At 63.9% G+C, this 113639-nt stretch carries 101 protein-coding genes, 1 tRNA gene and 2 riboswitches (2 of these 104 only partly in view); of the genes, 68 read left to right on the forward strand and 34 right to left on the reverse strand.

The window, feature by feature from the left end; translation table 11 throughout:
* Positions 1-856: the start of a phosphoenolpyruvate synthase gene (gene ppsA, locus PSEST_RS11290; RefSeq protein ID WP_015277105.1), read on the reverse strand. The gene continues 1514 nt to the left of window position 1, outside the view; the window shows 856 of its 2370 coding nt (coding positions 1-856); its start codon is at positions 854-856; its stop codon lies beyond the left edge, outside the window.
* A 154-nt stretch (positions 857-1010) separates the two neighbouring features.
* On the opposite strand from ppsA, the gene PSEST_RS11295 reads away from it, so the two are divergent.
* Entirely contained in the window at positions 1011-1829 is an 819-nt protein-coding gene (locus PSEST_RS11295) for a pyruvate, water dikinase regulatory protein (protein ID WP_015277106.1), read from the forward strand.
* Positions 1830-1922: 93 nt separating this feature from the next.
* Here PSEST_RS11295 and prpF read toward each other — a convergent pair whose 3' ends face one another.
* From prpF to PSEST_RS11320, 5 genes are all read right to left on the reverse strand, one after another.
* Positions 1923-3110, reverse strand: coding sequence for a 2-methylaconitate cis-trans isomerase PrpF (prpF, locus tag PSEST_RS11300; RefSeq protein WP_015277107.1), 1188 nt, complete (start codon positions 3108-3110; stop codon positions 1923-1925).
* Positions 3111-3228: 118 nt separating this feature from the next.
* Positions 3229-5832 carry a Fe/S-dependent 2-methylisocitrate dehydratase AcnD gene (acnD, locus tag PSEST_RS11305; RefSeq protein WP_015277108.1) on the reverse strand — a complete coding sequence of 868 codons (2604 nt, stop codon included), beginning with the start codon at positions 5830-5832 and terminating at the stop codon, positions 3229-3231.
* A gap of 74 nt (positions 5833-5906) precedes the next feature.
* Entirely contained in the window at positions 5907-7034 is a 1128-nt protein-coding gene (gene prpC, locus PSEST_RS11310) for a bifunctional 2-methylcitrate synthase/citrate synthase (RefSeq protein WP_015277109.1), read from the reverse strand.
* 92 nt (positions 7035-7126) lie between these two features.
* A complete protein-coding gene (gene prpB, locus PSEST_RS11315; RefSeq protein WP_015277110.1) occupies positions 7127-8020 on the reverse strand; it encodes a methylisocitrate lyase in 894 nt (297 codons plus the stop codon).
* Positions 8017-8742, reverse strand: a complete 726-nt coding sequence (locus PSEST_RS11320) for a GntR family transcriptional regulator (RefSeq protein ID WP_015277111.1) — start codon at positions 8740-8742, stop codon at positions 8017-8019. The genes prpB and PSEST_RS11320 overlap by 4 nt, the downstream gene beginning before the upstream one ends.
* 267 nt (positions 8743-9009) lie before the next feature.
* On the opposite strand from PSEST_RS11320, the gene PSEST_RS11325 reads away from it, so the two are divergent.
* Genes PSEST_RS11325 through pabB form a run of 4 tightly spaced genes read left to right on the forward strand, consistent with a single transcriptional unit; the run spans position 9010 to position 13470 of the window.
* Entirely contained in the window at positions 9010-9546 is a 537-nt protein-coding gene (locus PSEST_RS11325) for an ATP-dependent zinc protease (RefSeq protein WP_041756639.1), read from the forward strand.
* A gap of 5 nt (positions 9547-9551) precedes the next feature.
* Entirely contained in the window at positions 9552-11078 is a 1527-nt protein-coding gene (locus PSEST_RS11330; RefSeq protein ID WP_015277113.1) for an inactive transglutaminase family protein, read from the forward strand.
* A gap of 3 nt (positions 11079-11081) precedes the next feature.
* Complete coding sequence (locus PSEST_RS11335) at positions 11082-12065, forward strand: alpha-L-glutamate ligase-like protein (protein ID WP_015277114.1); 984 nt, start codon at positions 11082-11084, stop codon at positions 12063-12065.
* A gap of 58 nt (positions 12066-12123) precedes the next feature.
* A complete protein-coding gene (gene pabB, locus PSEST_RS11340) occupies positions 12124-13470 on the forward strand; it encodes an aminodeoxychorismate synthase component I (RefSeq protein WP_015277115.1) in 1347 nt (448 codons plus the stop codon).
* A gap of 37 nt (positions 13471-13507) precedes the next feature.
* Here pabB and thrH read toward each other — a convergent pair whose 3' ends face one another.
* The gene (gene thrH, locus PSEST_RS11345; RefSeq protein ID WP_015277116.1) at positions 13508-14125 is read right to left on the reverse strand and encodes a bifunctional phosphoserine phosphatase/homoserine phosphotransferase ThrH; all 618 of its coding nucleotides are present in this window, start codon (positions 14123-14125) and stop codon (positions 13508-13510) included.
* 190 nt (positions 14126-14315) lie between these two features.
* Between thrH and PSEST_RS11350 the strand changes: the two genes are divergently transcribed.
* Positions 14316-15050: a phosphoadenylyl-sulfate reductase gene (locus PSEST_RS11350; RefSeq protein ID WP_015277117.1), complete on the forward strand. Its 735-nt coding sequence runs from the start codon at positions 14316-14318 to the stop codon at positions 15048-15050.
* A gap of 81 nt (positions 15051-15131) precedes the next feature.
* Here PSEST_RS11350 and cysB read toward each other — a convergent pair whose 3' ends face one another.
* The 3 genes from cysB to PSEST_RS22305 form a co-directional block, all read right to left on the reverse strand.
* A complete protein-coding gene (gene cysB, locus PSEST_RS11355; RefSeq protein WP_015277118.1) occupies positions 15132-16106 on the reverse strand; it encodes an HTH-type transcriptional regulator CysB in 975 nt (324 codons plus the stop codon).
* Positions 16107-16275: 169 nt separating this feature from the next.
* The gene (locus PSEST_RS11360) at positions 16276-17232 is read right to left on the reverse strand and encodes a putative 2-dehydropantoate 2-reductase (protein ID WP_015277119.1); all 957 of its coding nucleotides are present in this window, start codon (positions 17230-17232) and stop codon (positions 16276-16278) included.
* Positions 17166-17348, reverse strand: a complete 183-nt coding sequence (locus PSEST_RS22305) for a hypothetical protein (protein ID WP_198286425.1) — start codon at positions 17346-17348, stop codon at positions 17166-17168. The genes PSEST_RS11360 and PSEST_RS22305 overlap by 67 nt, the downstream gene beginning before the upstream one ends.
* A 145-nt stretch (positions 17349-17493) precedes the next feature.
* Here PSEST_RS22305 and PSEST_RS11365 point away from each other — a divergent pair, with 145 nt between their 5' ends.
* On the forward strand, positions 17494-18570 hold the full coding sequence (locus PSEST_RS11365) for a 3-deoxy-7-phosphoheptulonate synthase (protein ID WP_015277120.1): 1077 nt from the start codon (positions 17494-17496) through the stop codon (positions 18568-18570).
* 30 nt (positions 18571-18600) lie between these two features.
* Here the strand turns inward: PSEST_RS11365 and PSEST_RS11370 are convergent, their stop codons facing one another.
* On the reverse strand, positions 18601-18894 hold the full coding sequence (locus PSEST_RS11370; protein ID WP_015277121.1) for a GNAT family N-acetyltransferase: 294 nt from the start codon (positions 18892-18894) through the stop codon (positions 18601-18603).
* A 390-nt stretch (positions 18895-19284) separates the two neighbouring features.
* Between PSEST_RS11370 and PSEST_RS11375 the strand changes: the two genes are divergently transcribed.
* Positions 19285-19539 carry an Lpp/OprI family alanine-zipper lipoprotein gene (locus tag PSEST_RS11375; RefSeq protein ID WP_003294452.1) on the forward strand — a complete coding sequence of 85 codons (255 nt, stop codon included), beginning with the start codon at positions 19285-19287 and terminating at the stop codon, positions 19537-19539.
* 62 nt (positions 19540-19601) lie between these two features.
* Here the strand turns inward: PSEST_RS11375 and PSEST_RS11380 are convergent, their stop codons facing one another.
* The 3 genes from PSEST_RS11380 to PSEST_RS11390 all read right to left on the reverse strand — a co-directional run bounded on the left by PSEST_RS11380 (position 19602) and on the right by PSEST_RS11390 (position 21564).
* On the reverse strand, positions 19602-20567 hold the full coding sequence (locus PSEST_RS11380; protein ID WP_015277122.1) for a L,D-transpeptidase family protein: 966 nt from the start codon (positions 20565-20567) through the stop codon (positions 19602-19604).
* A 66-nt stretch (positions 20568-20633) separates the two neighbouring features.
* A complete protein-coding gene (locus PSEST_RS11385; protein WP_015277123.1) occupies positions 20634-20915 on the reverse strand; it encodes a hypothetical protein in 282 nt (93 codons plus the stop codon).
* A gap of 43 nt (positions 20916-20958) precedes the next feature.
* Entirely contained in the window at positions 20959-21564 is a 606-nt protein-coding gene (locus tag PSEST_RS11390; RefSeq protein ID WP_015277124.1) for an arylesterase, read from the reverse strand.
* Positions 21565-21575: 11 nt separating this feature from the next.
* Between PSEST_RS11390 and PSEST_RS11395 the strand changes: the two genes are divergently transcribed.
* From PSEST_RS11395 to PSEST_RS11415, 5 genes are all read left to right on the forward strand, one after another.
* Positions 21576-22262: an ABC transporter ATP-binding protein gene (locus PSEST_RS11395; protein ID WP_015277125.1), complete on the forward strand. Its 687-nt coding sequence runs from the start codon at positions 21576-21578 to the stop codon at positions 22260-22262.
* Complete coding sequence (locus tag PSEST_RS11400) at positions 22259-24763, forward strand: ABC transporter permease (RefSeq protein ID WP_015277126.1); 2505 nt, start codon at positions 22259-22261, stop codon at positions 24761-24763. The genes PSEST_RS11395 and PSEST_RS11400 overlap by 4 nt, the downstream gene beginning before the upstream one ends.
* Positions 24764-24802: 39 nt before the next feature.
* A complete protein-coding gene (greB, locus tag PSEST_RS11405; RefSeq protein ID WP_015277127.1) occupies positions 24803-25300 on the forward strand; it encodes a transcription elongation factor GreB in 498 nt (165 codons plus the stop codon).
* A 310-nt stretch (positions 25301-25610) separates the two neighbouring features.
* Positions 25611-26546, forward strand: coding sequence for a triacylglycerol lipase (locus tag PSEST_RS11410; protein ID WP_015277128.1), 936 nt, complete (start codon positions 25611-25613; stop codon positions 26544-26546).
* Between the two features lie 65 nt (positions 26547-26611).
* A complete protein-coding gene (locus PSEST_RS11415) occupies positions 26612-27634 on the forward strand; it encodes a lipase secretion chaperone (RefSeq protein ID WP_015277129.1) in 1023 nt (340 codons plus the stop codon).
* On the opposite strand, the gene PSEST_RS11420 is transcribed toward PSEST_RS11415, so the two are convergent.
* Entirely contained in the window at positions 27631-29046 is a 1416-nt protein-coding gene (locus PSEST_RS11420; RefSeq protein WP_015277130.1) for a transglycosylase SLT domain-containing protein, read from the reverse strand. The two genes, PSEST_RS11415 and PSEST_RS11420, sit on opposite strands and share 4 nt — an antisense overlap.
* 171 nt (positions 29047-29217) lie before the next feature.
* Here PSEST_RS11420 and PSEST_RS11425 point away from each other — a divergent pair, with 171 nt between their 5' ends.
* From PSEST_RS11425 to PSEST_RS11520, 20 genes are all read left to right on the forward strand, one after another.
* Positions 29218-30024 carry a TatD family hydrolase gene (locus tag PSEST_RS11425; RefSeq protein WP_015277131.1) on the forward strand — a complete coding sequence of 269 codons (807 nt, stop codon included), beginning with the start codon at positions 29218-29220 and terminating at the stop codon, positions 30022-30024.
* 106 nt (positions 30025-30130) lie between these two features.
* Positions 30131-31600 (forward strand): methyl-accepting chemotaxis protein, encoded by a 1470-nt coding sequence (locus PSEST_RS11430; protein WP_015277132.1) that lies wholly within the window; start codon positions 30131-30133, stop codon positions 31598-31600.
* Between the two features lie 194 nt (positions 31601-31794).
* A riboswitch (guanidine-I (ykkC/yxkD leader) is annotated at positions 31795-31892 on the forward strand.
* Between the two features lie 129 nt (positions 31893-32021).
* A complete protein-coding gene (locus PSEST_RS11435; protein ID WP_041756641.1) occupies positions 32022-32837 on the forward strand; it encodes an ABC transporter permease in 816 nt (271 codons plus the stop codon).
* Positions 32834-33721, forward strand: coding sequence for an ABC transporter ATP-binding protein (locus PSEST_RS11440; RefSeq protein WP_015277134.1), 888 nt, complete (start codon positions 32834-32836; stop codon positions 33719-33721). Before PSEST_RS11435 ends, PSEST_RS11440 begins: the two co-directional genes overlap by 4 nt.
* A gap of 1 nt (position 33722) precedes the next feature.
* Entirely contained in the window at positions 33723-34451 is a 729-nt protein-coding gene (locus PSEST_RS11445; RefSeq protein WP_015277135.1) for an urea amidolyase associated protein UAAP1, read from the forward strand.
* Between the two features lie 11 nt (positions 34452-34462).
* On the forward strand, positions 34463-35098 hold the full coding sequence (locus PSEST_RS11450) for an urea amidolyase associated protein UAAP2 (RefSeq protein ID WP_015277136.1): 636 nt from the start codon (positions 34463-34465) through the stop codon (positions 35096-35098).
* Between the two features lie 158 nt (positions 35099-35256).
* The gene (uca, locus tag PSEST_RS11455; protein ID WP_015277137.1) at positions 35257-38856 is read left to right on the forward strand and encodes an urea carboxylase; all 3600 of its coding nucleotides are present in this window, start codon (positions 35257-35259) and stop codon (positions 38854-38856) included.
* A 98-nt stretch (positions 38857-38954) separates the two neighbouring features.
* Positions 38955-40757: an allophanate hydrolase gene (gene atzF, locus PSEST_RS11460; RefSeq protein ID WP_015277138.1), complete on the forward strand. Its 1803-nt coding sequence runs from the start codon at positions 38955-38957 to the stop codon at positions 40755-40757.
* Positions 40758-40937: 180 nt separating this feature from the next.
* Entirely contained in the window at positions 40938-41909 is a 972-nt protein-coding gene (locus PSEST_RS11465) for an aldo/keto reductase (protein ID WP_015277139.1), read from the forward strand.
* A 247-nt stretch (positions 41910-42156) separates the two neighbouring features.
* A riboswitch (guanidine-I (ykkC/yxkD leader) is annotated at positions 42157-42259 on the forward strand.
* 49 nt (positions 42260-42308) lie between these two features.
* Positions 42309-43310 carry an ABC transporter substrate-binding protein gene (locus PSEST_RS11470; protein ID WP_015277140.1) on the forward strand — a complete coding sequence of 334 codons (1002 nt, stop codon included), beginning with the start codon at positions 42309-42311 and terminating at the stop codon, positions 43308-43310.
* A gap of 44 nt (positions 43311-43354) precedes the next feature.
* A complete protein-coding gene (locus PSEST_RS11475) occupies positions 43355-44377 on the forward strand; it encodes a fatty acid desaturase family protein (protein ID WP_015277141.1) in 1023 nt (340 codons plus the stop codon).
* Position 44378: 1 nt separating this feature from the next.
* Positions 44379-45167 (forward strand): SDR family NAD(P)-dependent oxidoreductase, encoded by a 789-nt coding sequence (locus PSEST_RS11480; protein WP_015277142.1) that lies wholly within the window; start codon positions 44379-44381, stop codon positions 45165-45167.
* Positions 45167-45925: an SDR family NAD(P)-dependent oxidoreductase gene (locus PSEST_RS11485; RefSeq protein ID WP_015277143.1), complete on the forward strand. Its 759-nt coding sequence runs from the start codon at positions 45167-45169 to the stop codon at positions 45923-45925. Before PSEST_RS11480 ends, PSEST_RS11485 begins: the two co-directional genes overlap by 1 nt.
* Entirely contained in the window at positions 45922-46806 is an 885-nt protein-coding gene (locus PSEST_RS11490) for a DMT family transporter (RefSeq protein WP_015277144.1), read from the forward strand. The genes PSEST_RS11485 and PSEST_RS11490 overlap by 4 nt, the downstream gene beginning before the upstream one ends.
* Positions 46803-47564 carry a creatininase gene (locus PSEST_RS11495; protein ID WP_015277145.1) on the forward strand — a complete coding sequence of 254 codons (762 nt, stop codon included), beginning with the start codon at positions 46803-46805 and terminating at the stop codon, positions 47562-47564. Before PSEST_RS11490 ends, PSEST_RS11495 begins: the two co-directional genes overlap by 4 nt.
* On the forward strand, positions 47561-48217 hold the full coding sequence (locus PSEST_RS11500; protein ID WP_015277146.1) for a cysteine hydrolase family protein: 657 nt from the start codon (positions 47561-47563) through the stop codon (positions 48215-48217). The genes PSEST_RS11495 and PSEST_RS11500 overlap by 4 nt, the downstream gene beginning before the upstream one ends.
* On the forward strand, positions 48214-48996 hold the full coding sequence (locus tag PSEST_RS11505) for an N-acyl homoserine lactonase family protein (protein ID WP_015277147.1): 783 nt from the start codon (positions 48214-48216) through the stop codon (positions 48994-48996). Before PSEST_RS11500 ends, PSEST_RS11505 begins: the two co-directional genes overlap by 4 nt.
* Positions 48993-49802, forward strand: a complete 810-nt coding sequence (locus tag PSEST_RS11510) for a hypothetical protein (RefSeq protein WP_015277148.1) — start codon at positions 48993-48995, stop codon at positions 49800-49802. Before PSEST_RS11505 ends, PSEST_RS11510 begins: the two co-directional genes overlap by 4 nt.
* On the forward strand, positions 49799-50677 hold the full coding sequence (locus PSEST_RS11515) for an ABC transporter permease (protein ID WP_015277149.1): 879 nt from the start codon (positions 49799-49801) through the stop codon (positions 50675-50677). The genes PSEST_RS11510 and PSEST_RS11515 overlap by 4 nt, the downstream gene beginning before the upstream one ends.
* A 2-nt stretch (positions 50678-50679) precedes the next feature.
* Positions 50680-51519: an ABC transporter ATP-binding protein gene (locus tag PSEST_RS11520; RefSeq protein ID WP_015277150.1), complete on the forward strand. Its 840-nt coding sequence runs from the start codon at positions 50680-50682 to the stop codon at positions 51517-51519.
* Positions 51520-51522: 3 nt separating this feature from the next.
* Here PSEST_RS11520 and PSEST_RS11525 read toward each other — a convergent pair whose 3' ends face one another.
* Positions 51523-52545: an alpha/beta fold hydrolase gene (locus PSEST_RS11525; protein ID WP_015277151.1), complete on the reverse strand. Its 1023-nt coding sequence runs from the start codon at positions 52543-52545 to the stop codon at positions 51523-51525.
* A 142-nt stretch (positions 52546-52687) separates the two neighbouring features.
* Here PSEST_RS11525 and glnT point away from each other — a divergent pair, with 142 nt between their 5' ends.
* The 3 genes from glnT (at position 52688) to PSEST_RS11540 (ending at position 55817) form a co-directional block, all read left to right on the forward strand.
* Complete coding sequence (glnT, locus tag PSEST_RS11530; RefSeq protein ID WP_015277152.1) at positions 52688-54052, forward strand: type III glutamate--ammonia ligase; 1365 nt, start codon at positions 52688-52690, stop codon at positions 54050-54052.
* 15 nt (positions 54053-54067) lie between these two features.
* Complete coding sequence (locus PSEST_RS11535; protein ID WP_015277153.1) at positions 54068-55132, forward strand: putative urea ABC transporter substrate-binding protein; 1065 nt, start codon at positions 54068-54070, stop codon at positions 55130-55132.
* Positions 55133-55196: 64 nt separating this feature from the next.
* On the forward strand, positions 55197-55817 hold the full coding sequence (locus tag PSEST_RS11540; RefSeq protein ID WP_015277154.1) for a TetR family transcriptional regulator: 621 nt from the start codon (positions 55197-55199) through the stop codon (positions 55815-55817).
* On the opposite strand, the gene PSEST_RS11545 is transcribed toward PSEST_RS11540, so the two are convergent.
* Together PSEST_RS11545 and PSEST_RS11550 are read right to left on the reverse strand one after the other, a co-directional pair.
* Complete coding sequence (locus PSEST_RS11545; protein ID WP_015277155.1) at positions 55806-56078, reverse strand: DUF1652 domain-containing protein; 273 nt, start codon at positions 56076-56078, stop codon at positions 55806-55808. The two genes, PSEST_RS11540 and PSEST_RS11545, sit on opposite strands and share 12 nt — an antisense overlap.
* A gap of 336 nt (positions 56079-56414) precedes the next feature.
* Positions 56415-56504 (reverse strand) — tRNA-Ser (locus PSEST_RS11550).
* A 128-nt stretch (positions 56505-56632) separates the two neighbouring features.
* Between PSEST_RS11550 and PSEST_RS11555 the strand changes: the two genes are divergently transcribed.
* The 7 genes from PSEST_RS11555 (at position 56633) to PSEST_RS11585 (ending at position 60856) form a co-directional block, all read left to right on the forward strand.
* Positions 56633-57301 carry a Bax inhibitor-1/YccA family protein gene (locus PSEST_RS11555; RefSeq protein ID WP_015277156.1) on the forward strand — a complete coding sequence of 223 codons (669 nt, stop codon included), beginning with the start codon at positions 56633-56635 and terminating at the stop codon, positions 57299-57301.
* Positions 57302-57391: 90 nt separating this feature from the next.
* Positions 57392-57784: a sulfurtransferase complex subunit TusD gene (gene tusD / locus PSEST_RS11560; protein ID WP_015277157.1), complete on the forward strand. Its 393-nt coding sequence runs from the start codon at positions 57392-57394 to the stop codon at positions 57782-57784.
* Entirely contained in the window at positions 57784-58143 is a 360-nt protein-coding gene (gene tusC / locus PSEST_RS11565; protein WP_015277158.1) for a sulfurtransferase complex subunit TusC, read from the forward strand. The genes tusD and tusC overlap by 1 nt, the downstream gene beginning before the upstream one ends.
* Positions 58143-58445, forward strand: a complete 303-nt coding sequence (gene tusB, locus PSEST_RS11570; protein WP_015277159.1) for a sulfurtransferase complex subunit TusB — start codon at positions 58143-58145, stop codon at positions 58443-58445. The genes tusC and tusB overlap by 1 nt, the downstream gene beginning before the upstream one ends.
* Positions 58442-58774 carry a TusE/DsrC/DsvC family sulfur relay protein gene (locus PSEST_RS11575; RefSeq protein WP_015277160.1) on the forward strand — a complete coding sequence of 111 codons (333 nt, stop codon included), beginning with the start codon at positions 58442-58444 and terminating at the stop codon, positions 58772-58774. Before tusB ends, PSEST_RS11575 begins: the two co-directional genes overlap by 4 nt.
* On the forward strand, positions 58771-59754 hold the full coding sequence (locus tag PSEST_RS11580) for a glycosyl transferase family protein (RefSeq protein WP_015277161.1): 984 nt from the start codon (positions 58771-58773) through the stop codon (positions 59752-59754). Before PSEST_RS11575 ends, PSEST_RS11580 begins: the two co-directional genes overlap by 4 nt.
* A gap of 82 nt (positions 59755-59836) precedes the next feature.
* Complete coding sequence (locus PSEST_RS11585; RefSeq protein ID WP_015277162.1) at positions 59837-60856, forward strand: glutathione S-transferase family protein; 1020 nt, start codon at positions 59837-59839, stop codon at positions 60854-60856.
* Positions 60857-60883: 27 nt separating this feature from the next.
* On the opposite strand, the gene nahK is transcribed toward PSEST_RS11585, so the two are convergent.
* From nahK to PSEST_RS11610, 5 genes are all read right to left on the reverse strand, one after another.
* The gene (nahK, locus tag PSEST_RS11590; RefSeq protein WP_041756645.1) at positions 60884-63484 is read right to left on the reverse strand and encodes a hybrid sensor histidine kinase/response regulator NahK/ErcS'; all 2601 of its coding nucleotides are present in this window, start codon (positions 63482-63484) and stop codon (positions 60884-60886) included.
* Positions 63453-64616 (reverse strand): nitric oxide-sensing protein NosP, encoded by a 1164-nt coding sequence (gene nosP, locus PSEST_RS11595; RefSeq protein ID WP_015277164.1) that lies wholly within the window; start codon positions 64614-64616, stop codon positions 63453-63455. Before nosP ends, nahK begins: the two co-directional genes overlap by 32 nt.
* Before the next feature lie 326 nt (positions 64617-64942).
* Positions 64943-66148 carry a porin gene (locus PSEST_RS11600; protein ID WP_015277165.1) on the reverse strand — a complete coding sequence of 402 codons (1206 nt, stop codon included), beginning with the start codon at positions 66146-66148 and terminating at the stop codon, positions 64943-64945.
* A 270-nt stretch (positions 66149-66418) separates the two neighbouring features.
* The gene (pqqF, locus tag PSEST_RS11605; RefSeq protein ID WP_015277166.1) at positions 66419-68959 is read right to left on the reverse strand and encodes a pyrroloquinoline quinone biosynthesis protein PqqF; all 2541 of its coding nucleotides are present in this window, start codon (positions 68957-68959) and stop codon (positions 66419-66421) included.
* A gap of 34 nt (positions 68960-68993) precedes the next feature.
* Positions 68994-69941 (reverse strand): MerR family transcriptional regulator, encoded by a 948-nt coding sequence (locus PSEST_RS11610; RefSeq protein ID WP_015277167.1) that lies wholly within the window; start codon positions 69939-69941, stop codon positions 68994-68996.
* A 93-nt stretch (positions 69942-70034) separates the two neighbouring features.
* On the opposite strand from PSEST_RS11610, the gene PSEST_RS11615 reads away from it, so the two are divergent.
* Positions 70035-70484 carry a thiol-disulfide oxidoreductase DCC family protein gene (locus PSEST_RS11615; RefSeq protein WP_015277168.1) on the forward strand — a complete coding sequence of 150 codons (450 nt, stop codon included), beginning with the start codon at positions 70035-70037 and terminating at the stop codon, positions 70482-70484.
* On the opposite strand, the gene PSEST_RS11620 is transcribed toward PSEST_RS11615, so the two are convergent.
* Positions 70481-70795: a DUF6482 family protein gene (locus PSEST_RS11620; RefSeq protein ID WP_015277169.1), complete on the reverse strand. Its 315-nt coding sequence runs from the start codon at positions 70793-70795 to the stop codon at positions 70481-70483. The genes PSEST_RS11615 and PSEST_RS11620 overlap by 4 nt on opposite strands.
* A gap of 211 nt (positions 70796-71006) precedes the next feature.
* On the opposite strand from PSEST_RS11620, the gene folE reads away from it, so the two are divergent.
* From folE to PSEST_RS11655, 7 genes are all read left to right on the forward strand, one after another.
* Positions 71007-71564, forward strand: a complete 558-nt coding sequence (gene folE / locus PSEST_RS11625) for a GTP cyclohydrolase I FolE (RefSeq protein WP_015277170.1) — start codon at positions 71007-71009, stop codon at positions 71562-71564.
* On the forward strand, positions 71564-71935 hold the full coding sequence (gene folX, locus PSEST_RS11630; RefSeq protein ID WP_015277171.1) for a dihydroneopterin triphosphate 2'-epimerase: 372 nt from the start codon (positions 71564-71566) through the stop codon (positions 71933-71935). Before folE ends, folX begins: the two co-directional genes overlap by 1 nt.
* A gap of 8 nt (positions 71936-71943) precedes the next feature.
* Positions 71944-72465, forward strand: coding sequence for a chalcone isomerase family protein (locus PSEST_RS11635; protein ID WP_015277172.1), 522 nt, complete (start codon positions 71944-71946; stop codon positions 72463-72465).
* Positions 72462-73700: an MFS transporter gene (locus PSEST_RS11640; protein WP_015277173.1), complete on the forward strand. Its 1239-nt coding sequence runs from the start codon at positions 72462-72464 to the stop codon at positions 73698-73700. The genes PSEST_RS11635 and PSEST_RS11640 overlap by 4 nt, the downstream gene beginning before the upstream one ends.
* Positions 73697-74224: a DUF3833 domain-containing protein gene (locus PSEST_RS11645; RefSeq protein WP_015277174.1), complete on the forward strand. Its 528-nt coding sequence runs from the start codon at positions 73697-73699 to the stop codon at positions 74222-74224. Before PSEST_RS11640 ends, PSEST_RS11645 begins: the two co-directional genes overlap by 4 nt.
* An 85-nt stretch (positions 74225-74309) precedes the next feature.
* Positions 74310-74756 (forward strand): PAS domain-containing protein, encoded by a 447-nt coding sequence (locus PSEST_RS11650; protein ID WP_015277175.1) that lies wholly within the window; start codon positions 74310-74312, stop codon positions 74754-74756.
* 173 nt (positions 74757-74929) lie between these two features.
* Positions 74930-77590 carry an EAL domain-containing protein gene (locus tag PSEST_RS11655; protein ID WP_015277176.1) on the forward strand — a complete coding sequence of 887 codons (2661 nt, stop codon included), beginning with the start codon at positions 74930-74932 and terminating at the stop codon, positions 77588-77590.
* 36 nt (positions 77591-77626) lie between these two features.
* Here PSEST_RS11655 and hemH read toward each other — a convergent pair whose 3' ends face one another.
* Positions 77627-78652 (reverse strand): ferrochelatase, encoded by a 1026-nt coding sequence (gene hemH / locus PSEST_RS11660; RefSeq protein WP_015277177.1) that lies wholly within the window; start codon positions 78650-78652, stop codon positions 77627-77629.
* A 79-nt stretch (positions 78653-78731) separates the two neighbouring features.
* A complete protein-coding gene (locus PSEST_RS11665) occupies positions 78732-79634 on the reverse strand; it encodes a TIGR01777 family oxidoreductase (RefSeq protein WP_015277178.1) in 903 nt (300 codons plus the stop codon).
* A 325-nt stretch (positions 79635-79959) separates the two neighbouring features.
* On the opposite strand from PSEST_RS11665, the gene PSEST_RS11670 reads away from it, so the two are divergent.
* The 9 genes from PSEST_RS11670 to PSEST_RS11710 are packed head-to-tail and all read left to right on the forward strand — an operon-like array spanning position 79960 to position 89336.
* The gene (locus PSEST_RS11670; protein ID WP_015277179.1) at positions 79960-80919 is read left to right on the forward strand and encodes a YbgA family protein; all 960 of its coding nucleotides are present in this window, start codon (positions 79960-79962) and stop codon (positions 80917-80919) included.
* Positions 80920-80921: 2 nt separating this feature from the next.
* The gene (locus tag PSEST_RS11675; RefSeq protein ID WP_015277180.1) at positions 80922-81857 is read left to right on the forward strand and encodes a MerR family transcriptional regulator; all 936 of its coding nucleotides are present in this window, start codon (positions 80922-80924) and stop codon (positions 81855-81857) included.
* Positions 81854-83284 carry a deoxyribodipyrimidine photo-lyase gene (gene phrB / locus PSEST_RS11680; RefSeq protein ID WP_015277181.1) on the forward strand — a complete coding sequence of 477 codons (1431 nt, stop codon included), beginning with the start codon at positions 81854-81856 and terminating at the stop codon, positions 83282-83284. Before PSEST_RS11675 ends, phrB begins: the two co-directional genes overlap by 4 nt.
* Positions 83281-83709 carry a nuclear transport factor 2 family protein gene (locus PSEST_RS11685; protein ID WP_015277182.1) on the forward strand — a complete coding sequence of 143 codons (429 nt, stop codon included), beginning with the start codon at positions 83281-83283 and terminating at the stop codon, positions 83707-83709. The genes phrB and PSEST_RS11685 overlap by 4 nt, the downstream gene beginning before the upstream one ends.
* A complete protein-coding gene (locus tag PSEST_RS11690) occupies positions 83706-84473 on the forward strand; it encodes an SDR family NAD(P)-dependent oxidoreductase (protein WP_015277183.1) in 768 nt (255 codons plus the stop codon). Before PSEST_RS11685 ends, PSEST_RS11690 begins: the two co-directional genes overlap by 4 nt.
* A gap of 2 nt (positions 84474-84475) precedes the next feature.
* Positions 84476-85723, forward strand: a complete 1248-nt coding sequence (locus PSEST_RS11695) for an NAD(P)/FAD-dependent oxidoreductase (RefSeq protein ID WP_015277184.1) — start codon at positions 84476-84478, stop codon at positions 85721-85723.
* Complete coding sequence (locus PSEST_RS11700; RefSeq protein ID WP_015277185.1) at positions 85720-86535, forward strand: DUF1365 domain-containing protein; 816 nt, start codon at positions 85720-85722, stop codon at positions 86533-86535. The genes PSEST_RS11695 and PSEST_RS11700 overlap by 4 nt, the downstream gene beginning before the upstream one ends.
* Complete coding sequence (locus PSEST_RS11705; RefSeq protein WP_015277186.1) at positions 86522-87811, forward strand: SAM-dependent methyltransferase; 1290 nt, start codon at positions 86522-86524, stop codon at positions 87809-87811. Before PSEST_RS11700 ends, PSEST_RS11705 begins: the two co-directional genes overlap by 14 nt.
* A gap of 31 nt (positions 87812-87842) precedes the next feature.
* Positions 87843-89336 (forward strand): methyl-accepting chemotaxis protein, encoded by a 1494-nt coding sequence (locus PSEST_RS11710; RefSeq protein WP_015277187.1) that lies wholly within the window; start codon positions 87843-87845, stop codon positions 89334-89336.
* Positions 89337-89355: 19 nt separating this feature from the next.
* Here the strand turns inward: PSEST_RS11710 and PSEST_RS11715 are convergent, their stop codons facing one another.
* The gene (locus PSEST_RS11715) at positions 89356-90693 is read right to left on the reverse strand and encodes a coproporphyrinogen III oxidase (protein ID WP_015277188.1); all 1338 of its coding nucleotides are present in this window, start codon (positions 90691-90693) and stop codon (positions 89356-89358) included.
* Positions 90694-90912: 219 nt separating this feature from the next.
* On the opposite strand from PSEST_RS11715, the gene PSEST_RS11720 reads away from it, so the two are divergent.
* The 5 genes from PSEST_RS11720 to PSEST_RS11740 all read left to right on the forward strand — a co-directional run bounded on the left by PSEST_RS11720 (position 90913) and on the right by PSEST_RS11740 (position 97821).
* A complete protein-coding gene (locus tag PSEST_RS11720; RefSeq protein WP_015277189.1) occupies positions 90913-91671 on the forward strand; it encodes an SIR2 family NAD-dependent protein deacylase in 759 nt (252 codons plus the stop codon).
* Positions 91672-92118: 447 nt separating this feature from the next.
* Positions 92119-94677 (forward strand): nitrite reductase large subunit NirB, encoded by a 2559-nt coding sequence (nirB, locus tag PSEST_RS11725; RefSeq protein WP_015277190.1) that lies wholly within the window; start codon positions 92119-92121, stop codon positions 94675-94677.
* Entirely contained in the window at positions 94677-95060 is a 384-nt protein-coding gene (nirD, locus tag PSEST_RS11730; protein ID WP_015277191.1) for a nitrite reductase small subunit NirD, read from the forward strand. Before nirB ends, nirD begins: the two co-directional genes overlap by 1 nt.
* Before the next feature lie 167 nt (positions 95061-95227).
* Positions 95228-96040: a formate/nitrite transporter family protein gene (locus tag PSEST_RS11735; protein ID WP_015277192.1), complete on the forward strand. Its 813-nt coding sequence runs from the start codon at positions 95228-95230 to the stop codon at positions 96038-96040.
* A gap of 29 nt (positions 96041-96069) precedes the next feature.
* A complete protein-coding gene (locus PSEST_RS11740) occupies positions 96070-97821 on the forward strand; it encodes a bifunctional protein-serine/threonine kinase/phosphatase (protein WP_015277193.1) in 1752 nt (583 codons plus the stop codon).
* A gap of 3 nt (positions 97822-97824) precedes the next feature.
* Here PSEST_RS11740 and PSEST_RS11745 read toward each other — a convergent pair whose 3' ends face one another.
* Complete coding sequence (locus tag PSEST_RS11745; protein WP_015277194.1) at positions 97825-99795, reverse strand: DEAD/DEAH box helicase; 1971 nt, start codon at positions 99793-99795, stop codon at positions 97825-97827.
* 207 nt (positions 99796-100002) lie between these two features.
* Between PSEST_RS11745 and PSEST_RS11750 the strand changes: the two genes are divergently transcribed.
* Positions 100003-102996, forward strand: a complete 2994-nt coding sequence (locus tag PSEST_RS11750; RefSeq protein WP_015277195.1) for a PAS domain-containing protein — start codon at positions 100003-100005, stop codon at positions 102994-102996.
* A gap of 43 nt (positions 102997-103039) precedes the next feature.
* Here PSEST_RS11750 and PSEST_RS11755 read toward each other — a convergent pair whose 3' ends face one another.
* The 6 genes from PSEST_RS11755 to PSEST_RS11780 form a co-directional block, all read right to left on the reverse strand.
* Positions 103040-105001 carry a PhoX family protein gene (locus PSEST_RS11755; protein ID WP_015277196.1) on the reverse strand — a complete coding sequence of 654 codons (1962 nt, stop codon included), beginning with the start codon at positions 104999-105001 and terminating at the stop codon, positions 103040-103042.
* A gap of 29 nt (positions 105002-105030) precedes the next feature.
* A complete protein-coding gene (locus PSEST_RS11760) occupies positions 105031-105819 on the reverse strand; it encodes an energy transducer TonB (protein WP_015277197.1) in 789 nt (262 codons plus the stop codon).
* Positions 105819-106283, reverse strand: a complete 465-nt coding sequence (gene tolR / locus PSEST_RS11765; protein WP_015277198.1) for a protein TolR — start codon at positions 106281-106283, stop codon at positions 105819-105821. The genes PSEST_RS11760 and tolR overlap by 1 nt, the downstream gene beginning before the upstream one ends.
* An 11-nt stretch (positions 106284-106294) precedes the next feature.
* A complete protein-coding gene (tolQ, locus tag PSEST_RS11770) occupies positions 106295-107008 on the reverse strand; it encodes a protein TolQ (protein ID WP_015277199.1) in 714 nt (237 codons plus the stop codon).
* Between the two features lie 67 nt (positions 107009-107075).
* Complete coding sequence (locus PSEST_RS11775) at positions 107076-108992, reverse strand: phytase (protein WP_015277200.1); 1917 nt, start codon at positions 108990-108992, stop codon at positions 107076-107078.
* Positions 108993-109066: 74 nt separating this feature from the next.
* The gene (locus PSEST_RS11780) at positions 109067-111550 is read right to left on the reverse strand and encodes a TonB-dependent receptor (RefSeq protein WP_015277201.1); all 2484 of its coding nucleotides are present in this window, start codon (positions 111548-111550) and stop codon (positions 109067-109069) included.
* A gap of 1099 nt (positions 111551-112649) precedes the next feature.
* Here PSEST_RS11780 and PSEST_RS11785 point away from each other — a divergent pair.
* On the forward strand, positions 112650-113564 hold the full coding sequence (locus PSEST_RS11785; protein WP_015277202.1) for a GGDEF domain-containing protein: 915 nt from the start codon (positions 112650-112652) through the stop codon (positions 113562-113564).
* Between the two features lie 7 nt (positions 113565-113571).
* A protein-coding gene (locus PSEST_RS11790; protein ID WP_015277203.1) for an AraC family transcriptional regulator crosses the window boundary here: on the forward strand, positions 113572-113639 show its 5' portion. 970 nt of this gene lie beyond the right edge of the window; the window shows 68 of its 1038 coding nt (coding positions 1-68); its start codon is at positions 113572-113574; the stop codon falls past the right edge of the window.

The following is a 113639-nucleotide window of genomic DNA, read 5'->3' on the forward strand; positions in this document are numbered from 1 at the left end:
GCATGCGATCGGCCTGATCGACATCGACAGTCTTGACCGACTTGCCGGCGCTGGCTTCAGCGCCGTACACCATCTTGATCGCCTTGCTGCCCAGGTTGCGGCGCAGGATGGCGGGACGTCCGGCTTCCAGGGTGTGCTTGTGCACGTAGAATTCGTCCGGATTGACCGCGCCCTGAACGACCGTCTCACCCAGGCCGTAAGCACCGGTGATGAACACCACGTCACGGAAGCCGGATTCGGTATCCAGCGTGAACATGACACCGGCGGTGCCGGTTTCCGAACGCACCATGCGCTGCACACCGGCAGACAGGGCGACCAGCTTGTGATCGAAGCCCTGGTGCACGCGGTAAGCAATGGCACGGTCATTGAACAGCGAGGCGAACACTTCCTTGGTCGCGCGGATCACGTTGTCCACGCCGCGGATGTTGAGGAAGGTTTCCTGCTGACCGGCGAACGAAGCATCCGGCAGGTCTTCTGCGGTAGCCGAGGAACGCACCGCGACTGCCATGTTGTCATTGCCGCCGGACATCTCCGCGAAGGCGGTGCGGATATCGGCATCCAGTTGCGGCGGGAACTGTGCTTCCATCACCCAACCGCGAATCTGCGCGCCGGCTTTGGCGAGGGCGTTCACGTCATCCACGTCCAGCGCATCGAGAAGCGCATGGATCTGCTCATTGAGACCGCTGAGCTCCATGAAATCACGATAGGCCTGGGCCGTAGTGGCGAAACCGCCAGGCACCGAAACACCCGCGCCCGCGAGGTTGCTGATCATCTCGCCGAGGGAGGCGTTCTTGCCCCCTACACGCTCAACGTCATGATTGCCGAGCTTATCGAGGGAAACTACGTACTCTACCAAGGTGATCTCTCCACATTAGTGTTGGAAACTCAACCGGGGCCCGGCCGCACGACTGTGGCCCGACCCTGCAAAATAAGTAACAATGCCCGCCAACCGGGCTCGGCGAAGGGCCTACTATAGCTGGGAACCGTTCTCGACTTAAGGCCCAAGGCACATGAAACGAACTGCTTTCTTCATTTCGGACGGCACAGGCATCACCGCAGAAACCCTGGGCCAGAGTCTTCTGGCACAGTTCGAGAACATAACCTTCACGAAACTGACCCGCCCGTACATAGACACCGCGGAAAAAGCGCGGGCCATGGTACAGCAAATCAATAATGCCGCGGAAAAGGACGGTGGCCGGCCGATCATCTTCGACACGCTGGTTAACCAGGAAATCCGTGACATTCTGGCCGAATCCAATGGCTTCATGATCGACATCTTCTCTTCGTTCCTTGCTCCGTTGGAACATGAGCTGATGTCACGTTCCTCGTATTCCGTTGGTAAATCCCACTCCATCAGCCACAACGCCAACTACATGGAGCGTATCGACGCGGTCAACTTCGCGCTCGATAACGACGATGGCGCCCGCACCCGCTATTACGACAAGGCCGACCTGATCCTCGTGGGCGTTTCCCGCTGCGGCAAGACGCCTACTTGTCTGTACATGGCGATGCAGTACGGCATCCGCGCCGCCAACTACCCGCTGACCGAGGACGACATGGAGCGCCTGCAGCTGCCCAGCGTGCTCAAGGAGTACAAGGACAAGCTGTTCGGCCTGACCATTGATCCCGACCGCCTGGCTGCCATTCGCCACGAGCGTAAACCCAACAGTCGTTACGCCAGTTTCGCCCAGTGCGAGTTCGAAGTTCGCGAAGTGGAAAATCTCTTCCGCCGCGAGAACATCAACTACATCAACTCGACCCATTTCTCTGTCGAGGAAATCTCCGCAAAGATCCTCGTGGAGAAAGGCGTCGAGCGTCGACTCAAATAACCGCCGCTTCGCTAGACAACAAAAAGTCCGCTTGGTGCGGACTTTTTGCGTTTTTCAGCTAGAAGAATTCAGTTGTCGGCGCTCGGAAGTCCATCAGAACGCGTCGCCTGGCACGCGAACCCAGCCCTCCATCAATACCCGCGCGCTGCGACTCATGATCGCTTTGGTAACGGTCCACTGGCCGTCGACCTGTTTCGCCTCGGCCCCAACCCGCAGCGTGCCGGACGGATGCCCGAAGCGCACGGCCTGGCGTTCACCGCCGCCTGCAGCAAGATTGACCAGCGTACCGGGAACGGCCGCCGCTGTGCCGATGGCCACCGCGCAGGTACCCATCATCGCGTGGTGCAGCTTGCCCATCGACAACGCCCGCACGAGCAGATCGACCTCAGCTGCATCGATGGTCTTTCCGCTGGAGGCCCGATAGCTTTTCGGCCGGGAAACAAAGGCGACCTTTGGCGTGTGTTGCCGGGTCAGTGCCTCTTCAGCGGTCTTGATCAAACCCATGCGCAAGGCACCGGCCACACGAATCGCCTCCAGCCGCGCCAGCGCCTCGGGGTTGCCGTTGATGTCCTCGCGCAGCTCGGTGCCCTGGTAGCCGATATCCTCGGCATTGACGAACACCGTCGGGATGCCGGCGCTGATCATGGTCGCCTTGAGCGTACCGACCCCAGGCACCTCCAGCTCATCCACGAGATTGCCGGTAGGGAACATCGAGCCGCCCTCCTCGCCATCATCCGACGGATCGAGGAATTCGAGCACGATCTCGGCAGCCGGGAAGGTCACGCCGTCCAGCTCGAAATCGCCAGTTTCCTGCGCCTGGCCATCAGTGACCGGCACATGGGCAATGATGGTTTTGCCGATGTTGGCCTGCCAGATCCGCACCACACAGGTACCGTTCTGCGGAATACGCTCGGCATCCACCAGCCCTGCATGCAGCGCAAACGCACCAGCACCGGTCGAAAGGTTGCCGCAGTTGCCACTCCAGTCGACGAACGGCTTGTCGATCGACACCTGACCATAGAGGTACTCGACATCGTGATCAGGCCGAGTGCTTTTTGACAGGATCACGCACTTGCTGGTGCTGGACGTGGCGCCACCCATGCCGTCGATATGCGCCGAGTACGGATCGGGGCTGCCGATCACGCGCATGAACAGCTTGTCGCGCGCCGCGCCGGGCACCTGACAGCTTTCCGGAAGGTCTTGCAGCCGGAAGAACACGCCCTTGCTGGTGCCACCACGCATATAGGTCGCGGGAATTCTGACCTGGGATACATGAGCCATGGAAATCTCGTCCTCATGAAACCGCTGCCACCGGCTGGCCGCAGCGCAGATGAAAGATGCAATCGCCGCCCCGCTTCAGTACATGAGGTTGCACCGAAGCAGAGCGGCCGATTGGTAGTCACGCCTGACCGAGGAAGTCCTTGGCGAAACGCTGCAGCACGCCGCCAGCCTGATACACGCTGACTTCGGCCGCGGTGTCGAGACGGCAGGTGACCGGGACGCGGGTTTCTTCACCGCTCATGTGGTGAATGACCAGGGTCAGATCGCAGCGCGGCGACAGCTCGCCTTCGATATCGAAGGTTTCGGTGCCATCGAGGCCAAGCGTCAGGCGCGTGGTGCCTGGCTTGAACTCGACCGGCAGCACGCCCATGCCGACCAGATTGGTGCGGTGGATACGCTCAAAGCCTTCGGCGACGATCACCTCGACACCGGCCAGGCGTACGCCTTTGGCCGCCCAGTCGCGCGAGCTGCCCTGACCGTAGTCGGCACCGGCGACGATGATCAGGTTCTGCTTGCGGTTCATGTAGGTTTCGATGGCTTCCCACATGCGCATCACCTTGCCCTCCGGCTCGACGCGGGCCAGCGAACCCTTCTGCGCCTTGCCGTCGACCACCGCCATCTCGTTGACCAACTGCGGGTTGGCGAACGTCGCGCGCTGCGCAGTCAGGTGGTCGCCGCGATGGGTGGCATAGGAGTTGAAGTCTTCCTCGGGCAGGCCCATCTTCGCCAGGTACTCACCGGCGGCCGAATCCAGCAGGATTGCGTTGGATGGCGACAGGTGATCGGTGGTGATGTTGTCTGGCAGGATCGCCAGCGGACGCATACCCTTGAGCGTACGCTCGCCAGCCAGCGCGCCTTCCCAGTACGGCGGACGACGGATGTAGGTGGACATCGGACGCCAGTCGTACAGCGGGCTCTTGGCTTCCTCGATGGTGCCCAGATCGAACATCGGGATGTAGATCTGCTTGAACTGCTCAGGCTTTACCGAGGACGCGACGATGGCGTCGATCTCTTCGTCGGACGGCCAGAGGTCCTTCAGGGTGATCGGGTTGCCGTTCTTGTCGGTGCCCAGCACATCCTGCTCGATGTCAAAGCGCACGGTCCCGGCGATGGCGTAGGCAACCACCAGTGGCGGCGAGGCAAGGAATGCCTGCTTGGCGTAAGGGTGGATACGGCCATCGAAGTTGCGGTTGCCAGAGAGGACCGCGGTGGCATACAGGTCGCGCTCGATGATCTCCTGCTGGATCACCGGATCCAGCGCACCGGACATGCCGTTGCAGGTGGTGCAGGCGTAGGCGACGATGCCGAAACCAAGCTTTTCCAGCTCGCTCAGCAGACCGGCCTCTTCCAGATACAGTTTGGCGACCTTGGAGCCCGGCGCGAAGGAGGTCTTCACCCAAGGCTTGCGCACCAGACCCAGCTCGTTGGCCTTCTTCGCAAGCAGACCGGCGGCCACCACGTTACGCGGGTTGGAGGTGTTGGTGCAGCTGGTGATGGCGGCAATGATCACGGCACCATCGGGCAGCAGACCTTCGGCCTCTTCGGCGCGCGCTGCAGCCAGCTTGTCTTCATCGGCAATGCCGCGCTCGTGCAGCGCCGAAGTCGGCAGGCGCTTGTGCGGGTTGGAAGGGCCAGCCATGTTGCGCACGACGCTGGACAGATCGAACTCGAGCACGCGCTCGTACTCGGCACCTTCGAGAGCGGTTGCCCACAGGCCAGTTTCCTTAGCGTACTGCTCGACCAGGGCGACCTGCTCCGGCTCACGGCCGGTCAGCTTGAGGTAGTCGATGGTCTGCTGATCGATGTAGAACATCGAAGCAGTTGCGCCGTATTCCGGGCACATGTTGGAAATGGTCGCGCGATCACCGATGGTCAGGCTGTCGGCGCCTTCACCAAAGAACTCGACCCAGGCTCCGACCACACGTTCCTTGCGCAGGAACTCGGTCAGCGCGAGGACGATATCGGTCGCGGTAATACCTGGCTGACGCTTGCCAGTCAGACGCACACCGACGATGTCGGGCAGGCGCATCATCGACGGCAGGCCAAGCATCACGGTTTCGGCTTCCAGGCCGCCGACACCGATGGCGATGACGCCCAGCGCATCGACGTGCGGGGTGTGCGAGTCGGTGCCGACACAGGTATCCGGGAAGGCCACGCCACCGCGCGCCTGGATCACCGGCGACATCTTCTCCAGGTTGATCTGGTGCATGATGCCGTTGCCGGCGGGGATCACGTCGACGTTTTTAAACGCCGTTTTGGTCCACTCGATAAAGTGGAAGCGGTCCTCGTTGCGACGCTCCTCGACGGCGCGATTCTTCTCGAACGCATCCGGATCGAAACCGGCAAATTCCACCGCCAGCGAGTGGTCGACGATCAGCTGCGTCGGCACCACCGGATTGACCTTCGCCGGGTCGCCACCCTGCTCTGCGATCGCATCACGCAGGCCGGCGAGATCGACCAGCGCAGTCTGGCCGAGGATGTCGTGACAAACCACGCGCGCCGGGTACCAGGGGAAATCGAGGTCGCGCTTGCGCTCGATGATCTGCTTCAGCGAATCGGTCAGCGCTTCGGGCTCACAGCGACGCACCAGCTGTTCGGCAAGTACGCGGGAGGTATAGGGCAGCTTGTCGTAGGAACCGGGCTGGATGGCTTCGATCGCCTCACGGGTGTCGAAGTAGTCAAGCCCAGTACCTGGCAAAGGTTTGCGGTGTTCTGTATTCATGCCGGAAGAACTCAATCCAGTAATGATTCGAGGGGCAAGGCCTGGGAGCCCGTGTTGCGAGCCCCCAGCTCCGATCAGCGCTGGGCGATCGGGACAACCTTGCGCTGTTCCGGACCGATGTACTCGGCGCTCGGCCGAATGATCCGGTTGTTGCTGCGTTGTTCGAACACATGGGACGCCCAGCCGGTGACGCGCGAGCAGACGAAGATCGGCGTGAACAGCTTGGTCGGGATGCCCATGAAGTGATAGGCGGAGGCATGGTAGAAGTCGGCGTTCGGGAACAGCTTCTTCTGCTCCCACATGGTTTCGTCGACGGCGACCGAGACCGGATAGAGCACGGTATCGCCCACTTCGTCAGCGAGCTTCTTGGCCCAGACCTTGATGACCTCGTTGCGCGGATCGGAAACGCTGTAGATCGCGTGGCCAAAGCCCATGATCTTGTCCTTGCGCTCGAGCATGCCGAGAATCGCTTCACGCGCTTCTTCCGGGCTCGTCCACTGCTCGATCATGTCCATCGCCGCTTCGTTGGCGCCGCCATGCAGCGGGCCGCGCAGCGAACCGATGGCACCGGTCACACAGGAATAGAGGTCGGACAGCGTCGAAGCACAAACACGGGCGGTAAAGGTCGAGGCGTTGAACTCGTGCTCGGCGTAGAGGATCAGCGAGACGTTCATGACCTTGACGTGCAGGTCGCTCGGCTTCTTGTCATGCAGCAGCGCGAGGAAATGACCACCCAGAGTGTCTTCATCGCTGGTGCAGTTGATACGCACACCGTCGTGGGTGAAGCGATACCAGTAGCACATGATCGCCGGGAAGGCGGCCATCAGGCGCTCTGCCACATCACGCTGCTGCTCGAAGCTGACTTCCGGCTCCAGAGTACCGAGCACGGAAGAACCGGTACGCATGACATCCATCGGATGGGCATTTGCCGGAATACGCTCGAGCACTTCCTTGAGAGCCTGAGGCAGGTCACGCATGGTTTTCAGGCGATTCTTGTAGTCCGCCAGTTGCTGGGCAGTTGGCAGCTCACCGTAGAACAGCAGATAGGCAACTTCCTCGAAATCGCACTCGGCGGCCAGATCACGCACGTCGTAACCGCGGTAGGTCAAGCCAGCGCCGGTCTTGCCGACGGTGCACAGGGCAGTCTGTCCGGCGATCTGTCCACGCAGACCAGCACCACTCAGTACTTTTGCTTCAGCCATTGCTATCTCCTTCTTGGATTTGTTCTGGATACTGCAAAATCACGTTGGAAAAATGGGTCGCTAAAGCCCCACCAACAACTGGCGGGGCCTGCTTACTCAGCTTTTTTTTTCTGCGCAAACAACGAATCGAGGTGCTGCTCGAAGGCGTGGTAGTTGATGCGATCGTAGAGCTCCATGCGGGTCTGCATGGTGTCGATCACATTCTTCTGCGTACCGTCACGGCGCAGCGCGGTGTAGACGTTCTCGGCCGCCTTGTTCATGGCGCGGAAGGCCGACAGCGGATAGAGCACCAGAGAAACGTCGACGCTAGCCAGCTCTTCGGTGGTGTACAGCGGCGTGGCACCGAATTCGGTGATGTTGGCCAGGATCGGCGCCTTCACGCGATCGGCGAAGGTCTTGTACATCGCCAGCTCGGTGATGGCCTCCGGGAAGATCATGTCAGCACCGGCCTCGATGCAGGCGGCGGCACGATCCAGTGCGGAATTGAGACCTTCCACGGCCAGCGCATCGGTACGCGCCATGATCACGAAGCTGTCATCGGTACGCGCATCGACGGCGGCCTTGATGCGGTCGACCATCTCCTGCTGGGAAACGATCTCCTTGTTCGGACGATGACCGCAGCGCTTGGCGCCGACCTGGTCTTCGATGTGGATCGCCGCCGCGCCGAACTTGATCATCGACTTGACGGTGCGCGCCACGTTGAAGGCCGATGAACCGAAGCCGGTGTCGACATCCACCAGCAGCGGCAGATCGCAGACGTCGGTAATACGACGTACGTCGGTCAGCACATCATCAAGACCGGTGATGCCGAGATCCGGTAGCCCTAGGGAACCCGCCGCGACACCGCCACCGGACAGGTAGATGGCCTTGAAGCCGGCACGCTTGGCCAGCAGCGCGTGGTTGGCATTGATCGCGCCGACGACCTGCAGCGGATGCTCACTGGCCACGGCGTCACGGAAACGCTGACCGGCAGAAGGAAGAGTCATGCATTACCCCTTTTGTGTGGTGTTTGTTCAAGAGCGCCCTTGAAATGGCGCTCGACATTGCGCTTGGAAGCAGCGATATGCCGCCGCATCAACAGCTCCGCCAGCTCACCGTCGCGCTCGGCGATGGCGTCGAGAATTCGATGGTGTTCGGCGAAGGCCTGGTGCGGCCGGTTCGGTGTAGTGGAGAACTGGATGCGATACATGCGCACAAGCTGGTAAAGCTCGTCGCAGAGCAGCTTGGCCAGCGTGCGATTGCCGCTGCCCTGAATGATCCGGTAATGAAAGTCGAAATCGCCTTCCTGCTGGTAGTAACCGACGCCGGCCTGGAACGCTTCGTCGCGCTCATGGGTGCTCAGCACCCGGCGCAGATCATCGATTTCTGCCTCGCTCATGCGCTCGGCCGCAAGACGACAGGCCATGCCTTCGAGGGATTCACGAATCTCATAGAGCTCGATCAGCTCGGCATGGCTCAGCGAAACCACCCGCGCACCGACATGCGGCACGCGAACCAGCAGTTTCTGCCCTTCCAGCCGATGAATCGCCTCACGCAGCGGCCCGCGGCTGATGCCATAGGTACGCGCCAGCTCCGGCTCGGATATCTTGCTTCCCGGCGCAATCTCGCCTTTGACGATAGCGGCCTGAATCAGGCGAAACACGTGCTCTGACAGAGTTCCACTATCAAGCTGCTGCACGGATGGGGGAAGCTCAACGGTATCCAGCATGATTGTCGACAATTCAGGTTTAGATGGCGCGAAACTACGCCCGATAAGCCAACTCGTCAACAGTCTACAACCCTGGATTGTCGACACCTTTACTAAAGTCGTACGAGGGCGACTACAACGCACGCAGACATGCCCAGGCCGCGGCCGCCGTTGCCTAGCGCGGAAAGGCGCATGCTAGAATGCCAGCCTTTCGCGCCGTGGACGCCCGCCTGCCGCATCAGCGTCGTACCCAGCCGTTTCTTCCCTTCCCTCACGACAACAGGTTCCATGAGAGTTAAAGCCTTCTTCCTGCTGTTCTGCGTATTGACCCTGCCCACCGCCAGCCTGGCTGGAAACAAGACGATCTATGGCCTGACCGAAAACGTCGGCTTGCCGGATTTCGGCCTGGAAGTCGAAGGCAAACTCGACACCGGCGCGCAGACCGCGTCACTTAGTGCCCGTGACATCACGCGATTCAAACGCAAGGGCGAATCCTGGGTGCGCTTCTATCTGGCCGTCGACAGCGCCCACGCGCACCCCATCGAACGCCCGCTGGCGCGTATCAGCAGGATCAAGCGCCGCGCCGGCGACTACGACCCGGAAGAGGAAAAAACCTATACGGCACGGCCGGTCATCGAGCTCGATCTGTGCATGGGGAAAGCTAAACGCACCATCGAAGTGAACCTCACCGACCGAACCGCTTTCCAATACCCACTTTTGATCGGTTCCGACGCCCTCACCCGCTTCGGCGCCCTGGTGGACCCAAGTCGCACCTTTATTGCCGGCAAACCCGGCTGCCTCAACGAATCTGACGCTGACGAGTAATACCCATGCGCGCTCTCACACTGCATCTGAAAGTCCTGATTTTCCTGCTCGTCGCCCTGGGAATTTCGATTACCGCCTACCAGATCTTCGTACTGGGCATCCCGGTTACCGAAGACGAAACCGATGACTTGTGGAACATCGACGCCAAGGTCGAATTCCAGGCCAGCCCGCGCGAGCCCGTGAAGCTGCAGATGTACGTGCCGCCGCTGAATCAGGAGTTCGTCAGCCTCAACGAGAGCTTCATCTCCAACAACTATGGTGTCAGCGTCAATCGCGTCGACGGCAACCGCCGTGTGACCTGGTCCGCCCGTCGCGCCAGCGGCAACCAGACACTTTATTACCGCCTGGTTTTGACCAAGCGCTACAGCGGCGAACAGACCAAGGCTACTGGGCCGATCTTCCGCGACAGCATTCCGGTCGAAGGCGCAGAAAAGATCGCTGCCGAAGCCCTGCTCTCGCCGATCCGTCAGCATTCGGCCGACGTCGAGACGTTCATCAGCGAGGCCATCAAGCGGGTCAACAACCCCAACGATGACAACGTCAAGCTGCTACTGGGCGGCGACACCTCGATCCCGAACAAGGCCCGCGTCATCGAGCTGCTGCTGTCCATCGCCCATGTGCCGATGGAGCGCGTACACACCATCCGCCTGAACGCCGACCAGCCGCAGACACCGGAGCTCTGGCTGCGCAGCTTCAATGGCGACAAGTGGCTGTTCTTCAACCCAGGCACCGGCGAGCAGGGCCTGCCGAATGATCGCCTGGTCTGGTGGACCGGCGACGAGCCGCTGATCAGCCTGGAGGGCGGGCGCAACCCGCAGGTGACCTTCACCCTGAACAACAGCGAGATGAACGCCATTCGCCTGGCCAAGCTGACCGATGAGAACACCGAAGCCGGTTTCCTCGAGTACTCGCTCTACGGCCTGCCGCTGCAGACCCAGCAGACCTACCAGATCATGATCATGATCCCGATCGGCGTACTGGTAATCCTGATCCTGCGCAACCTCGGCGGCCTGCAGACCCTCGGCACCTTTACCCCCGTGCTGATCGCCCTGGCTTTCCGCGAAACCCAGATCGGTTTCGGCATCATCCTGTTCACCCTGATCACCGCCCTCGGCCTGTCGCTGCGCTCCTATCTGGAGCACCTGAAGCTGCAGATGCTGCCGCGCCTGTCGGTGGTGCTGACCTTCGTCGTGGTGTTGATCGCGGTGATCAGCCTGCTCAGCCATAAGCTCGGCCTCGAGCGCGGCCTGTCGGTGTCACTGTTCCCGATGGTGATCCTGACCATGACCATCGAACGCCTGTCCATCACCTGGGAAGAGCGCGGCGGTGGTCATGCCTTCAAGGTGGCGGTCGGCACGCTGATCGCTGCGAGCCTGGCCTTCATGCTGATGAACATCCGGGAGCTGACCTACTTCATCTTCACCTTCCCGGCCGTGCTGCTGATCATGGTGGGCTTCATGCTGGCGATGGGTCGCTATCGCGGCTATCGCCTGACCGAGCTGTTCCGCTTCAAAGCCTTTCTGAAGGATTGAGCCATGTTCGGTCTGATCAAAACGTGGAAGGCCCTGGAAGCCAAGGGCATCATGGGCATCAACCGCCGCAACGCGGACTACGTGCTCAAGTACAACAAGCGCAATCTGTATCCGATTGTCGATGACAAGATCATCACCAAGCAGCGCGCGATCGAGGCCGGCATTCACGTGCCGGAGATGTACGGGATCATCGAGACCGAAAAGGACATCGACAAGCTCAAGGACATCGTCAAGGACCACACCGATTTCGTCGTCAAGCCGGCCCAAGGCGCTGGCGGTGACGGCATCCTGGTGATCGCCGACCGTTTCGAAGGTCGCTACAAGACGGTGTCCGGCAAGATCATGTCGCACGACGAGATCGAGCATCAGATTTCCAACATCCTTACCGGCCTCTACTCATTGGGCGGCCATCGCGACCGTGCACTGATCGAGTACCGTGTCACACCTGACCCGATCTTCAAGAGCATCAGCTATGAAGGCGTGCCGGACATTCGCATCATCGTGCTGATGGGTTACCCGATCATGGCGATGCTGCGCCTGCCGACCCGCCAGTCGGGTGGCAAGGCTAACCTGCACCAGGGCGCCATCGGGGTCGGCGTGGATCTGGCTACCGGCATCACCCTGCGTGGCACCTGGCTGAACAACAAGATCACCAAGCACCCGGACACCACCAATGCGGTGGATGGTGTGCAACTGCCCAACTGGGACGGCTTCATGAAGCTTGCCGCTGGCTGCTACGAGCTCTGCGGACTTGGCTACATCGGTGTCGACATGGTGCTCGATCAGGACAAGGGCCCGCTGATCCTTGAACTGAATGCTCGCCCGGGCTTGAACATCCAGATTGCCAACGATTGCGGCCTGACGCACCGCGCGCACGCCGTCGAGAACCGCATCGCGGAACTCAAGGAAAAAGGCATTCAGGAAACGCCCGAAGAGCGCGTGAAGTTCTCCCAGGAATTGTTCGGGCACGTGCCACCACATGCCTGAATGACGCGAACCGGGCAGCCGCGTATCCTCACGGGCTGCCCTTGCACCGATTCGACCCATGCCCATCTGCACGCTGCACGCCCTGCCCTATCAGGCTGATCCCGCTTACTGGTTCGAACGCATCCGTCACGCCCCGGGCGCCGTCCTGCTCGACTCAGGCAGGCCGAAGGCCACGCGAGGACGCTTCGACATTCTCAGTGCCTGGCCATTGAGCGTGCTTGAGCCTGACGAAAAGGAGTCGGGGCGTACATTCTTCCAGCGACTGCGCCAGAAGCTGCGCGAACTCGGTGATGCCGAACTGCCTGACGACAGTGAACTGCCGTTCACTGGAGGCCTGATCGGTCTTCTGAGCTATGACTTCGGTTCGCGCCTGGAGACTCTTCCACAGCAAGCCGAAGACGACAGCGGCCTGCCTCTGGCACGCTTCGGCCTCTATGACTGGGCACTGATCACTGACCATCAGCGGCAAACCAGTCAGCTGATGTTCCACCCGGCGCTGGCCGAACCCGAGCGTGAGCGGCTGATACACCTGTTCGATTCAGCGGCCGTTGGCGAAAGCGCGCCCTTCCGGCTGCTGGATCGCTTCCGTGCAGATCTGAGCATCGACGCTTACCGCCACGGCATCGAGCGCATTCAGGCATACATCCAGGCTGGCGACTGCTATCAGGTCAACTTCACACAGCGCTTCCGCGCCGGATACTCAGGTGACGCCTGGCCAGCCTACTGCGCGCTCCGCGAGGCTTGCCCTACACCCTACGCTGGCTTCGTTGCCCTGGATGATGGCGCCATCGCCAGCCTCTCGCCCGAGCGTTTCCTGCGCCTGCATCAGGGCCACGTGGAAACCCGCCCGATCAAGGGCACTCGACCACGCGGTGGGGACGAGCATAGCGATGCCGAACAAGCGCAAGCCTTGCTCGCCAGCGAAAAGGACCGCGCCGAGAACCTGATGATCGTCGATCTGTTGCGCAACGACCTGGGCCGGAGCTGCCGGATCGGCAGCGTGCGCGTGCCGGAGCTTTTCGCCCTGGAAAGCTACCCCAACGTGCATCATCTGGTGAGCTGCGTGACTGGAGAGCTGGCCGATCATCACGATGCGTTCGATCTGCTGGCTGGCAGCTTTCCGGGTGGTTCGATCACCGGTGCGCCAAAGATCCGCGCCATGCAGATCATCGACGAACTTGAGCCGACGCGGCGCGCCATCTATTGCGGCTCGCTGCTCTACATTGACGTGAGGGGCGAAATGGACAGCTCCATCGCCATTCGCACCCTGCTCATTTGTGACGGACAGGTCAGTTGCTGGGGCGGCGGAGGCATCGTCGCCGATTCCGACTGGCAGGCGGAATACCAGGAATCGATCGACAAGGTGAAGGTGCTGCTGCAAACCCTGGAGCAGCTGCCTGGCTAGAGCGACCGGCGTAGCCAGTCGCTCAGTCCCGCGGGGCTCAGAACGCCAGCTTGCGATTCGACGCCTTGAGGAATTCCTGTTTCAGCTCGTCGAAGGTGTGCACTGCCGGGAACTGCGGAAATTCGGCAATCACATTGTCCGGCGCATGGAACAGGATGCCGGCATGGGCTTCGCTGAGCATGGTGGTGTCGTTGTAGGAGTCACCCGCAGCGATCACGCGGTAATACAGGCTCTTCAGCGCGATGACCGATTGACGCTTGGGGTCCTTCTGACGCAGCTGATAATCCACGACGCGATCGGTCTCGTCGGTGATCAGACGGTGGCAGAGCAGCGTCGGGAAACCCAGCTGGCGCATCAACGGCTGGGAGAACTCGTAGAAGGTGTCGGACAAAATCACCACCTGGAAGCGCTCGCGCAGCCAGTCGACGAATTCCGGCGCACCTTCCAGCGGCTTCAGGGTTGCGATGACCTTCTGGATGTCAGCAAGCTTCAGGCCGTGCTCATCGAGAATGCGCAGACGCTGCTTCATCAGTACGTCGTAATCGGGGATGTCCCGCGTGGTGGCCCGGAGCGATTCGATTCCGGTGGCCTCGGCAAAGGCGATCCAGATTTCCGGAACCAGAACACCTTCCAGGTCGAGACAGGCTATTTCCACGGGCCACTCCTCAATGCAGAAAATTGAAGGCGGCACTCTAGCGGCAGCGCGCGACCGAAGCAACGCAAGGCTTATACCCGAAACAGCTGAATGCGGCACTTAAACGTTATTTAGCAGCATAAATACCTTTTGCTACCATCCGCCGCCTCAGAGCGCCAAAGCGCCGATGCAACCATAAGGAAGCCGCCTGATGAGCCAATCCATCGATGTCGCCGCGCTGGCTGCCGCCTACGCCGATAAGTCTCCGCAAGACATACTCAAGCTCGCCTTCGATCTATTCGGTGATGACCTGTGGATCTCGTTCAGTGGCGCCGAGGACGTTGTCCTGCTGGATATGGCCTGGAAGCTGAACAAGAACGTCAAGGTGTTTACCCTCGACACCGGCCGCCTGCACAGCGAAACCTACCGCTTCATCGAACAGGTACGCGAGCACTACGGCATCACCATCGAGATCATGACGCCGGACCCGGCACTGCTGCAGCCACTGGTCAACGAGAAGGGCTTGTTCAGCTTCTACCGCGACGGTCACGGCGAGTGCTGCGGCATCCGCAAGATCGAGCCGCTGCGGCGCAAGCTCGCTACCGTCCGCGCCTGGGCTACCGGTCAGCGCCGCGATCAGAGCCCTGGCACGCGCAGCCAGGTTTCCGTGCTGGAAGTGGACACTGCGTTCTCTACCCCGGAAAACACGTTGTACAAGTTCAACCCGCTCGCGCAGATGAGCAGTGAGGAAGTCTGGGGCTATATCCGCATGCTGGAAATCCCCTACAACAGCCTGCACGAGCGCGGCTTTGTCAGCATTGGCTGCGAGCCGTGCACCCGCCCGGTACTGCCCAACCAGCACGAACGCGAAGGCCGCTGGTGGTGGGAGGAAGCGACTCACAAGGAATGCGGCCTGCACGCCGGCAATCTGATCGCCAAGAGTTGACCCGCTCGACTGCATCGATCACGAGGACGAGACATTGAACTGCAGCAGGTCGGGACTGTAGCCCGACCTGGACATCAGAAACTAATAGGTGGGGAGTTCCATTCCGTCGAACAGCTCATCCAGCTCCACCTTGTTGCGGCATTGAATGGCCTTCTCCAGCATGTCGCGATCCAGATGCGGGGCGAACTGCTGGATGAAGTCGCACATGAAGCCGCGCAGGAAAGTGCCGCGACGGAAGCCGATCTTGGTCACGCTGGATTCAAACAGCTCACTGGCATCGAGCACGACGAGATCCGCATCCAGCTTGGGGTCGACTGCCATACGCGCGACGATGCCCACACCGAGCCCGAGCCTCACGTAAGTCTTGATCACATCGGCATCGGCCGCCGTGAACACGACCTTCGGTACGAGACCGCGATGGCCGAATGCCTCGTCTAGCTTGGACCGCCCGGTAAAGCCGAACACGTAGGTGACGATCGGGTGTTCGGCCAATGCCTCCAGAGTGAGCTTGTCGAGCTTCGCCAACGGGTGGCCCTGGGGCACGATCACGCAGCGGTTCCAGCGGTAGCAGGGCATCATGACGAGATCGCCGAACAGCTCCAGCCCCTCGGTCGCAATCGCAAAATCAACCGTGCCGTCGGCGGCCATTTCGGCAATCTGCATCGGCGTACCCTGATGCATATGCAGGGAAACGTCAGGATACTGCTTGATGAAACTGCTGATCACCTGCGGTAACGCATAGCGCGCCTGAGTGTGGGTGGTGGCGATGCTCAGAGTGCCCTTCTTTTCATTGGAGAACTCCTGGGCGATCTGCTTGATGCTTTCACATTTGCGCAGGATTTCACCTGCGGTAGTGATGATGCGCTCCCCCGCGGGCGTCACCCGGGTCAGATGCTTGCCGCTACGGGCAAAGACCTCGACGCCCAACTCGTCCTCGAGTAGACGAATCTGCTTGCTGATACCGGGCTGAGAGGTAAAAAGGCTCTGGGCGGTTGCCGAAACGTTGAGGTCATGGTGCGCCACTTCCCAGATGTAACGCAGTTGCTGAAGCTTCATAGAAATCCCTCAAGGCTAAAGGCACCGCTGCGCCTGCCGCACTTATAACCATATGAACGGTGTGCCTCTGATGATAGGCCTTCCGTCGGTTTTTTGCTGTGCGACCTTTGGTCTGGTTGGCTCAGCCAGCAAGCGACCTGCGCGACGGACGCCGCTTTTGCATTCCTCGTCATCCGCAGGCGCGTGCGTCCAGAAAGCGGAGCGCGCGGTACAGCAGTTCCGTTTTGGGCATGGCCACATTTACGCGAGCGGCAGCATCAAGCGGGGCAGCATAGATCGCGTCGAGCTCCATCGGTCGACGCTGGAACCTGTCGTGGTACATGCTGGGAAGATAATCAGGCATCCGCGCGGTGCCCATCAGGAGCTTTTCGGTGAAATCCTCCGGCATCGTATGCCCCAGCGCCTGCGCCGCCGCGCAGACTTCCTGCATGATGGCCTTGATCTGCGAGCGCGAGTCTTCATTGCCAAGCAGGGCCTCTGTACCTGCATCAAGCAGCGCCGAGAGACCATTGAACGGTACGTTCCACACCAGCTTCATCCAGCGCGCCTGCGCCAGACTGGGCATGGCCGATGAATCCACGCCCGCCTGGCGGAACATCTCAACCATCTCGTTCAGCAGGGCGAGCTGTGCTTGCGCATCATCGCCTGCGGGTCCGGAGTGATAGCCGAGGTTCACCCCGCCCAGGGCCTGATGCTCAACCACACCAGGCGCCGAGCGATGTGCACAGATCGCGCACAGCCCACCCAGCAGATGCACGCTATCAGCTAAGTACGGCCTGATCGCATCCTCCACATCCAACCCGTTCTGCAGCACCACGACTTTGCAACCAGGCGCCGCCAGCTGCGCGATGATGGGGCCCAGCGCATCGTTGCTGGTGCTCTTGGCGCCGACCAGCAGCCAGTCGCAAGCAGGCATCTGCGCCGCATCACAGTAGGCTTGAGGCTGCGCAAGCGGCAGCGGGCCGTGCACAGCGCTGTTGACCTGCAGCCCTCGCTCACGAACGGCGGCGTACTCACTGCGCAGCAGAAAATGCACATCGAAACCGGCGCGGGCCAACATCACGCCATAGAAACCGCCGATGGCACCGGTACCAACGATGCCGATACGTGGAATTGCTGCAGACATACGCACTCCAGATCCATGGGCTGGCTGCACCCGGCGCCAACCAGTTGAAAACTCGCACGATAGCAGCCCGGCAGTGCCTGGCACAGCGCCTCCACCTGCCACACCAGGCGCAGCATGCCGATCACCTCAATAGGCCATCAATCTCGTTGTCGAGCCAGCCCTTTAGCGCTAAGGTTCCGTTTCCCCGCTGCGCCCTCAGGCTATGTTCCGCCGCACCGGGATCGCTGGCGGACGGCTCCCGTGATTCCTGACGAGTAACAAATGGCTGATTTACCGATCGACGACCTCAACGTTGCCTCCAACGTGACCCTAATCACGCCGGAGCAACTGAAGCGTGAAATTCCGCTGACTGCCTCTGCACTGCACACCGTTTCCCACGGTCGCCAGGTGGTCCGTGACATTCTCGATGGCAAGGATCACCGCCTGTTCGTGGTGATCGGCCCCTGCTCCATCCATGACCTGAAGGCCGCCCATGAATATGCCGAGCGCCTGAAGGTGCTGGCTGAGAAGGTATCGGACAGCCTGTTTCTGATCATGCGGGTCTACTTCGAGAAGCCACGCACTACCGTCGGCTGGAAAGGCCTGATCAACGATCCGTATATGGATGACTCGTTCAAGATCCAGGATGGCCTGCATATCGGCCGCAAGTTGCTGCTCGACCTGGCCGAAATGGGCCTGCCGACTGCGACCGAAGCACTCGACCCCATCTCGCCGCAGTACCTGCAGGATCTGATCAGCTGGTCGGCCATCGGCGCCCGCACCACGGAATCACAGACGCACCGCGAGATGGCTTCAGGCTTGTCCTCGGCAGTTGGCTTCAAGAATGGCACCGACGGCAGCCTGACCGTCGCGATCAACGCGTTGCAGTCGGTTTCCAGCCCGCATCGCTTCCTTGGCATCAACCAGTCCGGCGGCGTCTCCATCGTCACCACAAAGGGCAACAACTACGGCCACGTCGTGCTGCGCGGCGGCAATGGCAAGCCTAACTACGATTCGGTCAGCGTTGCACTGTGCGAGCAGGAGCTGACCAAGGCTGGTATCCGCCCGAACATCATGATCGATTGCAGCCATGCAAATTCGAACAAGGACCCCGCGCTGCAGCCGCTGGTGATGGACAACGTCGCCAACCAGATCCTGGAAGGCAACGACTCCATCGTCGGGCTCATGGTCGAGAGCCACCTTGGCTGGGGCAACCAGGCGATTCCGAAAGATCTGTGCGATCTGAAGTATGGCGTGTCCATCACCGACGCCTGTATCGACTGGGACACCACCGAGAAAGCAGTCATGAGCATGCACGACAAGCTCAAGGACGTTCTGCCCAAGCGGCAGCGCACCTGAAACGAAAAAACGCCGCTCTGCGGCGTTTTTTTATGCTTTCGAGCAGGTGTCTTCCGGCTTCAACCGGTTTCGCTCGATATAGCGCTCGACATAGGAGCACGACGGAATGACCTGGTATCCCTCGCGCTCGGCGTAATCGAGCGCATGTTGCGCCAGCACCGCGGCAATTCCGCGGCCACGCAGCGCGTCAGGTACGAAGGTACGGTAAATATCCAGCGTTTGTTTGCCCAGGTCCATGTACGCCAGGTAGGCGCAGTGGCCATCGATATCGGCCTCGAAGCGATGACCCGCCAGATCATGGCGGACGCGCACCGTGTCGCTCATTTCGACTCCTCAGCAGGATCGCCCTGTCTTCTTGTTCTCGGCGGGCTACGGCAGATCGTGCTATATCCGTAACCCAAACATACACAGGTGTCTTTTCTACCTGTTTCGCTCCGATTCGACCAGCCTCCTGTTGCGCATTATTTGTGCACGGCGCGGCCGGAACTTTTGACTGGCAGAGGGATCTGGCAACTAGGACGCTATGTAAACCGGGCTCGCTGGATGTTTTTTATCCAACTTGCGGAGATGAGAGCTAAAGCAAAGGCGGTTTGAAAAAAAACCTGTAGTACCGCAGCCAGCTCAGTTTACTTAAGCTAAGTTATAGGTAGTATGTGCGCGCAAACTTTCCATAACGGAAGTTGCTTTATGGATTTCCACCTTAAGGGGAACAAGATGAACAACGTTCTGAAATTCTCTGCTCTGGCTCTGGCCGCAGTACTGGCTACCGGTTGCAGCAACAGCATGACCAAAGAAAGCGAAGCTCGCCTGACCGCGACCGAAGACGCCGCTGCTCGCGCCCAGGCTCGCGCTGACGAAGCGTACAGCAAGGCCGACGAAGCTCTGGCCGCCGCTCAGAAGGCTCAGCAGACTGCTGACGAAGCCAACGAGCGTGCTCTGCGTATGCTGGAACGCGCCAGCCGCAAGTAAGCTTGTAGAAAATAAAAAGCCGACCTGCAAGGTCGGCTTTTTTTATTCACGCAGAAAAGCAGTTAGAACAACTGCTCCTCATGGACAGCGACTTCCGTCCGCTGCTCCGCGATCTGAATCGGCAAGCCATCCTCGCCAGCGATGATCTCGCGGACCATTTCCCAGTCCAGATGCAGCTTACCGGCAGCCTCGTCACGCTTGAGCAGCGTATTGATGACGACTGCATGCTTGTCCATCAGGGTGAGCGTCTTCTGCTCGCCATCTTCCAGCGGTGCATGAGCTTCCAGGTAAACCTTGCCCTCGCTCACGCCGAATTTGTAGGGCTCATCGATGATCCGTACCGGTGTACCCACCTTGACCATCTTCGCCAGCTCCAGCACGTTGTGATTGAGCATGCGGAAACAACCGTGGCTCACCCGCATACCGATACCGAACTTCTTGTTCGAGCCATGGATCAGGTAACCGGGAAGCGCGAGGCTCATCTTGTACGGGCCCAGCGGATTATCCGGCCCCGGCGGAACCACCGTCGGCAGCGGATCGCCATCGGCGGCGTGCTCGTCACGAATGGACTGCGGCGGATACCAGGCAGGGTTGCTGGTCATCGCTGAGATACGCGTGTTGCCGACCGGCGAGCCCCATCCTTCGCGCCCGATTCCAAGCGGGAAGGTATGCACGACATTCTCGCCTTGCGGGTAGTAGTACAGGCGGTACTCGGCAATATTGATCACGACGCCTTCACGCGGACCCGGCGGCAGGATGAAGCGGGTTGGCAGGATGATGTCGGTGCCCTCGCCCGGCAACCACGGATCGACTCCTGGATTGGCCGCAACCAGCTCCAGATAACCGAGATCATGGGTTTCACCAATGGCTGCGAAAGTGTCTTCGTACTTGGCCTTGATGACCTGAATCTGACCAACGATGTCCTCACCCTCGGGCGGCAGTGGCAGCTCGAGGGCCGCACTGGTGCCTGCCGAAAGCAAAGCAGCGAATGACAAACAGGAGGCGACTGCAAACGCGCGCGAGGGCATTCAGAGATCCTTGAAACTTGGGCTATGGAAATGGTGCGATTGTACTTGAACTGGTGAAAAATTGAGCTACCAGGCCGCAACGGCAGACGGAAGGCCTTTGCGTCGAGCCTCCAGCAACTGCCGACAGTTCGGGCACAGTTGCCGGTCCTTCAATGTGGCGCGCTCGAGCTCCTTCCAGCGAGGTTGGGCTGGCAACAGACCACCACAGAGGGTCCGGTCTGCACTGCCGCTCAGCTCAAGCTGACGCAACGCCAGATGCAGTCGATTTTCGCGGCAGGCGAACATGTCGTACTGCTCGTCCGGCACGATGATTCGATAAGCGTAAAGGGTCCTGGCTGAGCGCGACATCTGAGGCTCCAATCGAGGGCGCGACAGTAGCTGCGCACACGCCTCAAAGCAAGGGTTCGAGCGCTGGCCAGACGGTCTCCAGCAACTGAGTCTGCGCCTCTGCAGTCGGATGAATACCATCAGCCTGCATCATGCCCGCAACGCCGCCGACACCCTCCAGCAGGAACGGCACATAAGCCACAGGTTTCTCCGCAGCGAGCGAGTCGAACGCATCGGCGAAAGCGCGGGTGTAACGCTGCCCGAGGTTTGGCGGCATACGCATACCCAACAGCAGCACCTCGGCTCCAGCGTCTCGACTGCGATCAATCATCTCGGCAAGATTCTGTTTCAATTGGGCCGGCGACTGCCCACGCAGGCCATCGTTGCCTCCCAGCTCGAGAATCACCACCTCGGGTGCATGTTCCTTTAGCAGCGGATCGAGCCGCGCGAGCCCGCCAGCCGTGGTGTCGCCGCTTATAGAAGCGTTCACGACGCGCCGCTCCTTGCCCTCCTCAACCAAGCGTTGTTGCAACAGATGCACCCAGCCCTGGCTGGTTTCCAGGCCGAAAGCGGCGCTGATACTATCGCCGACCACCAACACGGTTCCTGCCAGCGCTCCCTGAGCCCAACACAACAGAACCAGAGCCCCGCACTTCAGCCAACTACGCATCGGATCTCCTCATGAGCGGCAACATTCTCGACGCCCGGAACCTTAACAAAGTGGTACCCAGCGCGGAAGGCGAGCTGAGCATCCTGGCCGACCTCTCGCTACAGCTGGCCAAGGGCGACAGCCTTGCGATCGTCGGCACCTCCGGCTCTGGCAAATCCACTCTGCTGGGCCTGCTGGCAGGACTGGATCTGCCCAGTTCTGGTGAAGTGCACCTGGCCGGCCACGCGCTTGCGGCATTGGATGAAGACCAGCGAGCACGAGTGCGCGCCGAACACGTCGGTTTCGTCTTCCAGTCTTTCCAGCTGCTGGACAGTCTGAACGCCCTGGAAAACGTCATGCTGCCACTGGAGCTGGACGGCCGCCGCGATGCGCGCGAGCGGGCAACCGAATTGCTGGCCCGGGTCGGGCTGGGCGAACGCCTGCATCACTATCCGCGCCAACTCTCGGGCGGCGAGCAACAGCGTGTCGCGCTGGCCCGCGCGTTTGCCGCCGAGCCGGACGTACTGTTTGCCGACGAGCCGACCGGTAACCTCGATACCCATACCGGTGCGCACGTCACCGAGCTGCTGTTCGAGCTCAACCGTGAGCGTGGTACCACGCTGGTGCTGGTGACACACGATGAACGTCTGGCCAAGCGCTGCCATCGGATGATTCGCCTCGAAGGCGGACGGCAGGTTGCTGCCGAGACAGCCGAATGATGCGCATGCCCAAAGCCCGCCTGCTCGCCCTGGCTTATCGCCAGCTGCTGCGTGACGCCCGAGCGGGCGAGCTGCGCGTGCTGTTCTTTGCCCTTGTGGTGGCGGTCGCTGCAAGCACCGCGATCGGTTATTTCGGTGCACGTCTGAACGATGCGATGCTGCTGCGTGCCAGCGAGTTCCTCGGCGCCGACATGGTACTGAGCGGAAGCGCGCCCGCCTCGCCGGAGCAGATCGAAGCAGGCAAGCAGCTGGACCTCGATCACGCACAGGTTGTCGAGTTCTCCAGCGTTATCGCGACCGAGCAGGATCTGCAGCTTGCCAGCGTCAAGGCAGCCAGCAGCAGCTATCCGCTGCGAGGCACGCTGCGTAGTGCAGCGCAACCTTACGAGGCCGAACAGCCAGGCCAGGGCCCTGCGCCCGGCGAAGCCTGGGCCGAAGCTCGGCTGTTTGCGGCCTTGGAACTGCAGATCGGCGACAGCATCGAGGTCGGCAGCAAACTGTTGCGCCTGACCCGTGTGCTGACCTACGAGCCGGATCGCGTCGGCGACTTCTATAGCCTGACGCCGCGCGTGCTGATGCACCTGGATGATCTGGAAGCAACGGGCGTCGTGCAGCCCGGCAGCCGCGTTCGCTATCGTGAGCTGTGGCGCGGCGAGACGGCGACGCTGGCGGCCTATCAGCAATCGATCCAGGCCGGACTGCAGGCACACCAGCGCATCGAAACGGCCAATGACAGTAATCGACAGATCGGTGGTGCGCTTGGCCGCGCGGAGCGTTACCTGAACCTGGCCAGCCTCGCCGCGATCCTGCTGGCTGGCGTCGCGGTCGCCCTCTCCGCTGCCCGCTTCGCCACACGCCGCTTCGACGCCAGCGCACTGCTGCGCTGCCTGGGATTGTCACGCAATGACGCCCTGCTCTTATACACGCTGCAACTTGCCATGCTCGGCGTGTTGGCCAGCCTGGCAGGCGCCCTGCTTGGCTGGGCAGCGCAGCACGGACTGTTCTTTCTTCTGCGCGACCTGCTGGCGCAGGAGATTCCGCCCGGTGGCGTCTGGCCTGCTGCAGCGGGCATTGCCACTGGTCTGGTAGCGCTGGCCGGCTTCGCCCTGCCGCCATTGGCTGCGCTGGGTCGTGTGCCGCCGCTCCGCGTGCTGCGCCGCGACATGCTGCCCGTACCGCCGAGTGCCTGGCTGGTGTACGGCACCGCGATCTTCGCCCTCGGCCTGATCATGTGGCGCCTGAGCCTCGATCTGAAGATCACGCTGGCCCTGCTTGGCGGCGGCCTGCTCGCCACGCTGCTGCTGGGCGGCTTGCTACTGCTCGGCCTGAAGGGGATGCGCCGTCTGTTGGCCGGAGCCTCGTTGAGCTGGCGTCTCGGGCTTGGGCAACTGTTGCGCCACCCATTGGCCGCAGCCGGACAAGCCCTTGCCTTCGGCCTGATCCTGCTGGCTATGGCATTGATAGCCCTGCTACGTGGCGAGCTGCTCGACACCTGGCAGGACCAGCTCCCCGACAACGCACCCAATCACTTCGTGCTCAACGTGCTTCCCGCCGAGAAGGATGCCTTTGCCGAGCGTATCGCGGCGCTTTCCAATCACGCCGCCTCCTTGTATCCGGTGGTGCCGGGCCGGCTTATTTCCATCAACGACGAGCCGGTCCGCCAGTTGGTCAGCAAGGAATCCCAGGGCGAACGCGCGATCCGCCGAGACCTGAGTCTGACCTGGGCGGCCGACCTGCCGAAGGACAACCACCTGGTTGCCGGGCAGTGGTGGACTGAGCGGAAGGCGACGGACCTTCCCGGCGTATCCGTCGAGGCCGAGCTCGCCGAAAGCCTGCAATTGAAACTTGGTGATCGCCTTTCGTTCACCATCGGCGGGCTGACCCGCGAAGCCAGCGTCACCAGCCTGCGCGAGGTCAACTGGGACAGTTTCCAGCCAAACTTCTACATGATTTTCGAGCCCGACACGCTCGAGGGAATGCCCGCGACCTACATGACCAGCTTTCACCTGCCGCCCGGCAAGGAGCGCGAATTGGTGGAGCTGGCTCGCGCGTTCCCCTCGGTCACGCTGTTGCAGGTCGAGGCGCTACTGGCTCAGTTGCGCAGCATTCTTGCGCAGGTGTCGCTGGCGGTGGAGTACGTGCTGCTGTTCGTCCTGGCGGCCGGACTGGCGGTTCTGTTCGCCGGCCTGCAGGCAACGCTGGATGAACGCATTCGCCAGGGCGCGCTGCTGCGGGCCCTCGGTGCGGAACGTCGACTCCTGCTACGCGCGCGTCGCGCCGAGTTTGGCCTGCTGGGCGCCGCCAGTGGCCTGCTGGCCGCGCTCGGTTGCGAGCTGGTTAGCGCTCTGCTTTATCACTACGCATTCGACTTGCGCTGGCAGCCGCATCCCTGGTTGCTGGTATTGCCGCTGATCGGCGCCTTGCTGGTGGGTGGTGCCGGGCTGATCGGTACACGCCGAGCACTCAATGCCAGCCCGCTGACCGTACTGCGCGAGAGCTGAAGCGCTACAATCGGCGCTTTTCAAAAGGTCTCGAAGCCCATGAGCCGCTACCGCCCGCCCCGCCCAGCCGGCACGCCGCTGATCACACCTGAAGGCGAAGCCCGGCTGCGCGCCGAGCTGCACGAGCTCTGGCACGTCAAACGTCCGCAGGTGACCCAGTCAGTCAGCGAAGCGGCGGCACAGGGCGATCGTTCGGAGAACGCCGAATACACCTATGGCAAGAAGATGCTGCGCGAAATCGACAGTCGTGTACGTTTTCTGACCAAGCGATTGGAAAAGCTAAAAGTCGTCAGCGAGCGCCCAAGCGATCCAAACAAGGTGTATTTCGGCGCCTGGGTGACGCTGGAGGATGAAGACGGTGAAGAGGCCCGCTATCGAATCGTCGGCCCCGATGAACTCGACCTGCGCCAGGGGCTGATCAGCATCGATTCTCCGCTCGCGCGTGCTTTGGTGGGCAAAACGCTTGATGCGGAGGTTCAGGTGCAGACGCCTACTGGCAACAAACTCTGGTACGTAGTGGCCATCGACTACCCATGACCACACAGTCAAACCTAGAATATAAAGTCACGATCTGCAGCGATCATGCCGCTTAAATCCAGCAATAATCGATAAAAATCGCGACTATCACCTTCCAACCCACTTCAGCGTTTCGCTTGGTAACAGCCGCGCTGCGCTGCGTTGATCTCATCGCGATATCACTCTTTCCAGACTCCGCCAGCTAGAGCGCCACAGGCGCAACGCGGTGGTTCTGGCACGAATGCTGCGCTAGCCCATGCGCAGTACGCGCCCCGCGCGGTGAACGGCAACGGACTGCCCACAGCCCGATTCACATTCGAAGAGTGCGTCCATGAACAAGAACAAAACCTTGCTCGCCCTCTGTCTCGGTAGCGCCCTGGTGCTAACCGGTCAGGCTTATGCTGCTTCTGGCAGCGGCTACACCGCTACGAAGTATCCGATCGTGCTTGCCCACGGCATGCTCGGCTTCGACAGCCTGCTCGGCATCGACTACTGGTATGGCATTCCGAAAGCATTACGCCGGGACGGTGCCCAGGTCTATGTGACGGAAGTCAGCCAACTCAATACCTCCGAGCTGCGCGGCGAAGAGCTGCTGGCGCAGGTGGAGGAGATCGTCGCGATCAGCGGCAAACCGAAGGTCAACCTGATCGGCCACAGCCACGGCGGCCCTACGGTGCGCTATGTCGCCGGCGTTCGACCGGACCTGATTGCCTCGGTAACCAGTGTCGGCGCGCCGCATAAAGGCTCGGACGTGGCCGACCTGATCCGCAAGATTCCTGAGGGGTCTTCCGGCGAGGCGATTGTCGCCGGGCTGGTGAACGCCATGGGCACGTTCATCAACTTCCTTTCCGGCAGCTCCAGCAGCGCTCCGCAGGATTCGCTGGGCTCACTGGAATCGCTCAACAGTGAAGGTGCTGCCCGCTTCAATGCCAAGTTCCCCCAAGGCATTCCAACGACGGCCTGCGGCGAGGGGGCATACAAGGTCAACGGTGTGCACTACTACTCGTGGAGCGGCACCAGCCCACTGACCAATGCGCTGGATATCAGTGACGCCATGATGGGTGCTGGCTCACTGGCCTTCAGCGGGCCCAACGATGGTCTGGTCGGACGCTGCAGCTCGCATCTGGGCATGGTGATTCGCGACAACTACCGCATGAATCACCTGGACGAGGTCAACCAGTTCATGGGCCTGACCAGCCTGTTCGAAACCGATCCGGTCAGCGTCTATCGCCAGCACGCGAATCGAATGAAGAACGCAGGTCTGTAGCCCTTCATCAACTCATGTACCAAGGCCGGGATCGATGACCCCGGCCTTCACCGCTGGGCACTTTCATGAGCCGATACATTCTTTTGCTGGTACTGGCCGTTGGGCTAAGCCTGACCATCATCCTGAGCCGATCCGCCACCGCACCGACTCCAGTCGCTGAGCAACCCCCTCCTGCCTCGTCGACGCCCTCGGCAAGCACCGCGCCGCTCGGCCAAGCAGCAGTGAGCAAACCGCAGCCGCAGGTATCGGCCAGGTTACCCACGTCATTCCAGGGCACCCAGGTCGATGGCCATTTGCGAGTGGACGCTGCTGGCAACCTCATCGTCGGAGCCGAGATCCGCCAGCTTTTCGATTACTTTCTAGCAGCGATCGGCGAGGAGCCGCTCAAAAACAGCATCGAGCGGTTGCGCCGCCACATCACCGCAGAACTGGCGGAGCCCGCCCGCGGCCAGGCACTGTCAGTTCTCAACCAATACCTGAGCTACAAGCGGCAACTACTTGAATTGGAAGCCTCTTATGCCCGCGCACCGGACCTGTCGGCATTGCGTCAACGGCTGCATGCAGTTCAAGCGTTGCGCGCACGCGTGCTCGATCCCGTGGTTCACCAAGCCTTCTTTGCACTCGACGAGGCCTATGATCGTTTCAGCCTGGAGCGCCTGGCGATTCGCTTCGATTCCGGATTGGACAGTGACGCCAAGGGCCGCGCCGTCGATCAGCTGCGTGCCGGACTGCCTGCTGAGCTGCAGGAGTTGTTGATGCCACAGCTGCAGACCGAGCTGCGTGAGCAGACCAATGCACTCGTGCAAAGCGGCGCCGGGCCTGAGCAAGTCCGGCAGCTACGGCAACAGCTGGTAGGCAGCGCTGCAGCCGACAGGCTCGATGCACTGGACCGCCAGCGCCAGCAGTGGCAGCAGCGCGTCACGACCTACCAGCAGGCACGGGCGAACATCGAGGCCTCTCGCGGCTTGGACGAGATCGAGCGTAAAGCCGCCATCGAACGACTGGAGGAGCAGCATTTCAACGCCAGCGAGCGCCTGCGCCTGCTCGCCGTCGCTCAGCAGAGGCAAGTTGGTGACGCGGAACGCTAGTTGGCCGCGGTCTTGCGGTCAGCCTCCAGCAGATAGCGCTCGCGGTGGTAGGCCAGGTAGTACTTGTTGACGCTGTTGACGTAGCCCACCACACCCATGCCGACGGTTTCCATGGCGATACGCTCAACCTGAAAGAACCACTGGTCCGGATTGAGGCCACGTCGACGGGCCTCGGCGCGCATGCTCTGCACCCGCTGCGGCCCGAGGTTGTATGCCGCGAGAATGAAGGCCATGCGCTCACGCTCATTCAGCCGCGGGCTGGCGAAGTGGTTGCGACGGATATTCGCCAGGTACTTCGCGCTGGCCTGCACATTATTGTCCAGCTGTTGAATGTTGCTTACGCCCATCGCGCGGGCTGTGGCGGGCGTTACCTGCATCAGCCCGGTCGCGCCGCCGGCTCCCTTCGCAGCCGGGTTCAGCGTGGACTCCTTGAATGCCAGCGCAGCAAGGTTCAGCCAATCCAGTTCGATCTGCTCGGCGTAGCGCTGCAGGGTTGGCCTAACCTTTTCCAGACGCTGCCGACCAAGCCGATCAAGGGGATATTGCACCTTGTACAGACGCCGGTAGACGCGTTCGAAAGCCGCATCCTGGTTGGCCGGCAAGGCAAAATCCTTGAGAAAGCGGTCCGCGCTAGCCCGCAGCATGCTGGCGTCCTTGCGTACGAACCAGTGCATGCTGGCCTTGTCGCCCAGACTCAGGTTCTGCTCGATACGCAGTTTCGGCATCACCTTGGCCCAGCGCTGCGCGATGGTCTGCTCGACCACGGTCGCCGGGTAGACGCCGGCCTGCACCATCTCCAGCACATCTTCGACCGCCAGCGTCGGATCGACCCATTCGACTACGATGGGCGCCAGCTTGCGCTCCATGAGCTGCTTGTTCAGCCGCGCCAATGCCGGCCCCGCGGCGCTACCCGGCGGCAAGGCAAGGCTGCGACCGGAGAGCTGTTCCAGACGCTGATAGCGCGGCCCACCTTGGCGGCCGACCAGCACCAGCGACACGTCGCGAACCACCGGTCTACTGCGACTGATGCCTTTCATGCCGGCGAGCGGCAGCAGTTCACCGGGTGCAACCAGATCGCCTTCGCCGCGCTGCAGCGCGCCGAGCAACTGATCCTTGGCTTTGGGAATGATCTTGAGGGTGATCGACTTTCCGGAGGCGGCATCGCGATTCAGGTGTTGCTCGAACGCGCGCAGCCGCGCGTACTCGACCCCAATCGCCTCGCCCTTGATCTCACCGGAGCTGTTACGGCTCTGGTTGACCAGCACCCGCAACACGCCACTGCGGCGAATTTCGGCCAGATCACGTACCTTGTCGGTCGATTGCCAGACCTCTGGCCCGGCCACGCGCGCGCTCGCCAACCCCGGCAGGAAAGCCAGCAGCAGGCAGAACAGAAGTGGCAGCAATCGTGGCATCGAGAACGCACCGGTCTGAAGACGCAGAGAACGCTAACGCGGTGCTCCCTGCCCGCAAAGGTGGCAAAGCCTCTCACAGGTCGCGCCTTTGCGCCAGTTTCGGCTCTAAACTGGTTTAAATATACACTTTATCTTATTGATTTAAATAGGCTTTATGTTTTCGAGGTCTTCATGCAACTGATCGACATCGGGGTCAACCTGACTCATCCAACGTTTGCCGCTAATCCGGCCGCGGTGGTCGAGCGTGCCAAGGCGGCAGGCGTGGTGCAGATGGTGCTTACCGGAACCAGCCTTGCTGAAAGCGAAGCGGCCCTCGGGCTCTGTCGGGAACTGGATGAATCCGGCCAACGGCTGTTCAGCACCGCTGGGGTGCATCCACACGATGCCAGCCAGTGGTCGACCGACAGCGCCGGCCAGTTGCGCGGTCTGCTACGCGAACCGCCGGTGCGGGCGGTTGGCGAATGCGGCCTGGACTTCAATCGCGATTTCTCACCCCGCCCGCAGCAGGAGCGTGCACTGGAAGAACAGTTGCAGCTGGCCGTCGAGCTGCAGCTTCCAGTCTTCCTCCACGAGCGCGATGCCAGCGAGCGCCTCGCGGCTATCCTGCGACCGTTCCGCGACCACCTCAAAGCCGCCGTGGTGCACTGCTTCACTGGCGAGAAGGCGGCGCTGTATGCCTATCTCGATCTTGACCTGCATATCGGCATTACCGGCTGGATCTGCGACGAGCGCCGCGGCACGCACCTGCACCCGCTGGTGAGAGACATTCCCGAGGGGCGGCTGATGCTGGAAAGCGACGCCCCCTACCTGCTGCCTCGCAGCCTGCGGCCGAAGCCCAAAAGCGGCCAGAACGAACCGGCCTATCTGCCGGAAGTCCTGCGCGAAGTCGCGCAGCATCGTGGCGAAAGCGCTGATCAACTGGCTGAACACACGACCCGCTGCGCCCGCTCATTCTTCGGCCTGCCTGACCTCGACTGATTCGCAAAATCTGCTCAAGCTCTGCGAACCGCGGCCGTTAATTGTTAGTCGCGCCGCAGAGCGCTTTTGCCGCGCCCCGGCAACCTCCTATAGAAGAAGAGCAGTCATGGCCGTCTGGATTCGCGATCTGTCGCTCAAGTACAAATTCTGGGCACTCAACATGGTGACCTTCGTCATCGCCTTGTTGCTGGTGCTCTATGCCGTGCAGTTGGAACAAACCGCCCGCAGTGCCGACGCCCAGCTGGCTGCGCAGGCGCGCGCTTCGCTGCTGGCCGCCTGGCCGGATTCCGCCGCGCTGCCACAAGCGCCGGATCTGCTGCTGTTCCAGGCAAACCAGCGCGCGTCGATCGAGGGCAAGCCAGTGGCCGACAGAGGTTGGACCGCCCTCACCCACGACCGCCTGTTCGCCAATAATCCAATGGTCGGAGCGCAGGTTGTCGCCCGCACCGATGGCTCCAGCATTGCGGTACTGGCGCGCACGCCGAGCGTGATGCAAGTGCTGGGACAGCACTTTTTCAGCTACGCCACTGCAGTCGCCGTGCTGATGCTTGGTCTGCTCGCCGCCTCCCAGCTGCTGATCCGCTTTCTGCTAAGCCACCTCAATACGCTCAAGGACGTCATGCTGCATGTCGAGCGCAGCGGCGATCTGCAGGCACGGGTACCGCTGGACAGCCGCGACGAAGTCGGCCAGATGGCCAGCGCGTTCAACGCCATGCAGGGCGGCTATCAGCGCGTGGTCAGCACCGTTGCCCAGGCCGCAGCCCGTCTGGACGAAGGTGCCAGCCGCCTCGCCACGAGCATGAACGACGTGCACAAGGGTATGCGCGGGCAACAGGGCGAAACCGATCAGGCAGCGACCGCCATCAACGAGATGAGCGCCACGGTGCATCAGATCGCAGAGCATGCGCGCGAAACCCGCGATCAGTCGCAGAACGCCGATCGCCTGGCCGGCGACGGCCATCGGGTGGTTGGCCGGGTGGAGAAGTCCATTTCCAGCCTGTCCCAGGGCGTGCAGCAGACTGGTGAGATGATCGAGCAGCTGGCTGCCGACAGCCAGAGGATCAACGGCGTGGTCAATGTGATCCATAGCATTGCCGAACAGACCAACCTGCTGGCGCTCAATGCCGCCATCGAAGCAGCCCGCGCTGGTGAACAGGGTCGCGGTTTCGCGGTGGTCGCCGATGAGGTGCGCAACCTGGCCAAGCGCGTGCAGGACTCCACCGACGAGATCACCCAGATGATCTCCGGCCTGCAGTCGATGACCCGCGACGCCGTGGAGTTCATGCAGGAAAGCTCGCTCAAGGCCGACGACTGCGTGCGGGAAGCCCATGACGCAGCGCAGGCGCTGGAGGCCATCGCCGATGCGGTCGCGCAGATGCGCGAAAGCAACACGCAGATCGCCGTGGCAGCCGAACAGCAAAGCCAGGTAGCCGAGGAGCTCAACCGCTCGGTTACCGGCATTCGCGACGTCACCGAGCGTACGGTGGAGCAGACCGTCAGCTCCGCCAGTACCAGCGCCGAGCTGGCAGCGCTTTCCGCTGACCTCAGTCGCGCCATCGGCCAGCTCAGGCTCTGAGCCGCTCTTAGCCGCCGCGTTGAATGCCACAACGCGGCGCGCGCTCGAAAAGCATGCATCACATCCCGCCAACGCCCCATGACGGGGCAGCCACCGTTCAGCGCCCGTTCTCCAGCGCCTACCATGCGCGATTGTCGTGCGTTGGCATCGCTCTTGCTTTGCTGACAGGGCAGGCCAAGCTGCTGCAAAAATTCGAAATAGCCGACTAGGGTTCCGACTCGCCTGCGAGTGACTGGTCCGAGAGTTGGCGACCTCCAGTGAGGTTACACGGCGGGATAAAAGCCCGGGAGAACAGCGTGATTGCACGCAGCTCCTGCGCTATCCCAAACACTGGAGGGTTTGCCATGTGCCCGTTCGAATCGGCTCCGCCGTTCACCGCCCTGCCCGCTCTCAAGGCCGTCGCAAACCGGGGCGCCTGCCCATGCGCCTGATCAATCGCTCACCCAGTCGCAGCGGCTGGCTCGCCCTGGCCATATTGCCCTTCGCGCTGCTGCTGGCGCTGTACCTGACCAGCTCCACCCAACGCCTGGAACTGAACCCCAACGACAAGCTGCTGCCCAGCTTCGGCCAGATGAGCGCCGCCGTCGAACGCCTCGCTTTCACCCCTGACAAACGCTCCGGCGACTATCTGTTCTGGCAGGACACCGCATCCAGCCTCAAGCGCCTCGGTATCGGCCTGGCCATCGCGGCAGTCGCGGGCCTATGCCTGGGTATTGCCGCCGGCACTCTGCCACTGTTTAGCGCGCCGCTTTCGCCGCTGCTCACGGTGCTTTCGATGGTGCCGCCACTGGCCATCCTGCCGATCCTGTTCATTGTTTTCGGCCTGGGCGAGCTGTCCAAGGTGATGCTGATCGTCATCGGCATCACCCCAATCCTGGCCCGCGACCTCGAGCAGCGTGCTCGCGAAATCCCCCGCGAGCTGCTGATCAAGGCGCAGACCCTCGGCGCCAACACCTGGACGCTGATCCTGCGCCTGGTCCTGCCGCAGCTGATGCCGCGCCTGCTGATCAGCCTGCGCCTGGTGCTCGGCTCGGCCTGGCTGTTCCTCATCGCCGCCGAGGCCATCGCCTCCACGGACGGGCTCGGCTACCGCATCTTCCTCGTGCGCCGCTACATGGCCATGGACGTGATCCTGCCCTACGTCGCCTGGATCACCCTGCTGGCCTGGGCCATGGATTTCACGCTGCGGCGCCTGACCCAGCTGCTGTTCCCCTGGTACGAAGGAGCCAAGGCATGAGCGCCAAACAAAGCGGAGTCGTCACCAGCGAGGCTTTGGCAAACCTGGAGCACACTGCTCGTGGGAATCGCACCGCGGACAATTCCACACCATTCATCCAGGTCAAAAATGTCTGGCAGGAATACGGCGACCAGGTGGTGCTGGAGCGACTGAACCTGAACATCGCCGAAGGCGAGTTCTGCACCCTGGTTGGTGCATCCGGTTGCGGCAAATCGACCTTCCTGCGCCTGCTGCTCGGCCAGGAAGCGCCCAGCCGTGGCGAGATCCTGCTCAATGGCCAGCCACTGGCCAACGAACCAGATGCCAGCCGCGGCGTGGTGTTCCAGCGCTACTCGGTATTTCCGCACCTGACGGTGCTGGACAACGTCGCCCTCGGCCTGGAGCTGCCACGCACCCCGCTGCTGGGCCGCCTGTTCGGGCGCCACAAGCGCGAAGCACGCGAGCAGGCCGCGCAGATGCTGCACAAGGTTGGCCTCGGCCATGCGCTGGACAAGTACCCGGCGCAGCTCTCCGGCGGCATGCAGCAGCGTCTGGCCATCGCCCAGGCGCTGATCATGAAGCCCCGCGTGCTGTTGCTGGACGAGCCGTTCGGCGCCCTCGACCCCGGTATCCGCAAGGACATGCACGCGCTGCTGCTGGAGCTGTGGCGGGAGACCCGACTGACGGTGTTCATGGTCACCCATGACCTGTCGGAAGGCTTCACCCTCGGCAGCCGCATCCTGGTCTTCGACAAGCCGCGCATCGATCCCCACGCCCCGGGCGCCTATGGCGCACGAGTGACCTACGACATTCCGCTGCACGAGGGCCGCCACGCTCCCGGCGCGTCCGCAGGCCTGCCGGCCGCCCTCGCCGACACTTTTCGCACTGCCTACCAAGGAGCCTGACATGAGCGCTTCACTCGCGATCCGCCCCACGCTGTACGAGGAAACCGTTCCCGGCGGCGGCCACACCTCCTTCGTTCTCAAGCGCGGCCAACTGCTGCGCCTGACCGATCTCGAAGGCGGCGCCAACGTCAGCGTCATGCTGCTCAACGCCAATGAAAAGAGCGAACGCCTCAACCTGCCGGACACGCTCAAGGGCCAGCACACCGCCAAGCTCAGCGCCGGGCATTGCCTGTATTCGGACATGGGCCGCGTGCTCGCCGCCATCACCGCCGACACCTGCGGCTGGCACGACAGCTTCGGCGGCGTGCTCAACGCTAAAGAGGTGACCGAAAAGTACGGCGAAGGACGCTACCAGGAACTGCGCAACGGCTTCTTCCGCAATGGCACGGACAACCTGCTGGTGGAAATGGGCAAGTGGGACCTGAACCTGCAGGACCTCTTGATGGTGCTCAATCTGTTCAGCCGGGTGGACGTCGATGCCGACGGCGCTTTCGCCTTTCAGCCCGGCAACAGCCAGCCCGGCGACTACGTCGAGCTGTACGCACCGATGGACACGCTGGTGATCCTCACCGCGCTGCAGCATCCGCTGGACCCGAATCCCGACTACGCGCCAAAACCGGTGCAGCTCAGCTGGCACAGCGTCGCCAGCGACGGCATCAGTGTGCTCTGCCGCACTTCGCGACCCGAGAATGGCCGCGCCTTCCATAACACCGAACGGCTGTACGTCTGAGGAGTGCCGAGATGACGATCATTGCAAGCAACCTGCACCCTGAAACCGCCGTGTTCCGCCACGAAATCCCTGCTGGCGAGCCGTATCTGTTCGAAGTGAAGGCCGGCCAGACCTTGCGCCTGCTCGATCTGGAAGGCAACCAGGCCGTGGACACGCTGTTCTTTAGCGCGAGGAATCCGCGCGAGCGCTACGACCCGCAACGCACCCTGCGCAAGCAGAATCGCGTCTACCTCACCACCGGCACGGTGCTCTATTCGAACCTTGGTAATCCGCTGCTGACCATCGTCGCCGACACCTGCGGTCGCCACGACACCCTCGGCGGCGCCTGCGCCCAGGAAAGCAACGTGGTGCGCTATGCGCTGGACAAGCGCTACATGCACAGCTGCCGCGACAACTTCCTGCGCGCCAGTCTGCACGACGGCCGCCTGAGCAAGCGTGACATCGGCGCCAACATCAACTTCTTCATGAACGTGCCGGTGACGCCCGAGGGTGGGCTGACCTTTGCCGACGGCATTTCCGCGCCAGGCAAGTACGTGGAGCTTAAAGCGGAGCAGGACGTGATCGTGCTGATCTCCAACTGCCCGCAGCTAAACAACCCTTGCAATGGCTGGAACCCGACCCCAGCCGAGGTGCTGGTGTGGGACTGATGCCGCTGTTGCAACGCTACCTGCTGCCGCTGCTGCAGGCGCGCTCCGGGCAGCGGCCCGACTTGCGGGCAATCAAGACCCCCTCTCCAACCACGGACGGCCGTGGCGCAGATGAATAAAGGCGGGACGGCCCGCCAGCCCTTCGAGGGTTACTGAAGATGTTCGACAAACTCCTGATTGCCAACCGCGGCGCCATTGCCTGCCGCATCCTGCGTACGCTGCGCGGCCTGGATGTGAAAAGTGTGGCCGTCTACTCCGAGGCCGACGCGGCCAGCCTGCATATCCAGCAGGCCGATGAGGCCCACAGCCTGGGCGAAGGCCCGGCCGCGCAGACCTATCTGGTGGTGGAGAAGATTCTCCGCATCGCCCGGGAAACCGGCGCAAGCGCCATCCACCCCGGCTACGGTTTCCTTTCCGAAAACGCCGCCTTTGCCGAAGCCTGTGAAGCCGCCGGCATCGCCTTTGTCGGCCCGACGCCAGAACAGCTGCGGATGTTTGGCCTGAAGCACACCGCCCGCGCCCTGGCCAAACAACGCGGCGTACCGATGCTGGAGGGCACTGAGCTGCTCGACAGCCTCGCCGATGCCCTCGGCGCAGCCGAGCAGGTTGGCTACCCGGTGATGCTGAAAAGCACCGCCGGCGGTGGCGGTATCGGCATGCGCGTGTGCCGCTCGGCGGCTGAACTGGCCGAGGCCTTCGACGCGGTCAAGCGCCTGGGGCAGAACAACTTCAGCGACGCCGGCGTGTTCATCGAGAAGTACATCCAGCGGGCGCGCCACCTGGAGGTACAGGTATTTGGCGACGGCCGTGGCGAGGTGATCGCTCTGGGCGTGCGCGACTGCTCGGTGCAGAGGCGCAACCAGAAGGTGCTGGAGGAAACCCCGGCGCCGAACCTGCCGGCCGGCATGGCTGAGGCGCTGTGCGAGGCGGCGGTCAAGCTGGCCAAGGCGGTCAGCTATCGCAGCGCCGGCACGGTCGAATTCGTCTATGACGCCGAGGCCGAGCAGTTCTATTTCCTCGAGGTCAACACCCGCCTGCAGGTCGAGCACGGCGTCACCGAGCAGGTCTGGGGCGTGGATCTGGTGCGCTGGATGATCGAGCTGGCGGCCGGCGACCTGCCGCCGCTGGTGGAGCTGGCGAGAGCGCTGAAGTCATCCGGCCATTCGATCCAGGCGCGCCTGTATGCCGAAGACCCGGGCCGGGATTTCCAGCCCAGCCCCGGCCTGCTCACCGTCGTGGATTTTCCCAAGGGCGACGGCAAAGCCCTGCGTATCGACACCTGGGTCGAGGCTGGTTGCGAGATTCCGCCCTATTTCGACCCGATGGTCGCCAAGCTGATCACCTGGGCGCCAGATCGCGAGAGCGCCCGGGCCGCGCTGGATACCGCGCTGGACGAGACCCTGCTCTACGGCGTGGAAAGCAATCGCGCCTACCTGCGCCAGATCCTCGGCTATGCGCCGTTCGCCGAAGGCAGACCCTGGACCCGCTGCCTGGAAGGCCTGACCTATAGAGCCACTACCTTCGAAGTGATCAGCGCCGGCACCCAGACCACCGTGCAGGACTTCCCTGGCCGCCTCGGTTACTGGGCTGTCGGCGTGCCTCCTTCCGGCCCGATGGACAACCGCGCGCTGCGCCTGGGCAATGCACTGCTGGGTAATCCGGAGGATGCAGCCGGCTTGGAAATCACCATGAGCGGGCCGATCCTGCGCTTCAACACCGATGCGGTGGTGGCAATTACCGGCGCGGAGATCCCGGTGAAGCTGGATGATGCCCCGCAACCCATGTGCACGGCGATTTTGGTCAAGGCCGGCAGCACCCTCGCCATCGGCACCATCGTCGGGGCCGGTGCGCGCAGCTATCTCGCCGTGCGCGGCGGGTTGCAGGTGCCGGACTATCTCGGCAGCAAGAGCACCTTCACCCTCGGCCAGTTCGGCGGCCACGCCGGCCGCGCCTTGCGTGCCGGCGACGTGCTGCACCTCGCCCCGCTCACTGACAGCGCCTGCGGCGCGAGCCTGCCGGCGGCGCTGTGCAGCGCCCTGCCGGCGGTCCGCGAGCTGCGGGTGATCTACGGCCCGCACGGCGCGCCGGAGTATTTCACCGAGGGCTATATCCAGACCTTCTTCGCCACCGACTGGGAAGTGCACTTCAACTCCAGCCGCACCGGCGTGCGCCTGATCGGACCCAAGCCCGAGTGGGTGCGCGAGAGCGGCGGCGAGGCCGGGCTGCACCCGTCGAACATCCACGACAACCCCTACGCCATCGGCGCGGTGGACTTCACCGGCGACATGCCAGTGATCCTCGGCCCGGACGGTCCGAGCCTGGGCGGTTTCGTCTGCCCGGTGACCATCATCGAAGCCGACCTCTGGCAGCTCGGTCAGCTCAAGGCCGGCGACAGAGTGCGTTTCGTACCGGTGGACGTGGCTAGCGCACGCCAGCTGGCCCAGGCAGCCAACATCGAGTGCGCCCGTCTTGCCGCCGCGCCGGTGCCGTGCGTGCCGGTGGCGCTACAGTCGCCCATCGTGCTGGATATCGGCGAGGCGGATACGCGTCTGGTCGCGCGCCTCTCCGGCGACACCCACCTCTTGCTGGAGATCGGCGCGCCGGAACTGGACCTGGTGCTGCGCTTCCGTGGCCATGCGCTGATGCAGGCGCTGGAAGCCAAGCAGTTGGACGGCGTTATCGACCTTACTCCCGGCATCCGCTCCCTGCAGGTGCACTACCAGCCGGAAACACTGGCGCTGCAAACGCTGCTCGACATCGTCGCCGGTGAATGGGACGCCGTGTGCGCCGCGCAGGATCTGAAAGTGCCATCGCGCATCGTTCACCTACCGCTGTCCTGGGACGACCCGGCCTGCACGCTTGCCATCGAGAAGTACATGACCACGGTGCGCAAGGACGCGCCCTGGTGCCCGAGCAACCTGGAGTTCATCCGCCGCATCAACGACCTGCCGGACCTCGACGAGGTGTACCGCACGGTCTTCGAGGCCAGCTATCTGGTGATGGGCCTGGGTGATGTATACCTCGGTGCGCCGGTGGCCACGCCGCTGGACCCACGGCATCGGCTGGTCACCACCAAGTACAACCCGGCGCGCACCTGGACCGCGGAAAACTCGGTCGGTATTGGTGGTGCCTACATGTGCGTCTACGGCATGGAAGGCCCGGGTGGCTACCAGTTCGTCGGCCGCACCCTGCAGATGTGGAACCGCTACCGCGCGGTAGAGGCCTTCGGCGGCCTGCCCTGGCTGCTGCGCTTCTTCGACCAGATCCGCTTCTATCCGGTCTCGGCAGAGCAGCTGTTGAAGATCCGCCGCGACTTCCCGCTGGGGCGCTACCCGCTGAAGATCGAGCAGACCGAGCTTCGCCTGTCGGACTACCAGGACTTTCTCGCCGCCGAGGCCGAAGGCATCGACGCCTTCCGCCGCCAGCAGCGCGCCGCGTTCGATGCCGAGCGCCAGCGCTGGATCGCGTCCGGCCAGGCGCATTTCGAGAGCGAGGAAGTCGCTGCCGACCTCGGCGAAGATGCTCCGCTCGGCAGCGGACTGCACGGAATCGAAAGTCATATCGCCGGCAACCTCTGGCAGGTGTCGGTAGCCGAGGGCGCGCGGGTCGAGGCCGGAGACGTGCTGGTGATCCTCGAGAGCATGAAGATGGAAATCCCGCTCACCGCACCGGTCGCCGGGGTGGTGAAAGAGGTCCGCGCCCAGCCCGGCTCGCCGGTGCGCGCCGGCCAGCGAGTGGTGGTGATCGAGGAGGCGTGAGCCCGAAGCAACCGTATCCACCAACCGGCCCAGCGGGCCGGCAACGAACATTGCGGTGGAAAAGGCTGCGCCGTTTTCCACCCTACGAGGAACATGAGATGACCACGACATTCGACCTGCGCCTGGCCACATTGAGCGCCGCCTACCGCGAAGGCACCACTACCCCGCGCCAACTGATCCTCGAACTACGCGCCAAGGCCGCCAAGCTGAACGGCGAGTTCAATGCCTTTATCCACCTGCTGAGCGCCGCAGAACTCGAACCGTTTCTCGCAACCTTGGAAGGCAAGGCACCCGCCGAGCTACCGCTCTACGGCATCCCCTTCGCCATCAAGGACAATATCGACCTGGCCGGCATCCCCACCACCGCCGCCTGCCCCGCCTTTGCCTATACACCGGAAACCAGCGCCACCCTCGTCGAGCAGCTGATCGCCCTCGGCGCGGTGCCGCTGGGCAAGACCAACCTCGACCAGTTCGCCACCGGTCTCAACGGCACCCGCTCGCCCTATGGCGAATGCCGCAACTCCGTGCACCCGGACTACCCCTCCGGCGGCTCCAGCGCCGGCTCCTCGCTGGCCGTGGCGCTGGGGCTGGCAAGTTTCGCCCTGGGCACCGATACCGCCGGTTCCGGCCGCGTGCCGGCGGCGCTGAACAACCTGGTGGGGCTGAAGGCGAGCAAGGGGCTGATCTCCACCGCCGGGGTGGTGCCCGCCTGCCGCACGCTGGATTGCGTGACCTTCTTCACCGCCACGGCCGCCGAAGCCAGTCAGCTGCTGGCGCTCACCGCCAGGCTCGATCCGCGTGACGAATACAGCCGCAGCAACCCGCTGTGGAACGACGGCTCGGCTTTTGGTCAGGTGAAATCCTTCCGCTTTGGCGTGCCATCGCAGCTGGAATTCCTCGGCTGCGCGGAAAGCCCGGCATTGTTCGCCGCCACCATCGAACAGCTGAAAGCCATTGGCGGCGAGCCGGTGGAAGTAGACTTCGCCCCCTTCCTCGAAGCTGCACGCCTGCTCTACGAAGGCCCGTGGGTCGCCGAACGCTACAGCGTGGCGGGCGAGCTGATCGAGCAGCAGCCCGACGCCGTGCTGCCGGTGATAAAGGCGGTGCTGGAAAAGGCACCCGGCACCACCGCCGTGCAGCTGTTCCAGGCGCAGTACCGTCTACAACAGCTCAAGGCCATCTGCGACCGGATCATGGCCGAGGTGGATTGCGTGCTGACGCCCGCCTACCCGCGCCCGGTCACCCTCGCCGAGCTTCACGCCGAGCCGGTCAAGCGCAACTCGGACCTGGGCTACTACACCAACTTCATGAACATGCTGGACTACGCCGCCGTGGCGGTGCCGGCGGGTGTAATGCGCAACGGCCTGCCCTGGGGCGTGACCCTGTTCGGCCGGGTGTTCACTGACCAGTACCTGTTGAGCCTGGCCGACGCGCTGCAGCGGCAACATGGCATCGCGCTAATCGGCGGCCAGTCGATCACCTCGCCCGCTCCGCAAAACCCGGCGCGCAACGACCGTGCCCGTGTAGTGGTCTGCGGCGCGCATCTGGACGGGCTGCCGCTGAACTGGCAGCTCAGGCAGCGCGGCGGACGGCTGCTGGAAACCACCCGCAGCTCGCCGGACTACAAGCTCTACGCCCTCGCCGGCGGGCCGCCGCTGCGCCCGGGCATGGTTCGCGTCGCCGAAGGCGGAGCGGCCGTCGAGGTTGAAGTCTGGGAGCTGCCGAGTCTGGAGCTCGGCTCCTTTCTCACCGGCATTCCGGCACCGCTCGGTCTGGGCAAGGTGCAGCTGGCCGATGGTCGCTGGGAAACAGGCTTCATCTGCGAGCCCTACGGCCTGGACGGCGCCCAGGACATCACCGAACTGGGCGGCTGGCGCGCCTATCTGAAAAGCCGCGGCTAAACGGCGGCAGCACACGGGGCGCCGGTGCCATGCAACCAGCAGTCCCGGCGCCTTACCCAACCCTGCAATAACCGCTATAGCCATTCCGTCGCATCGCCGGAACATCCCCGTTCCGGCCGACCTCCGATGCAGAGCCATGCCGATCTCGGTCGGCACCATCTGCATCCGAAGGAGGACTCCATGCGTATCACCCTGCCACGCATCGGCCTCGGCGGCGCACCGCTGGGCAACATGTTCCACCCACTCAGCGAAGAAACCGCGGACGCCACCCTCAATGCCGCCTGGGACGCCGGTTTTCGCTATTACGACGTGTCGCCGCACTATGGCGCAGGGCTGGCCGAGCAGCGCTTCGGGCGCCTGCTCAGTGGCAAGCCGCGCGATGAATACGTGCTGAGCACCAAGGTCGGGCGACTGCTGCAGTCGGCCGGCCAGCCGGAAAACGCCAAGCCTTTCGTCGACGAGCTACCCAACAAGCGCGTCCCGGACTATTCGGCCGACGGCGCACGCCGTTCCATCGAGGACAGTCTGGAGCGCATGGGCGTCGATCACCTCGATGTGGTGTTCATTCACGACGTGTCCGAGGATCAATGGGGCCCGCAGTGGAAGGAGTACTTCCAGCAAGCGATGAACGGCGCGGCGAAGGCTCTGACGCAATTGCGCGATGAGGGTGTGATTCGCGGCTGGGGCCTGGGGGTCAATCTGGTCGAACCGTGCCGCATGGCGCTGGAGCAGAGCGATCCGAACGTGTTCCTGCTGGCCGGGCGCTATTCGCTGCTCGAACACGACGAGGCGCTGGACACGCTGTTCCCGACCTGCCAGGCACGCGACGTTGGCGTTGTCGTTGGCGGGCCGTTCAACTCCGGGGTGCTGGCCGGTGGCGATCACTATGAATACGACCAGATCCCACCACAGATCGCCCAGCGCAGGGAGCAGCTCAAGGCCGCTGCCGAGCGCTGCGGCGTCGATCTGCGCGCCGCAGCCCTGCACTTCTGCCTGGCCAACCCGGTGGTCGCCTCGGTCATCCCCGGTACGGCGAACCCCGAGCGGCCGAAGCAGTACATGGACTATTTCAATACTCAGGTTCCCCGCGAATTCTGGCAGACGCTCAAGCGTGAGGGACTGCTGCGCGAGGATGCACCAGTACCGACCTGATTCATTCGCCGCCGTTGGCCTCCCACCACACAGCCTTGCTCCGCACTATCGCAGAGCAAGCCTCCCCATTAGTGAGCAGCGCCGTGCTGGGCCTGCCATTCGTGGCGACCCAGGTGCTAGCTGCAACTCATTGAATCTTCAAGAGCTCGCTGCCAGCCACCGCATCTGGCACGCAACCTGCTGTATCTCCAGTGAACGGGATGAGTCGCCACCGGCACTCATGACGCTTGGCACAATCAGGAGCAACTTCAAGGAGAACTAGGGTTCCGGCTCACAGGGAGTGGGCGCTGGTCCGAGAGTTCTCCGGTCCCAGGGACGGGACTACACGGAGGGATAAAAGCCCGGGAGACGCGATGTCATCCCGTGCCTTGTCATTCCAATGTGTAGGGAAATCACGCCATGTCCACACTGCGCTCGCTGAACAAGACCCTCCTCGCCGCCGGCCTGGCCGTCGCGACATTGTTTTCACCGCTGGCCAGCCAGGCTGCCGAGAAGCTGAAGATCGGCACTGTGGTCTGGGCCGGTTACGGCCCCTTCTACGTCGCCGACAAGAAAGACCTGTTCAAGCCCCACGGTCTGGATGTAGACCTGCAGTTCTTCAACGACCCTGCGCTGATTCCCACCGCCATGCTTAGCCGCGCACTGGACGGCGGCATGCTCACCTACGACCAGGTGGTGGCCTCGGTCGCCAAGGGCCTCAAGCATCGCGTGGTGATGCCCATCGACTTCTCCAACGGCGGTGACGCCATCGTCGCCGATGCCTCGATTCAGTCCGTCACCGACTTCAGGGGCAAGAAGGTCGGCTTCAATCCGCTGTCGCCATCGGACTTCCTGCTGGCCTATGCGCTGCAGCAGAACGGCATGAGCGACAAGGACATCAACGCCGTCAACATGACCCCGGAAGGCATTCCCGGCGCCATGGCCTCGGGCAACCTGCCGATTGGTGTGACCTATGAGCCCAACGTCTCGCAGATCCTCTCCATGGGCGGTGGCGGCAAGTTCAAGGTGGTCTACTCGTCCAAGGACGCGCCAGGGCTGATCACCGACGTGCTGGTCTTCGATGAGGCGGTTATCGCCAAGAAGCCCGCTGCCATCAAGGCGATGATCCAGGGCTATCTGGACGGCCTGGCCTACATGCAGGCGCACCCCGAGGAGTCGGCTGAGATCATCGGCGAGGTGCTCGGTGTCAGCGCCGAAGAAGCCGTGGAGCAGATGGCCGGCGCCTACAACATCCCGCTGGCCGAGATGGGCAAAAGCTTCACCCCGGGCGAGGACACCCATTCGTTCCATGGCAGCGGCGCGATCATCGCCAAACTGCTCAAGGACAACGGGCAGATTCCGACCATCCCGGACTTCAGCAAGACCTACGACGCCCAGTTCACCGAAGCGCTCGCCCAGTAAGCCGATGCCCGGCGGGCAGTTGCCCGCCTGTGCTGGAGAAGACCATGAACGCAAAACCTCTGTACCGCTACGCCGATGGCCGCGTGCCCAACACGCTGGCGATCCTCTATACCGCTCTTGCCTACGGCGGCGGCCTGGCCCTGCTATTCGCCGCCAATGGTTGGCTGAACGCACTGGGCACGTTGCTGCTGGCCCACGGCATGATCATCGCCGCCTACCTGATCCACGAATTCGCCCACGGCGCGATTTTCAGCGTGCCCAGGCACAACGAATGGGCCGGCAACGTCTGCAGTTGGTTGTGCGGCAGCTGCTACGCCGAGTTCCAGGACCTGCGCAAGAAACACATGCGCCATCACGTCGACCGCGCCGACGTGATCACTTTTGACAGCAAGGCCTTTCTCAAGGCGCGCCCCGTGTGGTTCCAGAAACTGGTACTGGCGCTGGAATGGGCCTATGTGCCGGCGGTGGAGCTGATCATGCATTTCTACGTGATCGCCCTGCCCTTCATCACCGACAACGACAAGCACCGCGCCCGACGCGGCAAGGTCGCCGCTGTGCTGGCCGTTCGCACGCTGCTCTTTGCCGGGCTCGCGGCGCTCTCGCTGAAGGCCGTGCTGCTCTACGCCGTAGCCTGGATGATCATGCTCAGCGTGCTGCGCTTCGCCGATGCCTATCAGCACACCTACGAGGCCTTCGCCGTGCTGGAAGATGGCGGCAAGCTGCCGGACGACAAGCGCCGCGACCGCAGCTACGAGCAGCAGAACACCTACAGCAACGTAGTATCGGAACGCTGGCCGGCGCTGAACCTGCTGCTGCTCAATTTCTCCTTCCACAACGCCCACCACGAGAAGCCGGTGGCGCCCTGGTATCGCCTGCCCAAGCTGCACGCCGAGCTGTACGGCAGCACCTACAACCAGGTCATTCCGATGCGCAAGCTGCTCGGCAGCTTCCATCGCTACCGCGTACGCCGCGTGCTGGACGATGACTACGGCGTGGTCAGCGAAGGGCCGCACAAGGCCGACAACTTCTACGGCGCCGTGGGCGTCTCCTTCCTGACGGCGGTGTGACATGCACAAGGCACTGGATTACAGCGGCCGCTGCGTGGTCATCACTGGTGCGGCAGGCGGTATCGGCCGCGGCCTGGCGCAGAGCTTCGCCGCCGCCGGCGCCACCCTGGAACTGCTCGACCGTGACGCCGACGCCCTCGCCCGGCTTGCCGACGAACTCGCTGGCGACGCGCCGTTGCGTTGCACCGCACTGGACCTCGGCGACCGCCAGGCGGTGCAACGCTACGCCGATGACCTCGCCTGTCGCGGCCTCCATGCCGATGTGCTGGTGAACAACGCCGGCGTCGAATACGCCACGCCGCTGGATGAGTGCAGCTTCGAGGCCGATCAGTGCTGGTCGACCCTGCTGGAGAACAACGTCGGCTCCATGCAGCGCCTGACCCGTGCGTTGCTGCCACGCCTGCGCGCCGGCGCCAGCGTGATCAATCAGGCCTCGATCTGGGGCCTGAAAGGCGTGCCGGGCTTTTCCGCCTATGTCGCCAGCAAGCACGCGGTAGTCGGCCTGACCCGCTCGCTGGCCTGGGAACTCGGCCCGCGGCGCATCCGCGTCAATGCGGTGTGTCCCGGCTGGATCGCCACCGATGCGGCCATGCGCTCGCTGCAGGTGATGGCCGATGCCAACGGCCGCAGCGACAGCGCCGAACTGGCGACGATCCTCTCCAACCAGGCCATTCCGGAGCTGCTGACACCAGCCGATCTGGGCGGCACCTTCCTGTTTCTCGGCTCGCCACTGGCCGCCGCCCTGACCGGCCAGGCGCTGTCGGTCAGCCATGGCGAGGTGATGCACTGATGGGCAGCAAACGCTTCGCAGGCCAGACCGCCCTGATCACAGGCGCGGCGACCGGTATCGGCCGCGCCACCGCGCTTGCGCTCGCAGCCGAGGGCGCGCGGGTCTGGATCAACCATCGCGACCAGCATGATCTGGCGAACCAATTGGTCGAGCAGATCACCGCCAATGGCGGCGACGCCTGGGCCATCGAGGCGGATGTCAGCGATCCGGCCGCAGTCGCGGCGATGTTCGAGACCATCGAGGCGCAGGGCTCGCTGGATCTGCTGGTCAACAACGCCGGGGTAATCCTGGAAAAGCCCTTTCTCGAGACCAGCGAGGCGGACTGGGCAATGGTGCTGGGCGTCGACCTGGGGGGCGTCTACCGCTGCTGTCGCCATGCGCTGGCGCAAATGCAGCCGCGGCGCAGCGGCGCGATCGTCAATGTCGCCTCGGACCTCGGTTTTCTCGGCCGCGAGCAGTACGTTGCCTACTGCACGGCCAAGGCCGGGGTGATCGGCCTGACCCGCTCACTGGCCCGCGAATTCGCTGCAGACGGCATTCGCGTCAATGGCGTCGCACCCGGCCCCATCGCCACGGCGATGGTCAGCCCGGAGCACATGAGCGACGAGTGGATGGCCAAGGAGCTGGCGATTCCCATGGCGCGTCTGGGCACGCCGGAGGAAGTCGCGGCGGCCATCGTCTTCCTGCTTTCGCCGCAGGCGAGCTATTTCACCGGACAACTGCTCGGGCCCAACGGCGGCTCCTGGATGGGCGCATGAACAGCCTGATGCCGCAGGGCATGCTGATCGGCGGCGCCATCATGTGGGGGCTGGGCTGGCTGCCGCTGCAGTTCTTCGCCGCCCGTGGCCTGGCCGGCATGCCGCTGGTGCTGCTGACCTATTCGCTGCTCAGCCTGCTGGCGCTACCGGTGCTCTGGCAGCAGCGCCTCCAGTGGGCGAGCCAGTATCGCCAGGTACTCACCATGGGCCTGTGCGGTGGCTGGGCCACCGCGGCGCTGGTCACCGCCCTGGCCGAAGGCAACGTGGTGCGGGTGATGCTGCTGTTCTACCTGGCGCCGGTGTGGGCGATGGTCGGCGGCTGGCTGCTGCTCGGCGAACGCCTCAGCGGCACGCGGCTGTTCGCTCTGGGGCTGGCGATGCTGGGCATCGGCCTGACCCTCGGCATCACGGGCGAAGCCCTGGATGCGCCAGGCGCGAATGACTGGCTGGCGCTTTCCGCCGGCCTCGCCTTCAGCCTCAACAACCTCGCCACTCGCGCCGCTGACCAGGTGCCGCTGGCGAGCAAGGCGCTGGTCAGCTTCATCGGCAGTGCGCTGCTCGGCGGACTGTTCTGCCTGCTGTTTCGTCAGTCGATACCACCGCTGGATCTGACCCTGACCTGGCAGATCGCCCTGCTGGCCCTCGGCTGGCTGGTCAGCATGGCCGCTGTGCAGTACGGCCTCACTCATCTTGAAGCCGGCCGTGCTGCGGTGCTGGTGGTGTTCGAGCTGATCGCCGCGGTGCTGTCGTCGGCCTGGTTCGGCAGCCACGCTATCGGCCCGAACGAATGGCTCGGCGCCGCGCTGATCACCACCGCAGCGCTGATCGCCGGCTGGCCCGAACGTCCCCTTCCCATCGCGACAAGGAGCACCTGCGCATGAGCGTGCACATGGATCAACTGAGCTGGGTCGAGTACGAACGCCGCATCGGCGAAGGCGCCGTGGTCTTTTTGCCCTGCGGCGCCACCGAGCAGCATGGCCCGCACCTGCCGCTGGGCACCGACGCGCTAATGGCCAGCGCCATCAGCGCCGAAGTGGCGGCGCGGGTTGGCGGGCTGGTCGCACCGGCGCTCTCCTACGGCTACAAGTCGCAACCCAAATGCGGCGGCGGCCAGCACTTCTGCGGCACCACCAGCCTGGACGGCGCGACCCTGAGCGCCCTCGTGCGCGACGCCGTGCGGGAGTTCCACCGCCACGGCGTGCGCCGCCTGGTGCTGGTGCTCGGCCATTACGAGAATCAGTGGTTCGTCGCCGAGGGCATCCAGCTGGCGCTGCGCGACCTCGGGCCGGACGCCGGGCTGGAGGTGATGCGCCTGGAACACTGGGACTTCTGCCGTGAACAGACCCTGACCGATGTCTTCCCCGACGGCTTTCCCGGTTTCGCGCTGGAACATGCTGCGGTGATCGAGACCTCGCTGATGCTGCACTTCCATCCGCAGCTGGTGGCGCTGGAGAAGATTCCGGACGACGCCCCGGCCGACTTCCCGCCCTACGACATGTATCCCTCCCGTACCCAGTGGGTACCGCCTTCCGGCGTGCTGTCCTCGGCCAAGGGCTCCAGCGCAGAGAAAGGCCAGCGGCTGGCCGAAGACATCGTCGACGGCATCGCCGCCGCGGTGTGCAAGGAGTTTGCCCTGTGAGCCTGGCGACGAACCTGAACCCTGGGCGCACGGCGCTGCTGGTGATCGACATGCAGCGCGACTTCTGCGCGCTGGGCGGTTACGCCGATCAGGCCGGCATGGACGTCAGCCGCCTGCGTGCACCGATCCCGGCGATCCAGGCACTACTGGATCGCGCACGCAGCCTGGGCATGCTGGTCGTGCACACCCGCGAGGGGCATCGCCCGGATCTCTCCGACCTGCCCGAGCCCAAACGCCGCCGTGCCGAAGCGACCGGCGCCCCCATCGGCAGCCCCGGCCCCCTCGGCCGCCTGCTGGTGCGCGGCGAATTCGGCCATGACCTGATCGACGAACTGCAACCACGCGCCGGCGAGCCGGTGATCGACAAGCCCGGCTACAGCGCCTTTGCCTACACCGATCTGGAGCTGATCCTGCGCCGCCGCGGCATCGAGCAACTGATCCTGAGCGGCGTGACTACCGAGGTCTGCGTGTCCTCGACGCTGCGCCAGGCTATCGATCTTGGCTTCGACTGCGTGAGCATCAGCGATGCCTGCGCCTCGTCCGATCCACAGCTGCACGCCGCTGCACTGGCGATGATCGAAGTCGAAGGCGGCCTGTTCGGCAGCGTGACCGACAGCACCGAGCTGCTGCGGTGCCTGGAGCGTGCCGCATGACCGATGTGCTGAAGCTCTGGCCGCTGCTGACTGCCACGCATCGCTACGACAAATCGATCTCTACCCGTAATCGTGGCCAGGGCACGCTGATCGACGCGCCGATCCTCGCCTTCCTGATCGAAACCCGACAGGGTCGCGTGCTGTTCGACGTCGGCTGCGACTACGCCAAGCTCAGCGATCCGCTACTGCGCGCGCGCTGGTTCGATCCGGTGGAGTTTCCCATGGGCCCGCCCGAGATGACCGAGGAGCAGCGGCTACCCGTCCACCTCGCCCGGCATGGGCTCACACCCGCGGATATAGACCTGGTTTTCCTCAGCCATCTGCACTTCGATCACGCAGGCGGCCTGTGCGAGTTGTGCGGCTGCGACGTGCATGTACACGAAGCGGAACTCGCCGCCGCCCGCGTCCAGGCGGACGACGCCTACTTCGCCGATGACTTTGCCGGCGAGCATCACTGGAAGCTGCAGCGCGACGAGTACGAGCTGCTGCCCGGCCTACGCGCGATCAATACCCCTGGGCACACCGCCGGCCACATGTCGCTGCTTATCGAATTGCCGCACGGCAAGCCGGTGATTCTCGCCGGGGACGCTGCAGACCTGAGCGAGAACCTGGTCGACGAGGTCGCCCCCGGCCTCTGCTGGCAGGACCGCGAAGACCTGGCGCTGGCCAGCATTCGCAAGCTCAAGGCCACCGCTGCCGAAACCGACGCCGCAATCTGGCCGAATCACGACATGTCCTTCTGGCGCACCCTCAAACGCTTTCCGGAGTACCACGCATGAAGAGCGTTCCCGATGCCTATCTCGGCGTGTGGCGCCGGCGCCTGCTGGCCACCACCGCCGGCTTGCGTGACGAAACCAGCGAGGTCTACTGGCTGCAAACTGCCAGCCTGCACGCCGACCTGCGCCTGCCGCGGCCGCAAGCGCTGCCGCCAGCCGCCTCGCTGGAAACCTGCAGCCATGCCCAGCAGCTGGCGCTGAGCGAACAGGCCGGTTTCGCCGGTGTCACCGAGGTCAACGATGATATCTGCCAGTGGCATCGGCTGATCGACTTCCAGCCACCGGGCGGGCCGGCGGATATCGGCCTGATGCACTTCGAAACCCCGGAGCGGCTGCTGGAAGACGGGCTGGACGGCAGCTATCACGAGATCTGGCAGCGCCTGCCCGAATCACAGGGGCGCAACTGGGGAGTCTGGTTGAGCGCTGCTGAGCAGCCTTCGCGCCAGGCCTGCCTGCTGGTGGCCGGCGACTACTTCCTGTTCGCCGCCGATCGTCCGCTGCCGCTTTCAGCGGGCGACAAGCACCTGCGCGAGCAACTAGGCGCCGTCGACCCTGCGCTGCGGCCGCAGCTGCTGGCATTCGAACTCTCCTTCGGCCGCCATCGCAACGGCGCCACACCGTGGCAGATCAGCCATTCGACGCTGCCCGGCCGCGTCGGCGACGCGCTGCTGTCCAGCTACTGGAACTTCGCCGACCCCGCCAGTCTGCCCGCCGCGGACCTCGCCGCGCTCGGTCGTTATCCGGCGGCCGGTGGCTGGCAACGCGTCGAACTCGATGTGCCCACTGCTACACAGGAGGTTCCCGCATGACAGCGCAGATCAGCATCCCCTCCGCTGCTAGCGCCGCGCAGCAGACGCAACCGCCAGCGCCCGCGGCACCGGCCGAACAGGTGGTGCGCAAGAGCAGTTTCTGGCGAATTCGCGGCGAGATATCCCGACGCAGCGCCTGGCTGCTGACCGGCGCCGGGCTGAGCCTGCCCTTCGTCGTCTGGTGGCTGTGGACCGCCCTCGGTCTAGCCGACCCGATGTTCATGCCGAGCCCCGGCGCAGTGCTCGAGCGCATCGGCCGCTGGTGGACCAGCGAGGGGCTGCTGGGAGATATCGGTATCAGCGTCTGGCGGGTCATGGCGGGCTTCGGCGCCTCGGCGCTGATCGCCCTGCCGCTGGGGCTGTACATCGGCACCTACCGGCCGGTGCAGGCCTTTCTCGAACCGCTCACCGATTTCATCCGCTACATGCCGGCCGTGGCGTTCATTCCGTTGGTGATGCTCTGGGTCGGCATCGACGAGGGCTCGAAGGTTCTGATCATCTTCATCGGCACCTTTTTCCAGATGGTGCTGATGGTCGCCGAGGATGTGCGCCGTGTGCCCATGGCGCAGATCGAGGCGGCGCAAACCATGGGCGCCAATCGGGGCGAAATCGTCAAACTGGTGATCCTGCCGTCGGCCAAGCCGGCGCTGCTCGACACCCTGCGCATCACCTGTGGCTGGGCCTGGACCTATCTGGTGGTAGCCGAACTGGTCGCCGCCAACTCCGGCCTCGGCTACGCCATCCTCAAGGCACAGCGCTACATGCACACCGACAAGATCTTCGCCGGCATCCTGCTGATCGGCCTGATCGGCCTGCTCACCGACCAGGCCTTCCGCTGGTTGCACCGCCGCGCCTTCCCCTGGATGAGGAAATGACCATGTCCGATGCCAAGATTCGTGTCCGCCAGGTCGGCAAGACCTTTGCCAGCGAGCGCCGTGAGGTGCAGGCGCTGCAGTCGATCGACCTGGATATCCAGCCCAACGAATTCGTCACTTTCGTCGGTGCCTCGGGCTGCGGCAAGTCCACGCTGCTGCGCATCATCGCCGGGCTGGAAACGCTGAGCCGCGGCGAGATCCTGCTCGACGGCAGACCCATCGACGGCCCCGGCGTTGACCGCGCCATGGTCTTCCAGCATTACAGCCTCTACCCCTGGCTGACGGTGATGCAGAACATCAAGTTCTGCCGCCAGCTCAAGGTGATCGGCAACACCGTGCGCCACGACGGTGACGTGGAGTCCGCCGCCGGCCGCGCCGACGCCCTGCTCAACCTGATGGGCCTGACACGCTTCGCCGATGCCTATCCCAGCCAGCTCTCCGGCGGCATGCAGCAACGCGTCGCCATCGCTCGCGCCCTGCTGCCCAAACCGGCGACGCTGCTGATGGATGAGCCGTTCGGCGCGCTGGATGCGCAGACGCGTGAGGTCATGCACGACCTGATCCGTCACGTGCACCGGCTGGAAAAGAGCACCATTCTGTTCGTCACCCACGATGTCGAGGAAGCCATCTATCTCGGCAGCCGCATTGTGCTGATGGCGCCACGCCCCGGACGCATCGATTCCGTCTACGAGGTGCCGCTGCCAGCCCAGCGCCATCAGGACATGAAGCTCGCGCCGGAATTCACCGAACTCAAGCGCGAGATCCTTGCCCGCATCCGCGAAACCTCTGGCATGCAGACCGATCTCGAGCAGCTGGCCAAGCTCAGCGCCGTGGCCGGCTGAAGGCTAGCGCCCGAGTAGCTCGGCCATCGCTGCGAAGACCTGCTGCATGGCCGCCGCGCCGCGGCCGGGCCCACCGGCGCAATGACCCCAGTCTGACTCGAGCACGCGCAGTTCGGCACCGGGAATCAGCGCCGCCTCGTGGCGGGCATCCTCGACGGTGAAATACAGATCGCTGCTGCCGGGCATGAGGATGGACCGCGCGCGGACGCGACCCAGCGCTTCGGCCAGCGAGCCGGCAGCGAAACTGCGGGCCGGGTCGGCCGATTGCCAGGTATGCAGCACGCAGAGCAGGTCGTTGGCGTCCTGCTCCAGATGATCCTGCTCCCAGTAGTCGAGCAGCGCCTCCAGGCTCTCGAAACCCAGCTCGCGCCACAGCTCCTGACGGTAGAACGCCTGAGAGTAGGCCCAACCGGCATAGGCACGGCCGAAAGCCCGCAGGCCGCGTTCCGGCGGCACGCTGTAGCGACCACCCAGCCAAGCGGCGTCGGCGCAGAGCGCCGCCTTGACCCCCTCGAGAAACACCCGGTTGTGCGGCCAGCAGTGCGCCGTGCAGCAGAACGGCAGGATGGCGCGCACCCGCTCGGGATAGGCCATCGCCCAGAACAGCGTCTGCATGCCACCCATGGACCAGCCGGTCACCAAAGCGAGCTGCCAGTCTTCACCATACAGCCGGTCAAGTAGCGCCTTCTGCGCTCTTACGTTGTCCAGCAAGCTGACTCGCGGGAAGTCCGCTGCGCCCTGACCGGGTGCGGCGTTGCTCGGCGAAGTCGACCAGCCGGCACCGAACAGGTTGGTCAGCACCACGCAGTATTCGCCGCCCGCCAGCGGGCCATCCGCACCAAGCAGGGGCAGGCTGCCCCAATGTGTGCCGCCGTAGTAGCTCGGAATCAGCACCAGGTTGTCCCGTGCGCGGTTCGGCGTGCCCACCACCTGATAGCAGAGCCGTGCATTGCGCAGACGCTCGCCGTTTTCGAGGCGCATTTCGCCCAGCGCGAAAAATTTCTTTTCCCTTTTTATTTCAATCATCTGCGTGACTCCTGCAGTGGCGCAGAGGGCGCCAGGCGGCACCAGCGTCGGCCCGTTTCTATACACGCTGGCATGTATATTGGATGAAGGAATCGTGCCAGCGGCCCCGGCCGCCATTCATGACTCCAAGGAGCGCAAGCCGATGACCAGCTTTCCCCTCTCCTCCGTCGAGGAGCTGAAGCAGCAGTTGCAGGACAAGGGCGTGAAATACGCGATGGCCAGCTACGTCGACATTCACGGCGTGATCAAAGGCAAGTTCGTCCCCATCGCCCATCTCGGCCAGATGCTCCGCGGCTCCGAGCTCTACACCGGTGCGGCGCTGGACGGCGTCCCGCAGGAGATCAGCGACAACGAGGTGGCCGCCATGCCAGACCCGGCGACCGGTACCCAGTGCAGCTGGAACCGCGACCTGGCCTGGTTCGCGAGCGATCTGTACCTCGACGGCAAGCCGTTCGAAGCCTGCTCGCGCGGCATCCTCAAGCGCCAGACCGAAGCCGCCGCCGAGCTCGGCTACACCTTCAACCTCGGCATCGAGACCGAATTCTTCCTGTTCAAGGACACCCCGGACGGCGGCTTCGCGCCTATTTCCGAGCGCGATGACATGGCCAAGCCGTGCTACGACCCGCGTCTGCTGATGGACAACCTGCCCATCGTCGACGAACTGGTGCAGGCCATGAACGAGATGGGCTGGGGCGTCTACTCGTTCGACCACGAGGACGCCAACGGCCAATTCGAAACCGACTTCAAGTACACCGACGCCCTCGGCATGGCCGACCGCTTCGTGTTCTTCCGCATGATGGCCAACGAGATCGCCCGCAAGCACGGCGCCTTTGCCACCTTCATGCCCAAGCCCTCGGCCAACCGCACCGGCAGCGGCGCGCACTACAACATGTCGCTGGCCGACATCGAAACCGGCAAGAACCTGTTCGAAGTCGACGGTGAAGACACCTACGGCTGCGGCGTGACCCCGCTGGCCTACCACTTCATCGCCGGTGTGCTGAAGCATGCCAAGGCGATCTGCGCCGTCATCGCGCCGACGGTCAACAGCTACAAGCGGCTGATCCGCAAGGGCGCCATGTCCGGCTCGACCTGGGCGCCGGTGTTCTGCTGCTACGGCAACAACAACCGCACCAACATGCTGCGCATCCCGTCCCAGGGCGCGCGAGTCGAATGCCGCGCCGCCGACATCGGCTGCAACCCTTATCTCGGTGCCGCGATGATCCTCGCCGCCGGCCTCGAGGGCATCCGCGACGAGCTCGACCCCGGCCAGCCGCATCGCGAAAACATGTACCACTACAGCGAGCAGGAAGTGGTGCAAATGGGGATCGAAACCCTGCCGCGCACCCTCAGCGAAGCCATCGACGCCTTCGAGGCCGACCCGCTGTCGCGCCAGGTGTTCGGCGATGCCATGTACCAGGCCTTCGTCGACTTCAAGCGCGACGAATGGAATGCCTACCACACCCACGTTTCCGACTGGGAAATCCAGCGCTATCTGAAATTTTTCTGAACAGGGAGTCTCACCATGCACGGCACCATGAAAAAACTGTTCTGCGCCGGGGCCATTGCCCTCGCCGCCCTTTCCCCGTTCGCCCAGGCCGAGGAGAAGAAAACCTTCAACCTGGCCTGGACCATCTACGTCGGCTGGATGCCCTGGAAGTATGCCGACGAGTCCGGAATCATGAAGAAGTGGGCGGACAAGTACGGCATCGAGGTGAACATCAGCCAGATCAACGACTACGTCGAGTCCATCAACCAGTACAGCGCCGGCCAGTTCGACGGCGTGGTCGCCACCAGCATGGATGCGCTGTCGATCCCGGCAGCCGGTGGCGTCGACACCACCGCGCTGATCGTCGGCAGCTACTCCAACGGCAACGACGGGCTGGTGATGAAGGGCACCGACGACCTCAAGCAGATCAAGGGCCAGCAGGTGCACCTGGTCGAACTGTCGGTGTCGCACTACATCCTGGCCAAGGCACTGGACAGCGTCGGTCTTTCGGAGAAGGACGTGAAGGTGGTCAACACCTCGGACGCCGATATCGTCGCCGCTTTCAGCACCGCCGACGTGCGCAACGTGGCGACCTGGAGCCCATTGCTACAGGAAGTGGCGGCCGCGCCCGACGCACACCAGGTCTTCGACTCGGCCAGCGTGCCGGGCCATGTCAAAGACCTGCTGATCGTCAACAGCGAGACCCTGGCCGACAACCCCGCCTTCGGCAAGGCGGTCACTGGCGCCTGGTACGAGGTGATGGCGATCATGGCCAGCGATACGCCGGAAGGTGCTGAACTGCGCGCCCAGCTGGGCGCGGCATCCGGCACCGACCAGGCGGGTTACGAGGCGCAACTCAAGGGCACGCATATGTTCTATCAGCCAGCCGAAGCGATCGCCTTCATCTCCGGCGAACCGGCCCACGAGGCGATGGACAGCGTACGCAAGTTCTCCTTCGACCACGGCCTGCTGGGCGACGGTGCCGATTCGGCGGACTTCGTCGGTATCGCCATGCCGGCCGGCTCGCTCGGCGACCAGGGCAACCTGAAACTGCGCTTCGACACCAGCTACATGCAGATGGCCGCCGACGGCGCCCTGTGAAGGCTTGCCACGCAGTGTGCCCTGCCGGCACGCTGCGTGGCCGCCGCGCATTTCGAGGAACCTCATGCGCCGTACCAAAGAAGACGCCGAACAGACCCGCCTCAAGATCATTGCCGCGGCGCTGGAGCTGTTCAGCCGCAACGGCTATTCGAACACCACGCTGGCGATGATCGCCGAGGCCGCCGGCTTCAGCCGTGGCCCCATTTACTGGCACTTCAAGAGCAAGGACGAGCTGTACGAAGCGGTGCTGGCCTATTCCCAGGAGCCGCTGGAGCGGCTGATCGAACAAAGCCGAGAACGCGCTGCCGATCCGCGCGCGGCGCTGGAGCACTTCATCAGCGAATGGTTTCGCCTGCTGCTGGACGAGCGCTGGTATCGCCAATCCTTCGAGATCCTGCTGAACAAGACCGAGCTCACCGCGCAGATGGCGAGCACCCTGAAACGCGAACGCAAGCTGACACGCGCCATGGTGCAGTTGCTGGAAGAGTTGATCGCCAAGGTGCATGAGGACGAACGGCCGGCGCGCTCGCTGGCCCTGCTGCTCTATTCGAGCCTGATGGGCATCACCCACACCTGGCTGCTGTCGCCGAAGCTGTTTTCACTCAGGGAACAGGCGCCCTGCATGGCGCTCAGCCTGTTGGCGCTGGTCAAGCCAGGCCTTACATCAGATGGGCTATCCCAGTAGCCGCGGGCGCTTGAGCCTGCTCAGCAACGCCGGTCGGAGCGCCGCCGCATCCAGATCAATGGCATTGATCAGACCGGTGATATCGGCTTGGGAAAGGGATATGCGACATGGCAGACCAGTCAGCAGCAGCGACTCACCGGCTGTCTCGTCTATCAGCATCACACGAATCGTCGAAGGTGAATCCATTCGCGCGCTGAACACCAACGGCGCGTAGTACTGCTGCACCATCGCGAAGGCTTCGGGTTGCCTGAAGCGTTTCATGAAGGACAACTCCATTTGTCAGGCGGCGGATTCTAGCAGCGGCTGACGCCTTGGCCTCTGTGGCAATTGCCAACTCCGCCACAGGCATAATCGATTTTTGTTAAGACACGATCGCCAAAGGCGCCGCTGCGATCAGGCGCACCAGAACAGTGCTTGATGCCAGCGTCAGCGAGGGAACAAACAGAGGTGATCACGGGCGCCAAATGCCACGGCGTCGCCAAGGGCTACGAGCGCTCAGCTGCCGGCGATAGGTCCCATTATGGGAACCGTATAAGCCATTTTTCCAAGCCCAGAAACGCTGAAGGCCCCGGAATACGGGGCCTTCAGGATTGCAGATGGCGGAAGCGCAGAGATTCGAACTCTGGGAAGGGTCTCCCCTTCGGCGGTTTTCAAGACCGCTGCCTTCAACCACTCGGCCACACTTCCGGATAAAGCGGGCGCAATAGTACCGGATAGAAATACACTGTCAAACACTGATGCTAGGCATCTCACTTGCCTCTGCTATGATCCGGGACAAATCGTCTCAGGCTTGATTTCATCCAAGGAGTGTCGCCATGCACGAACACGAATACGCGCTTAGCCACACGCAGGTCGAACAGCGCGAGGTCAGCAAGGTCCTGCGCAACACCTACGGGCTCTTGGCCATGACGCTCGCGTTCAGCGGCCTGGTTGCCTACATGGCCATGCAGGCCAACGCTGCCTACCCGAACATCTTCGTGGTGCTGATCGGCTTCTACGGCCTGTTCTTCCTCACCGCCAAGCTGCGCAACTCGGCATGGGGTCTGGTTTCCACCTTCGCTCTGACCGGCTTCATGGGCTACACGCTCGGGCCGATCCTCAATATGTATCTGGGTCTGGCCAATGGCGGTGAGCTGATCAGTTCGGCGCTGTCGATGACCGCCCTGGTGTTCTTCGGACTGTCAGCCTACGTGCTGATCACCCGCAAGGACATGAGCTTCCTCAGCGGCTTCATCACCGCGGGTTTCTTCGTGCTGATCGGCGCCATGCTGGCGGGCTTCTTCTTCCAGATCACCGGGCTGCAACTGGCGATCAGCGCAGGTTTCGTGCTGTTCTCCTCGGCCTGCATCCTGTTCCAGACCAGCGCCATCATCCATGGCGGCGAGCGTAACTACATCATGGCCACCATCGGCCTGTTCGTTTCGCTGTACAACCTGTTCATCAGCCTGCTGCAGCTGCTGGGCATCTTCGGTGGCGACGACTGATCCGGCATCGCCTTGAACGAGCCCGCTTCGGCGGGCTTTTTCATGCCCGCAGCTGGCGTATCATGTCAGCTGTTCTGCCATGGTGCTCCGATGAAATTCGTAATCGCCCTGTTCGCTCCGCCCCATTCACCCGCTGCCCGCCGCGCGTTGCGCTTTGCCGAAGCCGTGCTCGCTGGCGGGCATGAAATCGTCCGGCTGTTCTTCTATCAGGATGGCGTGCACAGTGCTTCAGCGAACGTCGTCGCGGCACAGGACGAACTGGACGTGGCGGCTGAATGGAGCCGTTTCGTCAGCGCCAACCAGCTGGACGGCGTGGTCTGCATCGCCGCCGGCCTGCGTCGCGGCGTACTGGATGCCGGCGAAGCGCAGCGCTACCGGCGCCCGGCAGCGAATCTTGCCGCTGGCTGGGAGCTGTCGGGACTCGGACAACTGCACGAAGCGGCGCAGCAAGCGGATCGCCTCGTCTGCTTCGGAGGTCATTGATGGCACGCTCCATGCTCATCATCAGCCGCCAGTCGCCCTGGGCCGGCCCATCGGCGCGCGAGGCGCTGGATATCGTGCTGGCCGGTGGGGCTTTCGAATTGCCGTTGGGGCTGCTGTTTCTCGACGACGGCGTGTTCCAGCTCGTCGCGTCACAGCGGGCTGCTTCGCTCGAGCAGAAGGACCTGACCGCGAATCTGCAGGCGCTGCCGCTGTTCGGTGTCGATGCGCTGTTCGCCGCACGCCGCAGCCTGGCCGAGCGCAACCTGGATGAATCCGCTCTGGCACTGCCTGTCGAGGTACTCGATGACGCTGGCCTGAGTGCCCTGATCAACCGCTATGACCATGTGATCACGATCTGATGGCAACCCTGCATCTGCTTTCCCACACGCCTTTTGCCGATAGCCGCTTCGCCAGCTGTCTGCCGCTGCTGGCCGATTCCGACGCCCTGCTGCTGACCGGCGACGCGACCTACGCCCTGACGGCAGGCACACAGCCTGCGGCCGAACTGGAGCGCCTGCCGGAACAGGTCGCCGTGTTCGCGCTGGAGGAAGACGTGCAAGCCCGTGCGCTCAGTGCCCTGCCCGCTCGTGTGCAATTGCTGGACTATGCCGGCTTCGTCGAGCTGACCTGCCGCTACCAGCGGGTCAACAGCTGGTTATGAGCCTGTTAGTCGACGGGCGCGAGATCGCGCTGGACAAGGACGGTTTTCTGGTCGATCTGGCGGACTGGAACGAAGCCGTTGCCGAAGCGCTGGCGGACCATGAAGGGCTTACGCTGGAAGCCGAGCACTGGGAAATCCTCCGGCTGCTGCGTGAGTTCTACAGCGAATTCCAGCTGTCGCCGGCCACTCGCCCTCTGATCAAGTACACCGCGCTCAAGCTGGGCGCGGAGAAAGGCAACAGCCTGCACCTCAACCGCCTGTTCAAGGGCACTCCTGCGAAACTGGCCGCCAAGCTGGCCGGGCTGCCAAAACCGAGCAATTGCCTATGAGCCTCGAAACGCCTGCAGAACATCCTTTCGCCGCCTTCGTGCGCATTCTCGGCAAGGGCAAGCGTGGTGCACGCGACCTGACGCGTGAAGAAGCTCGCGAAGCCATGGGTATGCTGCTCGATGGCAAGGTGGAGGACGCTCAGCTGGGCGCCTTCCTCATGCTGCTGCGGCACAAGGAGGAAAGCGCCGAAGAGCTGGCCGGCTTCACCGAGGCGGTACGCGCACGGGTGCAGGCACCGGCGATCAGCGTCGATATCGACTGGCCGAGCTATGCCGGCAAGAAGCGCCACCTGCCCTGGTATCTGTTGGCAGCCAAATGCCTGGCGGCGAATGGCGTGCGCATCCTCATGCATGGCGGTGGCGCGCACACCGCAGGGCGCATCTATACCGAACAGCAGCTGGAGCTGCTGGGCATTCGTCGCTGCGAGAACTGGCAACAGGTCAGCGCTGCACTGGACCAGAGCAATCTCGCGTTTATCCCGCTGGGCGCCTGGATGCCGGTGCTGCAACGCATGATCGACATGCGCAACCTGCTCGGCCTGCGCTCACCGGTGCACTCGCTGGCGCGCCTGCTCAATCCGCTGGGTGCCCGCTGCGGCCTGCAGAGCATCTTCCACCCCGGCTATCAGGATGCCCATCGCCAGGCCAGTACCCTGCTCGGCGACCACGCCATCGTCATCAAGGGCGAAGGCGGCGAGATCGAGATGAACCCGGACAACATTTCCCACCTCTACGGCACCACCAACGGAATGCCCTGGGACGAAGAGTGGCCAGCACTGTCCGAGCGCCGGCATGTGAAGCCCGCACAGCTCGACTCGCAACAGCTGCTCGCGGTCTGGACCGGCGCGCATGAAGAGGCCTACGGCGAACTGGCGGTGATCGCCACCATGGCGCTTGCCTTGCGCGGCTTGGGGATGGAGCGCGAGGCAGCATTCGCCCAGGCTCGAGCCTACTGGCAAGCACGCCACTCATCGATTTAAGCGATAGGATTAACCCACCGTTCGGTCACATTAATCGAACCATGCTTCCTAGACTGCCTCCTATCCGCAACAGGAGGACAAAATGGGATTACTGATAGATGGCCAGTGGCATGACCGCTGGTACGCAAGCCGCGACGGCAGATTCGAACGAGAGCATTCCAAGCGTCACAACTGGATCACCCGGGACGGCTCACCGGGCCCGGGTGGCAAGACGGCCTTTCCAGCCGAGGCTGGCCGTTACCACCTCTATGTCTCTCTCGCCTGCCCCTGGGCTCACCGCACGCTGATCTACCGCAAACTCAAAGGCCTCGAGAAGCTGATCGACGTGTCGGTGGTCAGCTGGCTGATGGCGGAAAATGGTTGGACCTTCGACAAGGCCACCGGCTCCAGCGGCGATGCGCTGGACAACCTCGACTACCTGCATCAGCGCTATACCCGCGATGATTCCGGCTACTCCGGACGCGTCACCGTGCCCCTGCTATGGGATCGCGAGCGCCAGTGCATCGTCAACAATGAATCCTCCGAGCTCATCCGCATTCTCAACAGCGCTTTCGACGACCTAACCGGCTCGCACCTGGATTTCTACCCCGAGCCGTTACGCGGCGAGATCGATGCGCTGAATGCGCGGATCTACCCGGCCATCAACAACGGCGTATACCGTGCCGGCTTCGCCACCACACAGGAGGCGTATGAAGAGGCATTCGACGAGCTGTTTCGCGAGCTGGATTGGGTCGAACGGCGGCTGGGCAAACAGCGTTATCTGACCGGGGAATACCTGACGGAAGCCGACTGGCGCCTGTTCACCACGGCCGTGCGCTTCGATGCGGTGTACTTCGGCCATTTCAAGTGCAACCTGCGTCGAATCGAGGACTATCCGAACCTGTCGAACTGGCTGCGCGAGCTGTACCAGTGGCCTGGCATCGCCGAAACGGTGGACTTTACCCATATCAAGAGCCACTACTACGCCAGCCACCGGCAGATCAACGGCAACGGCATCATTCCCAAAGGGCCAGCCCTTGGGCTGCACCGACCGCATGACCGCGAGCGCCTCCCGGGACGTGGCATATGGGCGCGCCACCTCAGCGCTGCCTCGCAAGCCTGACGACCGCTGCGAATACCGGCCGTGTCGCTACCCCGCCGTGCCGTGTTCCAGCATGTGGCACATGGCGGTTTTCAGCTTCATCGGCCGCACCGGCTTGTGCATCAGCATATGGCCGAGCTCGCGCACCTGCTGCTTGAGTTCGTTGCTGTAATTGGCGGTGATCATCAGCGCCGGTAACGGGCTGGCGCGTCGCGCGTTGACGGTGGCGACGACGTCGATGCCGGTGTGGCCGTTGTCGAGGTGGTAATCGGCAATCATCAGGTCGGCTTCAGCATGGAAGTTGTCGACCTGCCGCGCCAGGTCTTCCTCGGACAGCGCCGTGATGACCTTGCAACCCCAGCCTTCCAGCAACGTGCGCATGCCGGCGCAGATCGCAGTGTCGTTATCCAGCACCCACACCCGGGCGCCCTGCAGGCGCTGCAGTACGAGTTCCGTGGTGCTTGGCTCCGGACGTGCCTTGGGCGCGCGCTTGGCCAGCGGCACCTCGATGGCGAAGCAGGAGCCACGTCCCGGTTGCGAAGTGACACGAATGCGATGACCGAGGATGCGCGCGATCTTCTCGACAATGGCGAGGCCTAGGCCCAGCCCGCGATCCTGATTCGGCCGTACGCCCTCCCCGCGTTTGAATTCCTGGAAGATCTCCTCGAGCTTGTCCGAGGCGATGCCGACGCCGGTATCCCACACTTCGATGGACAGGCTCTGCCGATGCCGCCGACAGCCCAACAGCACGCGCCCCTTGGGCGTGTAGCGAATAGCATTGGTCAGCAGATTGCGCAGGATGCGCGCCAGCAGCTGGATATCGCTGCGCACCAGTGCCGAACAGGGAATGAAATCTAGCTGCAGCTGCTCGGCCCCGGCGATCTGGCGAAACTCCATGGCGAGGTTTTCCAACAGCTCGCTGACGGCGAACGGGGCGATATCCGGCTTGATCACGCCGGCATCCAGCTTGGAAATATCGACCAGGGTGCCAAGCAGGTTTTCCACGTCTTCCAGCGAATTGCTGATATTGCGGATCAACCCGCCATTGAGCGCTCCCGGCTGTTCGAGCAAGGCGCTGGTGAACAACCGTGCAGCGTTTAGCGGCTGCAACAGATCGTGGCTGACGGCCGCGAGGAACTTGGTCTTGGACAGGTTGGCCACTTCCGCTTCGCGCTTGGCCTCGCGCAGACGCGCCTCGGCATGACTGCGCTCGTCGATCTCGCGCAACAGCTGGCCGTTGAGACTGGTCAACTCGGCAGTGCGCTCTCGCACGCGCTGTTCGAGGTTCTGGTAGGCCTGGTGCAGCGCCTCGGCGGTGCGGCGGCGGTCGGTGATGTCCTGGATCAGCACGAAGATGCCGGCCACTTCGCCATTGGCCTGCCGGTTCGGTACATACGAGCGCAGCATATAGCGCTGCTGCCCTGCGTGGTTGCGCTCGGCCATCTCGAAACTGACGCTTTCGCCCGACAGCGCCCGGTCGATGTACGGCTCCAGTTGCCGCCAATGCTCGCCGCTGTGCACCTCACGCAGGGACTGGCCGAGCATGCCGTCGCTGGGCCAGCGGTACCATTCCTCGTAGACCTTGTTGGTGAACTCGTAGGTGAGATCGGCCGAGACATAGGCGATCAGCGCCGGAACATGGTCAGTGATCAGGCGAATCCAGCGCTCGCTCTCGCGCAACGCCTCGGCATGGCGGTAGCGCTCGGTGATATCGGTGAAGGTGTTGACGAAGCCACCGGTGGGCAGCGCGTGGGTACGAATTTCCAGCACCCGACCATCGAACAGGCGCTGTTCCAGCTCGCGAATCGGCCGGCCGCGGGCGTCACGGCTATTGGGTGTGAGCAGGGTCAGCTCGCTGTCGGCCATGACCTCCTCGAACGGCCGGTGTGCCTCGATCGGTGCCAGCCCGCAGAGCTCGAGAAAGCGCCGATTCCACAGTTCCAGCGCGCCTTCGGCGCTGACCATCGCCACGCCTTGGGACAGGTTGTCCACGGCGCGCTGCAACAGTCGCGACTTCTGCGCCAGCGCCTGCTCGCGGCGCATGGTTTCGCTGACCTTCACTTCGGTGATGTCGGTGTAGAGGATGACCAGCCCACCTTCGCGGGTCGGGCGCTCACTGACCTGCACCCAGCGCCCGTTGTTCAGGCGGTACACCGTGGGTTCATCGCCCTTGCCACGGTGCTCCTCGACGATCAGCCCGGTGCTTTCGGCCAGCCGCCGCACTTCCGCCAACCGCGTGCCGGCGTTGATACGCGCGCGCGTGCGTGTCCACAGCGACTTGAAACGACGGTTGAAGAGGACGATGCGCTGGTCGCGGTCGAACAGCACGAATGCATCGGAAATGCTTTCGATGGCGTCGACCAGGTGCTGGTGCGCGGTTTCCGCGCGCAGCCGCGCATCGCTGAGCAGCTGATTGCTGCCCTTGAGCTCGGCCATCGCCTGATTCAGGGCGTCGGTGCGCTCGCGGACCTGCTCGGCCAGTTCCACCGAATGCTGGAATGCCGCATAGGAGGCATCCCGTCCCGCGCCGCTGGATTCGACACGTTCGATCAGCGCGGCGTTGATGCGTTTGAGCTTGTGGTTTTCGCGCTCGAGTTCGGCCTGCCGTGCCAGCAGCTCAGCGACCTGCCCGGCCTCCGGGTCGGCCAATGGCGACACCGGTGAAGGTCTGGTTGATGTGCATGCCATTGAACTGCTCTCCGTAGGTGTTGAAGCCGATCACCTGCTGGCGTCGGAGAAAAGCCGAGGTTTCCTCACTGGTATCGTTGGCCTCGATTTCCAGACGGCGCAGGAAGCAGTCGCAGCCGATCGTGAGCAGCGGCGGGCCAAGGCGCTGCTCCAGCCGCTCGAACAAAGCTTCCAGATTCGGCATCAATGGCCCCGGCTCCATGGCCGTCAGCACGATGCCGTTCTCCACCGCGCAATAGAAGGTCAGGCTCATGTCCTCGTTGACCTTCTGGATCGAGCGCACGTAGTAGTGCTCGTTGATCCGCACCGCCAGCGGATGGGCTGCGAACAGGCGGTGGTCGAGATCGCTGACCGGTACACCGATCAGCCGTGCATATTCCTCGGCAGCCGGCTCGGCGTTCAGTTCGTACACCCGACGGCTGTTGCTGTCGGCGCGGGTCACCACCAGTTTGTCTTCGAGGGGCAGGATGTGATGGGTGGTGAACACCTCGAAATCCAGCCAGGTATTGATCAGTACCACGATCGCCGCGCCACTGTAGAAACGGCCGTCGTAATACACATAGGTATCGCTCAAGTGGTTGTCGTCGCCGGCTGAGCCACCGAAATGCGGGATGCTGCCGAAGGCGGCGCTCAGTGCCGAGAGCACCACCTCCTCGCGACTGGACAGCCCGTCGAGCAGAGTCAGCGCAAAGCTGTGGTCCTTGATCGGCGCCAACGAGTTGCTGCGGCAATCGCTACCCAGCCGCTCGACCAGCTGCTGGGCCTCGATCAGGCTGAAGCGGTCCATCTCGTCGATAAGCTCGCAGGCGATGGAAAAGTTGCGATGGTCGAAGCCGACTGCCGTCACGCAGCTGCGGCCATAGCCCTGGGAGGTAATTTCCCCCGCCGAGGTGCAGCCGACCAGGCGCACGCCACCGAAGTACTGGCGCAGCGCATCGCCCAGCGCGGGCAGGTCGTATTCCGCCGAACAGAAGAACAGCACGAAACCCAGATGCGGATGCATCAGCTGGCGCGCCAGGTCCTGTGCCACCGTCTCGGGCAGCCGGGCCTCGGACATCGCGGTGCGGATTACTTCGCCTTGTTCATCGGTCACGCACGATACCCCGCACCACCTGAATCGGATGACCTCATTCTTGGCCAGGGCATATGGCCCGAAAATGCTACTTGAGTACCGGTAAAGGCCTGCCTAGGTAGCATCGCGACGAAACAACGCAGGCTGGCTACAGTTCCGCTGCCGTCCGCAACCCTCCCGGGATGTGCGCGAAAAAGGCCGGCCCCTTGCGGGAACCGGCCTTTCAGGATGCAACGTTGATCGCTGCAGTCCGGGCGTGGAGACGATCAACGTACACACCACTGCTTCGCAACGGATGGCACGACCTACGGTTCGGCTGCCATCCGCGCCCTTCGATCACGCCTTGCTTAGAAGCTCAGCGCCGCGCCCAATGCAAAGGTGCGGGTTTCTTCGTCAAGCGCCGGGGTGTCGCGACCCTCGATCTCGAACTGGTTCAGCTCGGCCACCAGCGTCAGGTTGTCGTTGATGCTGTGGAACAGGGCGATGCCACGGGTCTCAAAGTCTGCCGCGTTGTTACCAAGACCATTGCCGTCATCCTTGGTCTTGCCGTAGGACAGCGCCACACGGTTCTTGCCGAAGCGGTAGGAGCCCTGCAGCAGATAACCGTCGCTGTCCACTTCACGCAGCAAGGCCTTGTTGGCGTTGTTGGTGAAGAACGGGTTGATACCTTCGGCCTGGAAGCCCGACGCGGTCAACGACAGGTTGCCCATCTTGGCCTGCACGCCATAGCCCAAGCCTTTGGAGTCAACTTTCTCGATGCTGCTGTCGGTATTGTCCGAACTCTGCTGCATGCCGTTGATCCAGGTGTAGAACTGGGTGCCGCCCAGCTCGAACTCGTAGGTCACCTCGGTTTCGAAGCGCGGGGCTTCCTGGTAGGCCTTGTCCAAGTCATAACCGGGCACAGTGGGATCCGATACCTCGGTAGTATCAACTGGATCCATGATGCCGGCGGCGATGCGCAGGCCGCTCATCTTCGGCGAGCGATAGGTGATCTGCGAAGTCGGGAACGGGTACGGGTAGCCGGTGCCGATATTGCCGAAGGACACGCCGCCGCCATCGACCAGGCCCAGGGTATCGCTGACCTGGCCGTAACCGCTGAGCAGCTCGTCGAGCAGGATGTTGGAACGGCCGAACAGGCCGAAGTCCTTACCGAACAGCACTTCACCCCATTGCTCGTTGCCGGCAGTGGCGTAGAACTGACGTACGTCGATGCCGGTTTCAGTGCCGTTGGTGTCACTGTCGTTAATCGTTACCCAGAAGGAAGAGCGGCCACCCAGCTTGAGGTCGCCGACCTGCTTGCCGAAGTTGAAGCCGATCCAGTTGGGCAGGAAGCCCATCTTCACCCGCGACTGCTTGCGATCGAACTGCTCGCCGTCCCGCTCCACATCGCTGTGGACATAGAAGGTGTTGAAGTAGCCATCGGTAGAGAAAGTGGTGTCGTTCTGGTCATAGAGCACGATCTCGGCCATTGCCGACTGGCTCACGGTCATGGCTATTGCACTGGCCAGGGCCAGGGGCAGCAGGGTTGATACGGCTTTCTTGTTGTTGTGCATGGCGCTCTCCGCTGTATTGACGACAAGCAGTCGTGACGGGAGCGATTATCGAAAGGCCATCAAAGCGCACATACGCTGCGATGGCGGCGAAAGGCTAGTACTTTCGCCGCGGGTGCAGTCTTGCATGCAAAGCATCTAATCCATGCGGCTAAGCGACGACGCTTAGGTCGTACACCCAAAGCAGCGAACAGCCGACCCGGCGTCCGGGCAAAGGCAGCCTTCGGCGTGGAGGATGATGAGAAATGGTTGTTCGAGTTGAGCCGCGCTCGTTCAGCGCTGCTGCCAGCGTCCGTCAGGGGCATCGGCATTGGCGACCACATGCCATCCGCCGTCCGCCGCACGCAGCGCCTGGAGCTGGGCCTTGATAGCACTGACATCGCCAGTCGGCATCGCGGCAGCCACCGCTTGCGGATGCTCGGCGTCAAACCCGGCCAACCGCGCCTGCCAGACAGCCTCAGCCCGACGGCGAAGATCATGGCTCAGCCCATTGGGCGACTCACCGGTGGAGATGGCCTCCAGAACCTTGTCGGACGACGCTTCCAGGCCGGCCGAAAAGGATTGGAGAAAGGTTTCGATATGGCCGAGGATCTCGCCGGCAGGCGCGGAGGGCGACTGCACCGCGAAGACGATACCGGCGCGCTCGCCAAGCTGGCGAAAGCCGCAGAACACCGCGTAGCCAAGCTGCAGTTCGCTGCGCAGACGGCGGAAAAAGGCGCTTTCCATCAGCCTTGCCAGCTGGCGCCAGGCTGCTTCCACTGACGCGCTACGCACGGGCAACGGACAGAACAACACCAACGCGTGCTCGGCGCCCGGATCACCGAAGCGCGACCACAGGTAGCGAGGAGGCCGCTCAGCCTGCCGTTCGGCAACGGGCTCGGCGAGCCCCGGCATTGCGCCAAGGGCGTCCTGCAACGGTCCGCTCAGTCGGGCGGGAAGACCTACCGCCAGCGCATCCCATCGCGACACCTGCCAAACCCGCTCGAGCGCGCACTGATCCTGAAGCGTACTACCATCGACTACTGGCGGCTCGGCCAACACGGGCAAGCGCCGCAGCAGCTGTCGTATGAGTATCTCGTCAGCGCCGGGCACCTTCGCCTCGTCGAACAGACGCTGGCCGTCACTGAATGCAGCGACCCGTGGCATTTTCAGCACGTCGAGCAAGTCATGCAGGACGAGCGGCAGTGCCTCGGCGTAGCCGAACAGCGCAAGGCACCAGCTGCCGCCCAGATCGTCGAAACGCAATTCGACACCCGTTTGGGCAGCGGCAACGGTGTGCACCCGCAATGCCGCGTGGAGCACATGCCATAACCCGGCCGGCGGTCGCCCCGCAGCGAACCGCCAGCGCAGGTAGAGTGCGCCCTGCCCGCGCGGATCGTCGCCATGCTCCAGCCAGCACAAGGCCGGCAACACCACGGGCGATACCCGCGGCTGTATCTGCCTGCTCAGCCAGGGGTTGCGCTCAGGCAGCTGCCACTGTCGTGCCTGGCTGGTAGCGACCGGCAGTCGTTCCGGCAGCATGTTCAATGCGAAACCGGCATTTGCCGCGATGGTGTCTGCGCTATGATCGCCGCGCTCTTCGCCCACCGTCAGGATGATCGGCTTGCTCCCATCGAGCTGCGCACCTAACGTCTGCAGCGCATGCTGAACCCGATTTGCGTCGATCGATGGCGCCCAGGCAGCCGGATCGGCCCAGTAGCGCAACAGCGCCAGAGGCTCCTTGCCCAGCAAGCCACGCTGACGGATCTGCACGTACTCGTCCCATAACTCGGGCCACGGCGCCTGCGAAGTCATGTACCGCAGCCAGCTGCGAATGGCCGCGACGAGCTCTGCGCGATGCGCCATGCCCTGTCCGGTCAGCTGCAGTTCCACCACGACGACGCCCTGCCCGTCATGCCAGTAAGGCACGCGAAGCGCCAGCGCCTCGCACCAGCCGGCGTCGCGCATCGCCATACAAAGGCTGCCGCTGGCCTGGGATGCCAGCCACGAACCCAGAACATCCAGCGCCACGCAGGTTTCGTCGGGCAGGCCGTCCAGTGCAAATGCCAGGTCCAGAAGCGGTCGCGCACCCTCCACTTGCAGACGCAGCGCAACACCGTCATTGACCCGCAACGGCGCGGTCTGCCTCGAGACGGTAGGGGCAACCGGCAGCTGGCATTCGGCGCACTGCAGCAATTCCAGCAGATGCTCGATTCCGCACGGAGCAGCAATCAGTAACTCCATCTGCCCGCAGTGATAGAAGCGCTGGTGATAGCCCTTGAGCGCCTGCTGGAAGGCAGGGGATTCAACCGCCAGCGTGTCGCGATTACCCGCATGAAATGCCGAAAACGGATGCGGAGCGCTCAGCGCTGTGCCGATAGCGGCATCGCACAGCGTTTCCCGATCACGTCCACGGGCCAGAAATTCCGCCTGTAGCACTTCGCGTTCGCGCAACTGCGCGGCCTCGTCGAGCAGCGGCCGCGCCAGCATATCGAGCAGGCGCTTGAGTGCGTCGTCGAAAACGTCGGCAGATATCTGAAAGAAAAAATCAGTGTGGCGCTCGCGCGTCGATGCGTTCAGTTGCCCGGCATGCCCCTGCACGAACGGCATCAGGCTTTCGCTCGCCGCGTAGGCCCGGCTACCGAGAAACAGAAGGTGTTCGAGGAAGTGCGCAAGCCCCGGGTACTCGCCTGGCGCGTCATGCGCTCCGGCATGCACGCGGACCAACGCCGCCGCCTGGCTACCGGCCGACAACTGGATGAATCCCAGTCGCAGCCCGTTGGGCAACGTCCGACGCACCGGCAGCAAGTCAGATGGAATGCTGCCTGGTGTCATGGATTGCACTCCGTTACCCGGACAGCCGTTGGCATCAGGTATCCAGCTGGCCGGCGAGGAACTGCCGCAGACGGCGCTGCATCAGTTTGCCGGAGCTGCCCAGGCAAGCGATCGGCGAGCCCGCCAGGGCTTCACGCCCAAGTTCGGCTGCCTCGCCGGCAAGCGCCAGCGGGCAATCGAGACCCAGTGAAAGTTTGTTGAGCTGCCGCAGCTGCGCCTCGCCATGGGGCACATTGGAGAACAGCACGAGCCCCTGGGGCTTCATCTTGTCGCAGACCAGCGCCAGCTCTTCCAAAGGCTGGCCGATAGGCAGCACGCTGACGGCAAGGCTGTCGCCGCTCAACATCAGCCCTGCGACCAGCAGCTCCAGTTCGCGGCACTGACCCGGCATCGCCGCGAGCAGAACACGCTCGCCGGCAGGCATGCGGGCCAGCTGCAACCGCTGCAGTGCCCGCGCGCGCAAAAAGGCATCGAGGAAAAGCCACTCGCTGGTGCCGCCGAACTCATCCTGCCGCAGCAGCAGCTCCTGCCAGACCGGCAGCAGCACATCCTGGAACACCACGGCCAGTGGATAGGTGGAGAACACCTGGCCGTACAACTGTTCCAGACGCACTTCGTCGAAGCCATTCACCGCTTCGCGCAGCTGCCCCTGCCACTCGCCCCATTCGCCGCTAACCGTCGCAACCGGTTCCTCGGCTTCGCGAGTCGCCGCGCTGCGGGCCAGGATGCTGCCGACTTTGCTTACCGCCACACCGCGTTCGGTCCAGGACAGGATGCTGCGAACCGCTTCGACATCCGCCATCGAATACAGGCGGTGGCCGCTATCCGTACGCGTCGGGCGGATCAGCCCGTAGCGACGTTCCCAGGCACGCAGGGTGACCGGATTGACCCCCGTGAGGCGGGACACTTCGCGGATGGGGAATAGCTCCTGCTGCTCGAAGGCACTCGAGGACAGGGTCGAAGCGCCGGAAGATTCGGTCATGGGGCGGCTCGCTGGAAAAGAATGCCGAGATTGTAACCCAGCGTTTCGCAGCATACCCTCTACAAACGTTGTACAAACGTGAGATGCGATGAAATGACTCCTGATCTGCCACTGACGCTGTATGTCGATCGGGCCTGCCCGCTGTGCGCTCGTGAAGTTCGCTGGCTGGAACGCAGCGCTGACCCTACCCGGCTGCAGCTGGTGGATATCAGCGCCGTCGATTTCTCAACCGAGGGGCTTGGCCGCGATCTGCCGCAGCTACGTCGTCGCCTGCACGCGCGTAGCGCCAGCGGAGCCTGGCTGACCGGCGTGGACGCAACCTACTGGAGCTGGCGCCTGGCTGGGCATGGCCGCTGGGCCGCGCCACTTGGCTGGCGGCCGTTGCGCCCGCTCCTGCTGCTCGGCTATCAGCTGTTCGCTGTGCTGCGTCCGCATCTCGAATGGTTGCCGCATCCGGACGGCGCCAGGCGCTGCACGGCTACACAGTGCGACGTGACACAGAACCCCTCACCTTCCGCCGGCAAACCCGAGAACCACCGTTAGTTCTCCGCGCGCAGCGGAATGCGCAAGCCCCGCTCGGGCTCAATGCCGAGCGGGCGGCCGATCATTTCGTCATGGCTGACCGGCTGCCGCCAGTAAACCTCGCGCACCCCACAAGCCTGCAGAACCCGTTTCAAACTGCCCTGGTCGCTCCAGACCGTCCGCTGGCCTTCGGCGAACTGGCGCCGCTTACCGCTGCGCTCGACTACCCAGGCGCTGTAACCGCAGCAGCGCAGGCCGTGCAGCTCGACCCGATCTATCCGGCCTCTGCAAACGGCAAAACGCAGCCCAAGCTTCGAAAGTTTGCTCTTCACGATTCTGATACCTATACAAAATCAGACTTGCGCACACGCCAGGCCGGTCGATGCGCCCCACGCCTGGAGCCTGTCCCGTGGTATGGCAGCGTATTCCTCTACAATTACTTGTACAATATTATTTATTCGTATAGCTTTGATCACATCTGGTGCTGACACCGCTCAGCCCATCGTCCACACATCAGCGCTAGGCGCACTTAAAGGTCCCGACATGAACGATCTGCCCGGTCATTACCGCGAAATACTGTCTGGCGTGGGTGAGAACCCGGAGCGCGAAGGCTTGCGCGACACACCGCTGCGGGCCGCGAAGGCCATGCAGTACCTGTGTGGCGGTTACAACCGTAGCCTGGAAGAAGTGGTCAATGGCGCACTGTTCGCCTCTGACAATGACGAGATGGTCATCGTCAAGGACATCGAGCTGTACTCGCTGTGCGAGCACCACATCCTGCCCTTCATCGGCAAGGCGCATGTCGCCTATATCCCCACCGGCCGCGTGCTCGGTCTGTCCAAGGTGGCGCGCATCGTTGACATGTACGCCCGCCGCCTGCAGATTCAGGAGAACCTGACCCGCCAGATCGCCGAAGCCATTCAGGAAGTTACCGGCGCTGCCGGTGTTGCGGTGGTCATCGAAGCCAAGCACATGTGCATGATGATGCGCGGCGTGGAGAAGCAGAACTCGGTGATGAACACGTCGGTGATGCTTGGTGCCTTCCGCAGCTCCTGCAACACGCGGATGGAGTTTCTCCAGCTGATCGGGAGGGGTCAGTAATGGCGCGGCTGGAACCGGGCATGGCGCGTATCCGGGTGAAGGATCTGCGCCTGCGCACCTATATAGGCATCAACGAGGACGAGATCCTCAATCGCCAGGATGTACTGATCAACCTGAACATCCTTTACCCCGCCGTCGAGGCAGTGCGCGATAACGACATCGAACAGGCGCTGAACTACCGCACCATCACCAAGGCGATCATCCGCCACGTGGAGCAGAATCGCTTCGCCCTGCTCGAGCGCATGACGCAGGAAATTCTCGATCTGGTAATGGCGCATCCCGCGGTGAGCTACGCCGAGGTGGAAGTCGACAAGCCGCACGCGCTGCGTTTTGCCGATTCCGTTTCGATCACCCTCGCTGGCAGTCGCTGAGCGCCGCCATGACCAGCCGCCGCAACGTCATCATCGCCAGCCTGCTATGCCTGCTGCCGATGCTTGCGGCGGCGAACTGGCGCGAATCGGTGCCCCAGGCACGCCTGGTCGGCGAAGGCGAGCTGCGCTTCTTCGGCTTTCGCATCTATGATGCCCGCCTGTGGAGCGAACAGGCGCCGCTACAAGCGCAGGCACCCTTCGCCCTGGAATTGACCTATCACCGCGCCATCAGCCGCGAAGACTTCGTGCGCACCAGCCTCGAAGAAATCCAGCGGCTCTCCGGCGAGCCGGCCGATTCCCCGCGCCTGCGCCAGTGGCGCGCAGAGATGCAGCGGGCCTTCGTCGATGTCACGCCCGGTGAGCGCATTACCGGTGTCTTTCTGCCCGGTCGCGGCTGCCGCTTCTACGTGAATGATCGACTGCAGCATGAAGTAGCCGACCCCGCCTTCGCCGATGCCTTCTTCGCCATCTGGCTCGACCCGCGCAGTCGCGACCAGAAGCTGCGACGTAATCTGCTGGGCCAACGGTGAAGAATCCGGCGCTGGCTGCCTATGGCCTGCTCGGCCTGCCGCTGGCGATGGCCATGCTGCCGATCTACGTGCTGGTGCCAAACTTCTACGCGGCGGATCTCGGGCTGGGTCTGGCGCTGACCGGCACCGTGCTGTTTCTGGCCCGCTTGCTGGACACCGTGCAAGACCCCTGGCTAGGCCGCTTCATCGACCGCCGCTCGCCACGCGGCTGGACCATCATGCTGGCCGGCGCGGCCATCCTGCTGAGCCTGGCAATGGCGGCGCTGCTGATTCCGCCGGAGCGCCTTGGCAAGTTCAGCCTTGCCTTCTGGCTCGGTGCATTGCTCGCCCTCACCTACACCCTGCACAGCCTCGTCAATATCACCTACCTGGCTTGGGGTGCACGCCTCTCCGATCAGCCTGACACCCGCACCCGGGTCGCCGCCTGGCGCGAAGGCGCGGGGCTTTTCGGCGTGATTCTGGCCAGCATGCTGCCCAGCGTACTGGCGACGCAGTACGGCATGGCCGCGGCGCTGACGACCTTCGCCGCCACATTCGCCGCACTGCTTTGCATCGGCGCCGCTGTTCTCTTGCTGGCTGCACCCAGGCCGCGCCGTGCCGCACGCACCACCGCCGGAAGCTGGCGCCTGCCGCTGCGCAACGCGGCGTTTCGCCGGCTGGCGGGCGTCTATTTCATCAACGCCGTGGCCGTCGCGATTCCGGCAACGCTGGCGCTTTTTTTCATTGCCGACCGCCTGCAACTGGCGCAACTCACCGGACTGTTCCTGGCACTGTATTTCGTCAGCGGCGCCCTTGGTCTGCCGTTCTGGACGCGCCTGGCCGATCGCCTGGGTAAGCGGCGCAGCTGGCGGATCGGCATGCTTACCGGTTGCGCCGCCTTCGTCTGGGCGGTGCTGCTGGAGCCCGGCTCGGCCTGGGCCTATGCCGGTGTCTGCGTGATGTCCGGTCTCGCCCTCGGTGCCGACCTGGCGCTGCCACCTGCACTGCTGGCGGACATCATCCCTACCGATGAGCGCGACTCGACCGCCGCCTACTTCGGCCTGTGGAGCTTTCTTGCCAAGCTGGCGCTGGCCATCGCCGGTCTCGCCTTGCCGCTGTTGGCATTAAGCGACTACCAACCGGGCACACCGGCCGGCTGGAACCTCGCACTGGTCTACGCCGGCCTGCCCTGCCTGCTGAAGCTCGTGGCGGCGCGCCTGCTCACTTCCCTTCCCTGCGGAGAACCCAAACCATGAAAAAGGTCCTGATACTGGCGTGCTGCCTGCTCCTGCTCAGCTGCACCGCAGTCGACGTCGAGCATTACCGCAACGAGGAACCGCAGCTGGAGCTGCGTAAATACTTCGTTGGCAAGGTCGACGCCTGGGGCATGTTCCAGAAGCGTTCCGGTGAGGTGGTGAAGCGCTTTCACGTCGAGATCGACGGCAGTCTGGATGGCGACAAGCTGATTCTCGACGAACACTTCCGCTACAGCGATGGCACCACCCAGCAACGTGTCTGGACCCTCACCGAAGAACGCCCCGGTCACTGGCGCGGCACCGCTGCCGACTTGGTTGGCGAAGCTCATGGCGAAGTGGCCGGCAACGCGCTGCGCTGGCGCTACGTGCTCAGCCTGCCGGTGGATGACAAGGTCTACGACGTGCATCTGGATGACTGGATGTATCTCATCGACGAACACACCCTGGCCAACCGTTCGTTCATGAGCAAGTTCGGCGTCGAGGTGGGTCAGGTCACGCTGTTTTTCCGCAAGCGTATCGAATGAGCTGATGTTTCGAGCACTACGGCAAGGCACTGATCAGGCCAAGTTGTTCTAGAATGCGCCGCATGCCCCTTCAGGATGTCGTGACATGATCAATGCCAAGCTGCTGCAACTGGTTATCGAAGCCTCCAACGATGGAATCGTGGTCGCCGAGCAGGAAGGCGACGACAACATCCTGATCTACGCCAACCCGGCCTTCGAACGCCTGACCGGCTATGCGGTGGACGACATCCTCTACCGCGACTGCCGCTTCCTGCAAGGCGAGGACCGGGACCAGGCTGGGCTGCAGGCGATCCGCGAGGCGGTGAAGAGCAACCAGCCCTGCCGCCAGATCATTCGCAACTACCGCAAGGACGGCACGCCGTTCTGGAACGAGCTGTCCATCACCCCGGTATTCAACGAGGCCGACCAGCTGACCTACTTCATCGGCATCCAGAAGAACGTCACCGCCGAGGTCGATGCGCTGCAGCGGGTCGAAGCGCTGGAAGCCGAAATCCGCGATCTCAAGGCACAGCTCGCCCGCACTCAGGGCTGAGCCAGGTGCCCGACGGGCACTTAACCGCCGCGCTCCGTGCTGGCGCGTGAGTATCAGCAGGCTCCGCCAGACCTACCTTAGTGCGGTGCACTCACGCGTTGCGATATGGGATACTGGCCACCCGCCATATATCAAATCCTGATGTGGGCATGCTGATGCCCTAGGATCCTGTCTTGACTCTCAACGCCGTCGTCGAAAACGCGGTCATGCTGCTCGCGTTGTGCTGGCTGCTGGCTTTCACCACCTCCGAATGGTATCGGAGCGCCAAGCTCTCCGCGAAACTGCTGGCCGGACTCTGGTTCGGCAGTGCCTGCATCCTCGGCATGATGAGTACCAGCTTCGGCGAGAGCGGCATCATGCTCGATGCGCGCACGGTGGTGCTTAGCATGGCCGGCCTGTTCGGCGGACCAGTAGTGGCCGGTACCGCCGGCGTATTGGCGGCGGGTTACCGCCTGTGGCTCGGCGGCGTTGGCGTAGTCCCTGGATTGGTAAACATCCTGCTGCCAATCCTGCTCGGGCTGACTTACCGCTGCCTGCACCGGCAGGGCCTGATACGCATCGGCTTCTGGCAGCTGCTCGGCTTTGGCGCGATGCTGCATCTCGGGGTGCTGGGCGTGATCATCTCGCTGTTGCCTGACCACCTGCGCTTCGTTGCCGCCCAGGAGGCCGCGCTGCCGATGCTGCTGGCGCTGCCGCTCGCCACCGCCGCACTGGGCCTGCTACTCAATGATCTGCTCAAACGCGATCAGGTCGAGCGCGCACTACGACTTAGCGAAGCCCGGCTGCGTGCCATCACCCACGCGATACCCGACCTGCTGCTGGTGATCGACGAGGACGGTTGTTATCTCGATATCATCTGCGCCGATCACAGCATGCTCTACGCCGATCCGAGCCTGCTGCTCGGTCGGCACCTGCGCGACATGATGCCGGAAGCAGAAGAGCGCCGCTTCCTCGACTTCATCCGGCAAACGCTCAACAGCGACACGCCACAGCTGATCGAATACAGCATGCAGACGCTGGGCGGCCCGAGGATTTTCGAGGGGCGCGCCCTGCCCCTGGAGCAACCACCTGGACAGAAACGTGCAGTGGTCTGGCTGAGTCGCGATATCACCGATCGGGTCAACACCGAACTGGAGCGCCGAATCGCCGCCATCGCCTTCGAGTCGCAGCAGGGCATGCTGATTACCGATGGGCAGAACAGAATCCTGCGGGTCAACCGCGCCTTCAGCCGCATCAGCGGTTTCAGTGCCGAAGAGGCTGTTGGCAAGACCACCGCCCTGCTCGCTTCCGGCAAACACGGCTCCGAGTTCTATCGCGCGATGTGGGCCAGCATCGAGGCGACCGGCGTCTGGGAAGGCGAGATCTGGAACCGGCGCAAGAGTGGCGAGATCTTTCCCGAGTGGTTGACCATCAGTGCAGTACGTAACCTGACCGGTGACATCAGCCATTACGTGGCCGCCTTCACGGACATTACCGACCGCAAGGCGGCGGAGGAGCGCATTCACAACCTGGCGTTCTACGACCCACTGACCGGCCTGCCGAACCGCCGGCTACTGCTCGATCGACTGCAGCAGGCCATGGCCGCTGGCTGCCGCAGCGGGCAGTTGGGAGCGCTGATGTTCATCGATCTGGACAATTTCAAGAACATCAACGATCTGCACGGCCACCAGACCGGCGATCAGGTGCTGCGTATCGCTGCCGAGCGCCTGCAGGGCGAGATACGCGCCAGCGACACGGTCGCGCGCCTGGGCGGGGACGAATTCGTGGTCATGCTGGAAAACCTCGGCGACGCCCCGGAGCTCGCCGCAACGCAGGCCGAACACATCGGCATGAAGCTGCTCGGCTCTCTCGGCAAACCCTATCGACTGAACGATCTCGGCCTGTACAGCAGCGCCAGCATCGGCGTGGTGCTGTTCGGCACGGACGGCAGTAGCAGTGACGAGCTGATGAAGCGCGCCGACATGTCGATGTACGAAGCCAAGGTAGCGGGCAAGAACGCGCTGCGCTTTTTCGACCCGCGCATGCAACAGGCCGTGCAGGAACGCCTGCACCTCGAAAACGAGATCCGTCAGGGTCTGAAGAACGGTGAATTCATCCTGCACTATCAGGCACAGCTGGAGCAGTCGCAGGGCATCGTTGGTGCCGAGGCACTGGTGCGCTGGCTGCATCCGCAACGTGGGCTACTGGCGCCAGGCGCGTTCATCGGCCAGGCGGAGCACGCTGGCCTGATCCAGACGCTCGACCAGCATGTACTCGAACAGGCTTGCGCCGAGCTGGCGCTGTGGGCAAAACAGCCGGCCCTGGCCCAGCTGACCCTGTCGGTGAATATCAGCGCAAACCTGCTGTACGAGAACAACTTCGTAGGCAGCCTGCTCGAACTGCTGGAAAGCAGCGGTGCCAATCCGGCCCGGCTCAAGCTGGAGCTGACCGAGACGCTGCTGCTGGACAATATGCCCGAGGCGATTGCCCGGATGACGCAGCTGAAGAACCACGGCATCCGCTTCTCCATCGACGATTTCGGCACCGGCTACTCATCGATGAGTTATCTGCAGCAGCTACCACTGGATCAGCTGAAGATCGATCAGAGCTTCGTCCGCGGCCTGCCCGAGGATGCCAACAGCCTGACCATCGTGCGTGCCACCTGCGCCTTGGCGGCAGGCCTGCACCTGGAGGTCATTGCCGAAGGCGTCGAAAACGAGGCCCAGCGGACGATGCTGTTGGCCAACGGTTGCCATCGCTTCCAGGGTTACCTGTTCGGCAAGCCGCAGGCAGCGGCCAGCTTCGAAGAAATGGTAATGGCCAGCAGAGCCGAGCACTCCAGCTTCTGCTCGTGAACCGACAAGCCCGCTGCGCGCGGGCTTGCTGCCCAGTCAGAGCGCCTGGGGTGCGCGGCCGCAGAGCTTGACCAGCGCCTGCACCCAGTCTTCGTGGGTGTTCAGGCATGGCACCAGTAGCAGATCCTCGCCGCCCGCCTCGATGAACTGCTCGCGTCCGCGATCGCCGATCTCCTCCAGCGTCTCGATGCAATCGGCGACGAATGCCGGGCACATGACCAGCAGCTTCTTCACGCCCTTCTGCGCCAACTCGTCCAGGCGGGTTTCGGTGTAGGGCTCGATCCACTTGGCGCGGCCGAGACGCGACTGGAACGAGACCGACCATTGATCATCACGCAGACCTGCCTGCGCGGCGAAACCGGCTGCGGTACGCATGCACTGCGCGCGATAGCAGCTCGCAAGCACCATGCCCTCGGCCCGCTGACAGCAATCGTCGCCCTTGAGGCAATGCGAACCGGTCGGGTCGGTCTTGTGCAGATGCCGCTCGGGCAGCCCATGGAAACTGAGCAGCAGGTGATCGAAGCCCTGCTCCAGATGCGGCTTGGCGCTGGCTGCCAGCGCCTCGAGGTATTCCGGCTGGTCGTAGAACGGCTGCAGGATCGACAACTGCACGTTCAGCCCGTGCTCGCGAATGACCCGCCGTGCTTCCTCGATCACCGTGGTGGTGGTGCTGTCGGCGAACTGCGGATAGAGCGGTGCCAGCGTGACCTGGCTGATGCCCTGAGCGGCCAGGCGGGTCAGCGTGGTTTCGATGGACGGCTCACCGTAGCGCATCGCCAACTCCAGCGGCCCTTGCGTCCAGTACGGCCGCACCGCCTCTTGCAGGCGCCGACTCAGCACCACCAGCGGCGACCCTTCCGGCCACCAGATCGAGGCGTAGGCATGCGCGGACTGCTCGGGGCGCTTGATCAGAATCAGCGAAACCAGTAGACGCCGCAGCGGCCAGGGCAGATCGATCACATAGGGATCCATCAGGAACTGGTTGAGGTAACGGCGCACATCCGCGACTTCCGTAGAGGCTGGCGAACCCAGATTGACCAACAACAACGCCTGCTCTGTCATGCAACTTTCCTGACTGCTTATTGAGGTTGCGCCTGGCTCCAAGCGGCAGGCGCGCTATTTTCACACAAGGGCGCGCCTTTCAGGGGCGCGTCAACAGCTCGGCCAGCGCCGAATCCAGATCGGTGAAGCGAAAATTGAACCCTTCCTCCTGCAAGCGCTGCGGCAACACGTGCTGGCCGCCGAGCAACAACCCGGCGAGTTCACCGAGCAGAGGTTTGAGCACCGGAGCCGGCGCCGGCAATATCGCCGGGCGATGCAGGCAGCGGGCGAGGCTGCGGGTGAAATCGGCGTTGCGTACCGGCGCCGGTGCGCAGGCATTGTAGGGGCCACTGGCTGCTGGCTGCTGCAGAAGAAAATCAATCAGGGCGATTTGGTCTTCGATATGGATCCATGGCATCCACTGCCGCCCGTTGCCCAGGCGCCCACCCAATCCAAGCTTGAACACCGGCAACAGGCGTTGCAGAAAACCGCCATCGCGCGCCAGCACCAACCCGGTACGCACCAACACCACACGGATGCCCAGCACCGTCGCCTCCGTGGCGCGCTCTTCCCACGCATTGCACAGCTGGCTGGCGAAATCCGCGGCGACCGGTTGATCGGCTTCGGTCAGGCGGTGTTCGCCACCATCGCCATACCAACCCACCGCGGAGCCGGAAATCAGCAGAGCCGGTTTCTGCTCGCGCTTGCCCAACCACTCCACCAACTGCTCGGTAAGCTTGACGCGACTGTCCCAGAGCAGCGCTTTGCGCGACTTCGTCCAAGGCCGGTCGGCAATCGGCGCGCCCGCGAGGTTGACCACGGCGTCCAGCGTCACCCCATCCAGCTGCTGCAAGCTGCCGACACCCTGCACCTCGGCGCCGCATAGTTGCGCCACCGTCTGCGGCGCACGGCTCCACACCCAAAGTCGATGCCCCTCAGCCAGCCAGTGCCGGCATAGCGCACGACCAATCAACCCGGTACCGCCAGTCAGCAAGATGTTCATGGTGAGCTCCTGGTGCGCTGCCACGCTGCGCGAGTTCGACGGCTTTCGATTAAAGCATACACCTATACATTGAAAACCGACTGTACAGGACTGGACGGCTGCGCGGCCCGCTGCAATAGCCGTCGCCAGCAGCCCCTGTCCGATTCAGCTGGCACGGCGGCGGCCCATATAAGCCAGCGCAACAACGCCCTATAGCGATCCGCCGCGGATACTGTACAAGAAAACCTCATCTACTTGTACATCTACAGTTGACTTGTACAAGATGCCGATTAAGATAGCCTCAAGTTGTACAGAAATCCGCTTTGTACAAGATGAGGTCACCATCATGCACACCACGCTCCCCACGCCAAAGATCGGAATCAGTGCCTGCCTGCTCGGCAACCCGGTGCGTTTCAACGGTGGCCACAAAGAGTCGCGCCTGTGCAGCGAAACCCTGGCCCAGCACTTCGAGTTCATAGCGGTGTGCCCCGAGGTCGCCATTGGCTTGGGCACACCCCGCGAGCCGATCCGCCTGGTGGGCCAAACTGATGCGCCGCGGGCGGTCGGTACGGTCCGCCCGGAGCTCGACGTCACCGAGGCCCTCGCCGCCTACGGCCGGCAGATCGCCGAGCAGCTGCAGGACATCAGCGGCTACATCCTGATGCAGAAGTCGCCGTCCTGCGGCATGGAGCGGGTCAAAGTTTACGGCTCCAACGGTCATACCCTGCCGGGCGGTGGCGCTGGGGTGTTCGCGCAGGCTCTGATGCAGGCACGACCCGATCTGCCGGTGGAAGAAGACGGTCGCCTGAACGATGCGGTGCTGCGGGAAAACTTCCTGACCCGCGTCTATGCCTACGCCGACTGGCAGCGCCTGCTGCAGGGCGGCATCACCCGGCGCGCCATCGTCGATTTCCACTCGCGCTACAAGTACCAGCTGATGGCCAGCAACCCGCTGCAGTACCGCGTGCTTGGCCGACTGGTGGCCAACATTGCCGAGCGCTCGCTGGATGAATTCGCCTCGCACTATTTCAGCCAGATGATGCAGGCATTGAAGAAGCCGGCCACCCGCGGCACGCATTGCAACGTGCTGCTGCACCTGAGCGGCTATCTCAAGGACGCGCTGGGCTCGGAAGACCGCCGCGAAATGCGCCATCTGATCGATCAGTATCGCGCCGGCGTGATTCCTCTGGTAGTGCCGCTGACCCTGCTCAAACACCATTTCCGCCGCCATCCCGACCACTACGTCGCGCGCCAGGCCTATCTGCAGCCGCACCCCGAAACCCTCAGCCTGCGCAACGGAATCTGACCATGACCGAACAACCGGACCTCGCGCAGCTGACCGCCGACGGCCTGCTGCCGATCCGCGAGGTGGCGCGCCTCACCGGCGTCAATGCGGTAACCCTGCGAGCCTGGGAGCGCCGATACGGGCTGATCGTCCCGGCGCGCACCGCCAAGGGTCATCGTCTTTACGAGGCGGGGCATATCCAGCGCATTCGCGACATCCTCATCTGGCTCAATCGCGGTGTCGCGGTGAGCCAGATCAAGCCGCTGCTGGATACCACCACACCGCCGGAGCTACCGCAGCAGAACCAGTGGTCCGAACTGGTGGATGAACTGTTGCAGGCCGTCGACCGCCTCAGCGAGCGCCATCTGGACGATGCCTTCAACCGCGCCATGGCGCTGTATCCGCCGCGCACGCTTTGCCAGCACCTGTTGCAGCCCTTGCTCGAGGCGCTCGACAAGCGCTGGCGTGGGCAATACGGCGCGGCTCTGGAGCGGGTGCTGTTCCATTCGTGGCTACGCAGCAAGCTTGCGACACGGATCTATTTCAACAACCGCCAGCAGAGCGGCCGCCCTCTGCTGATCGCCAGCCTCGACGAGGAAGCCTTCTCCCCTGGGCTGTGGCTGACTGCGTGGCTGGTTTCCAGCACCGATTGCCCGGTTGAGCTCGTCGAGTGGCCGGTGCCGCTGAACGAGCTGAATCTGGCCGTGGAGCGCGTTTGGCCGCGGGGCTTGCTCCTGTATGCCGGCCATTGCCTTTCCGCCAGCTGCCTGCAGCGCCATCTGCCACGCCTGCTCGAGCAGAGCGCCGCGCCGCTGCTCATTGCCGGCCCGGCCGTCCATATCCATGCGCCGGAGCTGCGCCAGTACCGTGGCCTGCTGCTGGCCGATTGTCCGTTCGACGCCCTGCAGCAGCTGCACAACGCCGGTCTCCTGCCCGGCAGCGAAGGGAGCGCGTCATGACCCAGCTGTTCTGGTTGCGCAACGATCTGCGCACAAGCGACAACAGCGCCCTCACCAGCGCCATGGCGGCCGGCCCTACCGTGGCGATCTACCTGATCACGCCCGGCCAGTGGCTCGCCCATGACGACGCGCCCTGCAAGGTGGACTTCTGGCTGCGCAATCTCGTCGAGTTGTCGGCGCAGCTGCGCGCGCTCAACGTGCCGCTGCTGATCCGTGAGGTCGACGACTGGCAATCGGTGCCCGCGGCGCTGCTGAAGCTCTGCCAGGAACTCGATGTGCACGGCCTGCACTACAACGAGGAATATGGCGTCAACGAACGACGTCGCGACCGCACCGTCGCTGCAACGCTGGGCGCCTGCGGTGTGCTGGTACGCGGTCATGTCGATCAGGTGCTGTTCGCTCCGGGCACCGTGCTGACTCAGTCCGGCGGGCACTTCAAGGTATTCAGCCAGTTCCGCAAGCAATGCCTGTCGCGCCTGGCCGTGTCCCTGCCGCCCTGCGTCGGGGTGCCGGCGGCACAGGCGCCGCTGCCAATCGCCAGCGATCCTGTCCCCACCGCTGTTGCCGGGTTCCCACGGCCAACCGACTACCTGCGCGCGTTGTGGCCCGCCGGCGAAGCGTTCGCGCAGCGGCGCCTGGCGCTGTTCGTCGAGGATGACCTGGATCTCTACCATGAACGTCGCGACCTGCCGGCGGAGCCCGGCACCAGCCAGCTTTCGGCCTACCTTGCTGCCGGCGTCATTTCGGTCCGCCAGTGCCTGCATGCTGCACTTGGCTACAACCAGGGCGAGCTGGACAGCGGCAGTACCGGCGCAACTACCTGGATCAACGAGCTGCTCTGGCGCGAGTTCTACAAGCATGTCCTCGACGGCCACCCGCGGCTGTCGATGCACCGCGCCTTCCGCAGCGAGACCGACGCGCTGCCGTGGCGCCATGCGCCTTACGAACTCGAAGCCTGGCAACAGGGCCGCACCGGCTTTCCGATAGTCGATGCCGCCATGCGCCAACTGCAGGAAACCGGCTGGATGCATAACCGCCTGCGCATGGTGGTCGCCATGTTCCTCAGCAAGAACCTGCTGATCGACTGGCGTGAAGGCGAGCGCTGGTTCATGCGCCATCTGATCGACGGCGATCTGGCCGCCAACAACGGTGGCTGGCAGTGGAGCGCCTCGACCGGCACCGACTCGGTGCCCTACTTCCGACTGTTCAACCCGATCAGCCAGTCCCAGCGCTTCGACCCGAGCGGGCAATTCCTGCGCCGCTGGCTTCCCGAACTGCAGCACCTGGACAAGCGCGACATTCATGATCCGTCGGCGCATCGCAGTCTGTTCGGCGTAACGGAATACCCGGCGCCTATCGTCGATCTCGGTGCAAGCCGTGCCCGGGCGCTCGCCACCTTCCGCAACCTGTCGGAGGCGCGTCCATGAGCAGCTTCCTGCATCGTTTCGCCGCGGAGTTCGCGCAGCTGGATGCGAGCAACCTTGATCGGCTGGCAGAGCTCTACAGCAGCAACGTGCATTTCACCGATCCGCTGCACGAGGTCAGCGGCCTGGCCGAGCTGCGGCGTTACTTCAGCGAGTTGTACGCCAACGTCGAACACCTGCACTTCGAGTTCATCAGCCATGACGAAGTCAGCGAGGGCGAGGGCTATCTGCGCTGGGTCATGAGCTACCGCCACCCGCGGCTCAATCGCGGCAGCCTGATCAGCCTCGAGGGTTGCTCGCTGCTGCGTTGGAATGCCGAAGGCAAGGTCGAGCGCCACCGCGACTACTTCGATGCCGGCGCCCTGCTCTACCAACATGTGCCGCTGCTCGGTTCGGCCATCCGCTGGTTGCAGCGGAGGCTGGCATGAAAGTCTCACGGCGGATCTGGCTGACCGGCGCCAGCAGTGGCATCGGTCAGGAGCTGGCGCACCTGCTGCTGGCCGAGGGGCACTGTCTGGCGCTCTCGGCACGCCGTGCCGAACCCCTGCAGGCTTTCGCCCGGCGCTATCCGGGCCGGGTTCTGGCTCTGCCGGCTGATCTCACCGACAGCCAGCAGGTGCGCGCCATCGGCGCGGAGATCGAAGCGCAATGGGGTGCGCTGGACAGCGTGATCCTCAATGCCGGCACCTGCGAATACATCGACGCAGGCCAGTTCGAAGCGGCACTGCTGGAGCGCGTTATGCAGGCTAACGTCCTCTCGGTCGGCTATTGCATCGAGGCAGCGCTGCCCCTGCTGCGCCAGGGTGTACGCCCGCAGCTGATCGGCATAGGCAGCTCGGTGACCTGGTTCGCGCTGCCACGTGCCGGTGCCTATGGCGCATCCAAGGCAGCCATGCGCTATCTGCTCGAATCGCTGCGCCTGGATCTGGCCAGCGAAGGCATCGATGTAACCCTGGTCAGCCCCGGGTTTGTCGATACGCCACTGACCCGCCGTAACGACTTTCCCATGCCGCTGCGCTGGTCGGCGGACAAGGCCGCGCGGCACATCGTCCGGCGCCTGGAAAGCCGCCCGCTGCACATCGATTTCCCTGCGCCATTCATCTGGGCGCTGCGTCTGCTTTCACTTCTGCCTGCGCGTCTGCAGTTCGCCCTAGGCCGGCGAATGGCGCGCTCGTCACTCAAGGAAGGATAACCATGAAGATCGCCATCATCGGCAGCGGCATTTCCGGGCTCACCTGTGCCCACCTGCTTTCGCGCCAGCACCAGGTCACCGTCTTCGAGTCGGCCAGCTGGATCGGCGGCCACACCCACACCGTGGACTTCCATCTGCACGGCCGTGACTATGCGGTGGATACCGGTTTCATCGTCTTCAACGACTGGACCTATCCGAACTTCATCAAACTGCTCGGCCAGCTCGGGGTGCGTTACAAGCCGACCGAAATGAGCTTCTCGGTCAGCGATCCATTCAGCGACCTGGAATACAACGGACACGATCTCAATACCCTGTTCGCCCAGCGCAGCAACCTGTTCTCGCCGCCGTTCTGGGGCATGATCCGCGACATCCTGCGCTTCAACCGGGAAGCGCTGGACGACTACCAGAATGGTCGCATCGGCCCGCATGTCACGCTGGGCAACTACCTGAAGCTGGGGCGCTACAGCCAGCGTTTCATCGATCACTACATCGTGCCGATGGGCGCGGCGATCTGGTCGATGTCACTGGCCGACATGCTCGAGTTTCCGGTCGAGTTCTTCATCCGTTTCTTCAAGAACCACGGGCTGCTGTCGGTCAGCGATCGCCCGCAGTGGTACGTCGTAGAAGGCGGCTCCAGCGCCTATGTTTCGCCGCTGACCAAGGGCTTCAGTGAACACATTCGCCTCAATTGCCCGGTGTTCGAGGTGCTGCGCGACGCCCACGGCGTGACCCTGCACAGCCCGGCAGGCGCCGAGCGCTTCGACAAGGTGGTGTTCGCCTGCCACAGCGACCAGGCGCTGCGCATGCTCGCCGAACCGAGCCGCGCCGAGCGGGACATCCTCGGCGCGCTTGGTTACGCCAGCAACGACGTGGTCCTGCATACCGACACCCGCCTGCTACCGAAGCGCCGTCGCGCCTGGGCGAGCTGGAACTATCGCCTCGGCGGCCCGAGCGAGCAGCTGGCGGCGGTGACCTACAACATGAACATCCTGCAGGGTATCGACTCCCCGGAAACCTTCTGCGTCAGCCTCAACCAGACCGACGCCATCGACCCGGACCAGATCCTCGCCCGCTTCACCTATGACCATCCGCAGTACAGCCTGGCCGGTATCGCCGCCCATGCCCGCGCCGACGAACTGCTCGGCGCACATCACAGCTACTTCTGCGGCGCCTACTGGGGCAACGGGTTCCATGAAGACGGCGTGGTCAGCGCACTGCGCGTCGCCGGCGCGTTCGGAGAGTCGCTGTGAGCGCCGCCATCGAGCACAGCGCCCTGTATCGAGGCTGGGTCCAGCATCGGCGCTTCTCGCCGCGCCCCCATGCCTTCAGCTATCGCATGGGCCTGCTGTACCTCGATCTGGCCGAACAGGACGCCGTATTCGGGCTCTCGCCGCTGAGTGGCCGCGCTCGCTTTGCGCCGTTTTCCTTCCGTGAGCGCGACTACCTGCCGGAATACACCCGCCAGGGCATCGCACTCGCCGACGCAGTGCGCCAGCGCGTATCCGAAGCCCTCGGTCGGCCGGTCACCGGCGCCGTGCGCCTGCTGACCCAGCCGCGCAGCTGGGGCCTGTGCTTCAACCCGGTCAGTTTCTTCTACTGCTTTGACGAGCAGGAGCAGCTGCGGGCAGTGCTCTGCGAGGTCAGCAACACGCCCTGGCGCGAGCGCTATCACTACGTGCTGCCGGCTTCCGGCAATCGCAACCTGCGCTGCACGGTAGCCAAGACCTTCCACGTCTCGCCGTTCCTGCCGGGCGAACTGGAATACCGCATGCGCTTCAACCCGCCCGGCCGGCGCATCGGCGTGCACATGGAGGACTGGCAAGGCGAGCGCAAGCTGTTCGACGCCACCCTGGGGCTCGAGCGTGAAGCGCTGACAGCAGCATCCGTGCACCGCTACCTGCTTGGCTTCCCCTGGATGACCGCCAAGACCCTGCTCGCCATCTACTGGCAGGCCTTGCGCCTGTTGCTCAAGCGCACCCCGATCTTTGCCCATCAGCCCGCCACGGCCCCCTACGGAGTGGCCGTCACTCACACATCCGGAGCCCGCCATGAAGAGTCCTAGCCTGACTGTCAAAGCCCATCCGCTGGCCGGCAAGGGGTTGGCCAGCGGCCTGTTGCGCCGCATGGTACTGCGCCAGCTGGAAAAGCTGCGCCACGGCCAGCTGACCTTGCGTTTCGGCGGCGAGTGCCAGCTGTTCGGCGACCTGGCCAGTCCGCTGCAGGCTGAAATCCATGTCGTCGACGGCGCAGCCTGGGGTCTGATCGCCGCCCGCGGCTCGATCGGCGCCGGCGAGGCCTACATTCATGGCTACTGGCACAGCCCGGACCTTACCGCGGTGATCCGCCTGTTCGTCGCCAATCTGGATGTGCTGGACAGTATCGAACGTGGCAGCCTGGCGCTGTTCGGCCAGCCGGTGATCAAGGCGCTGCACTGGCTCAACCGCAACACCCGCGCCGGCTCGCAACGCAATATCGCCGCGCATTACGACCTCGGCAACGAGCTGTTCGAGCAGTTTCTCGACCCGACCATGATGTACTCGGCGGCGATGTTCACCAGCCCCGAACAGGACCTGGAACAGGCCCAGCTGAACAAGCTCGAGCGCATCTGCGAAAAGCTTGACCTGCAACCCGATGACCATCTGCTGGAAATCGGCACCGGCTGGGGCAGCATGGCGCTCTATGCCGCGGCCCGCTATGGCTGCCGCGTGACCACCACCACGCTGTCGCGCGAGCAGTTCGCCTATACCCAGCAACGCATCGAAAAGCAGGGCCTGCAGGACCGCATCACGCTGCTGCTCAAGGATTACCGCGACCTCGAGGGCCAGTTCGACAAGCTGGTCTCCATCGAGATGATCGAGGCGGTCGGCCATGACTTCCTGCCGACCTATTTCCGTCAGTGCTCGCGCCTGCTCAAGGACGACGGCCTGATGCTGCTGCAGGCCATCACCATCCGCGACCAGCGCTACGAACAGGCGCGGCGCAACGTCGACTTCATCCAGCGCTACATCTTCCCCGGCGGCGCACTGCCGTCACTGCAACGGATGCTCAACGTGGCCTCGCAGGATACCGACATGAACCTGCTGCACATGGAGGACTTCGGCGAGCACTACGCACGCACCCTGCGGCTGTGGCACGAGAACTTCCGGCGCGCGCGCAGCGAGCTGGAGCGCCACGGCTATGACGACTATTTCTACCGGCTCTGGGAGTTCTACCTGTGCTACTGCGAAGGCGGCTTCATCGAGCGCGCCATCGGCACCGCACAGCTGTTGCTGGCCAAACCTGACGCTCGTCGGAAACCGCTGTATGCCGGATCAAGCGGCTCGAACGGCAACCGATAACAGCCATGCGCAATTTTATCCGGAGCACTCCATGAACACCGAAAGCGTCACGCTGCAAGCGCATTACCTTAAGGCCGATCGCATCATGCTCGGTGTCATATGGTTTCTGGTGGCCTATTCCTTCGCGATTGCAGCGTTCTATGGCAACTGGGCACAGGCATTCGTCATTGGCGGACTGACGGCTGTCGCGGTGACGACGCTGCATATGCTGATACCCGGCCAGCGCCTGCTGCGCTGCGTGATCGGTGCCGCATTCATGGTGCTGGCTGCGCTGCATATCAACCAGGCACACGGCATGCTGGAAATGCACTTCGGCATATTCGCCCTGCTGGCCTTCCTGGTGTACTACCGCGACTGGCTGCCGATCGTGGTCGCGGCGGCGACCATCGCCGTGCATCACCTGAGCTTTTTCGCCCTGCAGCAACAGGGCGCCGGCGTGTTTCTGATTCCCGATGGCAACTGGGGCGAGGTGTTCCTGCACGCGTTCTACGTGGTACTGGAAAGCGCGATCCTGATCTACCTGGCGATTCGCGCCAACGCCGAGGCTCGTGAAGGCGAGGCGTTGCTCGGCGCGGCCGCGGCCATCACTGCGCACCCCGAACGCATCGACCTGAGCTATCGCAGCAAGGCCTCTGGCCCGGTTACCCAGCGTTTCAATCACCTGCTCGACCAGCTGGGCGAACTGGTCGGCGCTGTGGTTCGTGACACCGCCGGCCTGGGCGGCACGGCTGCCAACCTCAGCGAAGCCACGCGGCAGATGCGCGACGGTGCGAGCCGACAGCTCGACGAAACCGCTTACATGGTCGACGCCATGCAGCAGATGACCGTGGCCATCGACGATGTCGCCGGCCACGCCGATCGTGCCGCCCAGGCGGCGCAGGGCGCCAGCCAGAAGGCCGGTGAAGGCCGCAATGCCGTGAGCGGCGTGCGCAGCGAGATCGGCACCCTCGCCGAGCACATCGAAGGCACCGACCGTCTGGTGCAGGATCTGGCCGCGCAATCGGAGCAGATCGACCGGGTGCTGGAAGTGATCCGTACCATCGCCGACCAGACCAACCTGCTCGCCCTCAACGCAGCCATCGAAGCCGCACGGGCTGGCGAGCAGGGTCGCGGCTTCGCCGTGGTCGCCGACGAGGTGCGCAATCTGGCGCAGAAGACCGCCGCCTCCACCACCGAGATCCAGGGCATCATCAGCCGTCTGCAGCAGGGCAGCCGCAAGGCTACCGAGGCGATGCAGAACAGCCGTGACAGTGTCGGTCGCTGCGTCGGCAGCAGCCAGCAGACCACTGCGCTGCTGGACGCCATCGCCAGCGAGATCGAGGCGATCAGCCAGATGAACGAGATGATTGCGGCGGCGACCCACGAACAGACTGCCGTTTCGGCCGATATGGGCCGCCACCTGCAGAGCGTTCAGCAGGTTGCCGAACGCAACGCCGGTGACGCCAGCCAGCTGGACAACGACGGCCGCCAGCTGCATGAGCTGGCAGGCCGCCTGGGCGGCCTGAGCGGGCGTTTTACCGTCTAGCGATAAGGCGGGCCAGGCTTCAGCGCCGCCCGCCGCTTCCAACCGAATGCCCCATGTAGCGGGCGCTGGGCTGCTCGAAAGCTGCGCACACCGCAGCCACCAGCAGCCGGGCATGGGGCGGTATCACCAAGCCGTCGTCGCTCAACACGATCACGCCATCGAGATGCAATTGCCGCAGCGCTGGCCAGTGCCGGGCGTAGTGCTGCCGAGCATCCACACCGCTGTGCAACGCCAGCGCGTCGAAATCCAGCTCGAACGTGCAGAGCAGACGCTCGCACAGCAAACGCTGCAGTTGATCGACATGACTGGCGTGCAGGCCGCAAACAGTTGGCAGCTGCCCCTGATCGAGGGCCAGCTGATAAGCCTGCACCGTAGCGGCGTTCTGCGAGTACAGCCCGCCGACGCGGCTGATGGCACCGGCGCCCAGGCCAAGGTGATCGCAGGCGCCATGCAGCGTGTAGCCAACGATGTCGTGGTGCAGCGCGCCGATCTCCTGAGCCATGGCCAGGTCATCGTGGGGCAGGACGAACTTGCCCAGCCCGATATAGCGATAACCCGCGGCGCTCAGCTGTTCGACACCGTGGCGGTACATCGCCAGGGTATCCGCCGCCGAAGCCAGCCCCAGACGCCCTGTGGCGGTCGAGCCCGCTGGAGCGACGTCGCGGTAATCGAACATCGTTACCTGATCGGGTGCCAGCTCGATGATCGAAGCCAGCTTGCGCGCGAAGCTCGCCGGGGTCTGCCAGGACCTGCCGTAGCCGAGATCGAGATTCACCGAGCGGTAATGCAGCGTATGGGCTGCCTCGATCACTGCACGGATCCGCGCCGAGCTGCGGAAGTACTCCACGGTGCAACCGTCATCGGCGCGCAGATCCGGCACGCTCACGCTGAGCTGATTGAACCCCAGTTCGTGCAGTGCGCCGATCAGTGGCCAGTCGACATGGGCGAGTTCGACCTCGGCGGTGAAACTGGCGGCACCGGGTTCGGCGAAATGGAAGCGCGACTTGAGCAAGCCCAGCAGATGTCGCAGGTTGTCGATGCTCAGGGAGCCGACGCTCAGGTGCAATTGCTCGACCACTTGGAGCGGGCCGGTATGGCAGCCGAGTTGTTCGATCTCGCGCTCCAGGCGCACCAGGTAGGCCGCAACCTCTTCTGCTTGCAAGCGGGCACCGCCCGGCAGCTGCAGCGAAAGGGAAAGCGCACGTCCAGCCCGACGGCTTTCACGCAGCGCCCGCAGCAGATCCAGCGGCGCGAGACGATCATAGAAATCGACCGCAGCCGGGTAGCTGCAATGCAGCTGCCCGATGCGTCCGTAGCGTTGTACCAGGGCGTCGTCCCAGTTCACTGAGCCAAGCATAAGAGCCTCCCGGCATCGAATATCGCTTTAGCCGGCATCATCCGCGAGCTGCCGCGGACGGCTTTGACGCCAGTCAAGTAGGTGACAGATGGGGCGTGCAGCCGGCTGGATGGTAGTAGTTCCTCACAAACAAGACCTCCGCCTGGACAGCCAGGCGGATTTTGCGCGATGGCCAAGCGGTGGTATTGATGACCGGTCGCCAAGCAACCGGAGCCGATCGTGATCCCAGCCTCTTTGCTTTCATCCATGCGCTCAGCGCGCCATGTCGTGGTATTCACCGGCGCCGGCGTTTCCGCCGAGAGCGGCATCCCGACCTTCCGCGACGCGTTGACCGGCTTGTGGGAGCGTTTCGACGCCAGCGAGCTGGCCACGGCTGACGCCTTTCGCCGCGACCCAGCGCTAGTCTGGGGCTGGTACGAGTGGCGGCGCATGCGTGTACTGCAGGCGCAACCGAACCCGGCTCACCTGGCCATCGCCGAGCTGGCGCGCCACGTCCCGCAGCTGACACTGATCACGCAGAACGTCGATGACCTGCACGAACGTGCCGGCAGCCAGGCCGTCATCCACCTGCACGGCAGCCTGCACCGACCGCGCTGTTTCGCCTGCGCCCGCGAGCCTGCCGAGCCGCTCCCCGCGCCGGACGAACCGGAAGACGGGCGTCGCCTCGAACCGCCGCGCTGCAGTCACTGTGGCGGACGGCTGCGGCCCGGCGTGGTGTGGTTCGGTGAAAGCCTGCCGGTCGCCGCACTGAATGCCGCGTTTCAGGCGGCTGGCGAATGCGATCTGCTGCTGTCCGTCGGCACCTCTGGGGTGGTCTATCCCGCGGCCGAGGTGCCGCACCGGGCGCGTGACGCCGGAGCCACCGTGGTGCACGTCAACCCACAGGGCGAGCCGACTGCCGGCAACCGCGAGTACCTGATCGCCCTGCCCGCCGGCGAGGCACTGCCCGAATTGCTCCGAGCGGCGTTTGGCGCCTGACGCCGAGACAATCTGCTCCCTGCCTCGGGGACCTGATCGCCCCAAAGCGGGGAGCGCGATTGCATCGCCGCACTGTTCTGGTTCAAGTCTGCCGCGCTCAGGTCGCAGTGACGGACGCTGATTCGCTCAGCATCCCGGCAACCAACACCGCGTAACGCCGCGCAATCGCGCGACTTACAGCCGCAAGTCCACGCTAACGGACAAGCTGGCATACAACCTGCAATCACCCTGGCAACACCTGCCGCCTCGCGGCAGGACGTCCCAGACGGTCAGCGGCGACCGTCAAGCCAAGCGGCGCGGGACCGGGTGTAGCAGGCAACGAGGCCTGACCGACCACCCCACACACCACTAATTACCAGGCAAAGGCGCCTGGAGCTGATACCAGCTCCAGGCGCCTTTTTGCGTTTTGCCGGCCCAGTGCCGCAGCAGCTCGACTGAGGAAAGGCCATGAGTTCTACCGTCACTCCGCTCACGCTCGAAAAACTGGTCATCGTCGGCAACGGCATGGTCGGTCATCACTGCATCGAACAGCTGATCGAGCGCGGCGCCCTCACCCGCTACGAGCTGCATGTGTTCGGCGAGGAGCGCCAGCGCGCCTATGACCGCGTGCACCTGTCCGAATACTTCGGCGGTCGCGATGCCGAGTCGTTGGCCATGTGCGAGGCCGACTACTACGCCAGCCACGGCGTCTACACCCATTTGGGCGTGCAGGTGCTGGGCATCGACCGCGAGCGCAAGGAGGTCATCACCAGCGCCGGCCGCCAGCCCTACGACCAACTGATTCTTGCCACCGGTTCCTACCCCTTCGTGCCGCCAATAACCGGTGCCGAAGGCAGTGCGCGCCTGGTCTACCGCACCCTTGATGATCTCGACGCCATCCGCGCCGCCGCGACCAATGCCCGTCGCGGTGTCGTGGTCGGCGGCGGTCTGCTCGGGCTGGAAGCAGCCAACGCGCTGAAGTCGCTCGGCCTGGAAGCCCATGTCGTCGAATTCGCCCCGCGCCTCATGCCGGTGCAGCTGGACGGCGAAGGCGGCGCGGCATTGAAGGCGCGCATCGAGTCGCTCGGCGTTGGCGTGCACCTGTCGCGCGCCACCCAGGAGATCGTTGCCGGCGAGGACTACGCCTGGCGGATGAACTTCACCGACGGCGAATTCCTCGAAACCGACCTGATCGTGTTCTCCGCCGGCATCCGCCCGCAGGACGCCCTCGGCCGTGTCGCGGAGCTGGAGATTGCCCAGCGCGGCGGCATCGTCATCGACAGCGAATGCCGCACCTCGGACCCGGCAATCTTCGCCATCGGCGAATGCGCCAGCTGGAACGGCAGCGTGTTCGGCCTGGTCGCGCCTGGCTACAGCATGGCCCGCAGCGTCGCCGCGCAGCTGGCCGAGGAACCGCACGAGCCCTTCTACGGCGCCGACATGTCGACCAAGCTCAAGCTGCTCGGCGTCGACGTCGGTTCCATCGGCGATGCCCACGGCGCTACACCCGGCTCGCGCAGTTACCGTTTCATCGACGAGGCCAGTGCCAGCTACCGTCGACTGGTGGTATCCGCCGATGGCAAGACTGTGCTCGGCGCGGTGCTGGTGGGTGACAACAGCTACTACGACACCCTGCTGCAGTACGCACAGAACGGCATCAAGCTGCCGGCCGACCCGTCCGGGCTGATCCTGCCGCAGACCGAGGGCGCTCCGACCCTTGGCCCGGACGCCCTGCCAGCCAGCGCGACCATCTGCTCCTGCCACAACGTCAGCAAAGGCGCGGTGTGCTGCCAGGTCGATGCCGGCGTCACCGATCTCGGCGAACTCAAGGCGGCAACCAAGGCGGCCACCGGCTGCGGCGGCTGCAATGCCCTGCTCAAGCTGGTGTTCGATGCCGAACTGGCCGCGCGTGGCGTGGCGGTGGACAAGAGCCTCTGCGAGCACTTCGCCTACACCCGCCAGGAGCTCTACGGCATCGTCCGCGTCGAGGGCATCCGGAGCTTCGCCGAGCTGCTGGCCAAGCACGGCCGCGGCCATTTTGGCTGCGACATCTGCAAGCCGACGGTGGGTTCGATCCTCGCCTCCTGCTGGAACCAGCCGATCACCGATCCGGCGCTGATTCCGCTGCAGGACACCAACGACACCTTCATGGCCAACATGCAGAAGAACGGCACCTACTCGGTGGTGCCGCGCATCCCGGGCGGCGAGATCACCCCCGAAGGGCTGATCGCCATCGGCCAGGTGGCGAAGAAATACGACCTCTACACCAAGATCACCGGCGGCCAGCGCATCGACCTGTTTGGCGCCCAGCTGCACGAACTGCCGGACATCTGGGGCGAGCTGATCGCCGCCGGCTTCGAGACCGGCCACGCCTACGGCAAGAGCCTGCGCACGGTGAAGTCCTGCGTCGGCAGCACCTGGTGTCGCTACGGCGTGCAGGACAGCGTCGGCATGGCGCTGCGCCTGGAGGATCGCTACAAGGGCCTGCGCGCGCCGCACAAGATCAAGTTCGCCGTGTCCGGTTGCACCCGCGAATGCGCCGAGGCACAGAGCAAGGACATCGGCGTGATCGCCACCGACAAGGGCTGGAACCTCTACGTCTGCGGTAACGGCGGCATGCGCCCGCGGCATGCCGAACTGTTCGCCACCGACCTCGACGATGAAGCGCTGATCCGCACCATCGACCGCGTACTGATGTTCTACATGCGTACCGCGGACAAGCTGCAGCGTACCTCGGTCTGGCGCGAAAGCCTGGAAGGTGGCCTGGACTATCTGAAGGCCGTGGTCCTCGACGACAGCCTGGGCCTTGCTGCCGAACTGGAAAGCCAGATGCAGCACGTCGTCGACAGCTATGAATGCGAATGGGCCAACGCCATCAACGACCCGGAGAAGCTCAAGCGCTTCCGCACCTTCGTCAATGATCGGCGCGGCGATCCCGATATCCACTTCGTCAAGGAACGCGGCCAGCGTCGGCCGGTGCGCGCCAGCGAACTTCACCTGATTCCCCTCACCCAGGAGGTGCTCTGATGAGCCAGTCCAACGTCGTTCGTCTCGACTCCCGTTCCACCGCACCAGCGGTCTGGCAGGCGCTGTGCAGCCGGAATGATCTGGTCGCCAACTCCGGTGTAGTCGCCTGGCACGAAGGCGCTCAGGTGGCGCTGTTCCACCTGCCCGACAACGCCGAAGGCGAGCAGCTGTTCGCCATCGACAACCGCGACCCCAAGTCCGGCGCCAACGTGATCGGCCGCGGCATCGTCGGCAACATCAAGGGTGAACTGGTGATCGCCTCACCGCTGTACAAGCAGCATTTCCGCCTCGCCGATGGCAGCTGCATGGAATACCCCGAACAAAGCCTGCGCGTCTGGCCGGTGCGCCTGGAGGGTGACGTGGTGCAAATCGCCGTCGGCTGATTGCCGCCCATCACTCACGCGGCTCCCTGCTGTCAAACCGTACCGATCCGTGGGAGCGGCCTTGGCCGCGAACATGAACTCGATTCGCCAGCAAATCACATCGTTCAGCCAGTGCTCCACGACCGCCGTCGGGGCCTGGCCCCTTACTGCCATTCAGAGAGACTGACATGTCCTACATCATCCCCTCCGAGTTCGTCACCAAGATGGTGGACGCCGGCGAATCGAAGATCTTCATGTCCACCCGCGACACGCTGATCCGCGCCTTCATGGCTGGCGCCATTCTTTCCCTCGCCGCGGTGTTCGCGGTGGCCGTGACCGTGCAGACCGGCTCGCCGCTGGTCGGCGCGATGCTGTTCCCGGTGGGTTTCATCATGCTTTACCTGATGGGTTTCGACCTGCTCACCGGGGTATTCATGCTCACCCCGCTGGCCCTGCTCGACCGCCGTCCTGGCGTGACCGTGAATGGCATTCTGCGCAACTGGGGTTGGGTGTTTCTCGGCAACTTCGCCGGTGCGCTGGTGGTCGCCTTCATGATGGCCTTCGTCTTCACCATGGGCTTTTCCACCGAGCCGGGGCCGATCGGCGAGAAGATCTCGCACATCGGCGAGTCACGCACCCTGGGCTACGCCGAGTTCGGTGCGGCTGGCTGGGCGACCATTTTCCTGCGCGGCATGCTGTGCAACTGGATGGTCTCGATGGGCGTGGTCGGCGCGATGATCTCCACCTCGGTCAGCGGCAAGGTGATCGCCATGTGGATGCCGATCATGCTGTTCTTCTTCATGGGCTTCGAGCATTCGGTGGTGAACATGTTTCTGTTCCCCTCGGCGATGATCATGGGCGGCGACTTCTCGGTGATGGACTACATGGTCTGGAACGAGATCCCCACCGCACTGGGCAACCTGGTCGGCGGCCTGGCCTTCACCGGCCTGACGCTCTACACCACCCACGTGCGCACCGCCCCCAAGCGCGCCGTCTACTGACCCTGGAGTGAACGAGGGCCCCGGTTCGCATGCGCGCCGGGGCTTTTGCGCAGATGAAGATACCCAGCCAACTCGCAATTTCCCTCGGCCAGCATTCGGACCGCGGGTGCAAGCCGGCCAACCAGGACTTTCACGGCGCCTGCGTGCCCACTGACGCTCAGCTCGCCAGCAAGGGCATCGCCATCGCGCTGGCCGATGGCATCAGCAGCAGTGAGGTCAGCCATGTCGCCAGCGAAACCGCGGTGGCGAGCTTTCTTTCCGACTACTTCTGCACCTCCGACGCCTGGTCGGTGAAGCAGTCGGCGCAGCGGGTGCTGGTGGCGATCAATTCCTGGCTGCATGCGCAGACCCGCCACAGCCCGCACCGCTATGACCGCGACCGAGGCTATGTCTGCACCTTCAGCGCGCTGGTGCTCAAGTCGGCCAGCGCGCACCTGTTCCACGTCGGCGATGCGCGCATCTATCGACTGCGCGACGGCGACCTCGAACAGCTGACCGAGGATCACCGTGTGCGCGTGTCGGCGGACACCAGCTACCTCGGCCGCGCGCTCGGCATCGACCGGCACCTGGAGATCGACTACCGCACTCTGCCGCTGGCGGTCGGCGATCTGTTCCTGCTCGCCACCGATGGCGTCTACGAGCACATCGGCGCGCGGGAGGTGGCGCAGCTCGTTGCCGAGCATGGCGACGACCTCGACCTGGCGGCGCGACGGATCGTCGAGCGGGCATTGGCCAACGGTAGCGACGACAACCTCACCGCACAGCTGGTGCGCATCGACAGCCTGCCGGAGCAGGCCGTCGACGATGTGCAGCGGCAGCTCGGTGAGCTGGTGCTGCCGCCGCTGCTGGAGCCGCGCATGCAGTTCGACGGCTATCGCATCGTCCGTGAGCTGCACGTCAGCAGCCGCAGCCATGTGCACCTGGCCGTCGACGAAGCCAGCGGCGCCACCGTGGTGTTGAAGACGCCCTCGCTCGATCTGCGGGGCGACGCGGCCTATCTGGAGCGCTTTTTGCTGGAAGAGTGGATCGCCCGGCGCCTCGACAATCCTCACGTGGTCAAGGCCTGCCCGCCGCCGCGGCAGCGCCGCTACCTGTACACCGTGAGCGAGTTCATCGACGGCCAGACGCTGACGCAGTGGATGCTCGACCATCCACAGCCGGACCTGGAAACCGTGCGCGGCATCGTCGAGCAAATCGCCCGCGGCCTGCGCGCCTTCCACCGCCTGGAGATGCTGCATCAGGACTTGCGCCCGCAGAACCTGATGATCGACGCCACCGGCACGCTGAAGATCATCGACTTCGGCTCGACCCGCGTTGCCGGGCTGGCCGAACGCAACGCACCGGGCACGCAGGACAACCTGCTCGGCACCGCCGCCTATACCGCGCCGGAATACTTCCTCGGCGAGGCCGGCACGCCGCGTTCGGATCAGTATTCGCTGGCGGTGATCGCCTATCAATTGCTCAGCGGTCGCTTGCCCTACGGCGCCGACGTCGCCAGGGCTCGCACCACTGCAGCGCAAAAACGCCTGTGCTATCAGCCGCTGCGCCATGCACAGCGCGATATCCCGGCATGGATCGACGAAGTGCTGGGCAAGGCGCTGCATCCCGATCCGTCCCGGCGCTATGCCGAGCTGTCGGAGTTCGTCTTCGAGCTGCGCCAGCCCAATCCGGCGTTTCTCAACCGCGCCCGCCCACCGCTGCTGGAGCGCAACCCGCTGCTGTTCTGGAAAGGCCTGTCACTGCTGCTGGCGGTGACAGTCGTCTTGTTGCTGTTGCGCTGAGCCCTAGCCACGCCGTGCCAGGCGCTCGGTGGCGCCCTGGGCCTTGCGCGTGTACCAGAACACCCGGCTGACGCCGCGGGTGATCGCCACGTAGCCCAGGCGCAAACTCTCATCGGCCATGGCCTGGTCATAGCTGTTGCGGAAAAAGCCCGAGTAGGCATACAGCGCATTGCGCAGCGGGTGCGGCTGCACCGGCGCGCAGTCGTCGACGATGATCGCCACCTCGGCCTGCAACCCCTTGGCACGGTGGATGGTATAGGCCTTGACCGGCAGCTTGCGGTCCAGCTGCGCCTGAATGGTGCGCAACGGCTCGTTGCGCCGGCTTAACAGCAGCACCGCGGTGCGTTCGCGGCTTTGCCGTTCGGCCACATGGGCGCACTGCGCGGTGATCGCCTCGATCAACTTCGGCAGGCCCTTGTTCAGCTCGAAACCGGTGACCAGCTTTACCCCGTGGTCGCCGGGCTGCGTCGGTTTGCATGGCCGGCTGGTCTTGGCCTGCTTGAACTGCACGCCGGCCAGCACCGCCTCGCCATCGCGGATCACCGGCTCGATGGAGCGGTAGTTGGTTTCCAGCAGCAGCGTCTCGCTGCCCTTGGCGCCGCGCCGCGGAAAGTACTTGTCGAAGTCCATGAACAACTCCGGCGAACTGCCGCGCCAGCCGTAGATCGACTGCCAGTCGTCGCCGATAGCCATCAGGCTTGGGCTGCTCTTCTGTCGCGCCAGCTGGCGATGCAGCGCTTGCAGCCATTGGACGATCTGCGGGGAAATGTCCTGAAATTCGTCGATCAGCAAATTTTCGAACGGCACGAGGCAGGCCTGCGGCATATCCGAGCCTGAGGCCAGGCGCTCGGTGAGCTGTTGGAAAGCCTCGTTGAAGGTCATCAGCCCCTGCTCACGCAGCGCGGCCCTGAAGTAGCCATGGAAGCTCACCAGCGCTTCGACGAAATCCCGCTCGCGCGGCGCGCACTGCAGCTTGCCTGGCTGCAGCTGATCAATGCGAATGCCGATGCTCTCGATAAAGCCTGCCTGGGCATAGAAGGCCTCGTACAGCGGCAGCGGGGTGAACTCGCCGGCCAGGGTGAAGGTGTCCCCGGGCGCTTTCAGCGCAGCGCGCTTGCCCTGTTCGCTTTCGGTTTGCGGCGCAGGCAGGTCGAGCAGTCGATGCACCAACTCACGGAATGTCGCTTGTTCGGCGTAACACTGCTGATAGGCCTGCTTGAGCAGGCGAACTTGCGCCGGACGCAGGCGTGCGGTGGCCAGCGGGTTATCCGGTTCGTCCGCCGCGGCGGCCTTGTCGTCCAACTGCTCGAACCAGACCGGTCGCTCCAGCACTTCGCGCGCCAGCTGCGCCATGGCCGAGTGGAAGGTGCGCACGCACTGGCGCGCCTGCTGCGCATCGAACGGCACCTGCCAGAAGCCGAGCACGCGCACCAACTGTTCGCGCAGCTGCGCGCAAGAGGCATTGGTGAACGAGATGACCGTCAAGCGTCCGGGCTCGATGCCCATGTGGCAGAGCATGAACACCACCCGCAGCAACAAGGTGGTGGATTTGCCGGAACCGGCGCCGGCGAAGATTCGCGTCACCGGGCTGCGACTGAGGATCATCGCCCATTGCTCTTCCGACGGTGCACTGATGATGCCGGCGGCCACCGCCTGCTCGACGCGCTCGCGCATGGCCTGGACCTGAGCGTCATCCACTTTCAGTTGTGCCGCGGCGTAGATCCCCTGCGCTGCCGTCCCGCGCGGCTTGCCAGCAGCGCGAGCCGGCCCCTCCGACTTGCTCTTCGGCTTGGCCTTGGCTGCAGGCTTGCCCTTGCGCTTGGCGGTCGCAGCCTTGTTCGCCTTGCCGGGCGCAGTGCCCCAGCGACGAAACAACAACTCGTCCTCTTCGCGCAGATGGGCCGAGGTACGTGGAAAACAGCGCTGCAGCACCCCGGCGACCAGGGCCCTGTAGCGCTTGACGGCAGAAAGCATCGGAAATCACCGTGGGCATTGCATATCGTTGATATGGTACGGGTTTTTCCCTGTACCCTGGCCGCTGCCAGGACGAACAGCAGCGAATGGAGGCATCAATCGCCTGCATCGCCGGCACGACTTCTTGGACAATCGGCTGTCCGAGCTGAACCAGCTCTGATCTGGATAACCCTGCCCTGCCCTCACACCGGATACGGATCGCTACTGATGGACCCAGCAGCACACCCCGCGCCTGACGTCTCAAGCCATGTATTCCTCCCCGACGGCGGCGAACTCGGCGCACTGATTCGTCGCTTCGACTGGTCGCAAACGACGCTGGGGCCTCTGGCTGGCTGGCCGGCAAGCCTGAAGACCGTCACCGCCATGCTGCTGCTTTCGCCGACGCCCATCGTGCTGCTCTGGGGCGAGCGCGGCATCATGATCTACAACGACGCCTATTCCGTGTTCGCCGGCAGCCGGCACCCGCAGTTGTTGGGCTCGGAGGTGCGCGAAGGCTGGCCGGAAGTCGCCGATTTCAACGACAACGTCATGAAGGTCGGCCTGGCCGGCGGCACGCTTTCGTACAAGGATCAGGAGCTGGTGCTGTACCGCAACGGCCGTCCTGAGCGTGCCTGGATGAATCTGGACTACTCGCCGGTGTTCGACGATCAGGCGCAGCCGGCCGGTGTCATCGCGCTGGTCGTGGAAACCACCGAACGGGTACTGGCCGAACGAGAGCTGCAGGGCCAGCAGGCACGCCTGCAAGAGATGTTCGAACAGGCACCGGGGCTGATGGCGATGCTGCGCGGCCCCGAACACGTTTTCGAGATGGCCAACCCGGCCTATCTGCGGGTGGTGGGCGAACGCGACGTCATCGGCAAACCAGTACGCGAAGCGCTACCGGAGGTCGAGCGCCAGGGCTTCATCGATATTCTCGACCGGGTCTACCGCAGCGGCACGGCCTTTGTCGGCTCCGGTATCCGCGTCGGCCTGCAGCGCATCCAAGGCGAGGCAGAGGAAGAGCGCCTGCTGGACTTTGTCTTCCAGCCGGTGACCGATGCGAATGGCAATGTTGCCGGGATCTTCGTCGAAGGCTATGACGTGACCGAGCGCGCCGAGGCCGAACAGGCGCTGCGCGAGAACGAACAACGCCTGCGCTTTCTCGATGCGCTCGCCAAGGAGACCGCGCGCAGCGTCGACGCCGACGCCATTCTGAGCATAACCACGCGCATGCTCGGCGAGCATCTGGGACTGTCGAGCTGCGCCTATGCCGACATGGACCCCGACCAGGACGGCTTCACCATCCGCGGCGACTGGGCGGCGCCAGGGTGCGTCAGCATCGTCGGTCGCTATCGCCTGGCCGCGTTTGGCGCACTTGCCGTAAGCAAGCTACGCAGCGGCGAGGCCTTCATCATCGAGGATCATTGCGCGCAGCTGCCGCCCGCCGAGGCAGCCACGTTCCAACAACTCGACATCGCCGCCACCATCTGCTTGCCATTGGTAAAGGAAGGTCGGCTGACCGCACTGATGGCGATACACGACCGTCAACCACGCGTCTGGAGCGGCTACGAACTTGCCCTGCTGACGGAAGTCACCGACCGCTCCTGGGCGCATATCGAGCGCGTGCGCTCGGCGGCGGCGGTCAGGCAGCGCGAGCAGTGTTTCCTGGAAGAGCTGGAGGCCAAGGTAGCGGAGCGCACCGCAGCCCTGGCACGCAGTGAAGCCAACATTCGCGCGGTGCTGGAAACCTCCCACCTGTACAAGGCGATGCTGGCGCCGGACGGCTCGATTCTCTACGTCAACGCCACGGCGTTGGCCGGCATCGGCGCGCGTTTTCACCAGCTGGCGGGAACGCCCTTCTGGGCGTCGCCCTGGTTCGCCGCCACGCCCGGCATGCCGGAAACGATCAAGGCCATGACCCAGCACGTTGCGGCAGGTGACACCGAGCACGTCACCATAAGCCTGAACATGCCGGGCGGCATACGCATCTTCGACTTTTCCATGCGCCCCGTGCTCGGCGAGGACGGCAACGTCGTCGCCCTGGTGCCGGAGGCGCTGGATATCAGTGAACGCGTCGCCACCGAACAGACGCTGCAGCAGCTGCACAAGATGGAAGCGCTGGGCAACCTCACCGGCGGTATCGCCCACGACTTCAACAATCTGCTGATGGCGGTGCTCGGCAGCCTGGAACTGCTGCGCCGGCGCATGCCGCCCGACCCGGCGCTGCTGCGTCTGGTGGACAACGCCCGGGCCGGTGCCGAGCGCGGCGCCTCGCTCACTGCGCGCATGCTCTCCTTCGCGCGCAAGCAGGAACTGCACAAGACCGCGATCGACCTGCCCGTGCTGATCGAAGACATGCGCGCGCTGCTGCTCAGCTCGCTCGGGCCGACCATACAGCTGGAGGTCGAACTGCCGCCGCAACTGGCACGGGTCAAGACCGACCCCAATCAGCTGGAGACCGCCCTGCTCAACCTTGCCGCCAATGCCCGCGATGCCATGGCCGGCGAAGGACGCATCCTGATCACTGCTGAGGAATGCGCGCTGACCAGCGAACAGAACGGCCTGCCGATCGGTCGCTACGTTTGCCTCGCACTCAGCGACAGCGGTACCGGCATGGACGAAGTGACGCTCAAGCGCGCCGTCGAGCCGTTCTTCACCACCAAGGGCGTCGGCAAGGGCACCGGTCTCGGATTGTCGATGGTGCACGGACTGGCGGAACAGTCCGGCGGGCGGCTGATGCTGCAGAGCAGCCCAGGCCTGGGCACCACGGCGGAAATCTGGCTGCCGGCGCTGGATAACGATGAAGAAACGTCTGCACCGGCGCGCAGCTCGACGCCTGAGGAAAAGCAACGCCAAGTCGCCAATGCCCTGACTCTGCTGGCGGTCGACGACGACGAACTGGTGCTGTTCGGCACTGCCGGCATGCTCGAAGCGGCCGGCCATCGCGTGCTGACCGCACGCTCGGCCGGCGAGGCCCTGGACCTGCTGCGCACCAACCAGGTCGACATGCTCATCACCGACCATGCGATGCCGCTGATGAGCGGCGCGCAATTGGCCGCAGTGGTCCGCGAAACCCGCCCGCAGCTACCGATACTGCTGGTGTCCGGCTATGCCGAGCTACCCTCGGCCACCCCGGCACTGCCATTGCGCCGGCTGGCCAAGCCATTCAGCCAGAACGAACTGCTCGATGCCGTCGAGCAACTGAGCGCCCGTCGGGCCTGAGACCATCCGGGCCAGGTCTCGCTCCGCATCGCCGGCAATGCGGTTAGCTGCCGATCACGCCGCCATCGTCCTTGGTAATCAGCACGGTGGATGAGCGCGGGCGTGACTGACCGTCGCTGGCCGGAAAGCTCAGCCCCGGATGCTGCACGTTGATCCACATGGCAAGATGGTCCGGGCTCCAGGTGATACCAGTGATCTCGCAGCCACGCGGTCCTACCAGAAAGCGTCGTACCTCGCGCGTGACCGGATCGGCACACAGCAACTGGTTGGTGCCCATGGCCTGCATGGCAGGCTGGTCGTCGTCAAAGTCGGTCTGAATCCACAGCCGACCATCACGGTCGAACGCCAGTCCATCCGGCGAGGAAAAGCAGTCGCCATCGATGGTGCCGATCAGATTGGCCGCCACCGGGTTGCCCTGGGCGTCCCGCGCCCCGCTGCGCTCGCCGGCGAGCAGGAAGACCTCCCACTCGAAGCGCGTGGCGGTCGGATCACCGCCCTCTTCCTGCCAGCGCAGGATCTGCCCGTGCAGGTTGTTGGGGCGCGGGTTGGCCTTGTCCAGTGGCTGCTTGGCACCGCGACCGTCATTGTTGGTCAGGGTCACGTAGACCTCGCGACTGCGCGGGTGAACCGCCACCCATTCCGGCCGGTCCATCGGCGTTGCGCCGGCGCGGTCGGCGGCGGCTCGGGCGTTGAGCAGCACCTCGGCCTGGCTGGGAAAGCCGTTCTCTGTGGTCAGGCCGTGGTCGCCATGCACCAGCGCCAGCCACTCACCGCTGCCGTCGGCGTCGAAGCGGGCAACGTACAGCGTGCCCTCATCCAGCAGACGGCGGTTGTCGGCGTCCGCCCCGGCCACGAAGCGACCGCTGGGCACGAACTTGTAGACGTATTCACCCTTGGTGTCGTCGCCCGAGTAGAAGGCCATGCGGCCTTCATCGCCCAGCGACAACACCGAGCATTCCCGGCAATAGCGGCCGAATGCGGTGCGCTTGATTGGCGTGCTTTTCGGATCGAAGGGGTCTACTTCGACTACCCAGCCAAAGCGGTGCGGCTCGTTGACATAGCCGAGGTGAGGCTGATCCGCCTGCGGAGTAGCATCGAAGCGCGGATCGGCGGTTTCCCAGCCATAGAGCTTGCTCATGCCGCTGCCGGCGATGCCGTAGCGGTTATGCGAGACGCGTGCGGCGAGGTCGTCGGCGTCGTGGTTGACGAAGTAGTTGTGCCAGTTTTCCTCGCAGACCAGGTAGGTGCCCCAGGGGGTGAAGCCGCTGGAGCAATTGTTCAGCGTGCCCAGAACGGTCCGGCCATCCGGATCGGCGGCGGTCTTCATGCTCGGATGGCCGGCCAGCGGCCCGGAAATGGCCATCTCCGTCAACGCGCTGAGGCGCCGGTTGTAGCGCGACGGCAATACCCGCTGCCACTGGCCCTGGGCATCGTTGCGCACTTCAATGACGCTCAGACCGTGGGCCGCCTGCTCCTTGCGCACCTGTTCCAGTGGGCGCCGGCCTTCCTCCAGACGCATGCCGTCGGTGTGCAGCGTCGGGTTGACGTACTCGTGATTGATCACCAGCAGGCCGCGGCTGTCCGGCGCGTCGGGGAACGGGAAGAAATGCATGCCGTCGTGGTTGTCGCCGGCCTGCTTGAGCTGCGCCTGCCAGTCATCGCTGGCATCGGCCTGCCACTGCGGCGCATCGGCCAGCACCGGATCGCCCCAGGAGAAGAACACCCGCGCGCTGTACCCCGGCGCCACCTCGACACGGTCGAAATGCAGGTCGAGTTGGGCCGGAATACCCTGAAAACCGATCAATCGCGTGGGTCCGACAGCAGCCCGGGCACCGGCCAGACCGCCGCCGAGAAAGGCGATGCCGGCCAGGCCCAGGCCGCCCTTGAGCAGGCCGCGGCGGCGCTGGTCGATGACATCCTGCAGCGGCGCGTTGCGGCTGGGGTTGATCGCCTGGTCGTCATGGGCGGCGATGCCGGCGTGAAAATCGCTGAAATCCTGTCTCATCGAAACGAATCCTGAATGACTGAACTGCATCACTCGATGCGGTAATGAAAGGTGTTCTGCACGTTGGCCACCTCCACCGCCCGCCCATCGACGATGCGCGGCTGGTAGCGGAAGCTCTGGGCCGCGATCAGCGATGGACGGATGAACAGCGGATGGCAGTCACCAACCACCTTGGGCGAACGCACCCGTCCCTGGACGTCCACCGTATAACTCACCGTGCAGGCGCCCTGCAGTCCCGAATCCAACGCGCGCTGCGGATAGACCGGCGGCTTCTTGGCGATCGGCAGGTACTGGCGGCTGGCGGCTTCGGCGGCAGCCGCCTGCCGGGCACGCTCGGCCGCTTCGGCCCGGGCCGTTGCCTCGGCCTGGCGGCGCTGCGCGTCCAGCCGTGCCTGCTCGGCCAGACGCTCTTGCTCCCGACGTTGCTGTTCGTCACGGCGGCGTTGCTCCTCACGGCGACGTTCCAGCTGCTGCTTGCGCTGCTGCTCGGCTTCGCGCTCCCGTTCGGCGCGCTTGAAGGCCAGGTCGGCCTGCTCCACCTGTGGTGGTGCTTCGACCTGAACGGGGGGTGGCGGCGCTTCGACCGGTTCCGCAACCGGCGGTTCGGGCAGTACTGGCACCGGCGGCGGCAAGCTGATCAGCTGGGTCTGCATCACCTGGGTGGCAACCGGTGCGTCCATCGTCGGCGTCCAGCTGGTCAGCAGCAGGGCGAACAGCCCGGCATGCAAGCCCAGCGTGGTTAGCGCCGCACCGGCGGCGCCGCTCCATTGGCGCTGTGTAACCGCGGGCGCGGGCGGCGCCGATAAGCCGAGCGCCATCATCGCTCCTGCCCCGCAGCCGCCGGCGCCTCGGTGATCAGCCCCAGGTTGACCACCCCGCCGCGCTGCAGCTCGGCGATACCGGCGACCACACGACCGTAGTCCGCCGCCTCGTCGGCACGGATGTAGACCTGGGTGTCGCCTCGCGCGGCAATGACCGCGCCGACCTTGGTCTGCAGCTCGGCCAGGTCGACGGCGCTGTCGGTCTGGTGCTCGACGTCCAGCTCGCTGCCGAGGTTCCAGTAGAAGCCGCCGTCGGCCTTCACCGAAAGCGTGAGGATCTGCCGCTCGTTCTCAACCGGCAGTGCCTCTGCCGCCACCTTGGGCAGCTCGATCTTGACGCCCTGCACCAGCATCGGCGCGGTGACCATGAAGATCACCAGCAGCACCAGCATGACGTCGATATAGGGCACTACGTTCATTTCCGCCTTGGGCCCGTGTTTGTGCTGTGGCCTGACTAGCATGACGAACCTCCTCAGGCGGCTGCGGCGACGCTGGGCGAAGCAGCGTGCAGGCGCCGATGCAGGCGCGCCTGCAGCTCGTTGCCGAAGGCGTAGTAACGGCCGACCAGCGTCTGCCCGCGGGCGGCGAAGCGGTTGTAGGCCATCACCGCGGGAATCGCCGCGAACAGGCCGATGGCCGTGGCGATCAGCGCTTCGGCGATGCCCGGCGCGACGGTGGACAGCGTGGCCTGCTGCACCTGCGACAGGCCGAGGAAGGAGTTCATGATGCCCCACACGGTGCCGAACAGGCCGATATAGGGGCTCACCGACCCCACCGTGGCGAGGAACTGCAGGCCGTTCTCCAGGCGTTCCTCCTGCTCGGCGATGGCGACGTACAGGCTGCGCTCCACGCCCTCGGCGATCGCATCCGGGGCGATGCCCGCTTCACGCTGCAGTTGGGCGAACTCACCGTAACCGGCGAGGAAGATCCGCTGCAACGCGGCCTCCTCCGGCAACGGTTGCTGCTGCCCTTCGCGGTAGAGCTGGGCGAGATCGCCGCCCCGGCGAAAGCGCTGTTGGAAGCTGCGCAGCAGGCGTTCGCTGCGGTGCAGCGCGGCACTGCGGCGGATGATCAGGTACCAGCTGGAGACCGAAGCCAGCACCAGGATCGCCATCACCGCCTGCACCACCAGGCTGGCCTCGCTGATCAGGCCCCAGACGGACATGTGCTCGAGAGTCGTTTGCATGAGTCGTTTCCTCCTGCCCGCATGGGCAGCTGCTATTGGATGGCGGGTCGGTTACCGGGCGATGACATCAATCCAGACCCAGCGCATCGGCGATGGCCGACCAGGGCAGGTATTTGTAGTTCTGCGTGCCTTCGGGCATGCGCTTGCGGCCGTCCTGCACCACCAGCATGCCGCGGCTCCAGATGCCGCCGAGATTCGCCGAGGTGACCTCCAGCCCGTCGGTTTCCGAAGCGCCGTCGATACCGCGCTCGGCATTCAGGCCGATGCGGAACGCACCGCGCACGGCATACGGCGCCTGGGCGTCGAGCACGACGTAGCTGTCGTTGCCCTGGCTGGAGATCACCAAGTAATCGCTACCCTCGCCGTGGTAGAGCGCCAGGCCTTCGATGTCGTCGTACACCGGGCCGCCGACGCCGATCACCTTCTCGGGCGCTGCCGGCACCTCGGCACGGGCATCGACCACCCAGACCGCAACGTCCTCTTCACCGACGAACAGCCGCCCGCCACGGTCATCGGCGACGCAGCCCTCGGGCTGGCTGTCCAGCTTGAAGCGCCGCACCAGTTCACCCTGCGGCTGGCCGGACTGGCCATCGAGGCGGTACTGGACGAAGGTGCCGTCCTTGTCGTTGGCGATCGCGTAGGTGACACCTTGGCGGTTCTGGAACATGCACAGGCCGTAGATATCGCTCAGCGGCGTGGCGATCTGGCCGATATCGCGGAGCACCCCGCTCGCGCGGTCGATGGCGAACAGGTGCAGGCTGTTGTGATCGCGGTTGCTGGCCACGGCCAGGTCCACGCGCATGCTGCCGAGGCGGAAGCCGCTACGCACATCGACGTTATTCAGCCGGCCGACGGTCAGGCTTTGCAGCTGGCGGCCTTCCAGGTCGTACACCACCAGCCCGCCCTTCTTGTCGGTACCGAGCACGCGACTCTGCGCAGGATCGCGCGGATGGACCCAGATCGCCGGGTCATCGGCGGCGTCACCCAGACTGGGCACCGGGCCGGTCTCCACCGCTGCCGCGAGACTGACGATGGGTTCGGGATGCGGCAGTGCCTGTGGCTGCCACGTCAACTGGGCGCGATGCAGGCCCTGCTCGTCCGCCAGCAGCAGTTCGACTCCTTCGGACGTGCGACGCGCGCTGATGCGCTCCGGCTCATCGAGGCCGTCCAGCGGCAGCACGCCGTCCGCCTGCCAACCCGATTCGCTCTGGCGATAGAGGTGCAGCGCCGGCGCCTCGGCATCCAGGGCCAACAGACCACCCGGTACCAACGCCATGCCAGCCGCCACCTTTGTCAGCGCGCCGAACGGCTTGACCAGATCGACCGGCTCACGCTGCAGCGGCGCCTCGGCATCCGCCGGGTAGCGCCAGAAGCCGACGTTCTCCTCGTTGACGTAGAGCTGCCCGGCCATGTCATCGGTCTGGCAGAAGGTGCTCTGCGGCGGCAGGCTGAGCCCGCGCACGCGCCGTGCTTCACCGAGCAGGCGGCCCTGGCTGCCCACCAGCCATTGCTCGCCGACACCTTCCTCGCCGAGCAGGAACACGAAGTCGTTGCGCGCGCTGTCGCGGTACAGGCACAGCCCCTCGATGGCAAACGCGGTACGCGGCAGATACAGCGGCTGGCTCCAGGTCCGGTTGTCATCCAGGCCGATCAGCATCGCCTGCTGGCGCTTGCGCTCCACGGTGGCCAGCAACAGGCCCTGACGCTCGAGGCGATGGTCAAGGCCCTCGAAACGCCCGCTGTGCTGGGCCAGGGTGTTGCCGGTCTGGTCCAGCAGGCGCAGGCCCTGCTGGTCCAGCTGGACGCGCTCGGCATCCGCCCAGGGGCCATTGCCGGCCAGCAGCTGCGCGTATTCGAGGCCCGCCTGCGCCGGCGTGGTGATGCTCAGCCGCGTGCTCTGTGGCGCCTCGTCCTGACCGGCGGACTGGCAGGCGGCCAGGGTGATGCACAGGCCGAGCAGCAGGGGTTTGGGTAATGCGTTCATGCGATATCCATTCAGGTGCCGCAAGCCGGTGCCCGGCCGTAAAGGGGAACGGCGGGCACCGGAGCGGCAAGGGGTCAGAAGTGAGTCAGGGTCAGGCCGAGCTTGTAGGTCGGGCCGTACTCTTCGTACTGGGCGTTGTAGGAGCGGTGTCCGGCGTAGACGTAGTAGGACTCGTCCGTCAGGTTCAGCGCCTCGAAGGTCAGCTGCAGGCTCGGCGTAATGAAGTAGCCGGCCTTGAAGTCGACGAACAGCTGATCGTCGACGTACAGGTCGTGGGCCTTGTCGTCGATGCCAGCCACCTCGTACAGGTAGTCGGACTTGTAGTTGGCGGCCAGGCGCAGGTTGAGCCGGTCGTTTTCCCAGCCAAGCATCAGGTTGCCGACCGTATCGGAGTGGTTCGGCAGGTCGATACTGCGGCGCATGCCCTGCCCCTCGATGTCCGCATCGGACTTGCTGAAGGTGGCGTTGGCTCCTAACAGCAGCCCATTCCATGGCGCCGGCAACCAGTCGAGCTTCTGCGAGTAGGCCAGCTCCAGCCCATAGAGCTTGGCGCTGCTGCCGTTCTGGAAGCTGAGCGCTTCGTCGAACGCGGCCCACTGGCCGGTGCCGGCCAGGTCGGTGTTGTAGATGAAGTTGTCGATGTCCTTGTAGAACAGGTAGGCGGACACCACGCCGGCGCGGCCCATGTAGTGCTCGATGCCGAGGTCGTAGTTGACCGACTCCAGCGGCTTCAGGTCGGGGTTGCCGAACTCGGCGTCGTCGCCATCGATGACGAAACCGGGCGCCAGCTGGCCGAAGGTCGGGCGTACGACGCTGTTGGTCCAGGCGGCGCGGATCAGCGTGTCGTCGGTCAGCTGGTAGCGCACGTGCAGGCCGGGCAGCCAGTGGTGGTAGTCGTTGCTGCTGGAAATGGACTCGAACTGATCGTCGCGCATGCCGGTGCCCTTGGCGCGAAAGCGCGTGCCCTCGTAGCGCAGGCCGGCGATGACACGCCAGCGGTCAACGTCCACCGTGTTCATCAGGTAGGCGGCGTTGATGTCCTCGTGCATGTCGAAGTCATTGATGCGCGACTCCTCCTCGTCGTAGAACTCGCTGGCGTCCAGCCCGGCGATCGCGCCCTTGATCGCCGAGGCGCTGATGCCGCGGCCGAAGCGGCCGAGCGCGTAGTCCACGTTGCCGCCCTGAAAATCGGCCAGGGTCAGATCATCGAAATCGTCGTAGACCCAGACCTCGCTGTCGTTGTCCTTGTGCCGGCGGCTGAGTTTGCCGCCGAACTTGGCCTGCGCCGCGTAGCCCTGGATGTCGTAGTCGCGCGCCAGATCCAGGCGAATGTTCTTCTCGCGGTCGCGGGTGTCGCTCTTTGCCCATTCCACTTCGTCCAGTTCGAAGGAAGCCGGATCGTAAAAGGACGAATCCACTGTCAGGCGCGGCTTGCGGCTGCTGGAGAAACCGGCGTCGGCGAAGTCGCCTTCGAAGGTCGCACCGGCGATGCCACCCGGATTGCGCTCGCGGGACTGGCTGTAGCCGACCTGACCGCTCAGCGTCCAGAGGCCCATCATGCGCTCGCCGCCGAACACATAGGACTGGACGGTCTGGGTTTCCTCGCGGGACTTCAGCTCGCGCCAGCCCTCGGCTTCTCCGGTCTCGCCGGGCAGCTGCGCGTCTTCGAATTCCACGCCGGCAGCGTTGCGCGTCTCGGTGTCCTTGAAGCGGCTGTAGAGGGTGCGCAGGTAATAGCTGCTGACGTCGTCCGGCTTGTAGTCGAAGTTCAAGCCGAAACCGGTGCGCTCACGGTTGATCTCGTAGTCGCGCTGCTCGAACTCCTCCAGCCGCGCGCCATCGTCGGCGAAATCCCACTTGCCGCCGGTTTCGACGTTATCGGAGCCGAAGTCACGCTCCTGCCAGCTGATGGCCGCGGCCACGCCGAAGTTGTCAACGCCATCGCCTAGGCTGAAGCGGTTGCTGATCGCACCGGAGAATTTCGGGCTGGTTTTCTCGACGTTCTCGTCGTAACTGCCTTCTCCGCTGATGCTGTAGAACAGGCCGTCGTGGTCGAAGGCGGACAAGCTCTCCACCTCGATGGTGCCGCCGAGGGAGTTGGCGTCCATGTCCGGGGTGAGGGTCTTCACTACCGACAACGACTGCACCAGCTCCGAGGGCAGGACGTCGAGGGCCACCGCACGGCGCTTGCTTTCCGGTGAGGGCACCAGAGTGCCGTTGATGGTGACGCTGTTCAGGTCCGGCGCGATGCCGCGCACGCTGACGAAACGCCCTTCACCCTGGTCGCGCTCGACCGAGATGCCCGGAATGCGCTGCAGCGCTTCGGCGGCGTTGTCGTCCGGCAACTGGCCGATGCCGTCGGCGTGAACCACGCTCTTGACGCTGTCGGAACTGCGCTGGTCCTTCAGTGCTTCGTCGATGCTGACGGCCTGGCCGATGACCTCGACGTGCTCCATGACCAGCGGCTCCTCGGCCCACGCCGAACCGGCGCTGACAGCCAGGGCCAGCAGGCTGATGCGGAATCCTGCATGGCGGATGCCGCTGCGGTATGTGCTCATGAACAATCCCCCGAACGGTGTTTACCGGGTCCATCCCGGAACTGCAGCGGACGGTAGGCGGGGGATATGGCGGTTCTGTGACAGGAGGTTCGGCGAGGGCTTGGAACAGGAGGTTTTCGGGGATTTTGCTAGCGGGATTGAGCTGATATGACCTGTTTTCAGGGCGGACTGCGCGCCAGAGCCGTTTTTCGAAGGGGTCGACAGTTTCTGTTTCGCCCTGCTGGGCGAGTCACTTTTTCCAGACGCGGAAAAAGTAACCAAAAACGCTTTGCCCCTGCATACGGCCCCGCGCTACGCGCGGGGTCCGTTCGCTACATCGCTGCTCCAGGGGTCGGCTTACAAGGGCCATCCATGGCCCTTTAAGCCTTTCGCCGCATCCATGCGGCTCACCCCCTTGCACAGCGATTCCACTCACCCTCCTGAAGGGGCGACAGGTGTCGCCTGATGATCACTGCAAGTAAAAGCCGGGGGGAGACGTTCCGTGCAATCCGGTCCAAGCTCCTGCGAGGAGAGCCTGCTCCAATCATGGCGCTGGAAAGCCGAAGCTTGACCTCCAGCACCGGAGCGTGGGATCCAACAAACCAGTTGATACCGCGCCGCTTCGGGACATTGCACGGACTAACGAGCAACGCCAATCGCCCCTTTCAGGAGGCCGAGTGCAATCGTTGCGTAGGGGAGTGAGCGGCATGGATGCCGCGAAAGGCGTAAAGGGCCATGGATGGCCCTTGTACGCCGGCCCTCGGAGCAGCGATGGAACGAGGGGAGTCGAGCGCAGCGAGACCCGGATGGTGGGGCAAGACCTTTTGGTTCCTTTTGGGGGGCCGGCCATCCGGGCGACTGCCAAAAGGGACTCGCCCAGCAGGGCGAAACCTAAATCGCCAGGCAACTCGGCAATCGGCATCGACTCGATGCAGCAAGCACCTCGTCCAGAACTGATCCGATCCATCAGGACAAACCACATTCCCGAGCCCCCACCAAACTGTCCAATCAACCAAAAAAACCCTGAGCCAATTCAACCCCCACCCCATTCATCCAACCGTCACATCCATCTGTTTCCGTGCCCTCACGCATTGGCGCGAATCCTCGCCACGGAGACCTCATGAAATCCCTCCTCAAACTCCACACTCTCACCCTCCTCGGCCTCGCCCTGGCCGCCAACGTCGGCCTGCAGCTGCTGCTCGCCGTCGGCACGGTCAAATCCTGGGGCGAGATCGACTGGATGGACGTGGTCGGTGAAGGCGGTTGCGCCGCCCTCGCCCTCGCCTGGCTGATCATGCTGCTGCACAGCCGCCCGGCCGGCCGGGTGACGCGGTTGCTGGCGCTGGGGCTGGCCTGCATCTGCTTTTCCTGGTGGATGGACCTGCTCGACGAGTTCATCCAGATCCCCGCCAACATCGCCTGGGACAACTGGCTGGAAACCGCGCCCATGCCGGTCGGCCTGATCCTGCTGACGTTCGGCATCTACCACCTGAACCAGGAACAGCGCGCCATCAACGCGCAGATGCACAAGCGCGAGCGCCTTTTTCGTGAGCACCGGCTGTTCGACAACCTGACCCCGCTGGGCACCGCCGAGTACCTGCGTCGTCAACTCGACCTCGCCCTGCGTCAGGCCACTGATGAGCAGCGGCCGCTGTCGCTGCTGGCGGTCGACCTCGACGAATTCAGCCGGGTCAACCAGCGCTACGGCCAGGACGAAGGCGACCTCGTGCTGCAGGCCGTGGCGCAGTTGCTGGTACTCAACCTGCGCCATCAGGATCTGCTTTGCCGCCTGGCGGGTGATCGTTTCGTCGTGCTGCTGCCCGATACCGCCGAACAACAGGCGCGGCAGCTCGCCGAGGAGTTGCAGACCGCCGTCGCCAGCCTCGCACACAAGACCCGCCAGCACGGCGAGCGCCTGCATCTGCGCGCCAGCACCGCGGTGGTGATGGCCTTCGACGACGATGCCGAGCAGTTGCTCAAACGCCTCAACCTCGGCTTGGCCAAGGCCAAGCAGTCCCTGCCACGCTGCGCCTGAGGCGACCATGGAAAGCCCGTTACGCTGGTACGACTGGGACACCCGCTTCATCGCCGCACACCACCAGCCAGCGGT

The sequence above is a fragment of the Stutzerimonas stutzeri RCH2 genome, assembly GCF_000327065.1.
Taxonomy (GTDB): domain Bacteria; phylum Pseudomonadota; class Gammaproteobacteria; order Pseudomonadales; family Pseudomonadaceae; genus Stutzerimonas; species Stutzerimonas stutzeri_AE.

What these genes read in the sequence shown, in the direction of transcription:
- pqqF (WP_015277166.1), bottom strand. Translation starts at nt 68,959, where the DNA reads ATGACACCAGGCAGCATTCCATCTGACTTGCTGCCGGTGCGTCGGACG.
- pabB (WP_015277115.1), top strand. Translation starts at nt 12,124, where the DNA reads ATGCCCATCTGCACGCTGCACGCCCTGCCCTATCAGGCTGATCCCGCT.
- PSEST_RS11710 (WP_015277187.1), top strand. Translation starts at nt 87,843, where the DNA reads ATGAACACCGAAAGCGTCACGCTGCAAGCGCATTACCTTAAGGCCGAT.
- tusC (WP_015277158.1), top strand. Translation starts at nt 57,784, where the DNA reads ATGGCACGCTCCATGCTCATCATCAGCCGCCAGTCGCCCTGGGCCGGC.
- PSEST_RS11440 (WP_015277134.1), top strand. Translation starts at nt 32,834, where the DNA reads ATGAGCGCCAAACAAAGCGGAGTCGTCACCAGCGAGGCTTTGGCAAAC.
- PSEST_RS11365 (WP_015277120.1), top strand. Translation starts at nt 17,494, where the DNA reads ATGGCTGATTTACCGATCGACGACCTCAACGTTGCCTCCAACGTGACC.
- PSEST_RS11540 (WP_015277154.1), top strand. Translation starts at nt 55,197, where the DNA reads ATGCGCCGTACCAAAGAAGACGCCGAACAGACCCGCCTCAAGATCATT.
- PSEST_RS11545 (WP_015277155.1), bottom strand. Translation starts at nt 56,078, where the DNA reads ATGAAACGCTTCAGGCAACCCGAAGCCTTCGCGATGGTGCAGCAGTAC.
- folE (WP_015277170.1), top strand. Translation starts at nt 71,007, where the DNA reads ATGAACGATCTGCCCGGTCATTACCGCGAAATACTGTCTGGCGTGGGT.
- PSEST_RS11735 (WP_015277192.1), top strand. Translation starts at nt 95,228, where the DNA reads ATGTCCTACATCATCCCCTCCGAGTTCGTCACCAAGATGGTGGACGCC.
- PSEST_RS11580 (WP_015277161.1), top strand. Translation starts at nt 58,771, where the DNA reads ATGAGCCTCGAAACGCCTGCAGAACATCCTTTCGCCGCCTTCGTGCGC.
- PSEST_RS11295 (WP_015277106.1), top strand. Translation starts at nt 1,011, where the DNA reads ATGAAACGAACTGCTTTCTTCATTTCGGACGGCACAGGCATCACCGCA.
- PSEST_RS11375 (WP_003294452.1), top strand. Translation starts at nt 19,285, where the DNA reads ATGAACAACGTTCTGAAATTCTCTGCTCTGGCTCTGGCCGCAGTACTG.
- PSEST_RS11505 (WP_015277147.1), top strand. Translation starts at nt 48,214, where the DNA reads ATGACCGATGTGCTGAAGCTCTGGCCGCTGCTGACTGCCACGCATCGC.
- PSEST_RS11755 (WP_015277196.1), bottom strand. Translation starts at nt 105,001, where the DNA reads ATGAGACAGGATTTCAGCGATTTTCACGCCGGCATCGCCGCCCATGAC.
- PSEST_RS11555 (WP_015277156.1), top strand. Translation starts at nt 56,633, where the DNA reads ATGCACGAACACGAATACGCGCTTAGCCACACGCAGGTCGAACAGCGC.
- PSEST_RS11335 (WP_015277114.1), top strand. Translation starts at nt 11,082, where the DNA reads ATGTTCGGTCTGATCAAAACGTGGAAGGCCCTGGAAGCCAAGGGCATC.
- PSEST_RS11390 (WP_015277124.1), bottom strand. Translation starts at nt 21,564, where the DNA reads ATGCGTAGTTGGCTGAAGTGCGGGGCTCTGGTTCTGTTGTGTTGGGCT.
- glnT (WP_015277152.1), top strand. Translation starts at nt 52,688, where the DNA reads ATGACCAGCTTTCCCCTCTCCTCCGTCGAGGAGCTGAAGCAGCAGTTG.
- uca (WP_015277137.1), top strand. Translation starts at nt 35,257, where the DNA reads ATGTTCGACAAACTCCTGATTGCCAACCGCGGCGCCATTGCCTGCCGC.
- cysB (WP_015277118.1), bottom strand. Translation starts at nt 16,106, where the DNA reads ATGAAGCTTCAGCAACTGCGTTACATCTGGGAAGTGGCGCACCATGAC.
- prpB (WP_015277110.1), bottom strand. Translation starts at nt 8,020, where the DNA reads ATGACTCTTCCTTCTGCCGGTCAGCGTTTCCGTGACGCCGTGGCCAGT.
- PSEST_RS11495 (WP_015277145.1), top strand. Translation starts at nt 46,803, where the DNA reads ATGAGCGTGCACATGGATCAACTGAGCTGGGTCGAGTACGAACGCCGC.
- PSEST_RS11610 (WP_015277167.1), bottom strand. Translation starts at nt 69,941, where the DNA reads ATGACCGAATCTTCCGGCGCTTCGACCCTGTCCTCGAGTGCCTTCGAG.
- PSEST_RS11675 (WP_015277180.1), top strand. Translation starts at nt 80,922, where the DNA reads ATGACCGAACAACCGGACCTCGCGCAGCTGACCGCCGACGGCCTGCTG.
- PSEST_RS11690 (WP_015277183.1), top strand. Translation starts at nt 83,706, where the DNA reads ATGAAAGTCTCACGGCGGATCTGGCTGACCGGCGCCAGCAGTGGCATC.
- PSEST_RS11510 (WP_015277148.1), top strand. Translation starts at nt 48,993, where the DNA reads ATGAAGAGCGTTCCCGATGCCTATCTCGGCGTGTGGCGCCGGCGCCTG.
- tolQ (WP_015277199.1), bottom strand. Translation starts at nt 107,008, where the DNA reads ATGCAAACGACTCTCGAGCACATGTCCGTCTGGGGCCTGATCAGCGAG.
- PSEST_RS11745 (WP_015277194.1), bottom strand. Translation starts at nt 99,795, where the DNA reads ATGCTTTCTGCCGTCAAGCGCTACAGGGCCCTGGTCGCCGGGGTGCTG.
- PSEST_RS11415 (WP_015277129.1), top strand. Translation starts at nt 26,612, where the DNA reads ATGAGCCGATACATTCTTTTGCTGGTACTGGCCGTTGGGCTAAGCCTG.
- PSEST_RS11410 (WP_015277128.1), top strand. Translation starts at nt 25,611, where the DNA reads ATGAACAAGAACAAAACCTTGCTCGCCCTCTGTCTCGGTAGCGCCCTG.
- PSEST_RS11330 (WP_015277113.1), top strand. Translation starts at nt 9,552, where the DNA reads ATGCGCGCTCTCACACTGCATCTGAAAGTCCTGATTTTCCTGCTCGTC.
- PSEST_RS11465 (WP_015277139.1), top strand. Translation starts at nt 40,938, where the DNA reads ATGCGTATCACCCTGCCACGCATCGGCCTCGGCGGCGCACCGCTGGGC.
- PSEST_RS11370 (WP_015277121.1), bottom strand. Translation starts at nt 18,894, where the DNA reads ATGAGCGACACGGTGCGCGTCCGCCATGATCTGGCGGGTCATCGCTTC.
- PSEST_RS11715 (WP_015277188.1), bottom strand. Translation starts at nt 90,693, where the DNA reads ATGCTTGGCTCAGTGAACTGGGACGACGCCCTGGTACAACGCTACGGA.
- nirB (WP_015277190.1), top strand. Translation starts at nt 92,119, where the DNA reads ATGAGTTCTACCGTCACTCCGCTCACGCTCGAAAAACTGGTCATCGTC.
- PSEST_RS11420 (WP_015277130.1), bottom strand. Translation starts at nt 29,046, where the DNA reads ATGCCACGATTGCTGCCACTTCTGTTCTGCCTGCTGCTGGCTTTCCTG.
- PSEST_RS11325 (WP_041756639.1), top strand. Translation starts at nt 9,010, where the DNA reads ATGAGAGTTAAAGCCTTCTTCCTGCTGTTCTGCGTATTGACCCTGCCC.
- PSEST_RS11480 (WP_015277142.1), top strand. Translation starts at nt 44,379, where the DNA reads ATGCACAAGGCACTGGATTACAGCGGCCGCTGCGTGGTCATCACTGGT.
- atzF (WP_015277138.1), top strand. Translation starts at nt 38,955, where the DNA reads ATGACCACGACATTCGACCTGCGCCTGGCCACATTGAGCGCCGCCTAC.
- PSEST_RS11775 (WP_015277200.1), bottom strand. Translation starts at nt 108,992, where the DNA reads ATGAACGCATTACCCAAACCCCTGCTGCTCGGCCTGTGCATCACCCTG.
- PSEST_RS11475 (WP_015277141.1), top strand. Translation starts at nt 43,355, where the DNA reads ATGAACGCAAAACCTCTGTACCGCTACGCCGATGGCCGCGTGCCCAAC.
- PSEST_RS11785 (WP_015277202.1), top strand. Translation starts at nt 112,650, where the DNA reads ATGAAATCCCTCCTCAAACTCCACACTCTCACCCTCCTCGGCCTCGCC.
- phrB (WP_015277181.1), top strand. Translation starts at nt 81,854, where the DNA reads ATGACCCAGCTGTTCTGGTTGCGCAACGATCTGCGCACAAGCGACAAC.
- nirD (WP_015277191.1), top strand. Translation starts at nt 94,677, where the DNA reads ATGAGCCAGTCCAACGTCGTTCGTCTCGACTCCCGTTCCACCGCACCA.
- PSEST_RS11750 (WP_015277195.1), top strand. Translation starts at nt 100,003, where the DNA reads ATGGACCCAGCAGCACACCCCGCGCCTGACGTCTCAAGCCATGTATTC.
- PSEST_RS11685 (WP_015277182.1), top strand. Translation starts at nt 83,281, where the DNA reads ATGAGCAGCTTCCTGCATCGTTTCGCCGCGGAGTTCGCGCAGCTGGAT.
- PSEST_RS11470 (WP_015277140.1), top strand. Translation starts at nt 42,309, where the DNA reads ATGTCCACACTGCGCTCGCTGAACAAGACCCTCCTCGCCGCCGGCCTG.
- PSEST_RS11780 (WP_015277201.1), bottom strand. Translation starts at nt 111,550, where the DNA reads ATGAGCACATACCGCAGCGGCATCCGCCATGCAGGATTCCGCATCAGC.
- PSEST_RS11585 (WP_015277162.1), top strand. Translation starts at nt 59,837, where the DNA reads ATGGGATTACTGATAGATGGCCAGTGGCATGACCGCTGGTACGCAAGC.
- PSEST_RS11695 (WP_015277184.1), top strand. Translation starts at nt 84,476, where the DNA reads ATGAAGATCGCCATCATCGGCAGCGGCATTTCCGGGCTCACCTGTGCC.
- PSEST_RS11425 (WP_015277131.1), top strand. Translation starts at nt 29,218, where the DNA reads ATGCAACTGATCGACATCGGGGTCAACCTGACTCATCCAACGTTTGCC.
- PSEST_RS11520 (WP_015277150.1), top strand. Translation starts at nt 50,680, where the DNA reads ATGTCCGATGCCAAGATTCGTGTCCGCCAGGTCGGCAAGACCTTTGCC.
- tusD (WP_015277157.1), top strand. Translation starts at nt 57,392, where the DNA reads ATGAAATTCGTAATCGCCCTGTTCGCTCCGCCCCATTCACCCGCTGCC.
- PSEST_RS11535 (WP_015277153.1), top strand. Translation starts at nt 54,068, where the DNA reads ATGCACGGCACCATGAAAAAACTGTTCTGCGCCGGGGCCATTGCCCTC.
- prpC (WP_015277109.1), bottom strand. Translation starts at nt 7,034, where the DNA reads ATGGCTGAAGCAAAAGTACTGAGTGGTGCTGGTCTGCGTGGACAGATC.
- tusB (WP_015277159.1), top strand. Translation starts at nt 58,143, where the DNA reads ATGGCAACCCTGCATCTGCTTTCCCACACGCCTTTTGCCGATAGCCGC.
- PSEST_RS11615 (WP_015277168.1), top strand. Translation starts at nt 70,035, where the DNA reads ATGACTCCTGATCTGCCACTGACGCTGTATGTCGATCGGGCCTGCCCG.
- PSEST_RS22305 (WP_198286425.1), bottom strand. Translation starts at nt 17,348, where the DNA reads ATGCTGCGCCTGGTGTGGCAGGTGGAGGCGCTGTGCCAGGCACTGCCG.
- PSEST_RS11490 (WP_015277144.1), top strand. Translation starts at nt 45,922, where the DNA reads ATGAACAGCCTGATGCCGCAGGGCATGCTGATCGGCGGCGCCATCATG.
- prpF (WP_015277107.1), bottom strand. Translation starts at nt 3,110, where the DNA reads ATGGCTCATGTATCCCAGGTCAGAATTCCCGCGACCTATATGCGTGGT.
- acnD (WP_015277108.1), bottom strand. Translation starts at nt 5,832, where the DNA reads ATGAATACAGAACACCGCAAACCTTTGCCAGGTACTGGGCTTGACTAC.
- PSEST_RS11575 (WP_015277160.1), top strand. Translation starts at nt 58,442, where the DNA reads ATGAGCCTGTTAGTCGACGGGCGCGAGATCGCGCTGGACAAGGACGGT.
- PSEST_RS11430 (WP_015277132.1), top strand. Translation starts at nt 30,131, where the DNA reads ATGGCCGTCTGGATTCGCGATCTGTCGCTCAAGTACAAATTCTGGGCA.
- PSEST_RS11400 (WP_015277126.1), top strand. Translation starts at nt 22,259, where the DNA reads ATGATGCGCATGCCCAAAGCCCGCCTGCTCGCCCTGGCTTATCGCCAG.
- PSEST_RS11635 (WP_015277172.1), top strand. Translation starts at nt 71,944, where the DNA reads ATGACCAGCCGCCGCAACGTCATCATCGCCAGCCTGCTATGCCTGCTG.
- PSEST_RS11350 (WP_015277117.1), top strand. Translation starts at nt 14,316, where the DNA reads ATGAGCCAATCCATCGATGTCGCCGCGCTGGCTGCCGCCTACGCCGAT.
- PSEST_RS11515 (WP_015277149.1), top strand. Translation starts at nt 49,799, where the DNA reads ATGACAGCGCAGATCAGCATCCCCTCCGCTGCTAGCGCCGCGCAGCAG.
- PSEST_RS11600 (WP_015277165.1), bottom strand. Translation starts at nt 66,148, where the DNA reads ATGCACAACAACAAGAAAGCCGTATCAACCCTGCTGCCCCTGGCCCTG.
- PSEST_RS11435 (WP_041756641.1), top strand. Translation starts at nt 32,022, where the DNA reads ATGCGCCTGATCAATCGCTCACCCAGTCGCAGCGGCTGGCTCGCCCTG.
- PSEST_RS11645 (WP_015277174.1), top strand. Translation starts at nt 73,697, where the DNA reads ATGAAAAAGGTCCTGATACTGGCGTGCTGCCTGCTCCTGCTCAGCTGC.
- PSEST_RS11380 (WP_015277122.1), bottom strand. Translation starts at nt 20,567, where the DNA reads ATGCCCTCGCGCGCGTTTGCAGTCGCCTCCTGTTTGTCATTCGCTGCT.
- PSEST_RS11485 (WP_015277143.1), top strand. Translation starts at nt 45,167, where the DNA reads ATGGGCAGCAAACGCTTCGCAGGCCAGACCGCCCTGATCACAGGCGCG.
- PSEST_RS11385 (WP_015277123.1), bottom strand. Translation starts at nt 20,915, where the DNA reads ATGTCGCGCTCAGCCAGGACCCTTTACGCTTATCGAATCATCGTGCCG.
- PSEST_RS11395 (WP_015277125.1), top strand. Translation starts at nt 21,576, where the DNA reads ATGAGCGGCAACATTCTCGACGCCCGGAACCTTAACAAAGTGGTACCC.
- greB (WP_015277127.1), top strand. Translation starts at nt 24,803, where the DNA reads ATGAGCCGCTACCGCCCGCCCCGCCCAGCCGGCACGCCGCTGATCACA.
- PSEST_RS11740 (WP_015277193.1), top strand. Translation starts at nt 96,070, where the DNA reads ATGCGCGCCGGGGCTTTTGCGCAGATGAAGATACCCAGCCAACTCGCA.
- PSEST_RS11650 (WP_015277175.1), top strand. Translation starts at nt 74,310, where the DNA reads ATGATCAATGCCAAGCTGCTGCAACTGGTTATCGAAGCCTCCAACGAT.
- PSEST_RS11320 (WP_015277111.1), bottom strand. Translation starts at nt 8,742, where the DNA reads ATGCTGGATACCGTTGAGCTTCCCCCATCCGTGCAGCAGCTTGATAGT.
- PSEST_RS11760 (WP_015277197.1), bottom strand. Translation starts at nt 105,819, where the DNA reads ATGGCGCTCGGCTTATCGGCGCCGCCCGCGCCCGCGGTTACACAGCGC.
- PSEST_RS11665 (WP_015277178.1), bottom strand. Translation starts at nt 79,634, where the DNA reads ATGAACATCTTGCTGACTGGCGGTACCGGGTTGATTGGTCGTGCGCTA.
- folX (WP_015277171.1), top strand. Translation starts at nt 71,564, where the DNA reads ATGGCGCGGCTGGAACCGGGCATGGCGCGTATCCGGGTGAAGGATCTG.
- PSEST_RS11360 (WP_015277119.1), bottom strand. Translation starts at nt 17,232, where the DNA reads ATGTCTGCAGCAATTCCACGTATCGGCATCGTTGGTACCGGTGCCATC.
- PSEST_RS11705 (WP_015277186.1), top strand. Translation starts at nt 86,522, where the DNA reads ATGAAGAGTCCTAGCCTGACTGTCAAAGCCCATCCGCTGGCCGGCAAG.
- hemH (WP_015277177.1), bottom strand. Translation starts at nt 78,652, where the DNA reads ATGACAGAGCAGGCGTTGTTGTTGGTCAATCTGGGTTCGCCAGCCTCT.
- tolR (WP_015277198.1), bottom strand. Translation starts at nt 106,283, where the DNA reads ATGCTAGTCAGGCCACAGCACAAACACGGGCCCAAGGCGGAAATGAAC.
- PSEST_RS11445 (WP_015277135.1), top strand. Translation starts at nt 33,723, where the DNA reads ATGAGCGCTTCACTCGCGATCCGCCCCACGCTGTACGAGGAAACCGTT.
- PSEST_RS11670 (WP_015277179.1), top strand. Translation starts at nt 79,960, where the DNA reads ATGCACACCACGCTCCCCACGCCAAAGATCGGAATCAGTGCCTGCCTG.
- PSEST_RS11450 (WP_015277136.1), top strand. Translation starts at nt 34,463, where the DNA reads ATGACGATCATTGCAAGCAACCTGCACCCTGAAACCGCCGTGTTCCGC.
- PSEST_RS11525 (WP_015277151.1), bottom strand. Translation starts at nt 52,545, where the DNA reads ATGATTGAAATAAAAAGGGAAAAGAAATTTTTCGCGCTGGGCGAAATG.